The organism is Halobacillus sp. H74 (assembly GCF_052246715.1).
GTDB lineage: Bacteria > Bacillota > Bacilli > Bacillales > Halobacillaceae > Halobacillus > Halobacillus litoralis_A.
On sequence record NZ_JBQQCI010000006.1, the window covers coordinates 1 to 115,343 of the forward strand.

Genomic DNA, 115,343 nt, shown 5'->3' on the forward strand with positions numbered 1-115,343 from the left:
TCAGAGACGATGAGGTTGATAGGTCCGAGGTGGAAGCGTGGTGACACGTGGAGCTGACGGATACTAATGGATCGATGACTTATCTATAGATATTTCGTTCGTGAAAAGTCGATGGTACGTTCGATGACGATGTTTCCCTATCCAGTTTTGAGGGTTTTCAAAAAAACTTGAAATATCCCTTGATTTTTCCTCTGCAGGGCAATATAATATATCTTGTCCCTGAAAAACAGAGATACTTAGAGATCTGGTGGTGAAGGCGAAGAGGTCACACCTGTTCCCATGCCGAACACAGCAGTTAAGCTCTTCAGCGCCGATGGTAGTCGGGTCGATCCCCGTGAGAGTAGGACGCTGCCAGGTTTCTAGAATTATTCCAACGTAGCTCAGTGGTAGAGCAATCGGCTGTTAACCGATCGGTCGTAGGTTCGAATCCTACCGTTGGAGCCATAATGGAGAGCTGTCCGAGTTGGCCGAAGGAGCACGATTGGAATTCGTGTAAACCGTTACCACGGTTTCGAGGGTTCGAATCCCTCGCTCTCCGCCATTAAGTTCATTATTAACGATTGGCCCGTTGGTCAAGTGGTTAAGACACCGCCCTTTCACGGCGGTAACACGGGTTCGAATCCCGTACGGGTCACCACTATATGGAGGATTAGCTCAGCTGGGAGAGCACTTGCCTTACAAGCAAGGGGTCGCAGGTTCGAGCCCTGCATCCTCCACCATTAAGTTCTTCATAATATAATAAATGCTGGGCAAAAGCATTTACATTATCGCGGGGTAGAGCAAAACCGTAAACGTCTTGAATAGACTTCAACGTAGGTTTTGTGAGGAGCGTAAACTTCACCGAATTCCCTTGCAACGTGACGAACAGTCAAAATTCAATCTTATGGGAACTATAAAAATGATTTCCCACATTATCGCGGGGTAGAGCAGTCTGGTAGCTCGTCGGGCTCATAACCCGGAGGTCACAGGTTCAAATCCTGTCCCCGCAACCAAAATGGTCCGGTAGTTCAGTTGGTTAGAATGCCTGCCTGTCACGCAGGAGGTCGCGGGTTCGAGTCCCGTCCGGACCGCCATTTCTCAATACATATTTAGATCATATCCATTACATAGTTTGGCTCGGTAGCTCAGTCGGTAGAGCAACGGACTGAAAATCCGTGTGTCGGCGGTTCGATTCCGTCCCGAGCCACCATTTACAAGCCGGCCTAGCTCAACTGGTAGAGCAACTGATTTGTAATCAGTAGGTTGGGGGTTCAAGTCCTCTGGCCGGCACCATTAGAAATTTCATCAGCGTGGAGGGATAGCGAAGTTGGCCAAACGCGGCGGACTGTAAATCCGCTCCCATCGGGTTCGTAGGTTCGAGTCCTACTCCCTCCACCATTTATTTTCTCAATCAAATAGGGGTATAGTTTAATGGTAAAACTACGGTCTCCAAAACCGTCAATGTGGGTTCGATTCCTACTACCCCTGCTTTCTTATTATGGCGGTTGTGGCGAAGTGGTTAACGCACCGGATTGTGGTTCCGGCATTCGTGGGTTCGATTCCCATCAGCCGCCCCATTCAATACATTAATTAAAGACCTATATTGGGCCATAGCCAAGCGGTAAGGCAACGGTTTTTGGTACCGTCATGCGCTGGTTCGAATCCAGCTGGCCCAGCCACTATTTACGCGGGAGTAGTTCAGTGGTAGAACACCACCTTGCCAAGGTGGGGGTCGCGGGTTCGAATCCCGTCTCCCGCTCTAAACATTCACATTTTCTTTAAAACGTGAATATGATACAATCGTAATTGAACTTGATTTGGCGGCATAGCCAAGCGGTAAGGCAGAGGACTGCAACTCCTTTATCACCGGTTCGATTCCGGTTGCCGCCTCCAAAGACATATGCCGGTGTGGCGGAATTGGCAGACGCGCACGACTCAAAATCGTGTTCCTCACGGAGTGCCGGTTCGACCCCGGCCACCGGTACTAAAAGAAAACCTAAGAACGTTGATATAGCGCTGATTCCTTCGAAAGAGGGGACGGCGCTATTTCTGTTTTTAGCGAGAATATGGACGATTTACCATCGAAAGAATCGTACGCACTATTTTAACGAACCGTTTTCGGGTAATGCGCACTACCTTTAACGCATCTAACGGTAAAACATTATCGTTGGAGGTATGAAAATGGCACGTCGAAGTAATAAATTACAAGCGAAAGATTTAACACCTAAAAAGCAAGCGCCTATATTTGGAGCAGAGGATTTTGACTCTGCGCTACATCTTTTTCTACGAGATTGTAAAATTCGGAATCTAAGCGATCACACCTTAAAGTATTATCGTAATGAACTTATAGGTTTTCGAAATCTCCTAGAAGCACAAAAGATCAGTACCAACCCAGATAAGGTGACACTCTCTATAATAAAGGAGAATGTTATTCTTTATATGATGGAAGTACTAAAGAGAAAGGACGTAACTATAAATTCAAAGCTAAGAGCTATACGTTCATTTTATAACTTCCTACATCGAGAATCGTATATTATTAATAACCCAGTTGAGACACTCTCGCTAATTAAGCAAAAGAAAACGATTATTGATACGTTTAGTAGAGATCAAATTCGCTTGCTACTCGCCCAACCTGATCAAACAACATTCACAGGAATGCGAGATTATACGATACTTCTTTTTCTTCTTGAAACTGGTGTAAGAGCACGAGAGCTTGTCTCTGTAAAAACTGACGATATTAATTGGCAGGACAACGTTATAAAGATAGATGGTAAGGGATATAAGGAAAGACATGTACCTATTCAAAGTTTAATGAAAAAGCAACTTCGAAAGTATGTAACTATACGAGGTCATTTAGAAAATGATTCTCTCTTTGTTACGATAGACAATACCCCACTTACGAAAAGGCAGCTTCAAAATAGAATTGCCATGTTCGGAAGGAAAGCGAAAATCGAAGGGGTGCGTTGTAGTCCGCATACATTCCGGCATACTTTCGCAAAGATGTCTGTCCAAAATGGGGCCGATGTTTTTCATTTACAAGCAGTGTTAGGACACACAAGCCTAGATATGGTCCGTAATTATGTAAATCTATTTAGTCGGGATGTTTTTGAAAGCCATCGAAAGTTCTCTCCGGTAGAGAAATTGTTGTGAACCAAAGTAGTCGGGTATCTTAAAGGTGCTCGACTTTTTTATGGAAAGGAATCTTATTCATGTGTGGAAACAACTTATTTTTCGCAAAGTATAGGGGGAGGGGAGTTTAAATATTGATATGAGAGTAATTGTTGTTGCTTATATACAAATATATCTGGTTCACATCTGTTTACCTTTTGTGGATTTCGGATTCATGCTTTAACAGAATCGGTATAAGGTTTTATATCTTCATCCGCATGTAGGAGATAGTGGAGAGAGTGTTTTAAACTCAGGGGGTTATTAAAGAATAAAAAAAGCCCCCTCGCTGAGTAGTATTTGCGAAGGGAAAACGTGAGATGTACGAGCACGTTAGGATACTGAAATTATATCATATGTAATCGATTGAATTAAGTATTTAGTAGGTTACTTTGCAGCTTCCTCTATTCAATGTTAAAGGTTTATCGTATGCTATCATATGTTTATTATAGTAAGGGTCTAATTTTCCTATAAAAAACATCTCTAACTCATTAGGTCGTTCTGTAATTCTAATTTCCACTTTTTCCACTTCGTCTATATACGAAGTATTGTTCATGTGTTGGTACATCCTTTTACGAATACATTTTGTGCTCCCAACATATAAAGGTACATCATATTTTCCGTAGAAGATATAACAAGCTTTTATTCCAAATTTAAATTCCCGTACTTTAAATGGTAGTTCTTTACCTGTGTTTAACCCCGAAGTATCTATATCCATTAGATTTTGCCACTTTTTTGGGTTTTTTCGATAGCCTCTCGGGTTGCTAAACCACTCAAATGCCATTTATAAGCCTCCTTTAAAAGCTCTTATTTTTATCGGCAAACATTGTAATTTATTGTACCTCAATTAAACGATAGTTCAAAATGTACCCGTTAGAGTACACTGATACGGTAACGTTTTATCATAAAACGGAAAAGGCGATAATAGCAAGGGTTTGAGGCTCTTTCTTATGTTACCGTTTGACTGTTACCGTAAATGTTTGTATATTTAAGCCATCGAAACAGTAACGGAGGCGGCAAATTATGAGAACAATCGCATACATACGAGTATCATCCGAGAGTCAAAACGTAGCTCGACAAAAGAAAGCGCTCAAGGCGGAAGGTTGCGAAGTCTTTTACGAAGAGAAGGTATCTGGAAAGAATACCGATCGACCGCAGCTTTTGAAGATGATCGAGGACCTCAATGAAGGGGATGTCGTAATAGTACACGAAATATCAAGACTTTCCCGATCTGTAAAGGACTTACTCGATATCGTCGAAAGCATCAAAGAAAAGGGTGCGAGTCTTAAATCGTTATGTGAAGCATGGCTTGATACTACCGAAGATAACCCGATGAATGAATTCCTATTGAATATTTTCGGTAGTCTTGCTCAACTTGAGAGAGGTCTTACACTTAAACGTCAACGTGAAGGCATAGAGATTGCGAAGCAGGAAGGCAAGTATCAAGGCCGCAAAACCGAAGTTTCTCTTAACGGTAAAAAGGCTGATAAGGCTGCGCAAGCAATAGAATGGCATAAGGAAGGGAAGTCGGTACGTTACATTTGTAAGACGCTATCCATCGGTACAGGTACGTTATATAGACTACTTGAGCGAGAGGGCTTACGGTAATAAGCGAATACTTACGACATGATAGGCGATAGGGTTGCGCCCCTTGTCGTCTTTTTTTATGATGACATATCGGGTTGGCATAATCTTACAGGTTCATTCCGCATACCGCAGCATATCCCTCGTTATATCCAACTACTTCAACGAATAATAGGCTCATGGAGGGTCGCATGTAGGCTCGTAGGTAGGCCGACAATATTGCGACATCAACGGCCGATGTCTCGGAGCTCTTTTCTCGGGAAGTAAACGAGAAAACTTTCGAGTATTTTTTTATGCGATCTTCTTTCTTTGCTTCATTGATTTTCAGATGAAAGTAATCGTTAAATCGAAAGGACTTTGTCAAAGTGATTCTACGCTAATTATAAGCGTTAAAAAGGCCGAGAGTGGAAGGGTAAACCTTCTCTAATTAATAACTCTAAGCCTAATCGTCTTCACATGAGATATGACTCCAATCCCCCCAAAGCCCCTATATGACCAATGCTACAACTCGCCCCCACAGATTGCGTACAATATTTCAGACTCGAGCCTTAACTATACTACTTTAGAAACTAAATTACCCCCTCTTTAATTTGTAAAGACCTCCTATTAAGAAAATAAAGTACACCTCTTTAAGAAATAAAGGTTACTAAGATTTATCTATTAAGATTTACATATTAAGATTTACATACTAATTACACAACGTATTCTTCGAATACTCGTGTTACGCATCAGGATATAAATGCTTATAAATAGTGAAGGTCAAAGCTAAAGAGAAAGAAAAAGTTCGCAAATAACTGCACTAAGCAATACAAAAATGAAGGTCTCGGCCGTCTTTAGTTATAGAGGAGGTAATAGGTATAACTCGAGATACCCCTTACTTCCCCTTCATTACTCCAAAAGGAAAAAGGCGAGGACACTATACGAATGATCTTCCTCCTTGAAAGAGAGTTCGTTCTCGTCTTTTTCTAATAATCGAATAAAAGGTATTTACCATTTTTATAATGTGGTGCGGTGCGCTTACTAGATTGGGGCGAGGTTCTGGTCGTCCTCGTCCGACATACTGTTGGAGCTACGAATATTTGTGGCTCCTTTTCTTTTTGCGAAGTATGTGCGGTAAACGACCAAATAAGAAAAGGGAGGCGTTAAACCCTGAATAGATACATGATCAAACTCATTCGATCTCATTACGGAGAAACGCAGAGGATGTTCGCTAAACGCTTAGGAATATCGACTTCGTATCTTGAAAAGCTTGAAATCGGAAGTAGAATCGTCAGTGAAAATGTAGAGGCGAGAATCCTGGCAAGATGCGATCTAACAAGCCAAAGAATTCAAGACCTAAAAGCTTATTCAAAAGTAATCGAAGCCTAGAGAGGAGTATAAGAACAGTATGTCAATTAAAGCAAAAAACGACCCTTCCAATGTAGTAAACAAACAGGCTCTAAGAGATGGAGCTACGTTTACTCCGCAATTACGTGGACTAAACAAGTACCTATTCATCGATGGATTCTCGAAGACTACACTTAGCGTGTATAACGAGATTGTCTACCTATACAATGTGAAAAAGGGAGTAGCATTTCCAAGCTACAATTACTTCGGTAAAGAGTTAAACATAACTTCGGCAACAGTATCAACTGCCATTAAAAAACTAGTCGAGGTAAATCTAGTAGAAAAGATCGGGGAGAAAGGGCAGCGGAATCTGTATCTTCCTTATTATCCGTTAGACGAAGATGAGTTCAAAAGAGTATTTCCTATTGCGTCAAATAAACGTGAAACGACTGTAGCGAAATCGAAGAGAAAAAGTAACTCGGATAAGGAGCGATTAGAAGAGTACCAAAGGAAGATCGGGAATGCTAATAAGGAGGAATTACGATGCTAGATCGGACTATACATGCAAATGTAAAACAACTCGTCAAACGTAGATGTGCAAGCTACTCGAATGGTAGATGTCTACTTTATGACACATCATGCGACTATGAGAGCCGATTCGGCCATGCCGTCTCATGCGATTATTTCGAGAAGAGCGTCTTACCGAATGATGAAGTTCTCGAAGCAAGATACAAGAAAGCTCATGGCATAAACTATCAAGACGATCTGGAAGAGGCGAAGAACATTCGTAAGTGTACGGATTGTTCCGAGGCATTCATGCGTAAGAGCAATCGGCAAACTCGATGTACCGAATGCCAACGAAATGCCAACCGAAAAGCGAAAGCTGAGAGAATGCGAAAGTATCGAGATAAAGCGAGTAATATGTAGACAGTATAGGGAACCGCAAATCGCTCTATGTCAAGGCTTAGGTGCTTTATAAATGAAGGTGGAGACCTATAACACTCTGAAAGCCGAAAAAGGCATTCAAAAGTGTCTACAAATAAAAACAAAGGGAGAGGCGATCAATTATGAAAGACAAACTACAACGAGCTCAAGCGCTTATGCAAGGGAACACTATGTTATTTAAGGAAGTAATCGATGAATACAGAGAAAAGAAATCCGAAATCAATCGAAATAACGAGCTATCCGCAGCAGGAAAAGAAAAGGAGCTTCAATGTCTTTCGAAGGAATACGAGAAGAAATCGATGGAGCTTGCGAAGAAGCTTAAACAAGAGCGGAATGAGCTCGCATCAGAGGCGAAAAAGGAAGCGGAGAAGGTCCTTACCTCGAAACTTCCGAGTGTAAATGAACAGAAGCGTAAGTTATTCTCGCAGCAAGTGGACGATCTGGAAGCCCGAGTATTATTTGCGACATCTTCTGATAACGCAAAATCTGCTCTAAAGGAGCTCGCAGCAATAGCCGATGAGCCTGCTCTTGCTCATGAAGTGAAACCGAAAGTCATGCAGCTATCGCAGAGTATTTTCGGAACGATCACGGACTCCACCGAATCAATAACGACACGCAAAGAGCTCGGCCAAGTGTACGAGGAGCTTTCATCAAGAGCCATGCCGAAAGGAAGCCAGGAGGCTCACGAAACTATCGAAATATCTAACGCGTTAATAAGCTCCGGTCTGGTAGGGACGGCCGTAAGAAATGCTTTGCGTGAAGTAAGCGTAATGACATCGAGTATGATTGATCAGCCCGAGGAGTATTTCGGGAGGTCGTAAGATGAGAACCCCCTAGGAGGTTTTTGTAATCCAACTCCTTATTAACAAAAAAAGGGACACTACTTTGTAGCGTCCCAATTACCTTTTATAGAATCTCAGAAAATTTGTTGTTAATTAACTTGATAAATTCTTCAGAGTTAATCAATGCTTCCTCTGTTTCTTTTCTATCTACATTCTCTTTTTCATGGACTATTTTGTTTCGTTTACTAGATAGTCCTTTTATTTTTTCAATAAGGTCTTTTTCTGCTTCATTAAAACTGTTAATAATCAAAAATATTTCTACATCTAGCAAATAACTGATGGTCAAATTCTTCTTGTGATTTTTTAGTTTGGTATTAGATAATTCAAGGGCTTTTTTCTTGTAATCCCAAACTTTCTGCATTATAAAACTCTCAACTGCAAAGAATACATCTAGGAATGCATACTTGTAGTTATTTCTTACATACAATTCTTCTGCTGCTTTGCCTATCATTGCACTAGTATCGTCAACGAAATCATTTTCTTCGATCCTATGGTTTATTATGCGGGAAATCTCTTCTGTACTCTCTTCATTTAAAAAGACATCTGATACTTTTGGAGTTGCTTTAATTCCGATTGGCAAAGGTCTCATTTCATGATAACCATCAAGTACTTCAGAAAAAGTTTTATCTTTTTCATCATCAGTGTATGCTCTAACTGCTTTAGATAGTATCATATCTCTATCATTGAGGTCGTTTACTTTTCTAATATCTGATTGCTTCACTACATCCTTGTAAAGTAACAAAAATTCATCAAGTACATTCTCCAATAAATCGTAATTAGGTGAAGTCTTATCTTCCTCAATGTTATTAGATTCCTGTATAAGAATAATTTCAGTGTAAAATTCGTTTGAGAATACTCTTGAATTGCTGACTTCATCGGTCCCAGTAAAGTCTAAGACCTTAAAAGAATTTTCTCCAATTTGTTGTACGAAGTGATGACTATCAATAGGAGCAACTTCTGAAGACATTTTAGAAGATAAATTATTTGCATAATTAGGGTCTTCATGAATTTCCAATTCATTATTGAAATCCAATATTTGAAGAGCATTTACATGTCTGCTTACTAATACACCATATGAACCTTCTTCAGTCTTCATTTCAAAGACCTGACCTTTGTTGAGGTTAATTATTGCAGGATACATAATTATGTTGTAAACAAGTCCTTTTCCCATAGATACCCTCCTAGATAAGTAATTAAGGAACCCTTAAGATGGATTAAAATGTAAAACATTCAACTCTATCGTACCATATTAAAAAGTTTATTGTGAATATTCGTAATATCACTTAGACTATCGGTTGACAATTATAAGTGTAATGTATACGATGATTATTACCGTTTAGATGCGTATAATATAGAAGTACACGACTAAACCACCCGATTGATTCCTCGAAAGAGCTCGGGTCGTACGAACCGTTACGGATAATACGCACTACACTACGTTAAAATGTGGCGTTATAACAACAGTTATAGGTTTTGAATACGAAATAGGCTCGTGAAGCCGACTCAAAATCGTGTTCCTCACGGAGTGCCGGTTCGACCCCGGCCACCGGTACTAAAAGAACGCATATTGGCGGTATCTAGCGATGACTAGGTACCGCCTTTTTTGCGTTTAATATGGCGTAAAATGGTCGTGTTACCTATTCGTAAAAGATCGCTTTCCTTTAATGACGAAGGAGGGCGGTCTTTTTTCTATGTCTAGACGGAGGAATAATCTAATCGGACGCGAACTTGACGTAATCGAGAAGACGGTGAAGCAACGGCCTATGACGTTTGATGATGCGCTGGGTCTCTTTATTAAGGATGCTGAACGGAAGGCATTGCGAGAATTTACGATTATTTATTATCGCCGAGAGTGTAACGATTTCCGCCGATACCTTTTACGCGAGGACAAGCTTAACAATATCGACCAGGTCGTGCGCGATGATATAGATACGTACATCGACGATATGAAAGGTAACCGCAAGTTGAAGGACGGAACAATCAATACGAAACTACGAGCGATCCGTACGCTTTTCAACTTCTTATACAACGGTAAGTATATCGCTAACAATCCGATGGAGAGGTATCCATTATTACGTGAGAGGAAAGGGAACGTCGAAACATTCTCGATGAAACAACTCCGGCAATTACTCAATGCTCCGGACAGGCGTACTTTTATCGGCCAAAGAGACTTAACGTATATGTTGCTTTGCGTCGAGACAGGTATACGTCTGAATGAAGCTGCGGGATTGCTTGTTGAGGATGTAAAGTTGGCGGAAGGCTCGATATTCATACGGCAGACGAAGAACCATTTCCACCGTTATGTACCTATCCAATCGAAGATGAAAGAGCAATTACGAAGGTATCTAACATTGAGGGGTACGTGTGAAACCGATCAGTTATTTATAACTCTAGATGAGACTGCTTTAAAAAGGGCAGCCATGCAGAAGATAGTTGCTCATTATGGTAAGAAGGCTGGAATTAAAGGGGTAAGGTGCTCGCCTCATACTTTGAGACATACGTTTGCGAAGTTATCAGTTATGAATGGAGCAGGTATATTCGAATTGCAGAAGATCCTTGGTCATTCTTCTATGGAGATGGTGAGGGTTTATGTAAATCTCTTTAGTAATGAGGTATCGGAAAAGCATAAATCATTTTCACCGCTAAAGAACTTGGACATTTAGACAAATAAAAAAGGGCGCAACCGCCGAACAGATGGACTTGCCACCTGCTGACGATATGCACCGTTAGCCTAAGCCAAGCATATCGAAAAATTAACAGTTTGTCAAATTCGGCAAGTCTGTCCATTTAACGGAACATACGTTCGGTTACTGTGCCCTCTTAACGGAGGAGAAACGATATGCTACAAGCAACTGAAGCGACCTATGAGCGTTTATCTACGTTTGAATCGGTCGAAGAATTTAAACGAAGCTGTCCGCAAGCATAAGAGCACGTACGACCTATCCGCAACTGAAACGGCTATCCTCGACGTACTAGCACGCCATAGCTGCGTACATAAAGGCGTCAGCTTCTTATCGAAGTCACAGACGAGTAATTCCGTGGTTATCTTGGCGTTTGAACCGCCTGTCACGCCGGACATGTCACACCAAAAAGCGCAAAAACCTTTTAAAACAACTAATACATATAAAGAGACGGGGGATCAATCGGAGAAACATCCGGCAAGCTTACGAGAGGTACCGGGAGTTAGCTCCTTTAATCAAAGCGCAGTTTTCGAAGCCTCCGGTTGTCGTATGGTACACGGTGAGTTACGAGAGGAAACGCAGGTTAAAGCAGCTTTGCGAGGAATACGGAGTAAAGGCGAAGGTATATACGAAAGAGTGAAACGGGGGAACGAAAAAAGCGGGCTTCGCGGCCCGCCGTATTATTCTTATTGAAGTTCGATAGTTTCTGAAACAGTTCCAAAAATACCCTCTTGTGCTAATAAACTAAGGCTGTCAGAATCTGCAACTTCAGGGGCCACGTCGAACGCGATGTTACCTGAGATTTCTGAACCTGGGTTAAGTTGTTCTAGGAAGAAAGAGTTTTGAATCGATCCATCTTCGCCTTGGTTAGCTGAAGTGCTAGCCATAGAGTCTGTTTCAAACGTCTTTTCGTCTTGTTTTAGCTTAAAGTACGATCCATCGACGGTAACAGCTTCATTTCCGTTGTTTTTGACGGTGACATTAAGAACAACGTATTTCCCGTTAGCCGTTGTAGGCGCAACACTTGGACCCACTTCTTTAGCCGTAGACTTTTCGTTAATAGTATACGTCATGGCTCCGACTTCTACGGTGTCGCCCATACTGTACGTAGTTTCTTCCTCCGTACTTTCTGCATCGGCGCCTTCTGAACTTTCGGAGTCACCTTCGGCTTCTACGCTTGCGGGTTCGGCGTCGTTGCTATCCGCAGTATTATCGCCCTCGTCAATGAAAGATACGATTGCTACACCGAGTACCATAATGGCTAGAAACGCAAACAGTGCTAATTTGAGTAATTTTTTCATACTTCAACCTCCTTATGTATTGGAATATATTTCATATAATATAGGTTGAAGGGTATCATTACTATGCTTTTGACAAAAGAACCCTTATTTCGAGACGAAAAGCGTCTTAGAGCGAATTAATTACAAAGAGGCGGTGGACAGTCCATTTCGTTTCGTCTGAGGGCGATATTTTTGCTTGCATAACCCGTCCATCTGACGTATGATTATCGGTAAGGAAAGCTGGTCGTGCGCTATCATGTCCGGCTAATGTGCGTCAAAATGTGCGGTGTTACCTTCGGAGGGATTAACGCGGTTATGTAACGACTCAAAATCGTGTTCCTCACGGAGTGCCGGTTCGACCCCGGCCACCGGTACTAAAAATGTAACAGAGAGAAGACTTCAACAGTAATGTTGGAGTCTTTTTTTTATTTGTTTTTACACGACAAAAATAACCCAAAATCGTGTGCATAGGAGGTATGTTGTGAAGAGACGAAAGGAATTATCAGAAGAAGATTTGGATCTGATCAGGAATAAGGTTACTGAAGATGAGGCACTAGAAAAACTCTTTAAAGACTGTTGTCTACGTAATTTAAGACCGGCAGCAATCGAATACTACATGAATGAATTTTACGCTACTAAAAAGATGTTGAAAAAAGATCTCGTTGATATTAAACAGGAAGATATTGAAGAGTTCATAGTAAGAAGTAAAACGCAAATAAGTATTACAACAATCAACACTCGTTTACGTGCATTAAGAGCATTCTATAATTACTTAAAAAAGAACAAATTAATCTCTACTAATCCTATGAAGAACATAAAGCTGCTTCGAGACAGGCAAAAATAATTGAATAATGGAAAAATAAGGAAATTAAGAAAATACCTAATACGTTCTACTAGACCGTTAGATTTTAACAGGTAGGTATATCGAACGCAATCCTATGTATAAGTACCTGTTATTGAAGGACTACAAGGCAGGGATGGAGAAGTTTAACTTGTCACAGGTAACGGTATTGGCGTATAAGGGGGTGGACATGTGGATGCTATCATTCTTTTGACGAAGGACGGAAAGACCATGCCACAGACTGCCTGACAGAAGATAGTCGCACATAAGGGTGGGTCAAGTTAAGAATTAAAGACGTGAGGAGTAGTGCGCATACTCTACACGTAGTAAGTCGGAGGTGATCCACGCTCTATATAATTTTACTGAAGCTGAAGTTGTGGTTGTGAAACGTTAGTTGGAGTAGTTTGATAAGTTCGGAAAGAAACCTTATGTACAGAAGATTCGAAGGAAAAGTGCTCCAGGACGTAAAAACTTCGTAAATAACAAGTAAAGAAAAAAAGCAGCTAAGAAAGCTGCTTTAAGATGATCTATCTTTTTAAGTTAGGATTTTCATTTTTTGCATCTTTCACTTTAGGTTTTCGATATCCACCAGCAATATCTGCTTGTTTAAATTCTTTTGCATAATTAACTTCCTGAGCGTCTGATGGTTCTTCCCCACTTCCTCCTATAGGTTGGTACTGTGAATTTTTGGACATAGTGCTCATCCTTTCTATTGGAATCGGGTTATATTCACAATTTACCCTTTGTACCAAAGTGATAAACATGAGCTTTTGGGAAGATCCTGGATTTTTAAAAAGAGCTCACGATTCACATGGTGAGGGGGGATTGTACGATCTTAGCCGGACTTCTTCTATCCCTTTGCGGTGAAGAACATCACTTAACTAAACGGATGGTCTTCAGTCGGGGGGAGGCAACGACTTCAAATTTTTATTTGGTTATGCTCGCAGACTATTACGAAGAAATACGGAGGCAACAAAGGAGTTTGCATTCAAAACCCTAAAAATTTCCTTTATACTATTTATAAAGGCTACAGGACAGAAGAAGGGTGTGATGAGGGGTTGAATAAATACAAGTGGTTTATTGGGGTTTTTGGCAGTTTGGCTATTGTCCTTGGTGGTATCTTTCTCTTTCTGCTTGTAACGGATATTAAGGATCAACAGCAAGAAGCAGAGAACAGGGAAAAGGCGCAAAAAGAATTTGAAGAGCAGGTAGATTCAATTGAGGTGGAAGCAGTTGACGCAGACAACCTTCCTACTGAGTCATTCTTTCAGGATATGATACATAAAATGTCGCACCAAAAAGTTGAATCAAATGAAAAGTGGGCGGGTCATTTGCGTATTACACCTGATCGAATCGCAGAAATGCAGGCGGTCTTACTGAAAATAGAAGGAACATCGAAGGAATACGAGAATTATGATTTTTATGAAAAAACTTTGACCTCATGGGGACGTGGTGATTTCGAGAATGCCGTTGAAGTACACAATACCATTTGGCAATGGAAAGGGGGTAACGTTGGGAGAGCTACTGGGCTTTTGAATGCAGAGGAAGAACAAGAATATATTAAGAGGTATTTTGATTAATCTAGGTCGGCGTTAGGCCGCCCTTTTTTTATTTGACCAAATAAAAAGCTCATGTGATTCAGTCCTTTCTGTGTTTGAATTTATTGAAAAGGAAGAATTAGACCTTGTTTGGTCATAATCGTATGAATAGAATAGGGTGGTTGTTGGATAGAATGATAGTGGGTGATTATTATGAATATAACAATGTTCATTGAGTATTCAGCTTTTATGTCGTTGCTTATTCTGTCCATTGTATTAACGTTACGAGTAAGGAAGGACGATGATGAATCGGTTGGTGAAGACCATGAACAATTCAATTCAACACTTGAAAAGAAACTTTATGATGGATTACTTTCTTATGGTCTGCGCCCCAGTCTTCATTATCAAATTGGTAAGTACAGTATTGATATAGCTTTTCCTTCAGTTAAGATCGCTGTTGAAGCCATCGAACAGGATTTCCTCAACTCTTCTGACGAGATGGATGATGAATGGGAAAAGGAAGTGTATCTGAAGAATCATGGATGGACGGTTTTGCGTTTCAGTGGAGCACGTATAGATGAAGACTTATCAAGGGTCGTTGAAAAGATCAGCCGAGAGCTGACGAATAAGTCGAATTCAAGCTGATACTAGTTAGGGTATAAAAGAGGTCAGGCAAGCGCCTGATCTCTTTTACTGTCCAGAATAACTGTCTGTGACATCTTGTGAGATGGTTATTAACTATACCAGATTATAAAGAAACCTTTATATGCTTTGAATTTTCTACATCGAATAAACCTTTGTCAGTTATTTTCAAGGAAGGTATGACTGGCAATGTCATGAAGGACAAGGTTAAAAAAGGATTGAATTGTCCTCTGAATCCTTGTTTGTAGAGTGTTTCATGGATATGTTTCAAGCCTGCATCCACTTGTTCCGTTTTTCGGTCTGACATCAAGCCGGCGATGGGAAGCGGGAGAGAGGAAAGCAGGGTGCTGTTTTCAGTATTCGCTAATCCTCCTCCCATCTCTTCTAAGTGGTCGATTGCTTTCAGAATATCATCGTCATTCGTCCCTACTGCTACAATGTTATGCGAGTCATGAGCAATCGTTGTGGCGATGGCTCCTTTTTGAAGTCCGGTCCCTTTGATAATTCCAAGACCGATATTTCCAGTCTTATGGTGTCTTTCTATAACAGCGATTTTTAATTGGTCATTTCCTACGGAGGGAAGAAAATGACCCTTACACACATTTACTTCTTCTGTGATATGGGTAGTTCTAAGTTGGTTTGGATGCATCTGGATAATGTTTGCTTTACTAGTGGCATTCATCGGGATGGCAAGCGATGCTTTAGTCAACTTCGTGAGGTGGACTGTGCCTTTTATGCTTTCTGGCAATTGGCTGGTTTCAATATCTTCTTCTAAAAATTTCCCATGACGAGCGACTAATCGTCCTTTTTTAAAAACATGGGTGATATCAAGGTCTTTCATATCATCAAAAAGAAGAAAGTCCGCTTCATAGCCGGGAGCAATTGCCCCTTTTTGCTGGAGCCCATAACATTCTGCTGGATTTAGCGTTGCCATTTGAATTGCCATCAACGGGTCAAAACCCTGCTTGACTGCTAAGCGTACATGATGGTCGATACTGCCTTCCTTTATAAGGTCATCAATGTGTTTGTCATCTGTACAGAACAGGCAGCGTCTTAAGTTGTGAGCGTTGACGACAGGGAGTATTGCGTTTAGATCTTTGGCCACAGATCCTTCTCGAATCATTAAATACATCCCGCGTCTTAATCGATGCAATGCTTCCTCTGATGTATTGCATTCATGGTCTGTTTTAACTCCTGCACTCGTATAAACATTAACAGCATTCTCATCTAACCCAGCCAAGTGGCCATCGATTTGTCCACCTTGGGCTCGTGTTTCAACTATTTTTTCAAGAAGAGAGGGACTCGCATTTTTTAGGGAAGGATAATCCATCACTTCGGCCAATCCTAAGACTTGTTCATGAGATAAGAATGGCCGAAGATCTTCAGCGGTAAGTTTCGCTCCTGAATTTTCAAATGGGGTAGCAGGAACGCAGGAAGGTAACATGAAAAGGACATCTAATGGAAGTTTCTTTGAGTTCTCGATCATGAACTCTATGCCGGCTTTACCCAGCACATTTCCTATTTCATGGGGATCAGTAATGACAGTTGTAACCCCATGCGGAAGAACAACTTTGGCAAACTCAGACGGGGGCACCATAGATGATTCAATATGAACGTGCCCATCGATAAAGGAAGGAGCTAAAAACTTGCCCTCAGCATTAAATGTTTCTTTCCCTTCATATTTTCCTAACCCCACGATTCGTCCCCCAGCGATGGCGACATCTGTATGAAGGATTTCCAGGTTGAATACATCAATGACCTTTGCGTTTTTTATGACTAGGTCTGCGGGTAATTCTTTATTAGCTATTTGAATGTTTTTAGTCATGGTTTCTTGATTGACTTTCATGATGTTCCCCCTCCTTTTGATATAAAAAAACCCTAGTTCAGACACTAGGGTTCGACAAAAGAAGGATAGCGACTGCTCATGACACTGCCGCCTATCCCTCTCGTAGTCAAACCATTTACGGTAGTTTGGTAGAAACGTTTGGACCCTATTTCCAAAAATATACGAGTAATTCATTATTCCTATAATTTATAGAGATTTTATCTTTCCTTTACAGGTTTGTCAATGCAACAGAGGTTTTAGAAGGTAAATGCTGATCTTCAACTTCTATTACCGAATATGTTCGTTTGTTTTGTTAAAATCTCATCATGAAATTGAAACTGAAATAATTGTCATTCGTATGGAAGGAGGAGGAGTTTATATGCTTTGGAGGTGTCTGTTATCTTTTTTATTTTTACTCTTCTATTTGGATTATGCATTTTATTTTTCCCCTTACAAGGAATCAAACATTTCAAAACAGAGAAAACAAGTCACAAAGTCATTCGTTTTATTTTCATTGGGCTGGCTCTCGTACTCCTCACAGCGGGTGTGATTGACTTGATCGGTTTTATTAATAACCCGTCGGCTTATTATAATTGAACTTTACTTATTATCAACCACTAACTTTAACTGATCCCACAGGAAAGGATTCTCAAATGATCTATTCTAGTTTAGTATTAGAGGGAGAGTAAAAATTCGTACATAGGATAAAAGGAAGGATTATATGGCTGTCATGGAAGAAAACATTACACGCATTCACATTGATGATAAAGAATACATTCTGATCGGAACGGCTCATGTTTCAAAACAGAGTGCTGAACAGGTTAAAGAGGTAATTGAAAAAGAACAACCGGATTCGGTCTGTGTAGAACTTGATGAACAAAGGTACCAGTCAATTAAGGATGGCGACCGTTGGAAAAATACAGACATTTTTGAAGTGATAAAAAATAAAAAAGCCACGCTCTTACTCGTTAATTTAGCAATTTCATCTTTCCAGAGAAAAATGGCCCAACAATTCGGAATCCAAGCTGGGCAGGAAATGATCCAGGGAATGGACTCAGCAGAGGAGACAGGGGCTGAGCTGGTATTAGCAGACAGAAATATTCAAATTACCTTTTCACGGATTTGGGGAAACATTGGTTTCATTGGGAAAGGGAAGCTTCTTCTATCAATTTTCTATGGGATTTTCAGTAATGACAAAATTTCTGAAGAGGAATTAGAAAAAATGAAGTCCCAGGATATGCTGGACGGTATGCTTCAAGACCTGACGGATAATTTTCCTGCTTTGAAAAAACCGCTTATAGATGAAAGAGATCAATATCTTGCCCAGAAAATCAGAAAAGCGCCAGGTGAAAAAGTGGTGGCAGTACTTGGCGCTGCTCATGTACCAGGTATAAAAGAGGAAATTCATAAAGAGCATGATTTGAAGCAGTTGACTCAACGGCCACCTAAGTCCAAGCTTCCCAAAATTATTGGTTGGTCAATCCCGTTTCTTATCATATCGATCATCCTTTATACGTTTTGGGCTAATCCAGCTGCCGGAACACAACAAACGATCAGCTGGGTTTTATGGAATGGATCATTTTCTGCCATTGGTGCTGCTGCTGCACTGGCGCATCCTTTAGCGGTGGTGACTGCATTTGTTCTTGCCCCAATCACATCATTGAACCCCTTAATAGCAGCAGGTTGGTTTGCGGGAATTGTACAAGCCTATTTCCGCCGGCCGAATGTGGCTGACTTTGAAACACTTTCGGATGATGTGACAAGTGTTAAAGGTTTTTGGAATAATAAAGTAACTCGTATTCTATTGGTGGTCGTACTTGCTAACATAGGAAGTTCACTGGGTACTTTCATTGGTGGAGCTGATGTCATCCGCCTATTCATTGAAAATTTATAGAATGCTTGGCTGCCCACCATCCACTTATAGAAACCATCCAAGAGAGGAGCATTTGCTTCTCTTTTTTTTGCACTTTTATCCAACAATTACGTTTACGGTATTTCCTCGGAATGTTACAATTGTGTTACAAAGAGAATTGTCGAAAAAATCAAATACATAGGGTTAATGGGAAATTTTTTATAGGAAGGGAATGGATATGAGTAAGTTCGTCAAAGGAACATCGATCCTGGGAGTGCTGGCGATCAGTTTTGGTGTGTGGCAACTATCAGAAATAGATGAAAAAGGAACCACTGAAGTAAACGCAATTCAGAATATCGAAAGTCAGGATAATTATGAAACAGTGACGATCGAGCAGGAAGAAACGGCTGGAGTGATAGAACAGAAAGAAGAAATAGTGGATCCACGAACTCTCAGGTCGATACAGGAGAGTGCAAAAGAAAATGCCCAAGTGAAAGATTTGTTCTCTGGTTTAGGTCAAGGGGTCACGGAGGATTTACAATCGATTGAAATGGATACAAAAGAGGAATGGAAAGCTTTAAAAAAAGACAGCCAGGAAAAACAAGATATGATCAAACAACTCCTGGATCTTACAAATGATGAAGAAATCCGGGAACTAGCTAAAACTGCCAGCGGAAAGCTTGCTCTTTCAATTGAAAACAAAAGTATTGAGGTCTATATTGAAACGGTGAATTTATTTAAGTATATCCACGATCGTTTGTAAGGTCATTAATAGTAGGGTCGATTATGATTTTAATGATGCTTTTTGAGAATAATCTCTATTTATACAAGAGTGTGTCGAAACCGTCGAACTTTAGGAGCCCCGCTCCTTATTATTTGTGGTAAAATTTGTTTATTTTTTAGTGGTCTGGTTTGTTTCCTATCGGTATAGGGGAAGAAAAGAGTGAAGATACTTTAAGGAGGTTTTCATTCCATGTCCATCTCTCTCAAAGAAAGGTTAAGTACAGGTGATTTGAACAAACTAAGATCGGCGGCAGTCCTTGAGTTTACGGAAGATTTGTTTGAATCCGACAACTATTGTTCTTTGGAAGTTCTAAGTTCTGGGCAGCAGCAATTGTTCATTGTAAATCGGAATGACCGTACTTTGACCGTTCTCAGCCTCTCACCTGATATGACTTTGAAGAAGGAAACACTTTTCACGGAAAAAATCATTTCGTTGAAGGAGTATTTTGAAGAGTATAGCCTGAAGGAGAACACTCCGCCTCGTAAAATCGAAGTTGTATTTATAGGTGGGCGAACGTTAATGATTGAACCCGGACTCTCAATGGAAGAAGATGAAACCTACAGAAAATCAGATATTACTAGTCAGATTGAAGAAGAGTTTGAGAATTTGATCGCTGCTTTGAAAAACACGGTGGTCTTATAAATGGAAAAAGAGCCGCTTAGGTGGCTCTTTTTTTATCGTCTAATACTTATAATCTCAGCTATGAATATTACTTGCTTCATAAGGCAAAGCCTGCCCCCGCAACGTCTTAAGTCAATCCTCTCTGAGACAAAGAACGTCATTGGCGTTCTTGGCTTCTGCTTGTCGGGTTAAAATGCGGTTATACTTTTGTTCTTGTGTGCACCTCTAAGCTTTCATAGAAGTGAATTCATGTTACATTGGATTAAGAAACATGTGCAGGGGAGGGTGGGGTTTATGTATCCATACATACTTTTGATTTTCGTCGTACTATTTTATGCAGGGAATATTTTAATTGGAAAAGCATTGAATGACTTGCTTCCATTCACCATTGCATTTTTACGTTTGTTTGTTGCATTGATTTTCCTGCTCCCTATCGGTATCCGCAGCGCACGCGAACATAGGGCGACTTTTTGGAACCACCGGCGGCCACTTTTAATCATGACATTAACAGGAGTGGCTTTTTTCAATACGTTTATATACGGAGCATTACAATATACGTCTGCAACTAATGTATCCGTTCTTGAGACCGTCATTCCTGTTTTAACTGTAATTTTAAGTGCGTTTTTATTGAAGGAACGCTTATTGCCACTTCAATGGATCGGAGTGATCATCTCCTTTACCGGTGCCCTTTGGGTGGTTATAGATGGGCGTTTCGGGAACTTAGTTTCGCTGAATTGGAATACAGGGGATATCATTATGATCGGAGCCATTTTATCCTGGGCAGTGTATTCGATCGTTGTGAAACAATCCATCCATCTGTTTCCGCCATTAGGTGCTCTGTTTATGATGACAAGCATTGCTACTCTCGTTTTATTTCCATTCGTCGTTATAGAATGGTGGATGTATGGCGTCCCGTTTTTATGGAAAGTGGACTATATTCTCAGCTTCTTGTATTTAGGAATTTTCCCATCTTTGATTGCTCTCATTTTTTACAATAATGCCGTGGAACAGCTAGGTGCTTCGAAAGCTTCTGTATTTCTAAATTTCCTGCCTGTATTCACCATGGGAGGAGCTTACTTCTGGTTAGGAGAAAAGATCACTCTGATGCAAGTGACGGGAGCGCTATTGGTTATATCCGGAGTCGTGTTGACGACACAAATTGGTAAGAAAAGAAAGAATCATAGAGGCGTGAAAAATAAGGTGAACGAAGCATAAAGTTTTAGATTCAGTGCACAATAAAATATATAATCAAATATCGAAACACCGCTGAACTTTCTTAGCTTTCAACCCACTATCTTCTTTGTGAAGCACTGCCAGGAGACCTCGAAAAATCCTTCTGTGGGGGTGTACGGTATGAGTACAACAGTTCTGTTCGACCTTTTCAAACTCTTCATTGATTCTATTCATTTGCTCGCATTTGTCGTTTTTTCATTGATTTTCGTATTTCAATCCAGAAGGAATTAAAAAGGGGATTGCTATTTCAGTGGTTCCCTTTGGTTAGATGGTGTTAAATAAAGGTCGTTACCATTGAGTTACAGGAAGGATTGGTAGATCCCAGTGGATAATAAGTAAATTGTAATAAGACTCAAGATAACAAGGGTAAGTATAAACTTCTTCTTTGTAAAAGACACTATTAGACCATTGTTCGGGTCGAAAATATAACTCCATACAATAAGTGAAATGATACCGATCATACAAATTCCGAGAAAAAGATTAATCATTAGCTTCTCCCTCCTTCTTATAACATACGTCTACGCTAATTAAAAGTTTCAGCGCTGATCCAAGAGTGAGAGAATATTCGACAAAAAATATCAAAATTTTCATTGCGTCGATAGATTTCGATTGTTATAATGGCAATTGTAATCATGATTATGAACATACATACACGCGGGTGTAGTTTAGTGGTAAAACCTCAGCCACGAGCAAAGCTTCTGCCGAGTAAACTGCGAGTTGCTCCGACGGATATCACTTCCTTGAATAATCGAGTAGAGGAAGGAGCATGACATGATTTTAAGGAAACATGATTAATGAGATTTTATACATGCGGGTGTAGTTTAGTGGTAAAACCTCAGCCTTCCAAGCTGATGATGAGGGTTCGATTCCCTTCACCCGCTCCATTCACTATTGTGATGCATTTATTTTATACTTATGTGAACCAACGCAGTGTTTCGTTAATTGAGTAACGAAGCATTGCGTTTTTTATTGATGAAAATTGGATACACCCTATAGTAGATCGTTTTAACATAGGAGGCCAAAATATGAAGCAGTTACAACAACAATTGAAACAAATTGATGGAAAAAGCTATAAAAGCTATAAACAAATTCAAGGGAAATACTCTTTTCAAACCTATGACTTGTTTATTGATTATGTTCAAGGGGATCCGTTTGCCGCACCTTCGAAGATAAGAGTCCGTATCGACGATCGCCATCGGCCAATAGACAATGACTGGAAAGAAGAACCACGAAGGAAGTATTATGCGGAAGATCGATTGACACGAGCCATTGCTAAAACCATTGCAAAAACACAGACAAGCGTCAAAGGTTCAGGAAAAAGCGGGATGGTCGCCATCGATCGACCTGGGCAGGAGATCCTTGAGCGTACAGCCGTTTCCTTTAATGAAAATGACGTGACGGTTTGTTTGACAGTAGGTTTGCCTGCAAATGGGCGACGTATCAATGGAAAGCAGGCAGAGAAGCTCTTTTTCTCGATTATTCCTGAAATCATGAAGCAGTCTGTTTTCACCATAAAAGATGAAGAGTTGGAAGATGCATGTAAACTAGCAGACCAGCACCAGGCAATACATGATGAAATGAAGAAAAATGGTTGGATTTCCTTTGTTGCAGATGGTTCAGTTTTGCCGCGTGAGAGTGGCATCAGTCAACGGCCGATGAAAGAGGCTGTGGCTTTCAAGAGTCCTGAGGAAAACCGTGTATCATTCTCTATCCCACATCGGGAGGAGCCTATTTCCGGCATGGCTCTGAACAAAGGAATTGTATTGATCGTAGGTGGGGGTTATCATGGTAAAAGTACCCTCTTGAATGCGATGGAGCGTGGGGTGTATCCTCATATCAAAGGGGATGGCAGAGAATATGTCCTCACAGATCCAGAGGCCGTCAAAGTAAGAGCAGAAGATGGCCGGCGTGTGACAACGGTGGATATATCGCCATTCATTAAAAACCTGCCGCACGGGACGGATACGACTACTTTTACAACAGAGAATGCAAGCGGAAGTACTTCGCAAGCAGCAAATGTCATTGAAGCCTTAGAAGCAGGTGCTGATAGTTTGCTGATTGATGAAGATACAAGTGCGACCAATTTCATGATTCGTGATGAGCGGATGCAAGAACTGGTTGTTCAAGAAAAAGAACCGATTACGCCATTCATTGATAAAATCAAACAGATGCGTGATGATCTTAACGTTTCTACCATCCTGGTCATGGGCGGCTCCGGGGATTATTTCAATGTAGCTGACGATGTAATCATGATGGATCAATATATTCCCTATAATGTAACTGAAAAAGCTAAGCAAATCGCGGCACAATATCCGAATGGAAGGACCGCTTCTTCGGAAGAAACATTCGGGGCCCTCCCAGCTCGTTCCTTTTTACCTTCTAGTTTGCAGACACGTAAAGGCAAAAAGGAAAAAGTTCAAGCCAAAGGTCAGAAAAAAATTCTGATGGGTGCTGTAGATATCGATTTAGATGGCGTAGAACAATTGGTAGATACTTCTCAAACTCGTATGATTGCAGATATTGTCATGCATTTAGATAAAAAAGGTGTGCTAAAGCAAGAACGTTCTTTACACGACTTATTAGATGAAATCGACCAGCAATTCAATGAACAGGGTCTTGCTTCATTCGCACCGTTTAAAGATCAGCATCCAGGAGAGCTTGCCAGACCAAGAAGGTTTGAAATTGCAGCAACACTCAACCGGATCCGTACAGCAAAAGTTAAAGACTTAAGATAGAAGGGAGGTTGTCAGGGTGGATTTTCATCAGTTTAAAGAAGAGGTTATTGCCTACAGTAAAGAAATCGGCATCGATAAGATTGGTTTTGCCTCTGCAGATGTGTTTGGTGAGCTTAAAGCGAGATTGAAGCGACAGCAAGAGTTAGAGTATCAGTCTGGCTTTGAAAAAGGAAGTGTAGAAGAACGGACAGAACCGGGTCGCCTGCTTCCTGGTGCTCAATCCATCATATCGATTGCCCTGGCTTATCCTTCAAAGATGCACGATGCTCCTCGAAGTAAAAAGGGAGATCGGCGAGGTATTTTCTGCCGTGCTTCCTGGGGGCAGGATTACCATAACGTTCTGCGCGATCGTTTACAGAAACTCGGAGCTTTTCTGCAAGAGAAGTTTCCGGAAGTTGAATTGAAATCGATGGTGGATACGGGGGAATTGTCTGATCGTGCTGTCGCAGAGAGAGCGGGTATCGGCTTCAGTGGAAAAAATTGTGCCGTGATCACTCCTGAGTTTGGTTCATATGTATATTTAGGAGAATTGGTTACCAACATTCCTTTTGCCCCGGATGAGCCTGTGAATGACAGCTGTGGAGAATGCAACATTTGTGTAGATGCGTGTCCGACTGGTGCGCTTGTCCAGGGCGGTCAACTGAACGCACAACGTTGTATCGCTTTCTTAACGCAGACGAAAGACTTTTTGCCGGATGAGTTCCGCACTAAAATCGGAAATCGATTATACGGTTGTGACACATGCCAAACCGTCTGTCCAAAAAATCGTAAAAAAGATTTTCATAACCACGAGGAATTCGAACCAGACCCAGAAGTATCTAAACCGAAATTGACGCCACTATTATCCATTTCCAACCGTCAATTCAAGGATAAATTCGGGTTCATTTCCGGTTCTTGGCGTGGAAAAAAACCGATTCAAAGAAACGCGATTTTAGCCCTGGCCCACTATCGTGATGAAACAGCAATTGATGAACTTGTCCGTTTGATGAATGAAGATCCAAGGCCGGTTATCAGAGGGACTTCTGCCTGGGCGCTTGGGAAAATCGGCAAACCGGAATGTTTCGCTGCAATCGAGGAAGCGATGGAGCGAGAAGAGGATGAACAGGTGTTGTTTGAAATGGAAAAAGGCGTCCAATTTCAAAAACAATGACCAAATGTACCTTTTCAATCAGGAAAGGCTCTTGTATAATAGAAAAAACTGTTAAAAAGAAGGGGTTGGCTATGAACCATCATTCTTTCTTATACTATGACTCATTCGAAACTCCATTGGGTGTAATGACTGTATTAGCCAATGATGAAGGAGTATGCCGCATCGATTATGGCCATTATGAAGAGCGGCTCTCTTCCTATCAATCTTGGAAAAGGAAACATTTCCTTAAAGGGGAGTTGGTTTACGACCCCGAGCATACGTATGTGAAGCAAACCATGCTTGAAATTATGGAATATTTTGAGGGAAACCGATCGGAGTTTCATGTCCCGCTTAATTGCTATGGAACAGATTTTCAAAGGCAAGTCTGGCGAGCCCTTCTTCACTATGCGCCATACGGGGAAACTCGTTCTTATAAAGATATCGCTGCTTCTATGCATTCACCAAAGGCGATTCGTGCTGTAGGTGGAGCGATCAACCAAAATCCATTTTCCATTGTCGTCCCATGTCATCGAGTCATCGGGAGTAATGGGAAACTGGTGGGCTATGCTGGTGGTTTGGATAAAAAACAAAAACTCTTAGAATTTGAAAATGAACATCATACAGTAACACAGCAATTATAAAGCGGCTATTCCAATTGGAGTAGCCGTTTTTCTTGTTCTCTGGAAATCATTAACTATATAATTGTGAATCAATTTATGGTTATCCTCTACCATTTCGAGGTCATAAACAAGCACTTTGCTGTGGAAAAAAGCCGCGACTTCAAAGGATTGCTTAAGCTTGTCGAGGCTGATCAAGACGCTTGCGCTTTTGTTTTCATTCATTTCTTCCTTTTCTCTTCATATGATTAAAGAGGAGGGAAGAAGGATGAGCCATACATATCAATTGCAGAATTACTGGGAAAAGGTGATGGATCAGCTGATTGATCAAGAACAAGAGGTGTGGTTGAAAAACAAAGTGAATGGTATTCAAAACAGAGGCCAGCACTTACAACGGATCACTTTCCATTTGAAACCATACCATAGGTTCGCATATGAAAATCACACCATCCTGCAATATTTTTTGACACTCTCTATATTAGTAAAGGACGGACGGTCCAATTTCTTAGAAGAGGGGCTGTACGTTGGAGAAGTTCATTTTATAGGGCAAGAGATCTCCGATAATAAAGTCAGGACGGAACAAGGGGGGAGGGCAGATAAACAACTTTCCTTTGATTTTATCGACAAAGAGGAAAGAGAACACGTGCGTTTCACTTATAACAGAAGAGAAGCGGTTAGGTATGCTGATCGCTGGTGGGATAGCTATAATCCATCTTACCGGCATTTTGATGTGGACTGTACCAATTATGTATCTCAATGTTTACGAGCAGGAGGAGCGCCGACTTGGGGGGCTCCTAACCGAGGCAGAGGCTGGTGGTATGGAAACGGGACATGGAGCTACAGCTGGAGTGTCGCTCATGCTCTCAGGTGGTATTTTGGAGGGGCAAGGCAGGGGCTGACTGCTACGGAAGTATCTTCAGCAGATCAGCTTTCACCAGGCGATGTAATTTGCTATGATTTTGAAGGGAACGGGCGTTTTGATCACAATACATTCGTTGTGAAAAAAGATGGCAATGGAATGCCTCTGGTGAATGCCCACACATCGAACAGCCGCCACCGGTATTGGGATTATGAAGACTCGACAGCCTATACGTCTGACATTCAATACAAATTTTATAGAATCGATGGTTGAAGGATGATATAATAACTTAGTTGACTAAGATTAGACTGAGGTGAAACATATGCCGAATCACATTGTACTCTTTCAACCCGAAATTCCCGCGAATACCGGAAATATCGCTCGTACATGTTTAGCTACGAACTCAGAACTTCATCTCATTCGTCCGCTTGGATTCTCCACAGATGATAAGATGCTTCGACGAGCAGGGTTGGATTATTGGCATCAAGTAAATGTCCATTATTATGATTCCATCCACCAACTATATGAGACGTACCCAGACGGTGAATTTTATTATATTGAAAACTTCGGTACGAAGTCTTACGCGGATTTTGACTTTGGTGACTCAGACAAAGATTTGATGTTCGTCTTCGGGCGAGAAAGTGACGGAATTCCCACGGAGTTGTTAGAAGGTCTTGAAGATCGATGCTTACGTGTGCCGATGACAGATCATGTGCGTTCTTTGAACTTGGCCAACACGGTTTCGATTATCTTGTTCGATGCTCTGAAGCAGCAAGGGTTCCCGAATTTGATCAAATGATGGTTCATTTTGAAGCGGCTCTTTTATGGAGTCGTTTTCTGTTATTCAGGAAAATCAGGAATCGAAGTCTGTAGATTTTTTAACTGCGTCCATATGAAAATTTTGTGCCCCTCTAGAGGTCCTTGTTTCACACGATAAGAAGAATTCAGGCTAACATACTTGATTATACAAAAAAACGCACCTGATAAGGGTGCGTTTTTCATGAATTTATTTTCTGGGTTTACCGGCTTTAGTATCGTATCCTGCTGCGAAAATAGCTGTCAGAAATGCGACACAGACAAGAATGATCAATGTTAGATTCATGTATGGTCCTCCTTTTAATAGCCAGACAAGCATTACTAACGAATATTATACCTCATTTCAATAAAGATGTGAATTGTTTGTCCAGCTAAATTTATCCTGTGTTGGATGACAGATGCCTATACGTTGTACCGGGCGATTACATAGAGTGAAGGGTAGGTGAATAACCAAGGATGGATTGGAGGAGTATGAATGAATCAATACCCATATTATTACCCGTATGACGTTGAGGAAGATTTTCGTAATGAAGATGAACGATTCTTCTTTTTCGGACCGTTCGCGGGCGGGCTGCTCGGTGGCTTCTTAGGTGGTGCTCTTGCTCCTGGCCTTTATGGCGGGTTTGGTGGAGGCTACGGTGGCGGAGGCTATGGATATCCACCTCCCTATTATAATCGACCTCCTTATTATGGCGGGTATTACGGACGTCCCCCGTATGGCGGGTTCTGGTAAAAAATATCGCCCCTCAATGAGGGGCGATATTTATGATTAAAAGTTGGTCTTATCTAATTCTTTCCCTTGAGATTCATAACCTTGCATATATTTAATGCGGCGCTGAGCGGATGTGTTATTGACCTGCTCATCAGCGTGATAAGAAGAACGCACCATCGGACCTGCTTCACAGTGCCTGAACCCTTTCTCAAGCGCTATTTGCTTTAACTCTTCAAACTCATCAGGATGATAATACCGTTCAACATTCAAATGCTTTTTCGTTGGCTGCAAATACTGACCAATAGTCATGATGTCGACATTGTGAGCGAGAAGGTCGTCCATAGCTTCCACAATTTCTTCTTTGGTTTCTCCAAGCCCAACCATAATGCTGGATTTTGTAGGTGTATCAGGACGGATTTCTTTGACTCGGCGTAGCAGTTCAAGAGATCGATCATACATAGCACGCGCGCGAACCTTTTTTGTTAAGCGACGAACAGTTTCGATGTTGTGGTTGAAAATATCAGGTTCTCCACCCATAAGTGTGTGCAGGCTGTCGTAATCGCCTTTCATGTCTGAAGGTAAAATTTCCACCGTGCAGCCAGGGACTCGACGGCGGATTGCTTTAACAGTCTCACCGAAAACTGCAGCGCCCCCATCTTCCAGGTCATCGCGGGCTACTGCTGTAACAACAACGTGCTTCAATCCCATAATTTCAACAGATTCTGCGACACGCTCTGGTTCGCCCCAATCCAGCTCGTTTGGAAGACCAGTTTTGACCGCGCAGAAACGACAGCCACGTGTACACGTATCTCCGAGAATCATGAAGGTAGCGGTTTTCCTCTCGCTCCAGCATTCATGGATATTCGGGCAGCGTGCCTCTTCACACACCGTATTCAATTTCTTTTCGCGCATCAGTTTCTTTAATCCGGTATAAGATTTGTTCGTGTTGATTTTGATTTTCAGCCATTCTGGTTTTCTTATGTAGTCTTGATTTTTGCCCAACGCTCTCCACTCCTTTATTTAACGGGAATAATTCCAATCATCTGTTTCATAGCGTTCTTCTGCAATCTGTTTAACTTCCTGCCATTGTTCCTCTGAGAGTTCAAAAGGTTCTAAATGTATATTCAAACCCTTCTCAAAACCATCTTTAAAAGCTGCTTTCGTTTCATCAAAACCAACTGTTTCTTCACGTATTTGATTGATGGCAACAGCTTTGTCTCCAAAGGCTTTTCTTGCTCTTTCTTTAATACGTTCATTCTTATAAATGAACATGTCGAAAAGTTTCATGTCATCTACGTCAATAGGAATAGAACCATGTTGCAAAATGACACCTTTCTTACGTGTTTGAGCACTTCCTGCTGCTTTCTTTCCATCGACAATCAGCTCATACCATGATGGTTCTTCAAAGCAGACGGCAGAACCAGCGACGTCCAACTTACCATCAGGTATAGCAAAATCAGCCTGAATGCCTAAATTTGTAAATCCTTCCAGCAGCCCTTTTGAGAGGACTAGATAAGCTTCTTTAACAGAAGCTGGCATGTCCTTATGATCTTCTGAAACAATAACACTATATGTGAGTTCGTTGTCATGTAGGACAGCCCTGCCCCCTGTTTGACGACGAACCAGTTTGTAACCATGCTTCTGAACACCTTCGAGGTCGATTTTGCCTTTGACTTTTTGAAAATAGCCAACGGACAGGCCGGCTGGCTTCCATCCATAAAAGCGGATGATAGGCGGGATCTTCCCTTGGCGGTGCCAATTCATCAATGCTTCATCCAATGCCATATTGATAGCAGGAGTACAGTGACCAGAGTCGACAAAGTACCATGTATCCATTTGCAATCCTTCTTTCTGTCGTGTAGCACTTTATCCAGTTAAAATATTCACAACAATTCTAACAATGCTGCAGAGTGGTGTCAAAATTTGCAAAGGGAGAAAAAAGACTGTAATCATAGTTCTGAATAGGCCATCATACTTATGGGAGGACGGTTAACTTTACATACATTACCTAAAGGATGTTCTATAATGGGAGAAGGAGGGATGAATCGTGAGTCAAACGTTAATATCAAGCATGCTTTTTTTAATCAGTGCAGCCATATGGGCCCTATTAGCTATTTTTTACGACGATTTCCGTTGGTTGAATATATTCTTATTTATTACCTTTTTAGTGATGGGGTTGTCTAAACGGCATCGTCATAACCAAGAGAAAGATTATGAAGAGGACTGACTTTATGAAGCAGTCCTTTTTTTGTGTCAATTTATTGCCTGCAGTCACATAGGCTTAAGTGTATGGGGCGTCTTCCTTGTGTCTTTTAAGCAAATGGCACATAGTCCGCATCAAAGAAATTCAATATTTCTAATTCAGAGTTTGTCTTTGTCTGTTATTTGGTCGAGCTGCATTACCGAACCGTTTGAGAACATAAGACAAAATTTATTTATGGGGGAGGATCTCCAGGGTGTTACCGCATTTCGTATCATGATCCAGTTGCAGCGGCTAGTCCCTCGAGGTCATAAGTCAACCGTCTCTGTGGAGAAAAACGCTCCACAGTGCCGTTTGTCTTATGCTTGCTGGGTCTACCAAGCCGCTTCCACATTTCTTTATCGCACATGTTTTTCTGTAGCCAGGCATAGGATATATTAAAATTCGTCTCTTACGACGGGGGAGGTCGCGAAGTGGACATTTTAAAAAAAATACAAGACCACCGGGAACATGAAGAGGAACTTAAGTGGGAAGGTACATTCTCAGAGTATCTGGATTTATTAAAGGAGCGCCCTCATTTAGCTCAATCCGCCCATTCCCGCGTTTACAATATGATTAAAAATGCGGGAGTTGTAGAGGAGCACGACCATAAACGCTACAAGTTTTTTGATGAAGATATCTACGGTCTTGATGAGGCGATGGAAAAGCTTGTGGAGGAATACTTTCACCCTGCAGCCAGAAGGCTTGATGTCAGGAAAAGAATACTATTATTGATGGGCCCAGTAAGTGGTGGTAAATCGACGCTCGTCAATTTACTGAAGCGGGGAATGGAGAAATACACTCACACAGACGAAGGTGCGGTTTTCGCAATTAAAGGGTGCCCGATGCATGAAGATCCTCTGCACTTAGTCCCAAGTCACTTACGAAAAGAATTTCAGGAAGAGTATGGCATCCGAATCGAAGGCAGTTTGTCACCTTTGAATACGATGAGAGTTGAAACGGAATATGGAGGAAGAATCGAGGATGTATTAGTCGAACGAGTCTTTTTCTCAGAAGATAAGCGTACAGGCATTGGTACCTTCAGTCCTTCTGATCCGAAATCACAGGATATCGCAGATTTGACGGGGTCGATCGACTTTTCGACGATCGCCCAGTATGGTTCAGAATCAGATCCACGTGCTTATCGATTTGATGGAGAATTGAACAAAGCTAACCGCGGAATCATGGAATTCCAGGAAATGCTGAAATGTGATGAGAAATTCTTATGGCATTTGCTAAGTCTGACTCAAGAAGGAAACTTTAAAGCGGGACGTTTCGCTTTGATATCAGCAGATGAGTTAATTGTGGCACATACCAACGAAGCTGAGTATCGTTCTTTTATTGCCAATAAGAAGAACGAAGCCCTACATTCGCGGATGATTGTTATGCCGGTACCTTATAATTTAAGAGTCAGCCAGGAAGAGCGCATTTATGAAAAGATGATTCGTGAAAGTGATATAAGGGATGTTCATATTGCTCCACACACTTTACGCGTAGCAGCCATGTTCACCATTTTGACCCGTTTGAAAGACTCGAAGAAAGCTTCTATTGATGTACTGAAGAAAATGCGTCTGTATGATGGCGAAATTTTGGAAGGTTTCAGCGATGTGGATGTTGAGGAACTGAAGAAAGAACATTCTGATGAAGGAATGAGCGGAATTGACCCACGGTACGTCATCAACCGTATTTCATCTACGATTATTAAAAAAGAATTGACGTCGATCAATGCACTGGATGTATTACGATCTCTGAAAGACGGGCTAGGAAGCCACGCCTCAATATCAAATGATGATAAAGAAAGGTACTTAGATTTTATCTCCTTAGCGAGAAAAGAATATGATGAAATTGCTAAGAAGGAAGTACAGAAAGCTTTTGTTTATTCGTATGAAGAATCTGCTGTGACTTTGATGGAAAATTATTTGGATAATGTGGAAGCCTATTGCAATAAGGCTAAATTGAGAGACCCACTTACTGGGGAAGAGTTGAACCCGGATGAACGCCTGATGCGTTCAATCGAAGAACAAATCGGAGTGTCTGAGAATGCGAAGAAAGCCTTCCGTGAAGAGATTTTAATCCGTATTTCTGCATATGCACGTAAAGGTAAGAAATTCGATTACCAATCCCATGAACGGTTGCGCGAAGCAATTCAGAAGAAGCTTTTCGCTGACTTGAAAGATGTTGTTAAGATTACGACATCGTCGAAGACCCCTGATGAACAACAGTTGAAGAAAATGAATGATGTTGTGGCCACACTTGTTGATGAGCATGGATATAATTCCAGTTCTGCAAATGAGTTGCTGAAATATGTAGGAAGTCTATTGAATCGATAAAAATTCCCACAAAGGAACCGTTCTCTTATCTTCTATAAGAGAGCGGTTCCTTGTGTTGTTATAATGAAAAATTTCAGATTGCATGTAACAGCCCGTTTCGACTTGTATATAAGCCCAAAACAAAATCATTCTCGTCCTAAGAAAGTAATTCAGGAAACGAACGTTTTGTTTTTCTAGGAACGGGGAACTAGATTAATTAGATAGTATCTCTTTAAACAAGTTTGGAGATACTAGTTACAAAGCGGGGTTCTGGAATTGTTGATACGGATTGATTCAACTATGTAATTTTTCACAACGTTTCAACCACTTGTCTATAGTGCTTGTTGATATTCGCAATGACTTCAACCGTTATTTGGATAATATTCAAGTTCAGAACCACAAACAAAATGGACGCATCATTGAAAAAAATGTATTCCCGTCTTATTAAAATTTGATTATGAAGCTTTACGAAGCCTCTCGAACTTAAGTACAGGCCAACTTGATTATATGGGCTGGTTAGTTTAATGCCTCCCGGTGTCCCCGGCGCAAGCGGGAATGTCCGACTATTCATAATCTGTTGGTGCTTCATGGAATATAGTTGTATTTATCACTTACACCATAACGGTGCTTCTCGGGTGTTTCTGTCCTCTGCAGATAAAATGACACGTAAGATGGTCGAGCTACTAGAGCTTCTGTTTCCCAATAAATGAGCCAGCAATTAAATGCCGGCTCTGCAAGGTTCTATCTGTTATGCTGAGCGAATAAGTCAAAGCCGTGATGCAATTAAATGGCGATTGTCAGTAGGCTCCGAACAGACTAGAATGCGGAATGGGTCAGCTTTTTATTGAAGACCTATGACATGGCCGATCGTGTTTTGGAAGATGAAGAGTGACAACTTTATACCACTTTAATGGTAAAAAGTGAAAAAGACGTACCCGATGGTGCGTCTTTCTTGTTATAATGAAATTGATGTAATTTGAAAAAATAAACGAAATTTGTTGAATACGTGAGCAATTCAATTCTATAATAGTACATGGACTTGGAAACGTTTTCGAATAAACAATAGGCCAACAACTACTTGGGGGTATTATACGTGTCTAAACAAGGCTCCACTCAAAACTTTTGGGAAATTTTCCATGGCCCCAACATGGGGTACATTGAAGAGCAATTTGAACAATATGAAAACGATCCTAGTGCTGTCGATCCTTCACTTAAGGAAATTTTCGATGAGCACGGGGCTCCAGATTGGATGGAAGGCGGAACAGCTCTGGAAGCTAATGGAGTTGCTGCACCTTCTAAAGGAGACGTCGTTAAGATCACCTCAGCACTGAAACTTGTTGAGGCTATTCGTCGTCACGGCCATTTACAGGCAAATATTTATGCTGTAGGCAGTGATGAAAGACCTAAGACGAACCTGCTTGACTTAGAAACTTATGGACTACAAGAAAAGGATTTAGAAGAGATGCCAGCTGAATGGGTGTGGCCTGAATCACCATTGAAACTGGACAATGCTCTTCAAGTAGTCAACACATTGAAAGAAAAATACGCAGGTACCATCTCTTTTGAATTCGGTCATGTGAACAATGAAGATGAAAGAGAATGGTTGCAGGAGAAAGTGGATACTGATTCCTATAAGGTCTCGCTTGAAAACGATGAAAAGAAACAGCTGCTCTACCGTCTTGCAGAAGTTGAAGGTTTTGAAAACTTCTTAGCTAAGACCTTTGTAGCGCAAAAGCGTTTTTCTATTGAAGGATTGGATGTCATGGTACCTATGCTTGACCATATTATCCAGTCAGCCTCAGGGGACAGAATCAAAAATATCATGATGGGCATGGCTCACCGTGGACGCTTGAATGTACTTGCACATATCCTTGGAAAGCCATATGACCGCATATTTTCTGAATTCCACCACTCACCAGACAAAGAATTGGTTCCGTCTGAAGGTTCCACGGGGATCAACTATGGCTGGACAGGGGATGTGAAGTATCATTTCGGAGCAAGACGTGAAATTGAGAACGGAGAACAGTCAGCCACCCGGGTTACGATGAGTCACAACCCTTCCCACCTAGAATATGTAAATCCTGTGGTTGAAGGTTTCACACGAGCAGCACAGGATGATCGTACTGAAGCGGGCTACGCGAAGATGGACGATGATGAAGCGTTCGGTCTGCTTATTCATGGGGACGCAGCCTTTATCGGTGAAGGCGTAGTAGCTGAAACCTTGAATATGAGTGACCTTCCTGGCTACCGTACGGGGGGTACTGTTCACATTATCGCTAATAACCTTGTCGGGTTTACGACCAACCGAAAAGATGGACGATCGACTCGTTATGCCAGTGACTTAGCGAAAGGGTTTGAAATTCCTATTGTGCATGTCAATGCTGATGATCCAATTGCATGTCTATCGGCAATGGCATTCGCTTATGAGTATCGTCAAAAATTCCATAAAGACTTCCTGATTGACCTCGTCGGGTATCGTCGATTCGGCCATAATGAAATGGATGAGCCTAGGTCGACTCAACCGAGATTATACAAAGAAATTGATGAACACGGTACTGCGGCTGCTGTTTTTGAGAAGCAGTTACAGGAAGATTCCGTCGTTAGTGACGGTACATTGGAAGAAATGAAAGAAGAGATTGAGAGCAAACTTAAAGATATCTATAACAATATGGATGAGCACGAAACAGAAGCACCGGATGTAAAAGATCGACCAAGCGGTGTTGAACAGGACTTAGATGAATTAGAAACAGCAGTTGATTTAGAGCGTCTTCGCAATTTGAATGAAGGGATGTTAAAACGCCCCGAAGGGTTTAACGGTTTTAAGAAACTTGAAAAAATCCTCAAGCGCCGTGGGAAAATGCTTGATGACGGGGAAAAAGTCGACTGGGCGACTGCCGAAGCCCTGGCTTTTGCATCGATCTTAGAAGATGGTAAACCAATCCGCATTACTGGACAGGATACGGAACGAGGAACGTTTGCTCACCGTCACATGGTTCTGCATGATGTGGAAACAGGTGAAACGTATTGTCCACTTCACGGATTAGAGCAGGCCAAAGCTTCTTTCGATATCCATAACAGCCCACTTTCTGAAGCGGGGGTCATAGGATTTGAATATGGTTACAGTGTCCAGGCACCTGAATCTCTTGTGATTTGGGAAGCGCAGTTTGGTGACTTTGCGAATGCCGGTCAAGTCATCTTTGATCAGTTCATCTCAGCTGGACGGGCGAAATGGGACGAGAAGTCCAACATGGTCTTCTTATTGCCGCATGGATACGAAGGGCAGGGGCCGGAACACTCTAGTGCCCGACTGGAACGATTCTTGCAGTTGGCAGCTGAAAATAACTGGACGGTTGCAAATGTCACATCATCTGCACAATATTTCCATTTATTGAGAAGACAAGCTGCCATTAGTAATCAGGAAGAAGCGCGCCCACTCGTCTTAATGACACCTAAGAGTCTATTGCGTAATCAACGTATAGCTGTGGAAGGACAGGAGTTCAGTGAAGGTCATTTCCAATCCATTATGAAGCAGCCGGGATTGTCTGAAGATAAGGACAAAGAGAAGGTAACCAGTTTACTTTTAGGAAGTGGAAAAATCATGGTGGAAATCGAGGATAAAGTTGAAAACTCCGATCAAGCATTTGAAACCATTGATGCTGTGCGGGTTGAACAAATTTATCCGTTCCCTGAAAAGCATTTAAAAGAGATTCTTGAATCTTATCCGAATTTAGAAGAGTTGGTATGGGTCCAAGAAGAACCACAGAACATGGGAAGCTGGTACTTCGTCGAAGGAATTCTTCACAAATTATTGAAAGAGGGACAAATCCACCGCTATGTAGGACGCCCTCATCGTGCATCACCTTCAGTCGGAGAACCGAACATTCATAAAACAGAGCAGAATCGAATCATTCATGAAGCGCTACAGATGTCTAAAGGAGGAAAATCAAATGAAGGAAATTAAAGTTCCTGAATTAGCTGAATCCATAACAGAAGGTACAATTGCAGAGTGGCTTGTTAAAAAAGGGGATCAAGTGGAAAAAGGCGACCCTATCCTCGAGCTTGAAACGGACAAAGTAAACGTAGAAGTGAATGCTGATGCAAGTGGTGTCATCGCCGAGCTCTTGAAAGATGAAGGCGATGATGTGGAAGTAGGAGACGTGATCGCCAAAGTTGACGAGAACGGCGAAGCAAGCGGCTCCGAAGATTCTTCAGGTGATGAAGGATCTGAAGAAGAAGAAAAAGAGGAAGAACAAGCTTCCAAATCTGAACAAAAAGAAGAAAAGAAAGAAAAGAAAGAAGAAGAAAAACCAGCATCTTCCTCAGATGATGATAAAAAAGGATCTTCTAATAAAGAAGTTATTGCTACACCGGCTGCTCGTAAGCGCGCGAGAGAACTGGGCATTGACCTGAGCGAAATTTCCGCTAGAGATCCACTTGGTCGCATCCGTCCTGAAGATGTCGATGAAGCTGCTAAGGGTGGAAGTGAAAAAGAAGAGCAAAAAGCTTCTTCCTCCAATGAAAAACCGAAAAAAGAGAAGAAGAAAGAACAAGATTCCCAAAAGACGGAATTTGATAAACCGGTGGAGCGCATAAAAATGTCCCGTCGTCGTCAAACAATTGCTAAACGTTTGGTGGAAGTGCAGCAAGAATCTGCGATGTTGACGACTTTTAATGAAGTAGATATGACCAATGTCATGCAGCTGCGCAGTGAGCGTAAAGAGTCCTTCCTTAAGAAACATGATATTAAACTTGGATTCATGTCATTTTTCACTAAGGCAGTTGTCGGAGCTTTGAAAGAGTTCCCTCTGCTCAATGCAGAAATCCAAGGCAATGAAATAGTCCAGAAGAAATTCTATGATATCGGTATGGCGGTTTCAACCGATGAAGGCCTCGTAGTACCTGTTGTGCGTGATGCAGACCGTTTGGATTTCGCAGGCATTGAAAAAGGAATCGCAGACGTAGCTGCGAAAGCTCGTAACAAAGAATTGCAATTAGGTGACTTACAGGGCGGCTCCTTCACCATTACAAACGGTGGTATTTTCGGTTCAATGCTTTCTACACCGATATTAAATTCTCCACAAGTCGGGATACTCGGATTGCATAATATTGAAAAACGCGCCAAAGTCATGCCTGATGACACGATTCAAGCGCGTCCGATGATGTACATTGCTCTTTCTTATGACCACAGAATCGTAGATGGGAAAGAAGCAGTACAATTCTTGCGCCGTATTAAAGAAATGATTGAAGATCCGTACGATCTATTGCTTGAAGGCTGATCAACTAACAAACCCCTCAACAGTTTCTCTACTGTTGAGGGGTTTGTTTATTAATTACACTAATCCCATTAAAGCTCCCGATAGGGTAAGACTCAGTTTCGAGGCTTTATATGAGGTTATGGTTGGCTGGGAAACGGCTCGCTTTCCTGCGGGGATGACGGCAAGCCTCCTCGACTAAAGCTCTGTGGGGTCTTGCCAGCCAATCCATTCCCGCGGGAGTCTCGCTGTTTCCCAGCCAATCATACGATTAGGAAGACTCTCGAAACTACATCTCAAGGGGAGCATTCATGGAGGAAACCCTGTAATTAACTTAAGATGTTTGAGTCTCACTCAAATATGCCAGCATTTTTCTGAACGAATTTCGAGAAAAACATATAGCAAGGGTGCGGGGAATGCTTGCGCAGCACCCCTTCTGGAAAAGACGAATGATAGCGATTTTCTTTTATAAATTAATGAAAATCACTCTTTTTAGATAGGCCACTGTTGATTCCACGATGAGCGGTCGGTGGTGACGCCTGCGGGAACAGCGCGAGCCTCAGCTAACTTGGTCAAGTGATCTTCTTGACCAAGTTAGCTGAGGCCGTGCCCGCGGCAAGCATCCACCGAGAAGCGATTCGTGAGAAGCAACAACAAACTTGAACAACTCCTCTAGATGGAAAAGGGTTTTTCAGTAGCTCCGAGAGAGTCCGAGGAGGCTCAACGCGCTCCCGCGAAAAGCGAAGCATTCCCCGCCGCCCCTATCCTCTCACAAAATGTCTCGAAATTGAGTCTTCAACAATCTGCCAGTTTGCTGAATAAGTGAAATGGAGGTGTGAAAAGGGAACGGAAGCTATTACTTTTTCCTAGAAAAATAGAATAATCAATAGGCGAAAAACACAAATAATCCATACATATTTCAATAAGTTTCATCCCTTTACGTGGACCTGCATACGATAGAGTAATACTCGATTAGGAGGGGGAAAAACATGGATGAAGAGAAGAGTTTCGTAATCGCCGAAGACGACTGGTCCCTCCATCGGAAAGGCTATGACGATCAGCGGCGACATCAAGAAAAAGTGAAAGATGCAATGAGTAAACAGTTACCTGACCTCATTACAGAAGAGAATATTGTGATGTCGAATGGAAAGCGTGTCGTTAAAATTCCTATACGTTCACTTGATGAATATAAGATTCGTTATAACCACGAGAAGAACAAGCATGCAGGACAAGGAGAAGGGGATAGTGAAATCGGAGATGTTGTTGCTCAAGCACCGCAATCAAAGGGTAAGCCTGGAGATGGAGACGGGGCTGGCGATCAGGCTGGTGAAGATTATTATGAAGCAGAGATTTCTTTAGCGGAGTTAGAAGCAGCCTTATTCAAAGAGCTCACTTTACCGAACCTTGATGAAAAAGAAAAGGATAACATCATTCACACAGATATTGAGTTCAGTGATATCCGCAAAACAGGATTAACAGGCAATATCGATAAAAAGAGGACCATGCTTGAAGCTTATAAAAGAAATGCCCTTGGGGGTGAAGCTTCCTTTGCACCAATATTCCCTGAAGATATCCGTTACAAGACATGGAACGAAAAGACGAAGCCAGAATCCAAAGCTGTCGTTATCGCAATGATGGATACAAGTGGCAGTATGGGGCAGTGGGAAAAATATATGGCAAGAAGTTTCTTCTTTTGGATGAACCGTTTCTTAAATAAAAATTATGAAACAGTAGAGATAGAATTCATTGCCCACCATACGCAGGCGAAAGTCGTCAATGAAGATGATTTCTTTTCTAAAGGAGAAAGTGGCGGGACGATTTGCTCATCTGCTTACCGTAAAGCTCTAGAATTGATTGAGACCAAATATTCTCCAGAACGCTATAACATTTATCCATTTCACTTCTCAGATGGAGATAACTTAACCTCAGATAATAAACGCTGTATGGGGCTGATTGAGCAGCTTATTGAAGTCTCACAGATGTTCGGATATGGAGAGGTGAATCAGTACAACCGTTCTTCCAGTTTGATGCAAGCATATAAGTCAATCGATCATCCAAAGTTCAGACATTATATTTTAAGGAGAAAAGCCGATGTCTTCCACGCGATGAAACAATTCTTCAGCGAGCAGGAAGAAGAGATTTTCAGCTGATCAATACTTCAGGCCAAGTGACATTATGTTACTTGGCTTTTTCGTTGGGGTAGAATGTTGAAGAACCGATTGCCTGAGGAGGTATGTCAGTCCCCCCTCGGGAAAGCGAGTCGTTTCCCGGAGAGTCCAACTTCAACCCAAAGTGCTTAAAGGAGAGTCTTCTGGAGATGAGAGATTTAAGGGGATAGCATGAAGCTTTTTAAGTACACGTGACCTCTTCTTCCTTGTTATAATGAAGGGAAAAGTTCGGGATAAGGGGGTTATTTTTTGATTCAGGAAATCTTACAGTCTAATCAATTCATCATGTTGATGGCTTTATTGTTGATTATCAGTATAATCGTTACAAAATTCTCCTCGCGTCTTGGAGTCCCCTCACTAGTTCTATTTATCGCGGTCGGTATGATTGTGGGTAGCGATGGTCTCGGATTTATTTATTTTGATAATCCTGAAATCGCTCAATTAGTCGGGGTGATCGCTTTGATTGTCATTCTATTTGAAGGTGGGATGCTGACCAAATGGAAAGATATTCGCCCTGTGGTGGTTCCTGCCATTACCTTGGCAACGGCAGGAGTTGTTTTAACCACTATGATTGTAGCTATTGCTGCCAAGTTTATTCTACATATTGGATGGGTTGAAGCGATGCTGGTCGGAGCTATCGTCGGTTCGACCGATGCGGCTGCTGTCTTCGCTGTGTTAAAAGGAAAGAATGTTCGAGGCAAGCTTGAAGCGACTTTGGAAGCTGAGTCAGGGACGAACGATCCTATGGCAGTATTTTTGACGATCACTTTCATTCAGCTTCTGACCATTAATGAGATGAATGTCTTTTCATTAATCGGTTCGTTTTTTTGGCAAATGGGAGCGGGGGTGGCTGTAGGAGCAGCCATCGGCTATTTGGCAAGTCAATCATTGAATCGCATCAATTTGGATTCTAGTGGTCTTTATCCACTGTTTGCCCTGGGATTTGCTTTCTTGTCTTACAGCTCAAGTTCCCTTCTTCAAGCTAGTGGTCTGCTGGCTGTCTATGTAACGGCGGTATTTATCGGAAATGCTGAACTTGCTTACCGTTATTCAATCCTCAGATTCCACGAGGGTTTCGGTTGGATGGCGCAGATTCTGATGTTCATCATCCTGGGGTTGTTCGTTTCACCTGTCGAAGTATTCACATGGCCAGTGATGTTGGATGGATTGCTGATTGCCTTAGTCCTTATTTTCATAGCACGCCCTATAGCTACTTACCTGAGTTTGGTCGGTTTTTCATTCAATATTAAGGAAAAGATGTTTTTGTCCTGGGCTGGCCTGCGTGGGGCGGTTCCTATCGTATTGGCGATTTTCCCGATGCTGGCAGGTTTAGAAAACAGTCCGCTCATATTCAATGTCGTATTCTTTACTGTCTTGACCTCAGCTCTTGTACAAGGGGCATCGATTACTTGGATGGCAGAGCGTTTCAAGCTCGTTTCTGATAAGGTGGGTAATCCAATTCATTCTCTTGAACTGATATCGATTGGAAAAGCAAATGTGGAGATGATTGAGTTTGATGTTATTGAACAGAATGTAGTGGTGGGCCAGAAGCTGGAAAATATGGAGCTTCCTGACCGTGCTTTGATCAATGCCATCATTAGAGATGGGGACGTCATCACCCCTTATGGTCAAACCGAAATAAAAGCGGGAGATACTTTGTATATTCTAGTCGCCAGGAAAAATAAGAAAGAAGTCAGGAAGTTACTAGAAGCTGTGAGGGAAGAAAAAAATGAACACGAAAAAAGCCGAGCTTAAGGCAGCTCGGCTTTTTTCGTAGCAGCTATGATATTTTGGGCGTTTCCTTATGATATGAAGAATACACTCTTAATTATAGGTAATGAAAGCTGTTTTGTAAACCTTTTCTCAAAAAAACATGAAAAATTTACTAGATGTTGATAAGAATCGCAGGAAGAATTGTTATGTCGACAATCTTCCTATACAATAAGAATCACACTAAGGAGGAATGTACGGTGACTAAGCGTATTGGTTTCATTGGCTGCGGCCAGATGGGGCAAGCGATGATTCAAGGCATGATCGACGCTGGCGTTGTCAAAGCGGAGGATATCGCTGCAACGGCCTTATCTGATGAAACGATTGATTTTGTAACAGATGAATATGGTATACAAATTGCCAATGATAACAAACGGTTGGCCAGGGAAAGCGATTTATTGTTCTTGGCAGTTAAACCTTATGTTTACCAAGGGATCATCCAGGAAATTCGCGACGAGGTTCCTGAAGAGACTGTTGTCGTGACAATAGCGGCTGGTATCACTCTGGATGCAATGAAAGAAGCATTCGGCAGGAATGTGAAGGTCATTCGATCGATGCCGAATACACCTTCGCTGGTTGGGGCCGGTATGAGCGTCCTTTGTCCGAATGACTTTGTCACTGAAGAAGAATTGGCGGATGTAATGGAAGTCTTTGAAAGCTTCGGGCAAGCTGAAATCGTAGAAGAAAAATTGATGGACGCTGTTCCAGCCGTCAGTGGCTCCTCGCCGGCATTTGTATACATGTTCATCGAAGCGATGGCTGATGCTGCAGTCCAGCAAGGTTTCCCGAGGGATAAAGCTTATAAAATGGTTGCACAGGCCGTGGAAGGTTCTGCGAAAATGGTCCGGGAAACAGGCAGACATCCGGGAGAATTGAAAGATGCTGTATGTACACCTGGAGGAGTGACCATAGCAGGTGTGAACAAGCTGGAAGAAGTGGGCTTGCGGAGTGCGATCATTCAAGGAATGAACGCGTGTACAGCCAAGTCCAAGGAGTTATCAGGGAAAAAGTGATGCCGGGCAGTGTTTGTCCGGTTTTCGTTTGCTCAGAGAAGCCCCAGTTTAATGAAACATTTGGAACTTTGAAACGTATTCACTAATAGGAGGTGGGGAGAATGGAGCGAGAACCTGCTCAAAGAATATCCCAAAAAGCACTGACTCTCTGGCGGATCTATGGGGCCATCCAGGTAGGAATTGTCATACTTTTGAGTATCGGGCTTTTTGTTGCTGTTCTTTTATGGGATTGGCCGTGGTGGACACTATTGATTGCTTTAGGTGTCTTATTCATTGAATTAATTGTATCTGTCTGGTTAATCCCCAGTTTAAGGTGGAAACGTTGGCGTTACGAGGTGAGCGAACACGATATTGACTTACAGCATGGCATCATCATCGTCACTCGGACACTTGTCCCTATGGTTCGTGTGCAGCACGTAGATACGGAACAAGGACCATTATTAAGGAAATTTCATTTATCGACGATCAGCATTTCCACGGCGGCAACCGTACATAAAATCCCTGCGTTGGATGAACAAGAGGCAGAAAGGCTTCGGCAGTCCATATCTTCATTAGCGAGGGTGGCTGAAGACGATGTTTGAACCTAGAAAGCTTCATCCGATTTCTGCTGTTATCAATTTTGTTAAAACGCTGAAAGATGCAGCTTTACCATTAGTGATCGTCTTTGTTTTGAACGGGAATATGTTCAGGGGAGATATTGAATGGATTCCTTTGCTCATCTGGATTGCCATTCTTTTGCTTGTGCTGAGTTCAGGGATTATACGTTGGCTGCGGTTCACCTATCGTATGGAAGAAGGTGAGCTTCGGATCGAGTATGGTTTGATTTTCCGTAAGAAAAGATACATCCCGATTGACCGGATCCAGAGTTTAGATTTTTCCGAGGGGATATTCCACCGTCCGTTGAATTTGGTGAAGGTGTCTGTAGAGACAGCAGGTTCTACTGGGAGCCAAAGTGCAGAAGCAGAACTTACAGCTATTAAGCGTGAAGAAGCTTCTGAATTGGAATCATTGATATTTCAAGAAAAAAATAAACGGCAAACGGATATTGAGCCAGAAGATGAAAGCGTGGATCTCAAACAGGGTGGAAGAGAGAAAGTATATGGGATGAATATGAGAGAGATCATTCTCATGGCTCTAACTTCAGGAGGCGCTGGAGTTGTGATTTCGGGTGTCGGTGTATTCTTTTCACAGATCATGGATGTGTTGCCTTTGGGGACGATTTATGACGAAATCCTTGATTGGATACAAATTGGTGCGTTAATCGTAGCCTTTACTGTGCTGGTCGTTTTACTGATTGCGTATGGAATTTCAATCTTATTGAGTATTCTGCGTTATGCCAACTTCTCTGTATTTTTAGAAGCTGATGACTTAATCATTACACGAGGATGGTTAGAAAAGAAACAGATGACGATTCCATTGAACCGTATTCAGGGGATCAGAATAGAAGAAAACCTGATTCGGCAGCCGTTGGGTTATGCAACAGTCACTTTGATCAGTGCTGGTGGTTCAATGCAGAAGGATACTGATCATCAACTGAGATTGCTTCCTATGATAAGAAAAAAAGAAATTGAGAAGGTGTTGCAGCCGATTTTATCGGATTACCATATTGTTCGGTCCTTCAATAAACCCCCTGGCCGTTCTAAGTATCGCTATATGATCCGTCACTCCTGGTTCGCTTTCCTGGCAGCCATTCCTATCAGCATTTTCTTTTTCCCTTATGGTTTACTTTCTATATTGGGCGGAATCTTATTTGCCGGTCTTGGCTGGATCGCTTATCATGATGCAGGATGGAGAATAAAGGACAATCAGCTGACATTGCGTACTCGGAATATCATTAAACAAACGTATGTGATGAAGAAGCATAGAATCCAAGCTGCTTCTGTTGCACAAACGCTTTTTCAACGAAATGCTGACTTGGGGAGTGTGCGCGTAACGCTGAAGTCAGGTGTAGGAGGATCTGTTGCTCACTGTTACTATTTAGAAAAGGTGGATACTGACCAAGTGTTGAGCTGGTATAAACCGCCTAAACAAATAGAAAGCCGGTAGGAAGGTAAATCTTTCTGCCGGTTTTTTATTTTTTGAAATAATAGGATACTATCCTGCACGGTTTATTCGGGATAGAGTTAGCAGCAGCAAAGTATAGGTGTGGTGAACAATTTGATAGCTATCTTTGATGGAAATGAATATTTTTACTGGTAAACAACACAATCGAATTAGAGCAATCATCAATATAGGGTTTAAATCCGAACAATTAATAATTTAATGTTGATTTATGTTCGTAAATAGATTATTATAATTAACGTTGTTATTTTTGGTGAAAGTCAGGTGCCCATTTATGAAGAAATTCTTTCAATTAGATCAAAACCATACAAACGTAAAAACAGAAGTTCTCGCGGGAATTACGACATTTTTGACGATGGTGTACATCGTAGTCGTCAATCCTGCTATCCTGTCAAATGCCGGTGTTCCTTTCGACCAAGTGTTCATGGCAACCATCATTGCTGCTGTCGTCGGAACATTGATCATGGCCTTTGCAGCGAATTACCCGATTGCCATTGCGCCTGGCATGGGGTTGAACGCATATTTTGTAACAGAAGTAGTGCAGCAGGACGTTAGTTACTCTGTCATTCTAGGGGCCGTATTTGTTGCTGGGGTTTTATTCGTTATTTTGAGCATGACCAGTTTGAGAAAAACACTGATCATGGCGATTCCTGCATCTTTGAAGTATGGAATAACCTCAGGAATCGGTCTCTTCATTGCATTCCTTGGATTAAGAATGTCAGGAATAATTGTGGAGAGTGATTCGACGCTTGTCACATTAGGGGATTTGACTGCTCCTGGGACACTGCTAACCATCTTTGGACTATTTGTGACACTTGCTTTAATTGCGAGAAATGTCACAGGCGGGTTGTTCATCGGGATGTTCGTCACAGGGGTCCTTGGATATTTCACAGGTCAATTACAGATCGATCAGCTTGTCGCCGCACCTCCCGCGCCAGTATTCTGGGACATGGATATCGCTGCTGTATTCAGTAATGGGTTATATACAGTTATTTTCGCGTTTTTACTTGTCACCATTTTTGATACGACTGGGACGATGATCGGTGTAGCTGAACAAGCAGGATTTATCCGTAAAGATGGTAGTTTGCCGAGAGCTCGAGCAGCATTGATGGCAGATGCTTCTGCGACTACGGTAGGTGCAATGTTCGGTACCAGCCCCTCTTCTGCCTATATCGAGTCCTCATCAGGAGTAGCTGCTGGCGGACGTACCGGTTTGACGACATTTGTTGTAGCTGGATTGTTCATTGTTTCAATATTTTTTGCGCCAATTGTCGGGGCCGTTTCTGGTTTACCAGCAATAACTGCGCCTGTACTCATTATTGTAGGGTGTTTTATGATGGAGGGTTTGGCGAAGGTGAATTGGGGGTCATTTGATGATGCTTTTCCAGCTTTCATTATCATATTATCCATGCCGCTTACGTCTAGTATTGCAACCGGAATCGCTTTTGGATTTATCACCTACCCCGTATTGAAATTGGTAGTAGGTAAAGGGAAGGACGTCCATTGGATATTGTACATGTTCGCATTCATTTTCATTTTACAGATGATCTTTTTCCCAGGGCATTAAGTGGGATTAACGTAAACCCGTATTTGACATAGATGTCAGGTACGGGTTTTTGTTTGTTGTTTATTTGTGATTTTCTATATAAATGGCGTTTTCATGCCGTGATATCCCATAAATTGTCAAAAATTGTTTTTAAAAAATCAATGCACATATTTGGAAGGTATAAAGTATATTTGGCTGAAACCGTGGCAAGTTATGGATAGGTGATGCAGATGGGATTCTTTAAACGGCTCTTTCGTGGAGATCATACAAAAATTCAAGATCGACAAATTACAGATCAGTCGCAAGAGCCGCAACAAGCGAGCTCTTCCAAGCTGTCCATAAACGTTGAATATATATTACAGGCATTAAATCAAACCAATGATTTGAAAGTACGTGTCCTGAAAAAAGGCAATGCTGCTCTATTATATCTTGAATCGCTTGCGGATCAGGAAAAGGTACAAGCAAAGATATTTGCTCCATTGGAATTAGGACATGTCGATAATATATCTGATATTCCTAATTCCAAACAAACACTCAACTTGGAAGAAGCTATCGTATCCCTTTTGAGTGGGCATGCCCTATATATGGAGGATGGAAGTTCAAAAGTTTCTATGTTCGATGTCACATTGGTGTTTAACCGTAGCACCGAGGAGCCTGCAAATGAAAAGGTAGTGAGGGGCTCTCATGATGGCTTTGTAGAGAACTTGATGATTAATATCAATTTAGTCAGAAAGAGAATAGAGCATAGAAGTTTGACTATCAAGTATTACAAGTTGGGAAAAAAAACGAATACAAGTGTCGCTTTGATGTATATGGATGGCATCACTGATCCAACCATCGTCGAAGAGGTAGATAAGCGAATGAAATCAATTAGTGCTGACATGATTCATAGCCCAGGATATGTTGAAGAATTCATTGAGGATCAATCGTCCTCACCATTTCCGCAGATGCTGAACACGGAACGGCCTGATCGTGTCGTAGCTAACTTGATGGAAGGAAGAGTGGCGATCATGGCGGAAGGAAGTCCCACCACGTTAATTGCTCCTTCTACTTTTTTTATGTTCTATCAGGCACCAGATGATTACAATATGCGCTGGTTCACTGGTACATTCGTCCGCCTCATCAGGTTATTCAGTTTTATCATAGCCATCGGACTTCCAGCTTTTTATATTGCTGTCGTCAGCTTTCATTTTGAAGTGATTCCAGATGAATTGATTATACCTGTCAAAGCCTCTATCAATGAAATTGCTTATCCGCCAATCATTGAAGCCTTAGTGATGGTCATCATTATTGAACTGATCAGGGAAGCGGGTATACGGCTGCCGCAACCGATCGGTCAGACCATCGGTATTGTTGGAGGTCTCGTCATTGGAGATGCGGTCGTGCGTGCAGGTCTGGTTTCCAACCTGATGGTAATCGTCGTCGCATTAACAGCCATCGCGTCTTTTGTAGTTCCATCAAATGAACTGAGTACGACATTAAGGCTTTTGACATTCCCTTTGATATTCTTAGCAGGCTCTTTAGGGTTTGTCGGGATCATGTTCGGGATGATGTTCATATTGATTCATTTGACAAGGCTCGAGTCTTTTGGTGTACCTTATTTCGCTCCTGTCGCCCCGCTCAGTTTCGTGGATTTGAAAGATACTTTTGTAAGGTTACCGCTATATATGATGAGAAAAAGGCCGAAAGATGCCCATGCGATCAGCCCCGTTGCTATGGGGCCATCAAGGGAGTGGAAAGAGAGTGAACAATCAAAGCAAACCGGATCAAAAGAAATTAAATCAGAATCAACAACAAAATCAAACTCCAATACAAACTCAAGCTCCCAATCAGACTAGCCAGAAGCCTGAACAAAAGTTATCACGGAGGCAGTTTTTTTTCATTATCATTCAGACTCAAATCGGGGTGGGTGTACTTTCTATTCCTTATGACTTGCATAAGGTAGCGAAACAGGATGGATGGATTTCTCTACTGATTGCCGGCATACTTTTACAGATTGTATTATTCGTCCTTTGGGCGATCGCTAGAAACCATCCAAAACTGACACTGTTTCAAATTAATGAAGTAATCTTTTCAAAATGGTTAGGTAAATTCATTTCATCTGTTTATATTCTTTATTTTATAGGTATAGGAACTTTAATTCTCTTGTTATATGGAAGAATGATCAGTTTGTGGGTGTTACCAAATACGCCATTATGGGTGCTTGCATTCTTAATGATTACAGCTTGTATCTACCTCGTCGATGGTGGCTTGCTCATAATGGGAAGACTTTATACAATGTTGTCCTTTATGTTAGTTATACTTATTGTCCTTGTCATGTACACCATGAAAGAGATGAATATTATTTATCTTTTTCCCATCCTTGAAACAGGATGGGGGGGAGTATTATCGGGTGTCGATAAAGCAATTTTATCCTTCTTCGGTTTTATAGTGTCACTTGTCATTTTTCCAAAAGTCGAAGGTAAACCTAAGGATAAATTAAAAACGATATTTTTTGCTCATTGGTTTGTTGTTGCGTTCTATTTGTATATCGTGTTCGCAAGTTTTACATTTTTCAGTACGAAAGAGCTTACACTAGTTCCGGAACCTGTTCTTTATATGCTGAAATCATTTGAATTGCCGATCATAGCCCGAATTGATTTATTTTTCATATCGATTTGGATTATCAGTGTGGCGACTTCGTACGCAACTTATGTTTATATGGCAAGTGTCGGATTTAAGGAGGTTTTTCAATGCCAGCATACAAGACGTTTCATTACAATTTTCGGTTTGGCCACTTTCATCATTGCGGTTTATGTTGGGTTTGATATGAAAAAATTAGAGATTTTCAGTCAAACAATGATTTATTCAGGATATGTGTTTTCGATTATTGTTCCTTTAATGATGCTCCCTCTCAGTTTTCTTTTCAAAAAGATGAAGAAAGGACAGAACTGACATGAAGCGATGGCTTGTAGCTGTAGTATGTCTCATGATGTTAACAGGGTGTTGGGATGAACGACAGTTTAAAAACATCAAACTGGTATTATCGATGGGCTATGATGTGGGCGAGGATGGAGGGATCATCCAAACAGTATCGATTCCTAGTGTAAGAAGGAGCGTGGAGGGGCCCGGGGAAGAGAAGATACAGGTTATTTCAACGCCTGCCCACACACCAAGGGATGCACGTGATAAATTAGATCAAATGATTTCTGAAACATATGATCCTTCTAAGGTGAAAGTGATTGTCCTCGGGGAAGAATTAGCAAAAAATGACATATATCCATTATTAGACGAATTGTATCGTAACCCTAACAGCAATTTGAATGCTTACTTAGCCATAGCCGAAGAGGGTACAGCAAAGGATGTTATTGCTACAAGAAACTTAAGTGAAAACCGTATCAGTCAATATGTTGCTGGTTTATTGGAAGCAGCTGTATATTCGACGCATTCAACAGGGGAAAACCTTCAGCTCTTATGTGCGGAGTTGGTGGAACCTGGTATAGACTTTTCTGTGCCAATGATAAAGATAGATGAAGAAAAGCAAATGATCACTTTTTCAGGGATGGGGCTGTTTAATGATAAAAAATTCACTGGAGAAAAAATTGCTCCGGAGCAATCCACTTTATATATGCTGCTACAGGGAAAGATGGGAAAAGTTGCTCGAATGACTGCTAAAGTCTCTGACAAACATGAAGAGGAGATACTTAATTATGTTACTGTAAATGTCATGAATAACAATAAGGACCTTAAATTAGAGGTGAAAGGTAATGAGATCACGGCTCAACTTAAATTGAAGATGAAGGTACGAATTGTAGAATATCCATCTGATCACTTGTACGTCAAAGGGAAAATCGAGGGTATCAGAAAGAATTTGTCTGAAGTTTTGACCGCTGAATCTGAAAAAATTATCGGTCAGATACAAGAAGCGAACAGTGATGTTTTGGGAATTGGCAGAAGAATAAAAGGATTTCATCCAAAAGTTTGGAAAGAGTTGGACTGGAATGAGGAGTACCCGGAAATCACCATCAAACCGAAAGTTGAAGTGGAAATTCTGCAACATGGAATCACCAATTAAATGAGTAATATCAACCAGTGTAAAAAAATTTAAAAAAATTTAGGCAAGTTGAAACCTTTTACCTCGTTGTCTCGTCTGTATAGTAGAAACTTAGACAATGATTCGTGGGAAGAGTAACGTGTGGAAAACAGTTTGGATTAGAATGTATATGATTACATTCTTAGCGCTTGTTATGTGCGGATGTAATACAACCCAGGCCGTGCCAAACGGATATTATAATTACGATCAGGATAAGGTAATCACTGCAGTTGAGCAGCTTGAATTCAATCCAGACTTGCCTGATTTCATCCCGATTCATATGGTCAGTGTTGTATCAGATGTGTACAAGGAAAACGAAGCGGAAATCATGGATTTAAGTTTCTACACGACTGAAAACAATCTCTTGACCATCAAGTTCACTGAAGCAGATGATTACTCCACCTCATGGGTGGATCAAGAGAAACTTCCCATTACAGACCAGATTGATGGAATATATGAAGACAATCGTTTTTCCAAGAAGATATCGTGGCAAAAAGGTCGCATCACATATGTGAGGACCTATCGTGCAAATGTTTCAACTGAACTAAATAATGAACAGCGTGTAACACGACAACAATTGGTTGAAGTGGCCCGCTCGTTTCATTCATAAATGATTATACCTCCCCTATGGTATAGCACTCGGCGACTGACCATCGCCGAGTGCCTTTTAATTTCCCCAGACTTTTCCTATCTCTACATATTTTCCAAGTAATAAGCCAAACTACCTCTGACAAAGAAAAAGAGGAGTGAGTTTTGTGAAAACATGGATGTGGTTAGGGGTGATGTTATTTGCCGCTGTTTTATTTGTTCAATCCCCTCAAATGACACATGCCCAGACAGATGCGTATACGGTGAAGAGCGGAGATACCCTTTGGAAGATTTCCAAAAAATATAAAATAGGTCTTGCAGAAATTATCAATGCGAATCCTCAATTCAATAATCCTGATTTGATTTACCCTGGAGACCGTGTAACGATTCCGTTGAAGCCGAGTATTAAGTCAGTAGAAAGACAGGTCATCGACTTGACGAACCAGGAACGAGCGAATAATGGCTTGTCGGCATTGGAAGCGAATTGGCAGCTTTCACGAGTAGCACGGTATAAATCAAGAGATATGGCGAATAAAGGATATTTCTCTCATAACTCACCGACATATGGATCACCTTTCGATATGATGAGGGATTTCAATGTCAATTATCGAAAAGCAGCAGAGAATATTGCTGCAGGGCAACGCACACCAGAAGAAGTAGTGAACGGATGGATGAACAGCCCTGGACATAGAAAGAATATTCTTGACCCTGACTTACGGCAAATCGGAGTCGGTTATGCTGAGGGCGGGAGCTATGGTTACTACTGGACTCAAATGTTCATAAGCCAATAAGATAAAACTGCCGCTTTTGAAAGCGGCAGTTTTTTTGTCCTCTGATTGAGGTGATTATCCCCACCGGGAAACAATCTCTTATGTCCCGGAGGTGGTTTCTCTAGCAGAAATTGTATCAATAGGTACAGGGGTTATAGTTGCTCCTATCTTTTTGCCAGTAACAGAGCATCGGAGCATTATTACTCATAATAGAGCTCCTTTTCTGAAGAAATTTTATCACCTGCGAAAACCGTTGGTGAAATATTCCCGGCAATCATTATAGTCTCTTACTTTATATTTGAAAAATTTACAGAAGACTTCCTTCTGGTTTTAAGGGGAATAAATGCCGGTGACTAAAGGCATATTAAATGATGAAGGAATAGAGTGACATGGTCTGCAAAATATTACATACAAATAAACCTTGCATGACGTCTGACAACCTGATAAAATCCATAGTGGTATTAGTTAATGTAAGCATTTTCATAATGGGGTTTATTACCAAACAAATAGGGGAGGATTTTTTCATGGATATTCTTTTAGGGATTATTGCTGTCGCGGTCATTCTTGGAATCGCTTTTTTGATGTCCAATGATCGTAAAAATATTAATTATAAAGGTGTAGTCGTCATGTTGGTGGTTCAATTGCTTATCACCGCCTTCATGTTCAATACAGAAATAGGGAAAAAGATCATAGATGCCATCTCCTGGGGCTTTAATAAGCTTATTGAGTATGGAACAGTAGGGGTGGATTTCGTCCTGGGCGGAGTACAAGTCGGAGATGGTGGAGTTTTCTTCTTCAACGTCCTATTGATCATCATCTTCTTTGCCACCATCCTATCTGTTTTGACGTACTTGAAGATTTTGCCTTTCATTATCAAGTATCTCGGCTGGGGACTTTCTAAAATTACGGGTCTTCCAAAGGTTGAATCTTTTAATGCTGTAAACAGTATTTTCTTCGGACAATCAGAAGCATTGATTGCGATTAAATCACAATTTCATAATCTGAATGATAACCGTTTATATATCGTCAGTGCTTCTGCAATGGGCTCTGTTTCTGCATCCATCGTAGGGGCATATCTGGGAATGCTCCCAAGTCAATATATCCTGGTTGCGCTTCCGTTAAACATGTTCAGTGCTTTGATTGTAGCTTCTATGATTTCTCCAGTAAAAGTTTCTAAAGAAGAAGACGTTGTCGACATCCAAGATGTTTCCAATTCCAAAAGTTTCTTCGAAGCTATGGGGAATGGAGCTTTAGATGGTGGTAAAATTGCATTGATCGTAGCTTCTATGCTTATCGCTTTCATCGCTTCACTAGAGCTCGTAAATGCAGTCTTTGGTGCGATATTCAATGGTTTCACCCTACAACAACTGCTTGGTTATATCATCGCTCCAATCGGATTATTGATGGGTATTCCTGCTGGTGAAGTCATTGATGCCGGTGCTATCATGGGTACGAAAATCGTAACGAACGAATTCGTTGCTATGCTTGAATTCAGCAATATGCTGGATAGTGTATCAGAAAAGACAACAGGGATCGTAACTGTATTCTTGACAAGTTTCGCTAACTTCTCCTCCATTGGTATCATTGCGGGTACTGTTCAGGGAATCGACAGTGAAAAAGGCGGTAAAGTGTCTGGTTTCGGTATGAAACTTCTCATTGGTGCTACACTTGGTTCTATGCTGTCTGCAACAATTGCAGGACTATTTCTATAAGGTGAATCAAAGCCTGAATGGAGAATTTTCTCCGTTCAGGCTTTTTTTGTCTGCAAGTGTCGTGGCCAAAAGCGAACTTCATCTTTCACAATGCCGAAGTCAAAAGATGTTTTAAAGGCTTTAGTGTACTTCAGCTGTACTGTTCTTCCATCAGCAAAGTTTACAAAAGAATGGAAAAGGAAATAAAAAGCTATAGATCCCAATAAAAGGAGAGATAATTGTGCAAACGCATAAGCTCTACATTAATGGAGAATGGGTGAGTACAGCGGAACAACAAGAGGTTTTAAATAAGTACACACAAGAACCCTATGCTAAAGTAGCTAAAGCTTCTGAAAAAGAAGTGGATATCGCCATTGAATCAGCAGCTGAGGCCTATAAGGAGAGACAAATGCCTCCTTACCAGCGATTTGAAGTCTTAAAGCGTGTCAGTGAATTGTTGCAAGAAAAGAAAGAGGATCTTGCTGAAAATATTACTTTGGAAGCTGGGAAACCGCTCAAACAAGCGTTGACCGAGATCGATAGAGCAACGCAGACTTTTGAATTGGCAGCAGAAGAAGCGAAGAGGATTCATGGTGAAGGTGTCCCTGTTGAAGCAGCACCAGGGTCCGAAAATCGCATGGCCTTCACCATAAAAGTTCCCGTCGGTGTTGTGGGTGCCATCAGCCCCTTCAACTTCCCGGTCAATCTTGTCGCACATAAAATAGCTCCCGCGATTGCTGCTGGAAATGCTGTTGTATTGAAACCGGCAAGCAAAACACCTATTTCCGCACTGAAATTAGCGGAACTCTTCGAAGAAGCAGGATTGCCGAAGGGATTTCTGAATGTAGTGGTTGGTTCGGGTTCCACAGTAGGTAATCAAATGATGGAAGATGCTAGAATTAATCTCTACACGTTTACAGGAAGTGCTGAAGTCGGCTTGAAATTGAAACAGAATACAGGTCTGAATAAGCTCATCCTGGAGCTTGGCAACAACTCGCCTGTCATTATTGACAAAGAAGCAGATTTAGATACAGCAGCTGAAAACGTGGCCGCCAAAAGTTATGCTTTTGCCGGTCAAGTATGTATTTCTGTTCAGAGGATTTATGTCCATGAAGAGGTCCAGGAAGAATTTCAACAAAAATTTATAAATGCCATACAATCATTGAATGTAGGAGATCCGAATGAATCAGATACAGATGTAGGACCAATGATCAGTGAGGATGAAGCGAAGCGTGCTGAAGAATGGGTGGAAGAAGCAAAAAACAAAGGTGCTCATATTCTCTATGGAGGGGAACGTGACGGGGCTTTACTTCAACCGACTATACTGACAGAAGTTAACCATGAGATGAAGGTGGTCTGTGAGGAAGTTTTCGCTCCTGTTGTAAGTATTCTTCCATTTTCTGATCTAAAGTCATGTATTAAGGAGGTCAACAGCTCTCCGTATGGTCTGCAAGGTGGAATTTTCACTCAGAATATCGATACCGCTTTTTATGCGGCTGAAAATGTTGAAGTTGGAGGTCTCATGATCAATGACTCCTCTCAATATCGTGTGGACCTTATGCCTTACGGTGGAGTGAAAAACAGCGGCTGGGGGAAAGAAGGCCCGAAATATGCCATTGATGAAATGACAGAAGAACGGCTGATTGTGATGAATTTGAATCAGTAAAATAAAACCGCCTATGGCATTTTGGAAGCTCCTGTCATTCGGTGCCTGAATCTAACACCTTCAAAGATGTAAATATCAATTTTATATCTTTGGAGGTGTTGTTCTTATTGAAATCGTATGCCGGGCATAATCGCAGTCCAAACTATACTCAGACATATTTAACAAATTCATCGCGTTTCACTCCCATTAAAATTGAATCATGGTATGCTCCGTTATAGAATAGATCTTCCCTTATACGACCTTCTTCTATAAATCCCAACTTTTTATACGATTGCATTCCTCTTTTGTTGTAGGCGAAGACATCCAGACCTATTCTATTCAAATTCATGATCTCAAAGCCGAATTCCAACAGTAAAGACATGGCTTCTGTCCCGTATCCATCCCCCCAGAAGTCCTTATCGAAAATGGAAATCCTCACAATCGCTTTACGATTTTGCTGATCTATCTCCAGCATAGCAATGTCCCCAATAAGCTGGTCAGTTTCCTGTAAGCAAATGACCAGGTCGATTCTGCTGGCATCCTTTGAGATCCTGTCAAACCAATCCTGAACAGCAGACCGGGTGAACACAGCCTGAGTACCTGTGAGCCGCCGTCCTTCTTTATCCCAGAGAGCATTTCTATAAAAGAAATCCAAATCCTCACTTTCAATCGGTCTTAAATAGACTCTGTTACCTGCTAAAAATTTGATAGGTTGATGTACTTGTTCACTCATTAATATCCCTCCTGTAATGTACTTATTTTCTTATCATAAATATACAATTTTCCATGAGTTCGATAAATAGTAAGAATCACTTAGAATCAATATCACCAGACCAAAAGCTTGTCGGGGGAGGCACTGGAGCTAAATGAATCAAAAGCGCAAGCACCTCGGGAGGCTAATTGTTGGTACGGAACAAGCAGTTGTTATATTATTTCCTGGATTATAAAAAACACTGATTATCCAACTAAAAGATAATCAGTGTCATTTTGTCTATTCCTTAGTATAAACAATCTTCTTTATCGTCTCTGGTGAGAGAAAATACTTCTCCGCTAATTCACTGATGGAGTACCCATCATAAAAGCTTTGTTTAATCTTGGAGTTCCGCTCATTGATTTTCTTTCTTGCTCCAGAGGAGGTCCCCCATTTTTTATGCATTGCTCTGGGTTTAGGAATATAAAGAGTTTCACCTTGTATATATTTCTGCAGTTCTGTTATAAGTTCTTCAGGTATAATATTGTTTGCGTTCACATATTTCATCTCAGCCAGCTCCTTATTTATTTTAGTTATCTACTAAATAAGGTGCAAAGCCTGTACGATTAGAAATATGAGGCTGTTCAGGCAAGCTGATCAAATCCCCCTCATGCAAAGTGCCGCCTTCTAATCATAGGCTTTGCATGAGATGCTCCCGTTTTCCTCAACGTGATAACTTTCTGCATTTTTTCACATCCTTTATCCGAAGTTTATTATTCACATACACTCAGTATAAGTGAATTTTAGATTATGTTCATAATATAGTGGTTTGCGAACATCGTCCTGTGATTTTTACCTTACAGTGATCAGTTTCCCCTGTTATCTTAAGTAACATTAACGAAAAGATTTCAGATGTCCTTTCTGTAAGTGGATCATCCTGATGAGCAATGTGACAGCACCGGCAGTTAAACCGATCGTCAAGCTCAGCCAGTAACCATATGGCCCTAAACTTGTATAAGTGGCTAACAGGTATCCGCTTGGTAATCCAATGCCCCAATAAGATATGAAAGCCATCAAAAGCGTAATGTTGACGTCTTTATATCCTCTGAGGATCCCCTGAAGCGGTGCTCCGAATCCATCTGACAATTGGAAAAAGATTGCAAAGAAAATGAAGTTTTTCGTCAGTTCGATCACGGTTTCATTGGAGCTGTACATTCTGGCTACAGTATCGTCAAAAATGAATAGAACAAGGCCGCCAAGAATACTCATCATGACCGCAAGTGTAATACCCAAATAAGAATAAGTCTGCGCTTCTTTGTACCGGCCTGCGCCAACTTCAAAACCTACAGCAATGGTCAGCGCGAAGGCAATACTTAACGGAACCATATATAGAAAAGAAGCGAAGTTGATTGCAGCCTGGTGGGCAGCGATTGTATTTGTGTCATAAGCGGTCATAAAGAAGGTGACAGCAGCGAATATGCTTGTTTCAAAAAAGATGGCAAAGCCGATAGGGACACCGATTCTCAACTGGTTCCACCATTCCTTGAAGGAAGGTTTCATCCAGTTTTTGAAGATTTTATATCTCTTGAGCGGAGTGAGTTTATGTATGATGAGTATAATGATGAAGAAAGATACCCAATAGGTAAGCGCGGAAGCGATTCCTGCTCCAACGCCGCCGAGTTCCGGCGCGCCCCATTTACCAAAAATAAATATATAATTGAACAGAATATTCGTAGGGAGAGTCAGTAATATGACAAACATCGATATTTTTGTCATTCCTAGAGCATCCACAAAAGAGCGCAAAATATTGAACACGAATAATGGAACAATCCCAATTCCAAGGGTTATCAGGTAATATTTGGCCACATGATTCACTTCTGACTCTATATCCATAAGTGAGAGAATCGGATCTAACATAAAGAATCCGATTCCTCCGATAAGTGTCGCTAGAACAATGGCTAAGTAGACACCTTGCTTCACAGAATAAGTGATCTCCCTGTCTTTTTTAGCTCCTTTCAGTTGAGCGACGATCGGAGAGATGGCCATCAGTATTCCATTCAAGCCAGTAAAGACAGGCACCCAAATGCTGGAGCCGATCGCTACACCTGCAAGCTGATCTGCCCCTGATTTCCCTGACATGATGGTGTCGAAGAAATTCATTGCATACATGCCGATTTGGGTGATTAATATAGGGAGCAGGATAACAGTGAACAATTTGATTTTTTCACGTAATGTTTTAGTTTCATACATAGAGATCTTCCTTTTCTGTTACAATTCTTCTAGAGGAATATGAGGATTATAGCACATTAGCATATAGATACCTATTTAGAGACACCCCAGAAAGGACGTTGAGCGTGATATGAGTCAAAAGCGAATTTTATTTACAGGTGGAGGCACAGCCGGACACGTGATTGTGAACCTTGCGCTTATCCCTGAATTCCAAAAGCAAGGTTACGAAGTAGATTATATCGGTTCATATGAAGGAATAGAGAAGCAGTTGATTGAACCTTTGGAAGGTGTCACGTATTACGGCATTTCTACAGGTAAATTGAGAAGGTACATGTCCAAAGAGAATTTGAAAGACCCTTTTAAAGTTTTGAAAGGGTTGGCTCAATCGTTGAGAATCATCAGCAAGAGAAAGCCGCGCGTCATTTTCTCTAAGGGGGGGTTCGTATCTGTACCCGTAGTGATGGCTGCAAAATTGAAGAGAGTCCCTACAATCATTCATGAGTCGGATTATACTCCAGGACTCGCCAATAAATTATCGTTCCCCTTTGCTAAAAAGATCCTGGCGACTTTTCCCGAAACGATGAACCACCTGCCAGAGGGAAAAGGGGAATTCATAGGGGCTGTCGTCCGTGAAGAGTTGTTTGAAGGGTCGCGTTCAAAAGGACTGGCTCTTTGCTCGTTTCATAAGCAAAAGCCTGTCATCATGGTTATGGGGGGCAGTACAGGTTCGAAGCGAATCAATGATGCCGTCCGTGATAATCTTGATGAGTTATTAGAACAAGTCCAAGTCATCCATATATGCGGTCATCAAAACAAAGATGATTCCATTCACAGACAAGGTTATGCACAATTCGAATATGTGAATGAAGAATTGAAAGATCTCTTTGCTGCGACTGATTACATTGTTTCCCGCGCTGGTTCGAATGCTATATTTGAATTTTTAGCATTGAAAAAGCCGATGCTGCTTATTCCTTTATCGAGAAAAGCAAGCCGGGGAGATCAAATATTGAACGCGGATTCTTTTGTTAAACAAGGGTACGCGATCAAACTTGAAGAGGAGGAACTGACGGATGAACGGTTGTTGAAAGATTTACGTCAGTTGATGAGTGAGGATGCTGAAATACTTGAAAATATGGAAAGTTACCAAAGTGAGCGAACTAAAGAAAAGGTGATCGATATCATCCAAGAGCATGAACGTAATGAATAAGCAGCAGGCAGACCTCCATGTTAAAGCATGAGGCTACTGAAGAACTGCAAACTTCTGAGTTATGCAACAAAGAAAAAGCCCGTAGATTCCACGATGAGTGTCCGGTGGTGATGCCTGCGGGAACAGCACGAGCCGAAGATCCACTTGGTCAAGTGATTTTCTTGACCAAGTCAGCTGAGGCCGTGCCCGCGACAAGCATCCACCGACAAGCGATTCGTGAGAAGCAACAACAAACTTTAATAGCTTCTCTAAATTGAAAAGTTTTTACAGTGGCCTCTTGAGAAGACATGAGGTCTTTTTTTTTATGGCTTGGGGAATAATAACTCTATACTTGGACATATTTGATTTTATTAATCTGCTAAGATGGACCGATGGAATTAATGAAACATATTTCCCCTTTTAATTTTGCAATAGATAGGGAATAGATGAATGAACATAAACTCTTATGAAAAAGGGAGTGTAGATAAGATTCATTTAATCAGCAGAGGAGAGGTTGAATGATGAGGACATCTTTTGAAGCAAACATCAGGCATCCTAGAGACATGAAAAATATCAGGAAAGAGTATCATCCCTATCTGGCTAAATATTATGGGAATGATCAATTGTTAGTGGATGCTTCTATTTCAGAAGCTGTTTGGAATGCTTGGGAACACGGCCATAATCAAAGAAATGATTATCCAATCCAACTGAAAATTTCTTTTTTGAACTCAAGACTATTAGTGAGGGTAAAAGACCAGGGAAGTGGATTCGAATGGAAGCCTTATCAAGTTACTAGTGATATCAAACAATGGTTTCCCACTGTTGAAGATTTAGAAAGAAGGGGCCGGGGAATTACATTAATGCTTAGAGTTATGGATGTTATACGTTATAATGATATAGGCAATGAATGTTTGCTAATGAAAAAATATCTTTTTCAGGAGTAGATTTTGTGAACACTAATGTCTGTCGTTATTGTTATAAGGAAATACAGGATAGGGATGAACTCATAACTGCTTCAAATTGGTTCAGAGTAAGACCTTATCACTATCGCTGTTTCGATTTATTAGAACAGGATACCATGACTATTGCAGGAACCTGGACACCCGTAAATGGCCGGGCTGGGCTGATTACTGTTATCTTGATGGTCATTTTTGCTGCGGCTTTGTCCATGACAGACTTCCTCGGGTCCATAGGTGATTTGATAGCAATTCTAGCTTTGTATCCCATATTTCTCCGTATTTTTTCTTTTGTTGTTTTTGAGAGCAGACTTCCCAAATATGCAGAAAATAAACGAAGATAATGGTTTGAAACTAAGACATCCTTCTCAGTCGGGGAGGGTGTCTTTGTTTTATTAGCATTTAAAAAACTTGTTTGCGCTTCCATTTCGGGTGTGGTATGTTATTATTTCGTTGCTTTGGAAAAAACTGCATGAAGGGTCAGCGCTCACGCGTCATTCCAATATGATGAAGGAGGAGAATGACAGATGTCTGAAGGCCACCCGGATTTGAAGCAAGAATTGGAAAGACTTTCTTTTACGAAAGCTTATATGGAGCGGTTGATTGACTCACAGGAAATCGGTCAGGAAGCTCAGAAGAAGAGACAGGAAGATACGCTTGAAAACCTCAGCTTCAAAGATAGTAGTCTTCGCTATCAAGAAATGTTGTCACATGCTAATTTCATGAAAATGTCGAAGGAGCAATTGGAAAGCCTCCAACAACTACGCAAGAAACCTTATTTTGCCCGCATTGATTTTCATCGTAAAGAAAAACCAGATCGAGAAACCTTCTATATTGGAAAAATGTCTTTGTTTGACCGCGAGACTCAGCTGCCTATCATTTTGGATTGGCGCTCCCCTTTAGCGAATGTGTATTATGAGGGACGAATCGGAGAGGTAAGTTATGAAGCTTTGGGTGAACGTTATGAAGGCCATGTATCATTAAAGAGACAGTATCAAATTGAAGAAGGAAACTTAGAGAATTTCCGCGATATCGACCTGACCACTAAAGATGAACTGCTACAAGATTCCTTGGCTCAAAATGCCGAAAGCCGTTTGACGGAAATCGTCTCTACCATTCAGGAAGAACAAAACAGGATTATTCGTGCGGATCTGCGAAAACCGATTATCGTCCAGGGAGCGGCAGGAAGTGGCAAGACGACGATTGCTTTGCATAGAATCTCTTATTTTTTGTACACGATGAAAGAAATCTTCAAACCTGAAGACATGTTGATACTCGCTCCGAACCGTTTATTTATCCAGTACATATCAGAAGTGTTACCAGAACTCGGCGTTCAGCGAGCCAAACAATCCACTTTTATTGAGTTTGTGCAAAAAGCTACTGGTATTGATTGGCCTGTGCTCACCCAACATGAAGTATTAATGCAGACAATTGAAGGAAATCGAGATCCTCAAACCCTTGAATTCGCAGCAATAAAAGGTTCGAAGTTCTTTAAAGATTTATTGAATGCCTATATCCGACTATTGAAAAAGTCCTACCAAGTGAAAGAAGATTTTATGCTTGCCGGCTTCCGTATTAAAAGTGCTAAAAGCATCAATCGTCTTTTCTATGATGAATACAGCTACTTTCCATATGAAGTCCGTGTGAAGAAAATCAAATCTGTCTTACAAAGCGAATTAAGAAGAAAGAAGAAACAGATTTTAGATAAAATGGCTGAAAAATATGATGAAGAGTTGGACCGTGCCCTTTACGGTATGCGAAATGCAGAGAAACGGAAAATAAGGGTCAGTTTTTTGATCACTAGAAAAGAAGAGCGGCTGGCGGAAATTAAGAAATTATCGAGAACCGCCGTTTCCAGGTTTATGAAGCAATACCCAAAACTGAAGCTGCTCGAAGTCTATCAAGACCTCTTTAACGAAGAGATATTTCTTTCTCTTCATTCTGATGACTCGAAAGTGCTGCGAGAGATGAGGGCAGAATCAAGGGCGTTGTTTAAGAGAAAACACCTTCAATCTGAGGATTTAGCTGGTTTGCTATATTTGAAGACGTTTCTGACGGGGCTCCACGAGGATGATCAAGCCAAGAAGGTCGTCATTGATGAAGCACAGGATTACAGCTTCTTAGAAATCTTCACTCTTCGCAAAGCATTTCAGACAGATCTTTTTACGATTGTCGGTGATTTAGCGCAAGGTATTTATAATTATCGAGGGTTGAAACAGTGGGAAACACTTCAAGAGGATGTTTTTAGTAGTGCCAATTATTTAACAATGCAAAAAACGTACCGGACGACTATCGAAATTATGAACCTTGCAAATGCACTTCTCACTCTTATGCCTGAAAACCTGCCAAAGGCTGAACCAGTCGTGCGGCACGGGGAACCGCCTGCTTTTTTTAGAAAAGAGCAGGGGTGGGAAGCGAAATTCCGTACTCTCTTGCAAGAACTTCTTGAAAGTGGGATGAAAAGCTTTGCCATTGTTACAAAATCGAAAAAAGAAGCAGATGAAGTAATAGCTCATCTCGATTCTCTTCAGTTAGGTTTCGAAGGACTGGACGAAGAGCAGAAGGAAATGGCAAACAGGGTCATCTTACCTGCATATCTTGCTAAAGGATTAGAATTTGATGTCGTATTTTTGTATAGTCATTTTCACCCTTATACTGAGGACAGTTTGGATCTGAAAATGCTTTATGTTGCGATGACTAGACCGCTGCACCGCCTGTATATGATAGGGGAGAAGGAAGAAGATTTTCTACTGCATCGTGTTTCAAATGGTCGTTTCCGTAAAGTTTGATTTTTTCTGTCGGGTCATCATCCGGGTGAATTCATGTATGACAGCGGACAACGGCAAGCCCCCGTCTTGGTCAAGACGGGGGCTTGTTTTACTCGGTAATGCCATATCGTAACAACTTGAAATCCACCTTGAATTCTATATCAAGCTCTGGAATTTGTTCACGCCAGTTTTCATTGGTAACACGATTGGAGCGGTTTTCTGTATTGTATTTCGCACCGAATCCTACAGGGTCCACCTGAGCTTCTTTAAAAATGGTCATAATGCTGTCTAGTTTTTTTTCGATTGCTATTTCAAGTTCTTTCTCAAGAGCATTGATAGCTTTTTTATCTTTTAACTCGATTTCTTTAGTAATTTCAAGCAGACGAGATTCCATTTTTAAATGGACACTTTGCTTCGTGGGCTGACCTTTCGTTGGTTTGATCGTGCGTTCGGTGCTTAATTCATGGAGTGAGACATGTAAGTCGCCTTCTGATACTTGTTCGTTCGTTGACTTTCTATAAAAATCCTGCATCGAATCGGAGTCCAGTTCAATTTGGAATTGCCCATGATTAAATTCCTGTTTCATCAACATAAGGTAAAAGGTTTGCTCATGTGAAATGTCATCTACGAAGCGGTCATCCTGGAATAGCCCCAATCCCTGTATGACAGCCTTGTCTTCCTCTAATGTCAATAAGGGTAAGACAGGGTCTTTACCGGTGTCATAAAAATCATGCATGAATCCCGTAAGTACTGCATTAGGAATAGACTCATCTTTAATGCTCTTTTCAATTAACTGTTGAATGTAATTCCCTGTATTCGGGTGCGATTCTGAGTTGTTGGATTTTAGCATTTTGCTCGTAGGAACATTACTAACTGCCAAATATCCCATATCTGATATTTTTGCATCCCTTTGTAATGTATCCATGTATTTCATCATTCCCTTATTTGCTAATCGATCTTGAAAAATTTCCAACCTTACCTGCCCGGATACGAGCTGTTGGCTGGTGAGCCGGTTAGTAGCAAAGCGGATTCCCTTAGAGGTCTCAGCCTCACCAGTAACAACTTGAGAGTTATTCGCTGCTGTGGGATCGAACTGGAACATCACTAAAGTACCGCGCAGCCGGTCATCTTCAATTAAATCGTAGCCGACCGCTGTGATGATACCAAGTCTTTCTATATAATTTTTTGGAATACATCCGGCAAGAAAGGTCATTACCATCAGGAGTATAGCTGCTTTTTTCATGAAATCCCTCTTTTCAGCCACTTTTTCTTAACCATGACGATGATGTAAATGAACCATGGATAGACGAAGACGAGCCAAAAGCCTACTTCTGAAGTAATCGACGTCAGTTGGTTGACACCTACTCGTTTTTCTATGGTTACAGAAGCGATGAACAACAAAAAAGCCAAAGCATAGAGAGTCGGTTTTTTTGGAGTGTTGAATAGACGTTTCATGGAATGTACAATCATCCATCCGAATAAGACGAGGTTCGGGATAATGACCATCATCCAAAGAGCGACCGCAATGAAATCGAAGCGTTCAACGATAGAGAAACTAATAATCTTGAACAATGAAAGTGTAGCCCATACGGTTGCTTTCAGCTGATCAGGACTGAAATAACCGATGGAAACAACCGTCACGAGTAACATGAGAAAGGTCGTGAATAACACTCCTGCGTGGGCAGGAAGAGATATCTTTTTTTTATCCTCTATGAAGGGATAGACAAATAGCAGAATTTCCAATCCTAAGACAGAATAGGCGACTTGTTTGGCTCCCATAAATAAATCCATTGGAGAGGAATGATGCATGACAGGTAAAAAATGTTCCCAATCCATGTACGTCATCGGTTTATAAATGGTCAAAGCAAGCCAGATCGTCAAGAAAAAGAAGACGAAAGCAGTCCCTACTACCACTCTGAATCCGCCGATGATGCTGTAGACCATCAGTGAGAGCAAGAATAAACTCATCAGCCATATCGGCATTTCCGGAAAAATGAATACTTGAACAACTTCGATATAGTTTTTCATGACTGTTAACACGAGCAGGAAAATATAGAGAACATACATGAGACCTAATATCTTTCCTAACCATTTTCCGAATAGGTCCCCTTGTATGCCAAGGATGTCTGAATTGTCATAAGCTCGAAGTATACTGAGCATTAAGAAAACCGTTATATGAAGATAAACGCCGGCGATAAGTACAGAAATCCAGGCATCTGAACCGGCTTCCAGAACGAGAATCCTAGGTAACCCCATCAATCCTGCTCCGATCTGAGAAGTATGAATGATGAAAAACAGGTAAAAGGCTTGGACAGATTTACCAGGGTCCAATGAAATATTAGTTTTCATGATGGATCCACATCTTTTCGCTCGCTTGCTTTAGCTTTACTATAGCGTTCTGTATCTTTGGGCATCACATTTAACGGGCGATAGTTATTTTTTTTGAAAGGGAGCCGAAATATCGAATCATTGAAATCTTTCCATTGAAAAGGATAAATCGGTGCCAAGTATGGCCTTCCCAACGATTTTTGTTTAAGTAAATGGATGATAAGGAATGACAATGCGAAAACAATGCCGATCAACCCCCAGGCACCTGCCAGGATGATCATTGGAAAGCGGATGATACGGACAGCTGTTCCCATCAAGTAACTCGGAGCAGTAAAAGAAGCCAGGGCGCTTAAAGCGATGATAATAATTAAAATATTACTTGTGAATCCTGCCTTTACTGCAGCTTGCCCTAATACGATCCCCCCTACAATACCCATCGTTTGACCGACTTTCGTAGGTAAACGAGCGCCTGCCTCCCTTAATAATTCAATCAAAACTTCTAATAACAAAGCTTCAAGGACTGGCGGGAACGGTACAGTCGAACGAGACTGTCCTAAAGAAACGAGTAAGGTGCTTGGTATGATTTCATAATGGAAGGTTAAAGCTGCTACGTACATCGGAGTGAGGACGATCGATAGGGCCATAGCTAAGAAACGTAACAGGCGTATGAAAGACCCCATGTTCCAGCGCATATAAAGATCTTCGGTTGATTCGAAGAAACTGAACAAAGTCATAGGGCCGATCAACATTGTTGGACTTTTATCGACCATCACCCCGACTCTTCCTTTAGATACAGAATTGCAGAAACGGTCCGGCAATTCTGTGAAAATGAGCTGGGGGAATACACTGCTTGTAGAATCTTCAATCAATTGTCCTAGCACACTTGTATCTTCTACTTCGGCAACTTTGAGATCTTTGATCCGCTGTCTCATTGTTTCAACATTTTCATCATTGGCAAGTGACTTCAAATAAACGATGCGCACCTCTGATTGTATACGTTCTCCGACAATCAATTTTTCCACGACAAGGTCATCGGTATCCAGGCGCCACCGGACAACGTTCAAATTTGTTATCAATGATTCGGTAAAGGAAACCTGCGGTCCGAAAACGAGCGACTCTGTCTCAGCCCTGTTAAGACTTCGATGGTCTTGTTGTGGAAGAGCGAAAAGGACGGCTTCCTTTTCTCCTTCGATATATACAGCTACACTACCGTGGATCAGTTTTGTAGTAATCTGCTCCAGAGACGATTGTTTTTCCGTAGAAGATAGCGGTATTTTGTTGATCAAACCCTCGTTCGTCCAACGTTTCTGAGAGTTCGTTATATTTTCCAATAAATCTCTTTCCAACCGTTCTCTTTTAACTTGATAGGAGATGAAGTGGACAATAATTGCTTGCCCTTTAATATGAAAAACTTTCTGGATAAGGTCAGGGCTATCGTTGAATTGTGTTTTCATTACATCCATATAGGCATCTGTTTTCATGGGAAGCTGCTCAGGCATGGAATCCCCTCCTTTCATCAAGTTGGAATTAGTATGTGGAAAAAAGGGGACATTATGAAAAATGAAGGTTAGCGGATTACTGAAGGAATGAGGTGATAAGAGATGAATTTACAACTTATTGAAGTGTATATACCTGATCAGCATTTTGAATCTATCAATGACAAGCTTCAAAAGTATGACCACCGTTCATATTGGGTTTCAAGTGAGTCGGAAGAAAGAATGCTTGTGCGCATTTTAGTGAAAAAAAGAGAAGTGGAAGAGATTTTGAACTATTTGGAAGAGGTATCTAACGTTGTGGAAGGTTTTGAGACATTGCTCATCCCTGTCCACACTTATTTAGCGAAAAACACAATTCATGATGAAGCGAAAGAGGAAGAAAAGAAAAAAGAAGAGGCAGAGAAAGAAAGAGCACATTTATTAAGGTCAAGTCGCCATGAATTAATGAATGCTGTAGAGAAAAACAGCCATATTACAATGAATTATTCCCTTCTTATTTTATTATCTGCTATTGTAGCTACGGTCGGATTTCTGAAAGACAGTGAAGCGGTCGTCATTGGTGCAATGGTTATTGCACCAATGATAGGTCCAGTCATTGCAATTGCATTCTCGGCTATTCTTGGTGACTACAAGTTGCTTGGTAAGTCTGTGATCACTTCCATATATGGGGTTGCGATCATTCTTATAATTTCAATCGCCTTTGGTTATTTCACCGATATAGGGATGCAGAATGATCAATATTTGGATAGAACGAAAGTGACAATCGTAGATATCTTCCTTGGGGTGGCTGCAGGTGCTGCAGGAGCTCTTGCATTTCTCAACCGCCTCTCCGGGAACTTAGTCGGTGTCATGGTAGCTGTCGCTTTACTTCCACCCTCGGTAGCCCTGGGAATGTCAATTGGTCACGGTGCCTTTGCTTCTGCTTATGGTGCTTTTTTGTTAGTGACGGTTAATATTATGTCTATACTGTTAGCTGCGGTCACGATATTTTCCATTAGTGGGATCCGGCCTGTCCGTTGGGAAGAAGTACAGCGGGCGAATGTTTCAAGACCGCTAGCAATTGTATTTGTAATCGTGATCGTACTGCTTCTCGCCGCTTTCATCTTAATCGGCCATGGTGTCATCTAGAATATAAGTTTCGTTATCATAAGGGAGGGGCTCAAATTACCATTGCAGAGACCATTCAGTATGAGATTTTTATGATCTTGAATGGTGGTTTCGTTCCTCGAATCATAGTATTGGGGTCTTGGAAATGGGGAGACTCTTGCGGGAAAGGATAGACTGGCGAGACCCCGGAGAGCTTTAGCTCGAGGAGGCTTGCCGTCTTCCCCGCAGAAAGCGAGCCATTTCCAAGACCCCCTTTTTCCACGCAAAAGCAACGAAACTGATTTTTTTGGAAAAAAGCAAAAAACAGTTGATTAAAAATTTTGAAAACTATATAATGTATAATCATTGATACAAGGAGGTCACGACAATGAAAAAACAAAGTGTTCAACAAAAAGACAACTTTATATTGATCGTGACTTGTTATCCGTTGCACGGCTGATAATGGATTTAAAAAGCATATGTGCCAACAAGGTCACGTGAATACGGGCCTTTTTTGTGTGTAGAAGCATACGTCGAGGACGTATGCTTTTTTCGTTTTGAATTTTAAAAACGCCTCATGCTTCAGCGAACCTTTTTCTGCTATGTAAAAATTTCAGTGGTTTAAGATGAAGTGCTGACAGGGTGCTTAAGCTTTTGAACGGTATGTCTGGTGACAGGTGGAGGAAGCTCCATTCACAATATAAAAATCCAAGGAGGAAGGTCGAATGATTAAAATTGTGAAACAGCAAGAATGGAAAGAAAATTGGAAAGATAGCGGATAGTGAGCGGGAATGTAGAGAGGATGGATATGAATGTTCAGTGTTTTATTCAAATTGAGTTGGTTTTTCAAAAAGTATTGGAAACGGTATACATTTGCCATTATTGCTTTAATTATAGTCAGTGCCATTGATCTTATACCCCCGAAGCTGGTTGGAATGGCGATTGATGAAATACAGTTCAATACATTGACGAAAGAGCGTTTGATGGAGATCTTACTGCTGTACGGGGGATTGATTTTTGCGAGTTATTCAATTTCTTATTTATGGGATTACACGTTGTTCAGCGGTGCGATGATTATGGAAAGGACGATGCGCTCGCGTCTTATGAATCATTTTTTGCAAATGACTCCGACTTTCTTTGGCAAGAACCGAACAGGGGATTTAATGGCGAGAGCGACTAATGATCTGAAAGCGTTGACGATGACAGCCGGCTTCGGGATTTTGACGCTTGTCGATTCAACGGTTTTCATGTTTTTGATCATTGCGGTTATGGGATTCACGATCAGCTGGAAATTGACTCTTGCAGCATTGATTCCTTTACCGATCATGGCTTTGGTCATGAATCGCTACGGGAAAGTCATCCATGAGCGATTTACTGAAGCACAGACAGCTTTTGGTGACTTAAATAACAGAGTGCTTGAATCTGTACGTGGTGTAAGAGTGATTCGTGCATTTGTACAGGAGCGTAATGATCAACGTTATTTTAACGAATTGACCGAGGATGTTTATGATAAGAACATCCAAGTGGCAAAAGTGGACGCATTATTTGAGCCCACCATAAAGATCTTAGTGGGGTTATCTTACACGATAGGGCTTGGTTACGGTGCCAACCTCGTATTTCAAAACAGTATAACTTTAGGAGAAATGGTGTCCTTTAATGTGTACTTAGGTATGCTTATTTGGCCTATGTTTGCTGTCGGTGAACTGATCAATGTGCTACAGCGTGGAAATGCTTCTTTGGACCGGGTGAATGATACATTGAATTATCGACCGGATGTTTTAGACCCATCCCAACCGGAAAAGGTCGATTCACCTGAGGTCATCACATTCAATGGAGTTACATTTAGTTATCCTGGGGCTGAATCCGCAGGTTTGAAGAGCTTCAATTTAAAAGTAGAAAGGGGACAGACCATAGGAATCGTCGGAAAAACAGGGGCCGGAAAAACGACCTTCTTCCGGCAATTGCTCCGTGAATATCCCGGGCTCCAAGGGGATGTGGAAATCAATGGTATTCCGATAGGTGATCTGTCTCTTGATTACACACGTTCATGGATTGGATATGTTCCACAAGACCAGGTGCTGTTTTCCAAGACTGTCCGTGAAAATATTCAATTCGGAAAGCCGGAGGCAACGGATCAAGAAATCTTTAGAGTTTTAGAACTGGCCCATTTTTCTGAGGATATCAAGGACCTTCGGGAGGGGCTCGATACGAAGGTCGGAGAAAGTGGGGTCACCTTATCCGGTGGCCAGAAACAAAGGGTCTCTATTGCTAGGGCATTTATTATGGACCCTGAAATTCTATTGTTGGATGACGCAATGTCTGCCGTCGATGGCAAGACAGAAGCTGAAATCATCCGACATTTAAGACGAGAGCGTCAAGGGAAAACGACGTTCATTGCAGCCCATAGATTGTCGGCGGTTACCCATGCAGATCATATTCTCGTTTTAGAAGATGGCCAGGTTACAGAAGAAGGTACACACGAAGAGCTGATACGTCAAGGTGGCTGGTACCAAAACCAATATGAACGTCAGCAATTGGAAGATGGGGAGGTGGGAAGATGAAAACATCGACAGAACGGAAACTGTTTCAATATGCGTGGAAATTCAGAAGAAACATCCTGATAGGTCTCATTTGTTTAGTAGTTGCTGTAGCACTGGAATTGACCGGCCCATTCATTGCCAAACGTTTAATTGATCAGCATATTATCGGCATTGAAAACCAGTGGCATCAAGTGGAAGTGGCAGATGATCATACGGTCGAATACAGCAATAAGCTATATAAAAGATCGGATCGTCTAAGCAGCTCAGACCGGGTTTTGGACACTGTAACAATTTTGCAAGTGGAGAGATCTTATTATTTTGTGAACGGTGAAGTGCCTACATCTGGAAATCGTCAGTGGCAAGAAGGAACATTGAGCATTAAGACGGATGAGCAGACATATAATGCTCAAGCAGAAAGACTGGATATCCAGCAACTTTATCGTTTTTTTCAACCGGAAATTCCGGCGATCTATTGGCTCCTTGCTCTTTATGTACTGCTCTTGCTGATCGCTGCGGTATTTCAATTCACCCACACATTTTTATTGCAGAAGTCATCTAATCGGATCATCCGAAAAATGAGAGATGATTTATTCGCTCATATCCAAAGGCTGCCCATCCAATATTTCGTCAATCAACCAGCAGGTAAAATCGTGGCTAGAGTGACAAATGATACAGAAGCGATTCGTGAGTTGTATGTTAGAGTACTGGCTACTTTTGTTACAAGTTTCTTTTACATGGCAGGAATTTATATCGCCCTTTTACTATTGGATGTGAAGCTCGCACTCATGAGCCTTTTGCTGATCCCGATTATCTATGGGTGGATGAGGATGTATAAATATTTTGGAGGAAAGTACAATACAATTGTCCGTTCAACAGTCAGTGACATGAACGGAAATATTAATGAGGCGATTCAGGGAATGTCCATCATACAGGCCTTCCGCCAGCAGAAACAAACGTCTGAAGATTTCGAAAAGCTTAATGGACGCCATTTTGATTATCAAAGGAAACTGGTCAAATTAAGTGCTTTGACTTCCTTTAATTTAGTGAATGTCCTACGTAACATCGCCTTTGTCGGCTTTATTTGGTACTTTGGCTCAAGCTCTATCGGAGTGGAAGGCGTCGTTACTGTCGGGGTGTTATACGCGTTTGTGGATTATTTGAATCGACTCTTCCAGCCAGTAACAGATCTAGTCAATCAGCTTCCACAGCTTGAGGAAGCCCGCGTAGCTGCCAAGCGTGTATTTGAACTGTTAGATGAAAAGGCTGAAGTGCTGGATCATTCGCAAGTTGCCCGGTACAAAGGAAATATCGTATTTGAAAACGTCACGTTTGCGTATGAAAAAGACAACAATGTCTTAAAAAACATCTCGTTCAATGTAAAAGCGGGAGAAACCGCTGCCTTTGTCGGGCATACGGGTTCAGGTAAAAGCTCGATTATGAACCTGTTATTTCGTTTCTATGATCAACAAAAGGGTGATATTTTAATTAATGGACATCCGACAAAACAATGGTCTAGACAGCAAGTGCGCAGTCATATGGGAATAGTTCTACAAGATCCGTTCATTTTCAGGGGTACGATTTTATCGAATGTCACCATGAATGATGAGCGCATTTCCCGGGAAATGGCGATAAAAGCGTTGAAAGCTGTCGGAGCGAATCGTTTTATAGAGAAACTCCCCGGAAAATATGAGGAACCTGTTAAAGAAAAAGGGGATTCTTTATCTATGGGAGAACGTCAATTGATATCCTTTGCTCGCGCACTCGCATTCGACCCTGCTGTGCTTATCTTAGATGAAGCCACGGCAAATATAGACACAGAAACAGAACAGTTGATTCAGCAGGCTTTAGATGTTTTGAAAAAAGGACGCACAACACTCATCATCGCCCACCGATTATCAACGATTCAACAAGCTGATCAAATTTTCGTATTGAGTCATGGTACAATAGTGGAACAAGGAACACATCAACAGCTTATTGCCTCCTCGGGGGAGTATTATCGCATGTACCAACTGCAAAAAGGTTCGGTCAGCGTAAACGCAATATAGTTCCTAAACTGCTGAAGCATGGAGGCAGGTGCCATGAACGAACGAGAAAATGACAAGCCAGACATTATAGATGAAGATTTATATGAAGAAATTGATGACGAAGAATTATATGAACTCATTCAAGAAGAGAAAAGAAAAGCGTTTGCACGTGAAAAGGAAGAACTTGAGCAGCAAAAAGTAAAACGTCCCTTTCCGAAATGGATCTTTTGGCTGATCGCGATTATGATGGTGACGAATATTGTTGCGGTCCTGCCGAATACTTTTTCAATTCCGGCAGTCGATTTTCTGATGACTTCCGCTAAATTATCGACTGATGAACAGGTGAGTAACTATAAACAGGCAGTGGTGGTTGTTGAAGCAGGGCAAAGCAAAGGAACGGGATTCGCAATTTCAAAAGATGGCACGATTATAACGAACCATCATGTAATTGAAGGTGAAAAAAGAATTGCTGTAGCATTTCCAGAGGAAGGCCTTTTTCAAGCTGACGTGGTGGAGACTTATCCTGAAGTGGATTTAGCTGTTCTAAATGTTGAGGGAAAAAGCTTTCCGCATTTAGAACTAGCTGAAGAAACTGCATTCGAGCCAGACGATCATGTTTACTTTATCGGTAACCCGTTACGTTTCACAGGAATCGCTAATCAGGGAAATGTCCTGGGATACACCGAATTATCAGATTGGGATGTGCCTGTTTTAATGCTGGATGCACCGATATACAGAGGGAACTCCGGAAGCCCCGTAATTGATGCTCAAGGAGAAGTTATTGGTGTGGTCTTTGCTACCATGCATGATGACGAAGAGGGACGAGTCGGTTTGGCTGTTCCTATCGACTATTACTATGAGAAAACACAAAAACAAAGGGCCGCCGATTAGGAGGTCCCTTGTTTTTTATTCTGGTATTTTTCCTTCTTCTATTGTGTTACCAACTACAGGGATGGGATTGAACATCAATAACTCCGAAAAGTGAATCAAGTTGTAAGTCATTCTTACGACATCACTTTCGATACATGCAGCTGATTTAGGCTTCTGATCATCCAGTTTATCGTTGCAAATTGCACTCGCATGAGGAGGGAAGGTGAATCCAAGCATGGATAAACTGTAGTGAATCGATTGTGCAGCGGTTCGTGCTCCGCCAAATCCTCCATCAGCTACGATCGCTCCTCCGACTTTATTGTAAAACAGCCCCTGGCCTTTTCGGTTTCTTAATTTATGATAGCCTTGTAATCGCTCAATCACGAGTGATGCTATACTGCTCTTGTCGCCCATTGCAATCGGAGTGCCAAGCAGGACGATATCAGCTTCAAGAATTTTTTCGAAAATGAAAGGCCAATCTTCCTCTTGATCAAATTCTGTCGTAATCCCGAATTTGATGTGGAAGTCCCTCAGGTGAATCCTTTCAACATCTATTTTTTCTTTTTGAAAAATACGAGCTGATTCATTAAGGAGTTGTTCTGTGTCTGTGTCATTTTTTCCTTTTTCTAAACTGCAATTCAATAAAACAGCTTTCATTATGTCGTTCCTCCTTCCTGGTGTTTTTTTCTTAATATCGGAATATGATTGCTGAAAAAGTCGCTCTCTTAGGATTTAACCTAGATTTGCATAAGATAAACACTTATATTGCGATTTGCTTTACATAGGACCATAGCATCTATAATTGGATGTTGTTCTTTATTGTGGATGATTATGGATGAATGAAAGGACTTAGTACTTATTTTTTGAAATGTTTATTTAATAAAATGTAACCCCGGTGTGGTAGACCATCGCCGATATATTCAGTAAAATGGTCATGCTTACGTACAATACCTTTTTACCCGACTCTTAAACGAAACATACTTCAGAAGCATTGGTTGATACAATTTTGTAACATAATTGAAATAAATTTAAAATGAACACCCAAAAAAGACACTACACTCACGAAATCATTTAATAGGCTGGAGGTGATAAAGGTTGATCAGAAGTCTTTTTCAAAAAAACGACACCTCCCTGGATGCACAAGTCGAATCCGCTAAGCAGGGAGATGACGAAGCAAGGAACGAAATGCTTAAACAGTATCAACCTTTTATCGCCAAAAGTGTTTCTGAAGTATGTAAGAGATATATAGATCCGACAAAAGATGATGAATTCAGTATCGGTTTACTAGCTTTCAATGAAGCGATTCAATCATATTCCTGTGATAAAGGCAGTTCTTTCCTTTCATTCGCGCGTCTAGTGATCAAGCGTAAAGTCATCGATCATATTCGCAATGAACAGAAAAGGATCAAAGTCACTTCATTAGATGAAGATTTTTATGAAGAAGACCAAATGGAAAATCCTTTAGAAGTATCTGCCGCTAAAGACCGGCATCGCCTGGAAACAGAAGCGTGGCATCGCAAAGAAGAGATTATGGAATTTCAATCTCAGCTGGAAAGGTACAAGCTTTCTTTTGATGAGTTGATTGACTCTTCCCCAAAACATAGAGATGCCCGTGAATCAGCTGTCCAGGTAGCCCGACTTGTTTATGAAGATACCGGGCTAAGAAATCAAGTGCTTGATAAAGGACGCTTGCCGATAAAGGAATTGATTGATCGCGTCGATGTCAGTAAAAAGACACTGGAGCGAAACCGTAAATTCATTATTGCTCTTGTTCTCATCCTGAACGGGGATTATGTGTATCTCAAAGATTATCTGAAAGGGGTGGGTATGTGAGAAAGGGTATTGTAATGGAGCAGCAAAATGAATACATGGTCGTCATGACAAATGATGGTCGATTTCATCGAGCTGAAAATTTAGCGCATGCAGAAGTGGGCATGGAAGTTCATTTTAAAACATACAGTGAACATAAAGTCCTCCACCGTTGGACCCAAGTCTTGCGTAACAACCATACAAAAGTGGCTGTTATGGCCATAGTATTTTTGCTTGCTTTCTTTCCGGTTTACTCATGGTACGGAAGCAATCAAGCTTATGCATATATGAATATTGATATTAACCCAAGTGTTGAACTTGAATTGAATGATCAAATGCAGGTGCTGAATATCACAGCTCAGAATGCAGAAGCGAAGGAGATTGTTTCTGAATTGAAGGGGTGGAAGAAGAAAGACGCCTCCGAAGTTACCTTCGATGTGATTCACTTAAGTAAGGAAAAAGGCTATGTGAATAGCGAAAATCAAGTGTTGATCGGGTTCAGTTATCTGCATTCGGAGTATGATCAGGAATATTCGGAAGAAATCGAAAATTACTTACTTGAGCAATCGACAAATATGACTATAGCGACATTCTTAGTACCTGAGGAAATCCGCAAGCAAGCACGTGATCAAAAGGCCACAGTTAATGAAACGTTAGCTGAGCGGCTAAAGGAAGAGCAGTCTGAAACCGGAACAGGTTCGGTTCCTGTATCTGTCGAAGATGATGATAAGGAAATCATTCAATCATTTTATAACGAAGAATCATCTCAAGAAGATGTTCAAGAAGAGCCTGGTTCCACAATTACGCCGACAGTCCCAATGAAACGTGGTGAAAAATCTCCTTATTTAAAAACGCCAGCGAGAAATAAAGCTCCCGATCATGCCGAACTTCCGGATAAAGGGAAAAAGACAGCTCCAGGCCAAAAGAAAAAAGAAGAAGATGCTTCTGGAAAAGCGAGGAATCATGATAAGAGAAAAAGCCATCAAGAGAAAGCTGAAGGACATGGCAAGAAAAAAAACGTTCCAGAAAAACCCACCAAGCAGAAGTCCAAAGGAAGCCAAGGTGTAAAAGAAAAAGAGCAATCTGGGAAACATAAAAGAAAAGGCCAGCAAAAGAAAAGCCAGATAAATAAACAACATGACAAAAAGGATGAGGATCGCGGAGGTCCTTTGAAAGGTCATTCATCAAATAATGGGAAGAACAATCATAATCATAAACACGAGTAACACTCCTGAATCGGCTGGAGTGTTTTTTTATCGTCTAGCAAATTTAAGTATTTATGGCGATGCTTGCACATTAGATCATCCAGCTCCAGCGCCTAGCCTCTCGAGGTCTTAAGTCCATCCGTACTGTGAAGAAAGATCACTTCACAGTACGGAGGTTCTTAAGCTTGTCGAGGCTGAACAAGGCGCTTGCACATTTGTGCTTGTGTTATTAGTCAAAGTAAAGGTAATGTGTAGAAAAGGAGGAGAAATCCATGACGAAAATCTATCTAGGAGTAAAAGAGGGAAAGTTAGCAGCATGTCCAAGTTCTCCGAATTGTGTATCCACTCAAACAAAAAAACATGATAAACAAATGGCTCCTTTGCCTTTTACTCAGGATCTGGCCACTTCTAAAGATTTGATCAAACAATTGTTGAACCGTATGGAGCGTACAACGATCGAATCAGAATCTGATGATTATATCCATAGCATTATTCAAACGAAATGGCTGCGTTTTAAAGATGACGTTGAATTTTATTTCGATAGTGAAGAAAAAGTCATTCATTTTCGTTCTGCTTCACGAGTCGGTTATTCTGATTTAGGAGTGAACAATAAACGTATGAAGGCATTTTCAGAGCAATATGAAGAAATGAGGAGGGGACAAACTTGAGTTTCGATTACCAAATTGTCGTTATTGGTGGAGGTTCAGGTGGTCTGACCGTTGCTGCAGGAGCTGCCAGTTTTGGAGCTGAGGTCGCACTTGTAGAGCGGCAGCCTGAGCTTGGAGGCGACTGTCTGCATTACGGATGTATGCCTTCTAAGGCCCTTATCCAAGCGGCACAAGAAGTTCATCAAGTCTCCCTTTATAAGGATTTGACAACCTCAGATTATGATCGTTTGTTCATATCTTCAATGGAACGTGTTGCACAAGCGCTGAAGGATGTACAAGAACACGATTCTAAAGATCGTTTTCTTAACTTGGGAATTGACCTGTATGAGGCGGAAGCTTCCTTTGAAGATGAGCATACATTAAAAGTTGGGGAGAAAACGATTACTGCGAAGCGCATTGTCATAGCGACAGGATCTTCCCCTTTTATACCACCGGTTGATGGAATAGATACAGTGGAATATTTAACGAATGAAACCATTTTCTCACTCAAGAACCGTCCAAAATCAATGGTCGTCATTGGAGGAGGAATCATCGGTTTAGAACTCTCCCAAGCAATGAGCAGGCTCGGGATAGAAGTGACGGTCATCGAAGGCAGTGAGCAGGTGCTGACCAATGAAGATGAAGAGATTGCGGAAATTGCTCAACGCAATGTCTCACAGGAACTTCATATACTCACTGGAGCTAAAGCTGATTTTGTTGAGCCTTCTGGTAATGGCATAAAGGTTCACTATACAAAAGATGGCTCAGAAAACGTATTGCATGCGGAACAATTGTTAGTAGCGACAGGAAGGAAACCGAACATTGACCGGTTGGAACTTAATCGGGCTCATATAAAAACAGAAGCTGGAGCCGTTGAAGTCGACCGCTTGTTGCGCACAAGTCAAAAGCATATCTATGCAGTAGGGGATTGTAATGGATCTATGCCATTTACTCATGTTGCAGGCATGGAAGGGAAAATCGCTGTTTCTAACGCTGTCCTCGGTTTAGCACGAAAAGTTTCCTATGAAAGGATTCCATGGGTCGTTTATACAACTCCTGAGATTTACCATTTAGGATTCACAGAAAAAGAAGCCCGGGAACAGCATGGTGATGACCTGTTGACATTTAAAACAAAGCTCTCGAATAATGACCGCTTTGTCGCAGAAAGGAATACAGAAGGTTTAGTGAAAGTCTTAACAACTAACCGGGGGAAAATCGTCGGTGCTCATGCGATCGGGGCCGGTTCTGGTGAATGGATGCAGGAAGTTGGGACGGTACAATCATTGAATAAGAAATTTCAATCGATATCGAGCGTTATCCATCCATATCCTGCCCGCAATAATGCGGTTTCCCAAACGGCAGATCTCTATTGGAGGGAGAAGTTGTTCGGGAGCCGCCTGAATGATGTGATCAAGTGGTATGTGCGAAAGTGGAGATAAGTGGAAAGCTGTCCTCAGAGGGGCAGCTTATTTCATCTTCCAGGAAAATGAAATAACGGTGTTGGTGTTTTATGATGTAGGAAATAGGCGATGCGCTGCTATAAATAAGAGGTTGGGACAAAAGAATTTTTCTTTATGAAGCAATAAATGCATACTCCGCTCCGGCAACATGCTTCGCTTTCCGCGGGCACGGCCTCAGCCTCCTCAAAAAGCAAAGACCGTTTTCTTCCGGGGTCTTCCGCTCGTGCTGTTCCCACAGAAGTCCACGTATGTTGCCTACGCTCCATTTGATCCATTCCACCCTATTGGTCGTCTTTTCCTGGGGGCAGTTAGTGTTTTGTCCCATCCCCATCTTCTTTATGAAGGTGTTCTTCTGGCTTTCCCATTAGTCCATAGAAGAACATCTGCGTAATTTCTTCGCTTTGGTCCGCTAGGGAATGTTCAAAGAAATCAGGAGTCGAACGCATCGCTTGATAGTACATCTCTATATAAAACATAATCGATCGGAAAGAGATATCGGGGTGGACGTAACCTTCTTTCTTTCCTTGGTCTATAAGTTCCATCAATAGGGGCACAGCATCATTCATTGTAAAGTTCTGGACCAGCTCCTGTAATTCTGGCTGGTCAGCAATTACGGTTTTTAAAAATCCAGGATTCAAGTGAAGAACACTTTCCTTTTTATCACGAATGACGAAGCTGATTTTATCTTTAAAGTTCATATCATTATCATGAACAACGTCTTTGAATTTATCAAAACGGTCGTAAATGAATTTATTTACAGTTTCGAATAAGAGCTGGTCTTTGCCACCAAAATAATTGTAGATCGTCACCTGAGATACTTGGGCTTTTTGTGCGATTTCCTGGATACTGACTTTTTGCACTCCGAATTCTGTAAATAAATTCAAGGCGGCAGTCAGGATGTTCAATTTCTTCCGCTCTTTACGTCTTTCAAATCCATTCATTGGCCACACCTCTTCATGAATAATCATACACGAGGTTATGAAACGATTCAATTCATGGATTTCATTACTGTAAAAGCAACCTTTTATAACTAGACAGAACCCAGAATGGTTCAGTACGATAATATTGTACGCAGGTGATTTCAATACGGAGAGGGACGATAAGATGTCAAAGCTCGATCTGACACAATATGAGAAGAAAATAATTGTGAGAACAATGCATGATAAAGATATCGAGCAAATTTTTGAATTACAGAAAGTATGTTTTCCTGACATGGACCCATGGGAAAGAAAGCATTTAGAAAGTCATTTGAAAATATTCCCAGAAGGTCAATTTGTTGTAGAATTCGAAAGCAAAATCATCGGTAGCTGTTCTAGTTTAATTGTGAATTTTGATGAATATGATGACAAACATACATGGGACGACATCACAGATGAAGGATACATTACTAACCATGACCCTGATGGATATAACCTTTACGGGATAGAAGTGATGGTCCATCCCGAATATCGTGGCATGAAAATCGGCCGGCGTTTGTATGAAGCGAGAAAAGAGTTGGCGAGAGAGTTGAACTTGAAGAGCATCATCATTGGTGGCCGGATTCCGAATTATCACAAGCATGAAAATGAAATGAGCCCCCGGGAGTATGTTGAAGAAGTGAGGAACCAGAATATTTATGATCCTGTTCTTACCTTTCAAATCATGAACGGGTTTACAGTTATGCGGATAAATCCGAATTATTTGCCGGACGATAACCTTTCAGCTAAATACGCGACTTTGATGGAATGGAACAACATCGATTACCGTGCCAGGACGAAACGGCATTTCAAAACAAGTCACCCTGTGCGTATCATGGTCATCCAATACATGATGAAAAATATCGATTCATTTGAAGAATTTACGAAGCAATGTGAATATTACGTTGACGTCGCTGCAGATTATGGTTCTGATTTTGCTGTATTTCCCGAAATTTTCACGACTCAGCTTATGTCTTTTTTGGAGGAAAAAGTACCTTCAAAAGCGGTTCGTCGATTAAGTGAGTACACAGAAGATTATATAGAAATGTTCACCCACTTGGCTGTGAAATACAATGTCAACATCATTGGCGGGTCACATTTTGTTGAAGAAGAAGATCAAATTTATAATATTTCATATCTTTTCCGTCGAGATGGCACAATAGAAAAGCAGTATAAGATCCATGTCACTCCGAATGAGCGGACCTGGTGGGGGATCCAGCCAGGCGATGCTGTCAAAGTATTTGACACGGATTGCGGTAGAATTGCGATCCAAATTTGCTATGACATCCAGTTTCCTGAGCTGGCGAGATATGCTGTCGACCAAGGAGCGAATATCATTTTTGTTCCATTTTGCACAGATGACCGCCAGGGATATTTGCGCGTTCGTTACTGTGCACAGGCAAGAGCAGTTGAAAACCAAGTGTATACAGTAATCGCGGGAACGGTAGGGAACATGACTCAAGTAGAAAATATGGATATTCAATATGCACAGTCAGGGATTTTCACTCCATCAGACTTTGAATTCGCTAGAGATGGAATTATCGGGGAATGTAACCCTAATGTGGAAACGGTTGTTGTTGGAGATGTTGATTTAGAAATTTTACGGAGGCAGCGTAAATCTGGTACGGTCCGACAGCTTCGTGATCGCCGCCGGGATTTATTTGAAACCCGATTTAACATAGAAACGGACCATAAACCGAAACGAACATAAAGGAGGGAATGTCCATGTTGGACAAACAGGTAGCAATCATTACCGGTGCATCTAGAGGAATAGGGAAAGAAATCGCTTTTCAAATGGCTGAAAAAGGAGTGCGTTTGTCGATAGCCGGCAGTTCTGAACAAATTCATAAAACGAAAGAAGAATTAGCTGACAAAGGTTACACCAATGTTTTATCTTTCACAGCTGATGTCAGTGATGAAAATGAAATCGATCATGTCGTCCAGGCTACGAAGAATGCGTATGGAAAGGTCGATATTCTTGTGAATAATGCGGGTATCGGCGGCTTCAAATCCCTTGAAGATGTAACCGTTGAGGAATGGAAGCGCACATATGAAGTGAATGTACAAGGGGTCTTTCTTGCAAGTAAAGCAGTGTTGCCTATCATGAAGAAGCAACAGTTCGGAACAATCATAACCGTAGCTTCTGACGTTTCCCGATATACGATTCCGGAAGGCGGTGCTTTATATACGTCAACAAAATATGCGGTCCAAGGTTTCATGGGCTCTCTTGCTCAAGAGGTTCGTAAGGATGGAATTCGCGCCGGGACCGTCAATCCAGGAATGGTCGACACTTACTTTGCTAACGGGACGCAAGGGGACCCGGATAAGGCGGATTGGTTGAAGGTCCAGGATATTGCAGAAGCGGTCGTTTATATGGCGCAAGCTCCAAAGCACATGCTAATAGATGAAATGCACATCCATCCATTGGTCCAGGAGTATCCAAGAATTTAACCGATGGTAAATGGAAAATAAATACACCTCAGGTCATCCAGAATCTGGATGACCTGAGGTTTTATTTTTTGTTGTTTTTTCTAACTCTGCCGAGTTTATAAATAAACGTTAGTGTGAATATCATTGGTTGTTTGAGCGTGATCGATATAGCTCAACAATGCTTCATGGGATTCAAGCATTTCACTTTGTTTGCTTGGGTAGTAACTGGCATGGAGAAATGTCTCGATTTTCTTTGATAAGAATTGGTCCCGAGTTCGGACCATTAATACGAGCAGGTCATCCCATTGGCCCCAAATCATAAAGTGAAGCGCTTTATCGTAATCGTATTGATTCATGGTGTACACATCCTTTTTGAAAGGAGTGTTTTTATTATCTCCGATAAGGGAAAGGCTCACACTGAGAGTTCGTCACAGTTCTGGGAATAGTGACACAATTTTACGTAATTCTTCCGCAAAGTACTGGAAATTTTGTTATGATAGTATGGAAAAGTTTTGCTTATGCATGATGGAGGGAGACTTGGTGATGACAGAGAAACAATTGCTTTATGTGAACATGGGGTGTGTCATCACATTCGGTTTGTTTTTGTTTTTAAGCTTTGTAACAGCTGAAGCGGATGCAACTCAAGGTGTGATGATATTGATCAGTGAAATCATTGGGGGCTTAACACTTTTATGTGCAATCATTTCCCTGTTTTACATAAAAACGGATCAAAGGTATATGCCTGTAGCGATTCTTACGTTTTTGATTCCTTGGATATTATTCGCCATTGGATATGAATTAGGGTTTGATGCGACCACGGATTATACGTGGATCTGGTTCATCGGTTTGTACTTATTATTAATCGCCGGCTTCATTTTAATGAAAACTTGTTATAGCAAAGTGTTGAATGCTTATAAGTTAGTGCCTGCATTTTTGATTTTCATTAACGGTATTTTATTTGTATATCTTATTTTTATTCACATATGGTGGAGCTTACCATTTGCAGACTGAAGAAACCTCAGATCATTCCGATGATCTGAGGTTTTTATTATGGCTTAAGATCTTCTACATGTTATCAAGCAGAGCTATCATCTTCAGTACCTCTATTTTCAATCGCATATTTGGAAGGTGGACACACATACTACAAATAATCATGGAAGGAGGTATACAAAAATGAAGATTAAGGCATTTGCTATCGGTTTGTTAGTTGCAAGTTCACTTGTAGCTTGTCAGGCAGAACAGGAAGCAGGGGACGACAAAGGTAATTACGATGGAGTCCAGAACACACGCTTCGAGCGTGAAGCGGATAACATGAGTCAAGAGGGTAACAATGTCGACAAAGCCGAAAATGACCGTGGGATGGTCCACAATACGAATTATCGTGTAGCCAAGGACGCTGCTAACCGCATCACAAAAGATGTTGATGGGGTAGATAACGCGTATGTTTTGAAAACACGGGACAACGCTTATGTCGCAGCAGAGTTAGACAATCCTAAAGGCGATAAGAACAAAGTCTCTGACGACATGAAAAAGCAAATCGAAAAGGCCGTCAAAGCTTCTGATGAAAACATAAACAATGTTTATATTTCAACGAACCCAGACTTTGTTGACTTGACGAACAACTATGTCAATGATGTTGAAAATGGTGAACCTGTAAGAGGTTTTTTCCGTGAATTCGGAGAAATGGTCGACAGAGTTTTTCCTGACCAACGATCATAATGAGAGAACCAGGGGGCTTTTTATTAGCTTCCTGGTTTTTCTGCTTTGATGATTAAAAAATTTGGTTTAGTGGATACCTTTTCGTAACCGTTCGGGTGGATGTGCTTGAATTCTTTTGTCGGGAGTGGCTCAATCAACTTTTTCATAAGGAAATATTCATTTACATAATGGGTGATTTGATTTAAAGGTCTCCGGTAAAACCACATATCAACCAGTTCTCCATTTACTTTCCACTGGTCGTGAAGAAGTTGAGTTTCGTAATAATCAGCAATCGAAAAGTTCTCATAATCCATAAATGGGTGGTGAGTAGAAAAAAGAAAAGTCCCTCCAGGCTTCAAAATTCGATGGAACTCATGGAAAATCGGTTGCCAATCTTTTATGTAGTGCAAAGTCAGGGAGCTGATGATGACGTTGAACCGGTTGTTCTCGAAAGGAAGCGGACGGGTCAAGTCATGGGCGAAGGCATGGACATTTTGACCTTGCGTGCGCCTCTTCGCAGCTTCTATCATTGAATCGCTTAGATCAATCGCTGTCACTTCAGCTCCCTGCTTTGCCATAAAGGCAGCATACCATCCTGATGCACAACCGGCATCAAGGACCTGTCTACCTGATAATTGCGGCAGATGATTCACCATCTCAGGCCTCTCCAGGTAAGCGTTGTAGGGTTTTGTATCCACATCGAATTCATAGTGGCTGCTCAGTTTTTCGTAGGATTGATAAATGTTCTTTTTCATATGGTCCCCCTCATCATTTATTACCAGTATAAAGGAAAAGGTTGCAACTCAAAAATTAAGATGTATAATCTGTATTAGAGGATTTGACTAAAACGTTCAAATAGTCAGGTGGTGGAATATGAGTAAGACACGAAAAGAAGAAATACAAGAAGCAGCCCAGCAATCTTTTTCTGTGTTTGGTTATAAAGCGACAACGATGGACCATGTTGCTAAAGCAGCAAATGTAGGAAAAGGGACGATTTATAACTTTTTTAAAAACAAAGAAGAGCTTTTTCAAGACATTATTTCGGAATTACTCCAAGAAATGAAATCAAAAGCGGAATCTGTCATGAGTGACGATAAAACACTCAAAGAAAATGTTCATTTAGCTTTGTTTGAACTTTTGGAATATCGAAGGAGTCATCAACTTACTGTTAAGTTGGTCTATGAGGCTCGAGAGATGCGAACTACCGCTGTTCAGGAAGCCTTGCAAAATATTGAAAGCCTCATTTTAGATTATTTAAAGGAAAAGATTATTCTAGCCATGGATCGAGGGGATATTCGTGAATGTGATCCGGAGATTACTGCATTCATGATGCTGAAACTTTATATGGCTTTGATTATTGACTGGGAAGATGGACATAAACCACTCTCAAAAGAAAAAATCCTTGGATTATTTGATGATTATGTATTTAAAGGATTGTCACCATCTTGATGGTCCTTTTTTTTAGTCGGAAGTGACCAAATGAACAAAGTAGTCATATATTATTAGGAGGTAGAAAAATGAATGGTTGGAAATCTTGGCTTTCAGAGTGGAAGCATATCGGGAAAAACAGGAAAATACTGATTCCGTTTTTAGCAGTTATGTTCATTCCATTGATCTATAGCGGAATGTTCCTATGGGCGTTTTGGAACCCATACGGCAGCATGGATGAACTGCCGGTAGCCGTTGTGAATATGGATGAGGGTGCAGAGTTCAATGGAGAGTCATTGGACATTGGAGAAGAATTCATTCATCAGTTAGAAGATAGTGGAGACTTTGAATATCATAACGTTTCAAAGGAAAAAGGTTATGCTGGACTTGAAAATAAGGATTATTACATGCTGGTTGAAATACCCACACATTTTTCTTCTGATGCGACGACTATAATGGGGGACCAGCCAAATCAACCTCAATTGAAGTATGTACCGAACGAGGGTTTCAATTTCTTATCTGCTCAAATCGGAGAATCAGCTGCCGAGCAAATGAAAGCTAAACTCTCCAGCGAAATGACAGAGAATTATGCAGATGCGATGTTCAATCAATTCAATAAATTGAAGGATGGTCTTGCCGATGCCAGTGAAAAGGCAGGAGAGCTGAACAAGGGAGCTGAGGATCTTCAGTCCGCATCAAGTAAAATAAAAGATAAGCTCGCAACATTTACAGAAAAACAGCTGCAGCTAGCAGATGGAACTCAATCGTTGAGAAACGGTGCCGCTAGCTTAGCGACTGGATCATCAGATCTACGAGAAGGGCTGTCGGGTTTACAAGATGGTTTTTCTTCTTTGAAACAAGGGACCGTAAATGCGAGGGAAGGAGCTGAAGATCTCCAAGGAGGCATCGAAAGGTCTGAACAAGGGGCTGTTCAACTCAATGAAGGGCTCGGACAATTGATCGAGCGTACTTCTCCTCTTGAGCGTGGCGCAGGTGAATTGCATCAAGCCGCCAGCCAGTTATCGGGTGGAGCAAGTGATGTATCCTCGTCAGCTGCACAGATTGCTCAAAGTGCAGAAGGTTTGAAAACGCAGCTATCTCCACTGCTTAAGGACATGCCTGAAGAGGAAAAACAGGCGCTGTTGGCTAAAGTGGAGGCAATGCAGCTAGGTTCCGAAAAATTACAAAATGGTGCGCAGTCTTTAGCAGTAGGGGCAGGTCAACTGCAGAAAAAAACAGCTCCTCTATCTGACCAAATGAGCTCGGTCATTCATGCCCAAAAACAATTGAAGCAAGGAGCATCCGAGCTTGTGAGTGGCCAGCAGGATTTATATGCGGGCGCTGCTCGGTTATCAGATGGTGAAGGGAAATTACTTGGAAACATGAACACTTTTTCTCAACGATTGGGAGAGGCAGTGACAGGGTCTGAGCAAGTAGCCGCAGGTGCATCTGAAGTGAATCAAGGAGCAAGTCGCATTTTTGATGGGTCGAACCAATTAGCAGATGGTTCACGGAAACTCCAACAAGGAGCTGCGGATTTATCGGGTGGAAGCACTTCTTTGGCTTCAGGTACGGAGGAATTTCAAACGAATCTTGGTGAAGCCTCTACAAAAGCTGGTAAGGTTCCTTCAGGTGAAGCGACCAGCGGTATGATGGCTGAACCTGTTGATGTTGAGAAAAACGCTGTCAATCATGTTCCTAATTATGGAACTGGCTTCACACCCTACTTTTTATCCTTAGGATTATTTGTTGGTGCATTGCTGATTACCATTGTCTATCCTGTCCGTGAATCATTTGGGCGTCCGGTAAATGCTTTCAGTTGGTTTGTATCGAAGTTCGGTGTACTGTTTGTAGCTGGAACCGTTCAAGCGATCATTGCTGCAAGTGTGATCCTTTTCGGGTTGCAACTGGAAGTACCCAATGTCGGATATTTTTATTTATTCAGCGTAATCACAAGCTTGACATTCATGGCTCTTGTGCAAGTGCTTGTCACATGGTTCGGGGATCCGGGCCGGTTCATCGCCATTCTGATTCTGATTCTGCAGTTGACGACAAGTGCAGGAACATTCCCGTTGGAACTCATACCCAAACCATTGCAAATGTTCAATCCTTTGCTGCCAATGACTTATTCCGTTTCTGGATTCAAAGCGATCATATCAGCGGGTAATACACCGGCCATGTGGCAGAACACCTTGATTCTCGGAGGATTCACAGCCGCTTGTCTGATTATCACTGCCTGTTATTTTATATGGTCATTCAGGAAGGATCATCATTCATCAATACGAGAAGAAGCTGTCTGATGGTAAAGCGGAGGTACTTAAGTATCTCCGTTTTTTTGTTATAATAGATGAAAAAGGAGGATTCTCCATTGATTCATTCAGTAAAACCGCAAGAAGCTTATCAATATGCAAGACTCATTCAGAAATTAGAAACAGAATCAGATTTCCTCCTATACGGAGCCAACGAGAGAAGTTGGGCAAACGAACAAGTAGAGCAAATGATTTACAACCTACATAAGAAGAAGAACTCCACCATTCTTGTAGCCGAAAACGATGGAGACTTTGTCGGTCATGTCACTGTGTTCGGAGGCGGAGCTGACCGTAATGCACATGTTGGTCAAATCATCACAGGGGTTCTGGAAAAATTTCATGGGGAGGGAATTGCGAAACAGCTATTTCTTGACCTTGATGATTGGGGAGTTGCGAACGGTCTCATCCGTTTAGAATTAAGTGTCATGGTTCATAACGAACGGGCTGTGAAATTTTATGAAAGAATGGGATTTGAAATCGAAGGGACCAAGCGTAAGTCACTGGTTGTCCACGACGAGCCGGTGGACGAATATGTGATGGCGAAAATTCTAACATAGCTTTTATATAAGATGACGGGAATCTTCATGTTCTTTCTTCCCCCCTCATATAGTAAGATAAGCGAAATCGAAGGAGGGGGCATCTTTGAAACCAGATGACCAAAAGAAGCTCGAATATGCGATCAGGGAAATCACTGAAATCGCTAAAGGATTCGGGCTTGATTTCTATCCAATGCGTTATGAAGTCTGTCCTGATGATATTATTTATACATTCGGAGCGTACGGTATGCCGACACGCTTCTCTCATTGGAGCTTCGGCAAACAGTATTACAAAATGAAGTTGCAATATGACCTTGGTCTAAGTAAAATTTATGAACTTGTCATCAATTCTAACCCTTGTTATGCGTTTTTGTTAAACTCCAACAGCCTGATCCAGAATAAACTGATCGTGGCCCATGTCCTTGCTCACTGCGATTTCTTCAAAAATAATGCCCGTTTTCAAAACACCAAAAGGGACATGGTTGAAAGTATGGCAGCCACGGCTGAGCGAGTAGCAACCTACGACAAAATATACGGAAAACAGCAAGTGGAGTCATTTTTGGATGCTGTACTAGCCATACAAGAGCATATCGACCCTTCACTTGTGCGCCCTAAGTTATCCTGGTCGATGGAAGAGGAAGAAAGCGAAGAGAAGCCGCAGCAAACGGTTTATGACGACCTTTGGAAAATAGATGAGTCCTCTTCTGAAGACCGTTCTTTTTTCAAGAAGAAAAAGAAATTTCCGCCTCGACCTGAGAAGGACTTGCTTTTGTTCATCGAACAGTATAGCCGCGAATTGGAAGACTGGCAACGAGATATCTTGACGATGATGCGCGAAGAAATGTTATATTTCTGGCCACAGCTCGAGACGAAGATCATGAATGAAGGATGGGCTTCCTACTGGCATGCAAGGATATTGAGGGAATTGGATTTAACGAGTGATGAGTCCATTGAATTCGCGAAATTAAATGCAAGTGTAGTCCAACCTTCTAAAACACAGTTGAATCCATATTATTTGGGGCTGAAAATCTTTGAAGATATTGAAGAGCGCTATGATAACCCTACAGAAGAAATGAAGAAGCACGGAATAGAGCCGGGAACCGGACGTGAGAAAATGTTTGAAGTCCGAGAAATCGAATCCGATCAAAGCTTTATCCGAAACTACTTGACAAGGGAATTGGTGCGACGGGAAGACTTATATCTATTTCAAAAACAGGGCCAAAAATATAAAATCACAGACAAAGATCATGAAGCCGTTCGCGATCAATTGGTCACAATGCGCGTGAATGGAGGCTTTCCATACATCACAGTACAAGATGGGGATTATGTTAAAGGCGGAGAGCTGTATTTGAAACATCATTATGAGGATGTAGAGCTTGATGTAAGCTACCTCGAAAAAACTTTACCATACGTCTACCAGCTTTGGGGAAGGGCAGTCCATATGGAAACGCTAGTCGAAGGCCGGGAGGTTGTGTTCAGTTATGGTGGTAAGAAAGTACAGAAGAAATATTTGTGATTTAAAGGCTGCCCTTTCTCTGAAGGGGCGGTCTTTTTGTTCCATGAAAGAAACAGGCTTAACGATAACCATAGCAAGGTAGAGTATCCTCACCCTCAAACGGAGATAGTGTTTAGCACTCCTTATATAAATATCACTTCCAATAACTCAAATCAGAATGGAATCTGCTATAATTAAGGTAAGATTTACCTTTACATAAAGAGGTGAAACAAATGAAAAAGATTCGCCTGGCCATATTCAGTTTAATTGCTTTGATTATCATTGTTTGCTTTTTCTATCTTGATAACCGAGAATTGAATCGATTGACCAATGATCAAATCTATCCGATGGTCGAAGAGCCGAATCAGCACCCGCAGCCATTGACGGAAGGGAAACTTGAAATTGGTGATGAAGGTGTGCACCTCACGAAGCTCTACAGCCGTAATACATCCAAAGGGCTATATTTTGGTATGTGGTATGGTAAAGGGAACAACCTCATGAACAATGAAGAAAAGAAATGGAAGCGGAAAAAGGGTCAAATCGAGTTTCTTGTAAAAGCGGTGGATTCCAATGGGACGACTTATGATGGACGGACAGTCGGTCTGGTCACAGGTACCTTTTCTGTTTTTCAATATGTTCAATTCGATGGTTTCCACTATGATCAGGATTTAGAAGAACTGACACTCTTCTTTTATCCAATGATTGCTGAAGGGGATGAAGCTGCTCCGAATGCACAGGCGTGGTTGGAAACGACTATTCCTGTTGAATAAGGTGAGCAGCAATGTTTCTTTCTTCCATGCATATGATACAATGTTGAATAGTCAAAATATATGAGAAGGGAGCGGTGAAAATGGAGCAAGCAAAATCTGTCTGTAGTAAAGGACTGCTTATTTTTCCGTTCCTATTGGAGAGCATAGACAATGTCTATGCTCTTTTTTTAGAATGAAGGAGGGACTGGAGTGAGATATTCACGCGTTTTATTGAAAATCAGTGGAGGCGCTTTAAAAGGAGATAGTCAGGACAACTTCGATCATGCAAGTTTAGAACATATTGCTAATGAGATTTTGACATTGATTGAAGAGGGAGTTGAAGTCGCTCTTGTTATTGGAGGTGGGAATATCTTTCGCGGACGCACGGCTGAAAAGTGGGGCATCGATCGTGTCGAAGCGGATAACATAGGAACAATTGGCACCGTTATCAACAGCCTGATGCTTCGTGGGGTTCTGAAGAGTAAATCGGAAAAAGAAGTACGTGTGATGAGTTCAGTTCCTGTATCCAGTGTTGCAGAACCATATATCCGCTTGAAGGCCATGCACCACCTCGATAAAGGTTATATCATCATTCTTGCAGGGGGGAACGGGCAACCGTTCGTAACGACAGACTACCCAGCTGTTCAGCGGGCGATCGAACTGGAGTGTGATGCTATCCTTGTTGCCAAGCAAGGTGTCAACGGTGTATATACTGCTGACCCTACGATTCATGAGAATGCGAAGATGTATGGTACATTGAATTACGATGATATATTGTTACAAAACATACAAGTGATGGATCAATCTGCGTTACTTCTTGCCCGTGACCATCAATTGCCTGTACACATATTCAACTTTGATCAGGCTGGTATTATGAAAAATGTCTGCCAGGGCATGGATGCGGGCACTCTGATCTCACATCGTCCCTCTAAATTTCAAGAAGAAGTCTAGGTCTATAGGCTTGTATTGAAACATTTTTCAATGAGATACCATAGAAGTGCAATTTTCTGATAAACTATTCGTTAAACTATAGGATTGAGTTTAGGAGGCTGTGTTATGACGATTTACAATCACATATTGACAGAAAATGATTTTATAGAGCAGGATGACCTTCGATATCCTTTCGAGGAAAGAGGGTTGCAGTTCGGAGATGGCATCTATGAAGTCATCAGAGTATATGATGGCAAGTATTATTTGATAGATGAACACGTGGGGCGTCTTTATCGTTCCGCCGCAGCTGTGAAAATCAATGTGCCATATAAAAAAGAAGATATGTATAAACGTTTGGATGAATTGTTAGAAAAAAACGGGGTAGAAGGCGATGCTAAAGTATATCTGCAGATCACACGTGGTTCTGCTCCGAGAGATCACGCTTTTCCTGCAGATACGGATGCGAATTTGTATGCCTATGTCAAAGATCTGCCGCGCCCGACAGAATTAATGCGCGAAGGGGTAACGGCCATCACACAGGACGATGTCCGATGGGATTGGTGCTATATTAAGAGCTTGAACCTTTTACCGAACGTCCTCGCAAAACAGGCTGCGAAAGAGCAAGGAAGCTTTGAAGCGATTCTCCATAAAAATGGAGAAGTGACGGAGTGCAGTTCTTCCAATGTGTATTATGTAAGGGATGGCAGTGTGTACACACATCCGGCTAAAAAAAATATTCTTCATGGATGTGTACGCATGCGAATCGAAGCCTTCTGTAATCAAGAAAATATTGAATTCAACGAAGCGCCTTTTCTTGTGGAGGATATCCAATATGCAGATGAGCTGTTTTTGTCCAGCAGCACAGCGGAAGTCATGCCGATCCTGAAAGTCGATGGTCAGACAGTTGGTGATGGCACTCCTGGACCTGTCACACGAACACTGCAAAAATGTTATGAAGAAGAAGCGGGAATCCCAGAAAACAAGTCGATCTTTTCAAGTCAATCGGCGACTGACTAAAAGATACAAAGCTGAGGAAATCAGTCATTATCCAAAGAAGTACTTCAATTAACATATCAATTGAGGTGCTTCTTTTATTGTCTTGTTGAATATCTGTGAAATAATGGCCTTATTACGAGACCACGGAAAAACCCTTTTTCATATAGAGGAGCTGTCAAAGTTTGTTGTTGCTTCTCACGAATCGCTTGTCAGTGGGGGCTTGCCGCGGGCACGGCCTCAGCTAACTTGGTCAAGAAGATCACTTCACCAAGTGGATCTTCGGCTCGTGCTGTTCCCGCAGGCATCACCAACGAACGCTCATGGTGGAATCAACAGAGGTCCATCAAAAAAGTGTGGTTTTCTTTGATTTTTAAAAGAAAATCGCTAGAATCAGTCTTTTCCAGAAGAAGTGTTGCGGCACTGCTCAAAATCCGTACTCAACACGATTTACACAGTAAATGAAGGCATGAAAGAGAAGTTCCCAGCGAAGCTCATGGACCAGTAAGAGCCCGAATGTTTCATCAAATAAAGAAGCCGAGTTGAACAACGTCCAACTCGGCTTCTTTATTTGATGAAAAACTTAAAAAGTTGCAGTTCTACAGTGGCCATCTTATTATCGTACCTGCTTTAAAGTGCAGGAGTCGTTCAAGACTCGATTCCGAGATATTGTGTGAAGAAAGCAAGTTGCTTCTCAGCCTGCTTAATCTCTTATACTGTAATAAGTTTATCGCTCATATTGTCCTATGTCATTATGCTATAATGCAATTAAAATCGCTGAAAGGAGAGAATACATTGGCGAATATCAAAATAGAAATGTCAAAAGAACAATATGAAACACTGGTCGAATCGGTCTTTTTAGGTTCGTGGATGGTGAATTCAACAAAGATGGAATTGGATGAAGCATTTGAGGATGTCCGTGAACTTGTGTTATCGAAATATAAAGAAGGGAATCTTGAGGACCGTATTACGCATCATGAACAATTAGGAGTACACGATCTGGATGTCGATTACGAATCCAAGTTGTTGGCTACGTATGTGGAGGAGTATGATGAGTTCAGTTTCTGGGACAAGTTGGTAGAAAAATTGGTCGAGAAAAAAATGACAGAACTTTATGGTCCTTTGGAAGGAAATATGACGGAGGAACAGATGGAAAAACGGTTGGAGTTGGAAGAAAAGATCGGAAGAAAGTTAGAAGAAACAGGTGTGACGAAACTCTCGTTTGATAAATAGAGCAAACAAAAGGCGTGACTTTTAAATCACGCTTTTTGTTTAAGTTTCTTTCTTGGTTCTGTCCATAACATGGCGATGGGACGTGCCCACCGGAATGTCGTTTGAATAAGTGGTCCTAAGAGAATGGCGACGATCAATGTACCAAAACCTACGGGTGCACCTAGTAAGAAACCGATGAGGGCCATGGCAGATTCAGATAAAATTCTAATGAAGCTTTTTGACTGCTTTGTTTTTTCATTCATAATCATCATGAAATGGTCGAGTGGGATCCTTGGGAATGGTGTACGTAAATAAACCGAGATACCGATTGCGGTGGCGAGTAAACCGAGCGTGAATATTCCCCACTGGCTCCACCAAACATCATACTCAGCATTTGCCAATAGACCATAAAGGAAAATATCGACGGTGCGTCCACGAATGATGATGGGAATCAGAGATTCGAATTTCGGTCGTTTACTTTCTAATTTTGCATTTACAAGTAAAAGAACGATGAAGGCTGCGATCATGACACTTCCTACCGTTACAGGCAAGTGCATGGACAGCCCGACGGCAATACTGTCACCAGGGCCGACACCTAAACCGGATCTGATGATAAGAGCAAGGCCGAGGCTGGAGATCACGAGGCCGCCTATATAAATGATGAACAGAACTAAATATTTCATGATAGAGACTCCTTTAGACGGTACATATATGCTTCGTTTATCATATCGTTTGCCATATCGGATGTAAAGTTAGGGCTTGCTGAGTGTTTTTATTATTATCATAAGGGAAATATATATCAATAGATGAAGGAGGAATAAGAGATGCAATATGCAATAGTGACAGGTGCTTCCCGTGGTTTAGGAGAAGCAATCGCGAAACAATTGATTCTCAAAAATGTAAATGTCATTTCTGTTTCGAGATCGGAAAATGAGGAGTTGAAATCCTTGGCTGAGGAACATGGAGTCCATTACTCACATGTCAGCTGCGATTTAAGTAAAACAGAGGAAATTGAAAAAGGGTTGAATCATATCACGGAAGAAGTTTTTCATGACAAAACTCATTATGTCTATCTCGTCAACAATGCCGGAGTGATTGAACCGATCGATACCGTCGGTCAGTTGCAAACTGAAGCTGTTGAGAAACATATGCAAGTAAATGTGACGGCCCCGATTCTAATGGTTAACAGATGTATTCGCGAAGCAAATGCACGTGATATCTCCATGGGTATCATAAATATCACTTCAGGAGCGGCCGAAAAGGCAGTTCATGGATGGAGTACATACAGTAGCTCCAAAGCCGCAATAAATCGTTTTACAGAAACGCTAGCCCTTGAACAAAAAGATAAGAAGCATTTGATTTTAGCCTATAGCCCGGGGGTGATAGACACGGATATGCAGAACGAAATCCGTTCTTCTTCGAAGGATGCTTTTGCTGATGTAGATAAATTCAAGCAATTAAAGGAGGAGGGTTCATTGCGCTCCCCCGATGAGGTCGCAGGAGTGCTGATGGATCTTTTATTGGAGCCGCGAAAAGTGGAGAACGGCAAAGTGTACAAGTTATATGATTTAGTTAATGGATAAAAGAAAAGAGGAAGAGGCTGGGACAAAAGAATTTTTCCGCCAGAAAACCCGAACCTTAGTTCGGGTTTTCTTTATGAAGCAATAAATGCAAGCGCCGCTCCGGCAACATACTTGAGGCCACTGAAAAAACCTTTTCAATCTAGAGGAACTGTTAAAGTTTGTTGTTGCTTCTCACGAATCGCTTGTCGGTGGATGCTTGCCGAGGGCACGGCCTCAGGTGTCTTGGTCAAGAAGATCCCTTGACCAAGCGGATCTTCGGCTCGTGCTGTTCCCGCAGGAGTCAACGTATGTTGCCTACGCTCCATTTGATCCATTCCATCCTATTGTTCGTCTTTTCCTGTGGCAGTTAGAGTTTTGTCCCAGCCCCTTCCTCTTTTTGAGTTAAACGCTTAGTGCTCAAGTATTTCAATTGTAGCCTCTCCATTTTCCGCTGCTACTTTAGCCATTCCGCCAATAGGAAAGGTGAAACGGGGAGTCGTATGCCCGAAATTCGCATCTGAAATGACAGGAATGTGATCCAACTCTTTTTTTGAGTGGATGATCCCCTTCAAAACATCCGGATGGAATTCAGATGCATTCTGGAACCGGCCGATAATGATCGCTTTCACTTTATCAAAGCCTGGTTGATGGATTAGTGATTGTAAGTCACGATCGAAAGTAGGGGGATTAGATAGTTCATCATCTTCAAGAAAGAGGATGGTGTTCTCTAAAGCAGGCATGTATTCCGTACCTTGAAGAAGGTTTAATGTGCACAAGTTCCCTCCAATAATCGTCCCCTGTGCTTCTCCTTCATTAATGATACGAGGGCCTTCATTTGAATGGAAAGTACGATTTTCCTGATCAAGATACCAACGATCGTCACTCCAACATTCAGCCGGTTGAATAGTGATGGGAGTAGACCTTGTGACCATTTTCGCGAAGTAATCGAATGTGTAGTCTACCCCCTTTTCCATCCCGAAGGAAGAAAAATGCGGGCCGCTAAAAGTAATAAGCCCTGTCTTACTATAGATACTGTTGGAGAGCGCAGTAATATCCGAGAAACCACAAAAGATCTTAGGGCTGTCTTGAATGAGACGGTAATCGATATGTTTCAACAATTGGTTGCTGTCGAAACCGCCGATTGTGGTCAAAATGGCTTTGACTTTAGAATCGCGAAAAGCTTCGTGGAGATCGGCAATACGGTGTGTGATCGGGTTGGATAAGCTTGAAGCATCTTCATCTGCATATTTACTGAATGTAACTTTGAATCCAAGCCTTTCTAATCTCTCCATGGCTAGTTGTTTCTGATCAGCTGCGATGATGGCAAGGCTTTTAGATGGCGAGATGACCCGGATTTCATCTCCTTTTTTCAGTTTGGCTGGGTACATGACAGGATTTTCCTTTCTATTATAGATTTATTTATCGTCGATTTCTTTCCACCATACAAAATGCCGATAGTTGAAGTTCTGCTCTGTTATTCTAAGGGATAAATAAATTCACCTCTATCCAGATAACAATGAAATAGCTGAAACAGTTTCCCATAAGATACGTATGTATGAATAAAGGGGGATTCTTATGTGGTCAACGTTATTAGGTATTTTCTTTGTTATTGTGTTCTTTACTATCCTGATCAGGTTTATTGGACAGTCTTCCAGCAGCCGTACGATTGGTTCCAAACAGGAGCATCAAAATGCCTGGCAGTCCGACTTTCACAGTCATGGAAATGATCACGGGGACGGTGGTGGAAGCGATGGAGGAGGGGAATGACCTCCTCCATCAGTCACTTTCTTAAAATGAATCCTTGGAAGTGGGTAGGACCGTTTCCATCATGGCTCATCGGTATTTTATGAAACGCCTCGATAGTAAAATATTGTTCCAGGACTGTTTCTAAATCCTCATCCTGGTAGAAGGAAAAGAAACGCTTAGGCTCATGGAAATCATTTTCCCAAATCCCTTCCTGATTGATGCCCCCATATACCCCCATATAGAATAGGCCGTCTGTTTTCAACACATGCTGGACACCCTTAAGAACGTCCCTCAGGTTATTTTTAGGGACGTGAAGCAGACAGTTAAGCGACCAAACAGCATCGAATGAATCTTTTTCAAAAGTAAGCTCATCAAAACTCATAACACTTGCGTTCAATCCTTTTTCCCTGCACTTCTCAACCATCTGCTCGGATAAGTCAGTAGCATGGACATTCAGATTTGCAGTCTTAAAATAATCACTGTCTTTCCCTGCACCTGCCCCAATTTCCAAGAGAGAGTTTTTTTCTTCATTAATCAAACGTTGCAAAAAAGAAGAACGTTCATATATTTTCCACGTTTGGGTCTCTGCATTGTTTCGATGATTGGATTGAGAATCATAAGCGATGGATAACTGTTTTTTTAGTTTTTCAGAAATCATGAATTGCCTCCGTCCAGTATGCAGGTGAACATGTATTTACCATCTTTGATTTGTTTAACATCCACTAGAAAGAGTTCTTCTTCAAGTTCAGTCGTTTGGAAAAGAGGAACCTCATTACCGACAGACGTTGGATCTAGAGCAATTTGGTACTCATCGGGGAGCTCTGAGTCAATGAAATGGTGAAGCAGCTGTGCACCACCTGTGGCCCATATACTTATTTTGATTTTTTTTCAGTAAGTTGGTCAGAGGGGAGATTTGTTCTGGTTGAATGTAGGTTGCAAAATCGTCAACCACTTCCCGTTCATTGCTAACTACATATACATCTTTAGTTTTGAATGGGAATTCGTCGGCCAGTTCGAATATCTGTTCATAAGTTTTTCTTCCTAAGAAGACGGTATCAATTGAACTGAAGAAAGATTGAAACCCATAACCTTCTTCTGAATCACTCCAAAGCCAATCGAATTCACCATTTTCTCTTTCTATGTACCCATCTGGAGCCCGCTCAATATATAAAACCACTTTGCTCATCTCCCTACCTCCCTGAAAAAACATATTGAATTTTTGCACAAATCTATCATATAATAAACGTAATGAAAAAAGAAGGGACTGAAGTATAAAGCAATGAAGTACTAATCCTGTTTTTTTACGAGTATGAGAATATTTGAGTTCACTCGTTCCAGATACAGGATTAGTCTGTCCTTTTTTTAAAAAAGCTGTATTAGATATTGTTCAGAGGAGCGCCATGCAATCTAACTGCGTTTTACTTCACTACTTTGCAGAACAATTCCTTCCTCCTCATATGAAAAATTGAACACTGCTATTCTCAGCCCATTAAAAAAGGAACTTCCATTGCTTATTCAGCACCTTTTGACAATATGTCTTGGTGTCATTACAGCAATAACAGACGTATGCCTCTCTGGGACGGAACAGGGAGGTTTTTTTATGTTGAAAATGAAAGCTATGAATATAAGATACGAAATTGGCGAACGGGAAATCTTGAACATCAAAGAGCTTCGCATACATGAAGGGGAGCGTATTGGTTTGGTCGGGAAAAATGGAGAAGGGAAGACCCTGCTTATAAAATATTTGATGGGGGAATTGGACGTCATACCACAGATAGAGTGGCACACGACTTACGGATGGATGAAGCAGCTGAATGAAGACCTTGAAATATCATCTTCACTCAGTGGCGGGGAGAAAACCTTAGCGAAGCTTGAATCATTGTTTGAAAGTGGTCCCCCATTGCTTTTTCTAGATGAACCGACGAACAATTTAGATTGGCACCATGTAGAGAAGCTGGAGGGTGAACTTCTTCAGCATAAGGGAGCCTATGTCATTGTGTCGCACGATCGAATGCTATTAAATCGCACCTGTGAGAAAATTTGGGAATTGGCTGACGGAAAAATAAGAGTCTTTAATGGCGATTATTTTTTTTATGAAGAGCAAAAAAGGTTAGAAATTCAGAAGCAATATGAAAAGCATGAACAGTATCTTAAAGAGAAAAAAAGAATAGAAGAAAGAGTTCGTCAAAAGCGGGATCAGTCAAAAGGAATGAGGAAACCCCCGAAAAGGATGGGTAATTCGGAATGGCAATTGGGGAAAAATAAAGCTGCGGCACAGCAAAAGAAAGTAGAACGAGTAAGTAAGACGCTTGAGCGAAGATTGGAGCGTATAGAAAAAGTCGAAAAGCCGATGGAGTGGGATGAGGTCAAGATGGAATTTGAGCAAATACAACCGGTGACTCAGAAAATGATCGGCAGACTTGAAGTGATGAATGTAGTGGCAGGGCAAAAACTCTTATTTCGTACGAAACCCCTCGTGTGGAAAACAGGTTCAAAAACAGCTTTGATCGGGAAGAGTGGGGCAGGGAAGTCCACCCTGATTCAATGCCTCTTGAATAGTAAGGAATGGTTTCCGGACGGCGTCGAAATCGGTTATCTGCATCAAGCTTTAGAAGAAATGCCATTAGAAGAAATGGTATATGACTATGTAAGTGAAGGCAGCCCTCTTTCAGAAACGAACATCCGGATCATCTTAGCAAGATTGAAATTCTTTACGGAAGACATGAACAAACTACTGTATCAGTTAAGTGGGGGGGAGCGTGTAAAGCTGGGTCTTGCTCGTTTAATGACAAGCGGTTCACCAATTCTTATCATGGATGAACCGACGAATCATTTAGATCTTGAAGCTATTAAAGCATTGGAGCAATTGATCGTGGATTATCCAGGGACGATTCTTTTCGTTTCCCATGATCGGGAGTTTATTAACAGGACAGCAGATCATTTATGGATGATTGAGAATGGAGAAATGAAAGGTTTTGATGGAACCTGGGCTGAATGGCAGGAATATTTGCAGTCACCTCCTGAAGCTGATGAAGAAGTTTATGATCAGATGGCCCTGGAAACGAAATTGTCTGAGTTAGTCAGTCGATTGAGTGTGCCTGGACCGAAAGATAAGCTGGAAGATTTGGAAACAGCTTATCAAGATACTTTAGCTAAATTGAAGATGGCGAAGAGGAAATGAAAAGAGATTGCGGCAAAAGAACTTTTCCGCTAGAGAACCCGAACGAATTCGTTCGGGTTCTCTTTATGAAGCAAAAAATACCACGCCGCTCCATTTAATCCATTCTACCCTATTGTTCGTCATTTCCAGTGGCAGTCAGTATTTTGTCGCAGCCCCTTTTCTGCCTTTAGAACTATAAAGCTCCTGCTTGGCTTCCTTATCAGTGATTTAATATGCTTGTCGAAAATCTCAGGCAGTCTCTGCATTTTTTGCCTCTTTGTTATTTTTCAAGAACATATACAAAGAAGCGCCGAAGATGGTGATATATCCCAGTATGCTGAGGATGTCAGGAATTTGTCCGAATAAGAAAATACTAATCAGTGCGGAATAAACGACTGTGGAATAGAAGAAAATCGAAATCTCCCGTGCGGGCGCGTATTTGTATGCAATGGTCAGTCCAAATTGACCTAAAGTCGCAAAAGCACCTGCGGATAGCAGGTACACCCACTGCTTTCCTGTCATCGGCTCATAAAACGCTATAGTAAAAGGCAACAAGGTTACTGTCGTGAAAAAGGAAAAATAAAAGACGATGGTGTAGAATTTTTCTTTATCTCCTAACACACGTAATAAAGTATAGGCTCCTGCTGCGAATACAGCGGAAAAGATTCCGGCTAAGTAAGGGATGAGTTCAAGAGAAAAGGCGGGCTTGATGATAAACAACGTGCCTAAGAAAGCGATGATTATGGCTAGTACTTGATACATACGTGCTTTCTCTTTCAAAAAGATAGCTGAAAATATAATCAATAAAAATGGGCTCAACTTGTTGAGCATGTCCGCGTCAGAGAGGACAAGGTTATCAATGGCATAAAAAAACAGGACCATACCGATAGTGCCAAGTGCTGAACGGGAAAGTAACAGCTTTTGGTGCTCTTTTTTACCGAACAAACGCTCTTTATTGTATAGAACGAAACCGAATGCGATGATCGCAGACACCAGGTTACGGAATAGAGTCTTTTGAACTGTCGGTACATCTCCTGATAGCTTGACGAGCGCAGCCATCATCGAGAAGCCGAAAGCGGATATGAGTAGTAAGATAATTCCTTTATTACGATCGCTCATGATAGTCCTCCCTCTTGTGTTTAGGTTGTGCAAAAAAAACACCTTTACCATCCTAATATAAAAATGAAGGGAAGGAAAGTTATATCGCTTTCTTTTATCTGGCACAGGCACTCAACTACTATATAAGTTATAATCAGGTTAGAAGTTTAGGAAGAAAGGACGATTCTTTTGATTTGCTCTCAGTCTGTTTTTGTGAAAACACGTGTGATTGAAAACAACCAACAACATTATATAGAGCATCAGGAGACCCTGGATCTGTATGAGGATGAAATCGTCACTCCGACAGAGAAATTCGTATTGAAAGATGTTCATGATGTTTCTTATAAAGGCTTGACAGGTACCTATGGATTTCTATATTTGCACACCATCAAGGGGGTACGCACCTATATGGTGAAGGAGCACCCTGCCGAGTGGATGGAATCATTCCGGGCTCTTTTTTAAGGTGAACGCATGAGAATACATCATAGGACGTGATACGTTTAATGGACGTTGTAGAAGAGAATGATCGTATATATTTGAGAGAAGTTCTGCCAGAAGATTGGGCAGCATTCCAACCTTATTCTTCTAATGAGGAAACAGTGAAATACCAGCCCTGGGGGCCGAATACTCCAGATGACTGCAAATTTTTTGTTCGGCAGGCTATGCTCGACAGAATGCAAAGGCACCGCGGCCGCTTTGTATTTGTTATTGTTGAAAAGAGTTCTGGGGCAGTTGTAGGAAATGTTGAAATGAACATAAGAGACTGGGACGGAGTGGGGGAGGTCGGCTTCATTATCCATCAGGACCGTTGGGGGGAAGGTTTTGCCACCGAGGCGACTCTGCTGATGCTTAACTATTGCTTTGTAACTTGTGAGCTCCACCGCGTTGTTGCTACGTCTTCTCCGCAGAACCTGCCTTCCATCCGGGTTTTGGAAAAAATAGGAATGATCAAAGAAGGGATGCTGAGGAAGGATTTATTGATTAAGGGCGAGTGGAGAGATTCCTTAGTATATAGCATGTTGAGAGAAGAATGGAATGAAGAAAATAAACAAAACGCAAAGCCCTGAATTCAAAGGCTTTGCGTTTTGTTTAATGATTAGATAAAGTATCATGAATCGCTAAACGTTTTACGAGTTGAGAGCTATCTTTATTCAAACCGACGATTTCGACATCCACATCATGTTCCCGGTATTTTAAGACAAGCTTATCGAGAGCAGCTACGGCAGAGTCATCCCATACATGGGCTTCCGAAAATACGATCACTACTTTTTTTGCATCGACATTATAATCGAAATGTTTCAGTAAATTTTCTATAGAAGCAAAGAATACTTGACCGCGGACTTTATAAACCAATGTCATCGTGCTTTCTTCATAAACTTTCTCTACATGAATCTTAGAAATCTTAGCTACGAAGAAAATAGCGCTCAAGATGACTCCAGCTAAAACGCCTTTAGACAAATCGTGTGTCTTTACGACTGTTCCGACGGTAACCACCATCACGACTGAGTCTGTGAGAGGCACTTTGTGGAATCTTGTTAAGGAACTCCAATCAAATGTACCGATGGAAACCATAACCATGACCCCTACAAGAACTGCCATGGGAATCTGCACCAGTAAATCGTTGAAAACGATTATGAGGAGCATCATGAAAATTCCAGCGACCAAAGTGGATAAGCGTCCGCGACCGCCAGAAGAAACATTGATGACAGATTGCCCGATCATTGCGCAGCCAGCCATTCCGCCAAAGAGCCCTGACACTACGTTAGCCATCCCTTGTCCCCTTGCTTCTTTGTTTTTATCACTGACTGTATCTGTCATATCATCAACGATTTGAGCAGTCAGCAACGATTCAAGTAACCCGACAAAGGCGAGAGCTAGAGAAATCGGAAAAATGATTTGCAACGTTTCAAAGGTCAATGGGATGTCAGGAAGTAAGAAAATGGGCAATGTACTTGATAGCTCGCCCATATCTCCGACGGTTTTCAGTCCTGCTCCCGTCGAGACGGCTACAATTGTCATGACGACGATTGCGACGAGCGGTGACGGTACAGCCTTAGTGAATTTTGGTAAAATGTATATGATAGCAAGTGAACCTATGACCATCGCATACATGGCCCAACCGGCCCCTTCGAAGTGAGGGAGCTGGGAAGTGAAAATAAGAATACCAAGGGCATTGACGAAGCCGATCATGACAGACCTTGGAATGAACTTCATGAATTGACCGATTTTAAGTGCCCCTAATACGAATTGTAAAATACCAGTCAAAATCGTAGCAGCAAGCAAGTATTCCAGCCCATGTTCACTCACTAAGGTGATCATCAATAGTGCCATTGCACCGGTCGCGGCAGAAATCATGCCAGGACGACCACCCATAAAAGCGATGACGACAGCGATGCAGAAGGAAGCGTACAAACCTACCATGGGGTCGACTCCAGCGATGATAGAGAAAGCTATCGCTTCAGGGATGAGCGCCATTGCCACGACCAACCCTGAGAGCGTATCGTTTTTTACGTTTCCAAACCATTGTTGTTTAAGTGTTTCAGTGTTCAAATTCGCACCTCTCTCAAAATATTACTTATGCTATCCGTGATAGCATATAAATCCGGCAAAACCGAGGAAAATTATATCACCATCTGGGAAAAATACATAATCGGATGTAAGCGCATAAATTCAGCTGATACTCTCTCATTCGCTAATATTCATTGTTTTAGAGGGTGCTACCACATAAATGACAAAATTTTGGACTATCAGCAGTTCTCTGCACTGGAATTGTAAAACATGGTAAAATAAACGGAAAATATGATCGCAGTGGCAGAAGGGGGCTTCCTTTTGTATAAAAAGATTTTGTTAGCAGCAGATGGCTCAGAACATTCCATACGAGCTGCAAAGCGTGCAGCTGAACTCTCTTCACTTCAAAGGGCAGGGGAAGTCACAGTAATCTATGTGGTTTATGGAGATCAATCTAAATCCGATGTATTGACCAGAGGGAATAAAGAGACAATCGATCAACGCCGTCACCAGCGGCTTCGTCCCATCGAAAACATTCTTAGTGAGGAAAATGTCTTCTTCAACATAGAAATACGGCATGGAGCCCCTGGTCCGTCTATAGTCAAGTATGCCAACGAAGGAGAATTCGATCTCGTCATCATCGGAAGCAGAGGTTTGAATACACTCCAAGAAATGGTATTGGGTAGTGTGAGTCATAAAGTAGCCAAACGGGCAAAATGTCCTGTCATGATTGTGAAGTAATTTATTTGAAAAAGGGAGGCTTCTTCAAATGAGCGAACAAGGATGTATCAAATGTGGAAGTAAAGATGCGGATCAAAAGGATGTTTCAATGACTGGTGCAGGGTTGTCAAAAATGTTCGATGTCCAGAACAACCAATTTACTGTAGTGTTTTGTAAGAACTGTGGGTATTCGGAGTTCTATAACAAGAATGCCTCCAAAGCGGGTAATATTTTCGACTTTTTCTTCGGAGGATAATGATTGTATGTCAACTCTCTAATGAACAGGCAGTACCCAAAAACACGATCTGAGCAGCTACTCAGATCGTGTTTTTCTTTTTCAAGTCTCCCACTATTAAGAATTTATTTGCTGTTACAGGTGTTCCGATTATTCCAGATGATTGATCTGTTATCGCTAGCTGATCTGATGATATTTGGATTTAACCACAAACTTCAACCCTACATGACTGATCGCTGTCAGCAAGGTAAGTATAGACAAAAGGACTGCTGAGACCGACCAGATCCCCTTGAGCCCACCTATGTTCCAAAGGACAAGAATAATCACTCCGAAAACCACCGCTTCAATCGCCAACGGAGCTATTCCGATGAACCTCCCTTTAAAAACTTCCCTTTCGTCTGTCCAATTAAGCTTCGGACTGGTGAAATCGACGACCAAGCCTGCAATACTGGCAATCCAGCTCAATACTAAGGAAAGCACAAACCATATTCCCCAGATTGTGAAGGGGACATTGAGTATAAATAAGGCGGCAGCACTGATCAGCAGCATGGACAACAAATTCATGAAAAAGGATGTCCAGAGCTTACTCAAAATCACCGTACTTGGTGGGATAGGTAAATGAAGATGTGTGTTCCAGCTTTTCCCATCTCTTGAAATGGACGAAAAAGAGGCTGGATTAATTCCGAAAGCAATAACAGAAAAACCGAACATGCCCAGAATCGCTTTTTTACCATCTATATCATTCAGTTGAGTTCCCATCTCTGTGAGCGGTCCATTTGGATCAAGAAGGATGATGATGATCAGGAAGACGGGTAGAAAGAGACTCTGAACCACGATTTGTGTGAAGAAAGTCGGCGTTCGGAAAATGATTTTCATTTCTTTTCTCCACAAACTATATAAAACCGGTTGCTGCTTTAATTTTTTCTGGATATTCTCTTCTTTGAAAGTACTTCTTTTCCCACCGGAGAGTCCAAGCACCCCTTTAAAGTAAAATTTCTGGCCGATTGTTAAAAACAGCACGATAGCGCCTGCGGAAAGAACGATCATAAGGATAAAGTATGAAATACCGCTGAGTGTTCCTGGCTGAGTAAGGGCAATGCTGCTGAAATAGGCGCTCGGGAAAAATTTCGTAACAAGTTCCAGGAGTGCATTTTGTTCAGTGACCATATTGGCAATGTCGCTGTTTGAACCACCTGAATCCAGTCGAATGAGGACATTGATACCTATTGCGAATACGAATCCGAGCAGACCTACGAGCACTTTTGTCCGGTCTTTGTTCTTCGATATATTGGCAAAGCGCATGATGAACATGAGCACGATGGAGGTGAGTACAAACGGAATGATGGGAGTCAGTAACCATAGGATGAGAGCGAATAAGTAATAGAGCAGCCCGGAGCCACTATGTAGGCCGTAAAATATCAGGGACGGCAATAATAGGACGCTGTTCAATCCATATAAGGATAAAAAGGGAACCGCTGACTTCCCGGATAATATTTGATAAGGCTGAAAAGGAAGTGCGATAAAGGATTCCACGTCTTCAGCAAAATAAAAAGAGCTGAGTACAGTTCCTATACTGATAAAACAAAAGGCAAAGGTCATCATGACGAAGAGGAGACCCAGAATTACGCTTTCATTTCCTGTCGGGGCGAGCGCCGCATACATATTACCGATCAGACCTTGGATGAAGAACAATATAAGCAGGCCGAAAGGGATCATCATTAGACCTACCAGAACGTAACCGAATTTCTCCATGGAACTCTTGCCAGCCATCGACAATTGCATTTTGACCATGATTTTCATTAGTTTCCATGCTTTACCCATTTTGAGTCAACTCCAAGAAAAGGCGCTCAAGGTTGTCGTCTTCTTTGAATTGCTGCCTCATTTCAGCCATATTGCCTTGGAATTGCACGTGGCCATTATTGATAATAGCTACTTCGTCACATAACTGTTCGACGACTTCTAAGACATGTGTTGAGAAAAATACGATTTTACCTCTGGCTGCATGTTCACGCATCATTTCCTTTAATGTATAGGAAGATTTAGGGTCAAGTCCTGTCAAAGGCTCGTCGAGTATCCATACATCTGGATCATGCAGGAGTACACCGCTGACGACGATTTTTTGACGCATCCCGTGCGAATAGGTTTGGATGTGATCATCCAGTGCTTCATAAATACCGAAGCTTTTGGTCAAGTATTCGATTTTTTCCTTTCTGACCTGCTTCGGTACATGAAAAACGTCAGCAATGAAATTCAAATATTCGATCCCTTTTAACCTTAGAAAGATGTCAGACCGATCTGGTACGTAACCGAATAAGTGCTTTGCCTTCATCGGAGCTTCTGCCACATCGACACCGTTTATCCTAATTGAACCTTCATCTATAGGTAAGATTCCTGTCATCATTTTAATCGTTGTTGATTTACCAGCACCGTTCGGCCCAAGAAAACCGAAGATCTTACCATCAGGAATATTCAAATAAAGATCTTTGACAGCCTGTTTACCAGGGAAGCTTTTTGAGATGTGATTGATTTCAATCATAATTTCCACCCTTTCCCACAAAATACCTTCGCTTACTCATACGTTTGAGGGTGTCAGACGTTTCATTGTTTGAGAAAAAGTTCCATGTGTTCTTCATCTAAGTACCGATCTGGCAGCTTGATCGCTTTGCGTTCGACACCATAGGATTCGAACCCCAGTTTCTCATAGAGTTTTTTCGCAGGTTGATTGTCCGTTACTACACTTAAATGGAGAACTTCTAAGTGAATGGCTTGAGAAAAAAGAATGACCTCCTGGATCAACAGCTCTGCCCCGCCTTTTCTTCTGTTTTCCGGTGTTATGTACATCGCTACGATCGATGCTTTGTGAGCGAATTTTGGATGAGCTTCTTTAATTAAAGTAACCACCCCGACAAGAGTTTCTTCCGAGAAAAGACCAAAGGTGCGGGATGTTTTGCTATCCAAACGATCGGCTGTCGTTTTTATTGGGTCAGGTCTTTGTTTTTCTTGTTCATAAGTTGTGATAAAGGCATCTGGGTTGGTTAATAATGCTTCTAGACGGAGTTCGTAATACCGTGCAGCATCTGAACCATTCAATTCACGTGTTTGCATAGGGGGTTACCTCCTTCATTTCTCCCTAGATTAGCGAAAATATATGGTAAAGTAAAGGAAGAACTTAACATAAGGTAGAGGTGATGGGTGTGACGGAAAAAGAAAAAATGTTAACTGGAGAATTATACGAACCATGGGATGATGAGTTGATAATTGAAAGATCTCGTGCAAGGCAGTTGACTAATTCACTGAACCAGACAAAGGATTCTGAGAATCACTACCGAAATCAATTGATTGAAGATTTATTTGGAACTATTGAAGGAGAAATGGGTCTCGAGCCCCCTTTTTATTGTGATTATGGATACAATATCCACGTAGGGGAGCGGTTCTTTGCTAATTTCAACTGTGTATTTTTAGATGTTTGTCCAATCACAATCGGAAAACGTGTATTGATTGGTCCGAATGTCCAATTATATACAGCCACTCACCCTATCGATAGGAAAACGCGCGCAAGTGGATTGGAAGCTGGAAAACCGATTACGATTGGAAATGACGTCTGGATAGGAGGAAGTGCAGTCGTTAACCCAGGAGTAACAATCGGAGATAACGTCATTATTGGTGCGGGAGCTGTAGTGACGAAAGACGTGCCCGCCAATGTGTTTGTCGGTGGAAATCCTGCCAAACCGATTAAAGACATAGAATGAGCATCCGGGGTGGTCGTTTCTTCATTTTTTCGTTATCATACTAATGGATACTTGCATATGTAAAAAGTAGAGAGGATTGAACATATGATTAAACGTAAGAGTCAAAGAGAAATTGAAAAGATGCACGAAGCAGGGAAGTTGTTAGCAAGTGTACACAAACAACTTCGTACATTTATAAAACCAGGTGTTACGACTATGGAAATCGAAAATTTCGTTGAAAAATATCTGGCAGAGCGTGGGGCGACAGGGGAACAAAAAGGGTACCAGGGATACGAATTCACTACATGCGCCTCGATTAATGATGAGATTTGTCATGGCTTCCCTCGAAAAGAGCAGCTTGAAGAGAGGGACATTGTTACAATTGACATGGTTGTAAACTTGAATGGATTCCTGGCAGACTCTGCATGGACGCATGCGGTCGGTGAAGTCAGTGAGGAAGCCCAAAAACTGATGGATGTTACCAAAACATCGTTGTATAAAGGAATAGAGCAGGCAGTACCGGGTAATCGAATCGGTGATATCGGCCATGCCATCCAAGCTTATGCAGAAGGGGAGGGGTATTCGGTTGTCCGTGATTTCACCGGACACGGCATCGGTGAATCCATTCATGAAGATCCCTATATTCCTCACTTTGGCGCAGCTGGAAAAGGCGCCCGATTGAAAGAGGGGATGGTCATTACCATTGAGCCGATGATCAATATCGGCGGATGGGCCAGTCAAATGGATGAAAATAACTGGACGGCTCGCACAGTTGATGGCACATTGTCCGCTCAATATGAGCACACAGTAGCCGTTACAAAAGAGGGACCGGTCATTTTGACAGAACAGGATGTAGAGTAGAGAGAAGAACAGACCGGGGATTCCCCGGTCTGTTTTTTACTTTGGAAATTGTGCTTCACGTGATACAAAAAACTTTATTGCATAAAAAAACTCCCCTGCGACAGGGGAGTTTTTTATACGTCCTTATTTTTGAACGTTAGCTGCTTGTGGTCCACGCTGACCTTCTTCAATTTCGAAAGAAACAACTTGTCCTTCTTCAAGGGATTTGAATCCTTCTTCTTGAATAGCAGAGAAGTGTACGAAGACGTCGTCTTGACCTTCTACTTCAATAAATCCGAAACCTTTTTCTGCGTTAAACCATTTTACTGTACCTTCGACCATGTACAATTACCTCCTGCGTGGAAAAATTCCACATTGTATTACTATTCTTGCTCTTTCAAGTTCCATCAAGACGACATCTTTTGAAACATCTTCTCTTGCATGAATCTTATCGAACAATGAATAATTAACTTCAGTATAACAGATGGTCCAAATGAAATAAAGGCCTTTTGTTAAAAAAACGGTTCAACTTAAAAGATCATTCTTGGGCCTGTGTCAGGTAAGCTTGGTTCAGGAGTGAAAAGAGGGATTTTTCTACAAGAGAATCGACATCGTCTTTATGAATTTTGGCTAATTCATAAAGCGTGCTGCTTTGTTCTAAAAGATGACCGACGACTAACCATCCTGTATAATTGGCTTCTTTTTCATAACCGGATGCTCCTGTCCCTTTGGTGAAAGAATAGAGCGCTTCATAATCGGTGCGGTGTAAATGTGGGAGTATGTTGATCATGACCCGGTTCGGCTCACGGCTGCACTTCTCTTTATTCCAGGTAGAGGAACGTTCTGCCACTTCATCACTTTGGAGGAGCACTTGTGTTGTGTGTAAAGAAAGTCCTTCTTGAAAAATCAGTTGTCCGAGAGTCCGTGTATGACTGGGTGCAAGCCCTGATTGACTGCAATGCACAACACGTGTCAATTCCTGACATAGTCTTGTTCTGCTTGATGCGAGTTCGACAGGGAAGCAAAGGGTATATCGATGATCGTCTTTAACGATAAATGGATCTGTTTCGAATGTGCCGACAAAAAACAGGACTGTAAGGTGTACCGGTTCAGTGCACTGGAGCGTCTGCTTAATTGATTCCACTTGTTCACTCAATGCGACAGAATCAACTTCAAAGAATTGGATCTTTTCATAGACGTGAGTGTACTGATCCCATGCGTACTCCAGCATTTCTTTGGCTAATTGATCCTGATGGTAACCAGGTGGTGTATATGGAAAGGCGTAATGCTCCACCCATAGCTGATAACGCTGGTGTGGCGGAACTTGGGCAGCTTGATCATAAAACTTCAAGAACTTGTCTAACATCTGTGTGCTTTTTACAACATCCATGATGATCCCCTCCGAGTGGTTTAGGATTGACTCAAAAATTCCAACCGTTTCTTCCATACTTCCTGAGCATCTTTTCCAATCCAAATCAAATGACTGTCTGCATCCACTTCGAAAATTTCACAATCGGGAACTGAGGATTTCAATAACAAAGCATTGGTGTAGGGAACACTTCTATCTTTTTGTGAATACATCCCCAATACAGGGACATCTAAACGGTTCATATCAGGAACCGTGTGTTCTAAGTCATTCGTGAAGCCTTTTCCTGATTGAGAGGTAGATAACATATCATAAATGAAGCGGCGGTCATTAGGTGAGAGCCGTTCTAGATAGGCGTCCACATCTTCTGTCGTCATTTCTGAAAGAAGTTGTTTCATAATAAGATCGGGGAAAAACTTGAGCAACGTTCTTAAACTGCCCCAAACAATTCTTTCGGCAGGACCGAAGAGGATTTTCGCCTTTTGTTTGGTTTTTTTGTTCCAGGGGCTGGTTAATGCCGCTTCCATCAAGAGCTTATTTACACGTTCAGGATGACTGGAGGCTAAGGCGATTCCTGTTGGGCCAGCAGCTGATATTGCGATAACGCTCACACTTTCAATATTTAAATGATCAAGTATTTCTACAATGGTCTCAGCGAATTCCTCAGGTGTTCTTCCAGTGGATGGTTCCGTATAATCGTAACCAGGCCTGGAAACCGTCAATAAAGAAAAGCCTTCATAAACGAGACTGCTGTGGGACAGGTCGGTATTCCGGGTGGAGTGACCGCCTTTCAACAACAATAGTGCCGGTCCAACACCTTTATATGTAAATTCAACTATCCCTCTCGTCGTATCAAGGAGTGTAGTGGTCATGGGATCATCCCTTTCTTCCTTTTTCCATAACTTAAATATAAGCTATAATGAAAGAAAATGAAACATCAGAGGATTCTGAAAAAAGAGGTGAGAATGTGAGAATTGTGTCGATTTGCCCTAGTAATACCGAAATTATCGCCTATCTTGACCGCGTACATCTGTTGGTTGGTGTCGACAATTATTCTGATTACCCTGCCCAAGTGGAGAGATTGCCTAAACTTGGACCTGACTTATCTATTGATATAGAAAAAGTAGCAGAACTGCAACCAGATTTAGTTCTTGCTTCCTTGTCTGTTCCAGGTATGGAGAAAAATATTGAAGGTCTGGATGAATATGGTCTACCTTATATTATATTGAATCCAAACAGTATTTATGAGATTTCAGAAGATATTCGCCGGGTGGGAAAAGCCATTGGTATCGAAGCGGAAGCAAATACGAAAGCGCATACATTTATTTTGGAGATAGAGAAATTCAAAACAAGAGCTGAGCAGAGTGGAGATAAGCCTTCTCTTTACTGGGAATGGTGGCCGAAACCTGTATTTACACCAGGAGGGATGAACTGGTTGACAGAAATCAGTGAGCTTGCAGGTGCCTACAACATTTTTCGAGATGAAAATACAGCAAGTGTCCAGACTGATTGGGAAGATGTGAAGCGGCGAGATCCGGATCATATATGCATGGTGTGGGTCGGAGTGAAAGAAGAAAAGATGAATCCTGATCTAATAAGAAAGAGACCGGGGTGGGATGAACTAACCGCAGTTAAGCAGGACCGTATTCATGTTTTGGAAGAATCCCTTTTCTGTCGTCCGAGTCCGAGGCTTCTCGTGGGATTGAGGAAAATCGAAGAGATTATCAGCAAGGAAAAAGGCAACCCCTTCTAAGGGTTACCTTATTAGTGTTCCTTGTTTTTATGTTTGGGTACCGCTAATTCCTTGAAGTTTGTTGCAAGGTCACTTAATTGATTGGCTAATAATTCATCTTCCATTGGTAATCCATGGCCGGTCACCGCAACTGCTGGATTCAGCTTTGCTAATTTCTGGACAGATTTTTCTGCTTCATTCCAGTTGTGTGTGAAATAAGCCGGTGGGCCGTGAACATGTTGATGTTGGATGAAAACAGCCAAGCTTGATTCCTGTTTGACTGTAATGAAAGCGTCTCCTGTAATCAATGTACGGTCTTTGTCCCGGAATAAGGAGATATGCCCAGGGGTATGACCTGGAGTATGAATCACCCGCCATTCTTTTAAGAAGGGGAGATTGCCATCATTAGGAATGGGGTGAATATACTTGCTTAAGTCTACAGGGTCTGTCGGGAAAAAAGGGGACATAATAGCAAAGAGCCCTCCTCCTACTGTTGCATCTCCTACAGGGTAGTCCCGTTTACCTGTGACATAGTCCATTTCCATAGGATGTATATAGATAGGAACCCGCCAATGATCTGCTAATTTCTTCGCTGAACCGACATGATCAAAGTGGCCATGTGTCAGAATGATGGCTTGAGGAGGCTTGCCTCCATAGCGTTTTTCCGCTGCTTCCATAATTCTCTTGCTATAATGACCAATCCCGCAATCTACGAGCACCCAATCATCTGCGCCTTCTTTGCCAAGAAAAATCACATTGGCGATCAAGGTCCGGTAAAAAGCAACATCGTCAAGAACTTGTTCTGCTTCAGCATGGGCCATATGCCAATTTTCATTTGTTTCTTCATGGTGTTCGAATTGATCCATCCATTCCACCTCTTTATTCGATGAGCCGTTTCTTGGTAGTTTGGTTTGTTTCAACCGGATTATTCAATAGATGAGAACTTATAATGAGCAGAACCCTGAATTTCAATGATAGTGAACCGGATTCGCAGCCTTTAGAAAAAATTACATTTTTGGTGTTGGAATTTAATTTATGATGGAACCATTCAAAAAGCGCCCCCGTCTTCGGAGGCGCTTTGATTTTTAATTGGCTTTTTCAAGCGATTGTATATTCTCAGATCCTTTTGGGGTTAATGTTTTTCCAGTGAACCCGAAGAGAATTGTCAAAAGCGGACTGAGTAAACAGAAGAAAGCGAACGGCAAATAATCCAATACGGGTACACCGAGCACATCTGCCAAAAATACTCCACAGACGCTCCATGGTACAAGGGGATTAATGACAGTGCCTGCATCTTCAAGTGTCCTTGATAGGTTTTTTCTGGCTAATCCAGCTTTTTCATACACGTCTTGATAGGCTTCACCAGTGAGCAGAATTGAAAGGTATTGCTCACCAATGGCGATATTGATGCCAATGGCGGTGAATGCCGTTGATAATGTCGCTGATCTAGCCGTTCTCAACGATTTTTGCAACCGTGACAGGATAGACGGAATGACTCCCGTGACAAAGAACAACCCACCAAGAGCCAGGGCTAAAATGACCAGGGAAACAGTGAAAAGCATCCCATTCATTCCTCCGCGTGTGAGTAGTTCATTGACGACTTCATTACCTGTATCGGCTTGGAAACCATCGAACCATGTACCCCAGAGGGCCCCCCATTCCAAGACACCGCGGAAACCTGCAATCAAAGTAGCAATGATACTGCTTGTTGCTAAGGATAGAAAAGCCGGTCGTTTAGTGATGGTCATTGCAATTAATGCAGCTAAAGGAATCCACGAACTCCAGTGCATCAAGCCTGCGTCAGCTAAACCTGTCTGGAAGCTATTCAGCTGCTCGACATTTGCACTTCCCTCAGGAGATAAAAAGATAAAGAGGACGAAAGCGATGATAAAGGAAGGAATCGTCGTCCATGTCATATTCTTGATATGATCAAAAAGGTCTACTTTCACTACAGTAGAAGCTAAATTGGTCGTATCGGATAATGGAGACATTTTATCACCGAAGAATGCACCGGAAACGATAGCACCTGCAGTCATAGCTAAGGAAACATCCATGGATTGAGCAACACCGATAAAAGCGACACCGACAGTAGCGGCAGTGGTGAAAGAGCTGCCGAGAGCGATCCCGATGATTGCCGTTACAGCAAAAATGATTGCTAAGAACCAGGGCCCTCCAGCTAGCAGGAATCCTGTGTTTATCAATACAGGAATCGTACCGCTGGCCATCCAGCTGGAAATCAAAATTCCGATGATGAAAAATAATAGCACGGCACCCATGCCTGTCTGTGCACCCTGTGTCATCCCGTATTGAAGATCTTTAAAAGACATCTTTTTCATGAAACCATACAGAAGCATCACAAGGATTCCGATTAAAATAGGAACATGGGGAACGGTTTGGATCGAGATGATAAAATAGCTGATGATTCCAATGGTGGTGAGCAATAGTAGACTTGCTTCTAAGATAGTCGGCAATTTCTTTGGTTGTAAATGCAGCATAATGGTTCCTCCTTTTTTTCTCCATAACAAAAAGCTCCGCCCTGAAACAGGGACGAAGCTCAGACTCCGCGGTACCACCCTTGTTGGTAAATATATTACCCACTTGTTTGGTGTATCACTTTTCAAAGAATACTGTAATTCGATAAACGAACAGCCCAAGTTTCCACCATTCACCTGGTCTCTGATTGCTGCTTTTCGACTATCTACTGCGATATTCGTGATACAATCTATTCTTTTTCGCTTAAACGCTTTTAAGTAATGAAGTGTTGTGAATTCATCATAAAAGAATCATCACCGCTTGTCAATACTTTTCAGGCTTGATGGAGGGAGTTTTTTAAAACCATTAAATTCCTGGGTGGGTAACAAAAAAAGGAGAGGTGCTCTTAGGTCATTTCATCTTATTCATAAAATTAAACGAGCCACCTTCAAAAGAAGATGCTGGTCGTGTATAATGGTGGAAATTTGAAAAACAGGGGGACTGGGGCATGGAATCTCAAGCGATTGAACGCTCTGCCTCATCAAGTCGTTTACATATGATTCAAAGAGGAATAGTTGCAGGATTACCCATTATGCTCGGGTACTTACCGATTGCATTAACCTACGGGGTACTGGCCAGTCAAACTGGGATGACCAATCTTGAACTTACGCTGATGAGTGTACTTGTATTTGCGGGAGCAGCCCAGTTTCTAGCTGTTGGGATGGTTGCGACAGGGACAGGAATCATTGAGGTCATTATCGCAACCTTCGTTCTCAACTTCAGACACTTTGTAATGAGTCTTTCTTTTGTCAATCGCTTAAAGACCATCGCTCTTCGTGCAAAATTACCATTAACTCTAGGTTTGACGGACGAAACATTCACGATGTCCGCACTTTATCGGAAAGAAGCGAAAGAAACACATGGCGGGCTGTTCTATACTTCATTGATTTTAACTGCTTATATATCTTGGGTGGGAGGCTCTTATCTAGGTGGAGTCCTCGGTGACGTTATGCCT

General features: G+C 41.6%; 109 protein-coding genes, 16 tRNA genes, 2 rRNA genes and 1 riboswitch (1 of these 128 running past the window's edge). Of the genes, 92 read left to right on the plus strand and 35 right to left on the minus strand.

Annotation, left to right across the window (positions count from 1 at the left end; genetic code table 11):
* The 18 genes from ACTWPX_RS13955 to ACTWPX_RS14040 form a co-directional block, all read left to right on the plus strand.
* Positions 1-87, plus strand: a 23S ribosomal RNA gene (locus ACTWPX_RS13955); the annotation flags it as partial.
* A gap of 156 nt (positions 88-243) precedes the next feature.
* Positions 244-357: ribosomal RNA gene (gene rrf / locus ACTWPX_RS13960) — 5S ribosomal RNA — on the plus strand.
* A 12-nt stretch (positions 358-369) separates the two neighbouring features.
* Positions 370-444 (plus strand) — tRNA-Asn (locus ACTWPX_RS13965).
* Between the two features lie 4 nt (positions 445-448).
* Positions 449-541: transfer RNA gene (locus ACTWPX_RS13970), tRNA-Ser, on the plus strand.
* A 21-nt stretch (positions 542-562) separates the two neighbouring features.
* Positions 563-637 (plus strand) — tRNA-Glu (locus tag ACTWPX_RS13975).
* A gap of 6 nt (positions 638-643) precedes the next feature.
* Positions 644-719, plus strand: a tRNA-Val gene (locus ACTWPX_RS13980).
* 196 nt (positions 720-915) lie between these two features.
* Positions 916-992, plus strand: a tRNA-Met gene (locus ACTWPX_RS13985).
* Positions 993-996: 4 nt separating this feature from the next.
* Positions 997-1,073: transfer RNA gene (locus tag ACTWPX_RS13990), tRNA-Asp, on the plus strand.
* Positions 1,074-1,113: 40 nt separating this feature from the next.
* Positions 1,114-1,189: transfer RNA gene (locus tag ACTWPX_RS13995), tRNA-Phe, on the plus strand.
* Positions 1,190-1,196: 7 nt separating this feature from the next.
* Positions 1,197-1,272 (plus strand) — tRNA-Thr (locus tag ACTWPX_RS14000).
* A gap of 19 nt (positions 1,273-1,291) precedes the next feature.
* Positions 1,292-1,377 (plus strand) — tRNA-Tyr (locus ACTWPX_RS14005).
* A 19-nt stretch (positions 1,378-1,396) separates the two neighbouring features.
* Positions 1,397-1,467: transfer RNA gene (locus tag ACTWPX_RS14010), tRNA-Trp, on the plus strand.
* 13 nt (positions 1,468-1,480) lie between these two features.
* Positions 1,481-1,556, plus strand: a tRNA-His gene (locus ACTWPX_RS14015).
* Positions 1,557-1,583: 27 nt separating this feature from the next.
* Positions 1,584-1,658: transfer RNA gene (locus ACTWPX_RS14020), tRNA-Gln, on the plus strand.
* Positions 1,659-1,666: 8 nt separating this feature from the next.
* A tRNA-Gly gene (locus ACTWPX_RS14025) sits at positions 1,667-1,738 on the plus strand.
* 60 nt (positions 1,739-1,798) lie between these two features.
* Positions 1,799-1,872: transfer RNA gene (locus tag ACTWPX_RS14030), tRNA-Cys, on the plus strand.
* Positions 1,873-1,881: 9 nt separating this feature from the next.
* Positions 1,882-1,963, plus strand: a tRNA-Leu gene (locus ACTWPX_RS14035).
* A 197-nt stretch (positions 1,964-2,160) separates the two neighbouring features.
* Positions 2,161-3,129, plus strand: a complete 969-nt coding sequence (locus ACTWPX_RS14040; protein ID WP_443120285.1) for a tyrosine-type recombinase/integrase — start codon at positions 2,161-2,163, stop codon at positions 3,127-3,129.
* A gap of 394 nt (positions 3,130-3,523) precedes the next feature.
* Here ACTWPX_RS14040 and ACTWPX_RS14045 read toward each other — a convergent pair whose 3' ends face one another.
* On the minus strand, positions 3,524-3,928 hold the full coding sequence (locus tag ACTWPX_RS14045) for a hypothetical protein (protein ID WP_443120286.1): 405 nt from the start codon (positions 3,926-3,928) through the stop codon (positions 3,524-3,526).
* 239 nt (positions 3,929-4,167) lie between these two features.
* Here ACTWPX_RS14045 and ACTWPX_RS14050 point away from each other — a divergent pair, with 239 nt between their 5' ends.
* The 5 genes from ACTWPX_RS14050 (at position 4,168) to ACTWPX_RS14070 (ending at position 7,820) form a co-directional block, all read left to right on the plus strand.
* Complete coding sequence (locus ACTWPX_RS14050) at positions 4,168-4,752, plus strand: recombinase family protein (protein ID WP_443120287.1); 585 nt, start codon at positions 4,168-4,170, stop codon at positions 4,750-4,752.
* Between the two features lie 1,137 nt (positions 4,753-5,889).
* Positions 5,890-6,096 (plus strand): helix-turn-helix domain-containing protein, encoded by a 207-nt coding sequence (locus ACTWPX_RS14055; protein WP_443120288.1) that lies wholly within the window; start codon positions 5,890-5,892, stop codon positions 6,094-6,096.
* Positions 6,097-6,115: 19 nt separating this feature from the next.
* Positions 6,116-6,604 (plus strand): hypothetical protein, encoded by a 489-nt coding sequence (locus ACTWPX_RS14060; RefSeq protein WP_443120289.1) that lies wholly within the window; start codon positions 6,116-6,118, stop codon positions 6,602-6,604.
* On the plus strand, positions 6,598-6,981 hold the full coding sequence (locus ACTWPX_RS14065) for a cysteine-rich VLP protein (protein WP_443120290.1): 384 nt from the start codon (positions 6,598-6,600) through the stop codon (positions 6,979-6,981). Before ACTWPX_RS14060 ends, ACTWPX_RS14065 begins: the two co-directional genes overlap by 7 nt.
* Before the next feature lie 140 nt (positions 6,982-7,121).
* A complete protein-coding gene (locus ACTWPX_RS14070) occupies positions 7,122-7,820 on the plus strand; it encodes a hypothetical protein (protein ID WP_443120291.1) in 699 nt (232 codons plus the stop codon).
* 85 nt (positions 7,821-7,905) lie between these two features.
* On the opposite strand, the gene ACTWPX_RS14075 is transcribed toward ACTWPX_RS14070, so the two are convergent.
* A complete protein-coding gene (locus ACTWPX_RS14075) occupies positions 7,906-9,012 on the minus strand; it encodes a hypothetical protein (RefSeq protein WP_443120292.1) in 1,107 nt (368 codons plus the stop codon).
* Positions 9,013-9,532: 520 nt separating this feature from the next.
* Here ACTWPX_RS14075 and ACTWPX_RS14080 point away from each other — a divergent pair.
* Positions 9,533-10,504, plus strand: a complete 972-nt coding sequence (locus ACTWPX_RS14080; RefSeq protein WP_443120293.1) for a tyrosine-type recombinase/integrase — start codon at positions 9,533-9,535, stop codon at positions 10,502-10,504.
* A 704-nt stretch (positions 10,505-11,208) separates the two neighbouring features.
* On the opposite strand, the gene ACTWPX_RS14085 is transcribed toward ACTWPX_RS14080, so the two are convergent.
* Positions 11,209-11,823 carry a DUF4352 domain-containing protein gene (locus ACTWPX_RS14085; protein ID WP_443120294.1) on the minus strand — a complete coding sequence of 205 codons (615 nt, stop codon included), beginning with the start codon at positions 11,821-11,823 and terminating at the stop codon, positions 11,209-11,211.
* Positions 11,824-12,283: 460 nt separating this feature from the next.
* Here ACTWPX_RS14085 and ACTWPX_RS14090 point away from each other — a divergent pair, with 460 nt between their 5' ends.
* Positions 12,284-12,646 (plus strand): phage integrase N-terminal SAM-like domain-containing protein, encoded by a 363-nt coding sequence (locus ACTWPX_RS14090; RefSeq protein WP_443120295.1) that lies wholly within the window; start codon positions 12,284-12,286, stop codon positions 12,644-12,646.
* A 524-nt stretch (positions 12,647-13,170) separates the two neighbouring features.
* On the opposite strand, the gene ACTWPX_RS14095 is transcribed toward ACTWPX_RS14090, so the two are convergent.
* The gene (locus ACTWPX_RS14095; protein WP_128523888.1) at positions 13,171-13,338 is read right to left on the minus strand and encodes a YfhE family protein; all 168 of its coding nucleotides are present in this window, start codon (positions 13,336-13,338) and stop codon (positions 13,171-13,173) included.
* A gap of 363 nt (positions 13,339-13,701) precedes the next feature.
* Here ACTWPX_RS14095 and ACTWPX_RS14100 point away from each other — a divergent pair, with 363 nt between their 5' ends.
* Both ACTWPX_RS14100 and ACTWPX_RS14105 read left to right on the plus strand, forming a co-directional pair.
* Positions 13,702-14,223 (plus strand): DUF6241 domain-containing protein, encoded by a 522-nt coding sequence (locus ACTWPX_RS14100; RefSeq protein ID WP_128523886.1) that lies wholly within the window; start codon positions 13,702-13,704, stop codon positions 14,221-14,223.
* A 171-nt stretch (positions 14,224-14,394) separates the two neighbouring features.
* Complete coding sequence (locus ACTWPX_RS14105) at positions 14,395-14,826, plus strand: DUF559 domain-containing protein (RefSeq protein WP_443120296.1); 432 nt, start codon at positions 14,395-14,397, stop codon at positions 14,824-14,826.
* A gap of 103 nt (positions 14,827-14,929) precedes the next feature.
* Here ACTWPX_RS14105 and ade read toward each other — a convergent pair whose 3' ends face one another.
* On the minus strand, positions 14,930-16,669 hold the full coding sequence (gene ade / locus ACTWPX_RS14110) for an adenine deaminase (protein WP_443120297.1): 1,740 nt from the start codon (positions 16,667-16,669) through the stop codon (positions 14,930-14,932).
* Positions 16,670-16,752: 83 nt separating this feature from the next.
* A riboswitch (purine riboswitch) is annotated at positions 16,753-16,854 on the minus strand.
* A 515-nt stretch (positions 16,855-17,369) separates the two neighbouring features.
* Between ade and ACTWPX_RS14115 the strand changes: the two genes are divergently transcribed.
* The 4 genes from ACTWPX_RS14115 (at position 17,370) to ACTWPX_RS14130 (ending at position 21,120) form a co-directional block, all read left to right on the plus strand.
* Positions 17,370-18,542, plus strand: coding sequence for a TraB/GumN family protein (locus ACTWPX_RS14115; protein ID WP_443120298.1), 1,173 nt, complete (start codon positions 17,370-17,372; stop codon positions 18,540-18,542).
* A 196-nt stretch (positions 18,543-18,738) separates the two neighbouring features.
* The gene (locus ACTWPX_RS14120; protein ID WP_443120299.1) at positions 18,739-19,263 is read left to right on the plus strand and encodes a hypothetical protein; all 525 of its coding nucleotides are present in this window, start codon (positions 18,739-18,741) and stop codon (positions 19,261-19,263) included.
* 210 nt (positions 19,264-19,473) lie between these two features.
* The gene (locus tag ACTWPX_RS14125) at positions 19,474-19,926 is read left to right on the plus strand and encodes a hypothetical protein (RefSeq protein WP_443120300.1); all 453 of its coding nucleotides are present in this window, start codon (positions 19,474-19,476) and stop codon (positions 19,924-19,926) included.
* 273 nt (positions 19,927-20,199) lie between these two features.
* Positions 20,200-21,120, plus strand: a complete 921-nt coding sequence (locus tag ACTWPX_RS14130) for a DMT family transporter (RefSeq protein WP_443120301.1) — start codon at positions 20,200-20,202, stop codon at positions 21,118-21,120.
* A 317-nt stretch (positions 21,121-21,437) separates the two neighbouring features.
* Here the strand turns inward: ACTWPX_RS14130 and ACTWPX_RS14135 are convergent, their stop codons facing one another.
* Positions 21,438-21,626 carry a hypothetical protein gene (locus tag ACTWPX_RS14135; protein ID WP_443120302.1) on the minus strand — a complete coding sequence of 63 codons (189 nt, stop codon included), beginning with the start codon at positions 21,624-21,626 and terminating at the stop codon, positions 21,438-21,440.
* 322 nt (positions 21,627-21,948) lie between these two features.
* Between ACTWPX_RS14135 and ACTWPX_RS14140 the strand changes: the two genes are divergently transcribed.
* From ACTWPX_RS14140 to ACTWPX_RS14155, 4 genes are all read left to right on the plus strand, one after another.
* A tRNA-Gly gene (locus ACTWPX_RS14140) sits at positions 21,949-22,022 on the plus strand.
* Between the two features lie 141 nt (positions 22,023-22,163).
* Positions 22,164-23,873, plus strand: coding sequence for an ABC-ATPase domain-containing protein (locus ACTWPX_RS14145; RefSeq protein WP_443120303.1), 1,710 nt, complete (start codon positions 22,164-22,166; stop codon positions 23,871-23,873).
* A gap of 16 nt (positions 23,874-23,889) precedes the next feature.
* The gene (gene queG, locus ACTWPX_RS14150; protein ID WP_443120304.1) at positions 23,890-25,023 is read left to right on the plus strand and encodes a tRNA epoxyqueuosine(34) reductase QueG; all 1,134 of its coding nucleotides are present in this window, start codon (positions 23,890-23,892) and stop codon (positions 25,021-25,023) included.
* 71 nt (positions 25,024-25,094) lie between these two features.
* On the plus strand, positions 25,095-25,643 hold the full coding sequence (locus ACTWPX_RS14155) for a methylated-DNA--[protein]-cysteine S-methyltransferase (RefSeq protein ID WP_443120305.1): 549 nt from the start codon (positions 25,095-25,097) through the stop codon (positions 25,641-25,643).
* Here ACTWPX_RS14155 and ACTWPX_RS14160 read toward each other — a convergent pair.
* Positions 25,638-25,844: a hypothetical protein gene (locus ACTWPX_RS14160; protein ID WP_443120306.1), complete on the minus strand. Its 207-nt coding sequence runs from the start codon at positions 25,842-25,844 to the stop codon at positions 25,638-25,640. The genes ACTWPX_RS14155 and ACTWPX_RS14160 overlap by 6 nt on opposite strands.
* A gap of 43 nt (positions 25,845-25,887) precedes the next feature.
* On the opposite strand from ACTWPX_RS14160, the gene ACTWPX_RS14165 reads away from it, so the two are divergent.
* From ACTWPX_RS14165 to ACTWPX_RS14175, 3 genes are all read left to right on the plus strand, one after another.
* Positions 25,888-26,751 (plus strand): amidase domain-containing protein, encoded by an 864-nt coding sequence (locus tag ACTWPX_RS14165; protein WP_443120307.1) that lies wholly within the window; start codon positions 25,888-25,890, stop codon positions 26,749-26,751.
* 49 nt (positions 26,752-26,800) lie between these two features.
* Positions 26,801-27,277, plus strand: coding sequence for a tRNA (uridine(34)/cytosine(34)/5-carboxymethylaminomethyluridine(34)-2'-O)-methyltransferase TrmL (trmL, locus tag ACTWPX_RS14170; RefSeq protein WP_443120308.1), 477 nt, complete (start codon positions 26,801-26,803; stop codon positions 27,275-27,277).
* 492 nt (positions 27,278-27,769) lie between these two features.
* Positions 27,770-28,027 (plus strand): hypothetical protein, encoded by a 258-nt coding sequence (locus tag ACTWPX_RS14175; RefSeq protein WP_443120309.1) that lies wholly within the window; start codon positions 27,770-27,772, stop codon positions 28,025-28,027.
* Positions 28,028-28,063: 36 nt separating this feature from the next.
* Here the strand turns inward: ACTWPX_RS14175 and lipA are convergent, their stop codons facing one another.
* Both lipA and ACTWPX_RS14185 read right to left on the minus strand, forming a co-directional pair.
* A complete protein-coding gene (lipA, locus tag ACTWPX_RS14180) occupies positions 28,064-29,008 on the minus strand; it encodes a lipoyl synthase (protein ID WP_443120310.1) in 945 nt (314 codons plus the stop codon).
* An 18-nt stretch (positions 29,009-29,026) separates the two neighbouring features.
* Complete coding sequence (locus tag ACTWPX_RS14185; RefSeq protein ID WP_443120311.1) at positions 29,027-29,848, minus strand: lipoate--protein ligase family protein; 822 nt, start codon at positions 29,846-29,848, stop codon at positions 29,027-29,029.
* 205 nt (positions 29,849-30,053) lie between these two features.
* Here ACTWPX_RS14185 and ACTWPX_RS14190 point away from each other — a divergent pair, with 205 nt between their 5' ends.
* The 18 genes from ACTWPX_RS14190 (at position 30,054) to ACTWPX_RS14275 (ending at position 55,151) form a co-directional block, all read left to right on the plus strand.
* On the plus strand, positions 30,054-30,233 hold the full coding sequence (locus ACTWPX_RS14190; RefSeq protein WP_281976083.1) for a hypothetical protein: 180 nt from the start codon (positions 30,054-30,056) through the stop codon (positions 30,231-30,233).
* 446 nt (positions 30,234-30,679) lie between these two features.
* On the plus strand, positions 30,680-32,575 hold the full coding sequence (locus tag ACTWPX_RS14195) for a PrkA family serine protein kinase (protein ID WP_443120312.1): 1,896 nt from the start codon (positions 30,680-30,682) through the stop codon (positions 32,573-32,575).
* Between the two features lie 503 nt (positions 32,576-33,078).
* Positions 33,079-33,264, plus strand: coding sequence for a hypothetical protein (locus tag ACTWPX_RS14200; RefSeq protein WP_443120313.1), 186 nt, complete (start codon positions 33,079-33,081; stop codon positions 33,262-33,264).
* 383 nt (positions 33,265-33,647) lie between these two features.
* Positions 33,648-36,515, plus strand: a complete 2,868-nt coding sequence (locus tag ACTWPX_RS14205; RefSeq protein WP_443120314.1) for a 2-oxoglutarate dehydrogenase E1 component — start codon at positions 33,648-33,650, stop codon at positions 36,513-36,515.
* Positions 36,502-37,830, plus strand: a complete 1,329-nt coding sequence (gene odhB / locus ACTWPX_RS14210) for a 2-oxoglutarate dehydrogenase complex dihydrolipoyllysine-residue succinyltransferase (protein WP_443120315.1) — start codon at positions 36,502-36,504, stop codon at positions 37,828-37,830. Before ACTWPX_RS14205 ends, odhB begins: the two co-directional genes overlap by 14 nt.
* 965 nt (positions 37,831-38,795) lie before the next feature.
* A complete protein-coding gene (yhbH, locus tag ACTWPX_RS14215) occupies positions 38,796-39,956 on the plus strand; it encodes a sporulation protein YhbH (RefSeq protein ID WP_128523851.1) in 1,161 nt (386 codons plus the stop codon).
* 267 nt (positions 39,957-40,223) lie between these two features.
* Complete coding sequence (locus ACTWPX_RS14220) at positions 40,224-41,729, plus strand: potassium/proton antiporter (protein ID WP_443120316.1); 1,506 nt, start codon at positions 40,224-40,226, stop codon at positions 41,727-41,729.
* 215 nt (positions 41,730-41,944) lie between these two features.
* Positions 41,945-42,757: a pyrroline-5-carboxylate reductase gene (gene proC / locus ACTWPX_RS14225; RefSeq protein WP_443120317.1), complete on the plus strand. Its 813-nt coding sequence runs from the start codon at positions 41,945-41,947 to the stop codon at positions 42,755-42,757.
* Positions 42,758-42,858: 101 nt separating this feature from the next.
* Complete coding sequence (locus ACTWPX_RS14230; protein ID WP_128523846.1) at positions 42,859-43,338, plus strand: PH domain-containing protein; 480 nt, start codon at positions 42,859-42,861, stop codon at positions 43,336-43,338.
* Positions 43,331-44,803: a PH domain-containing protein gene (locus ACTWPX_RS14235; protein WP_443120318.1), complete on the plus strand. Its 1,473-nt coding sequence runs from the start codon at positions 43,331-43,333 to the stop codon at positions 44,801-44,803. Before ACTWPX_RS14230 ends, ACTWPX_RS14235 begins: the two co-directional genes overlap by 8 nt.
* 289 nt (positions 44,804-45,092) lie before the next feature.
* On the plus strand, positions 45,093-46,385 hold the full coding sequence (locus ACTWPX_RS14240; protein ID WP_443120319.1) for an NCS2 family permease: 1,293 nt from the start codon (positions 45,093-45,095) through the stop codon (positions 46,383-46,385).
* A 209-nt stretch (positions 46,386-46,594) separates the two neighbouring features.
* Positions 46,595-48,202 (plus strand): spore germination protein, encoded by a 1,608-nt coding sequence (locus tag ACTWPX_RS14245; protein WP_443120320.1) that lies wholly within the window; start codon positions 46,595-46,597, stop codon positions 48,200-48,202.
* Positions 48,108-49,298 (plus strand): GerAB/ArcD/ProY family transporter, encoded by a 1,191-nt coding sequence (locus tag ACTWPX_RS14250; protein WP_443120321.1) that lies wholly within the window; start codon positions 48,108-48,110, stop codon positions 49,296-49,298. Before ACTWPX_RS14245 ends, ACTWPX_RS14250 begins: the two co-directional genes overlap by 95 nt.
* A 1-nt stretch (position 49,299) precedes the next feature.
* Entirely contained in the window at positions 49,300-50,418 is a 1,119-nt protein-coding gene (locus ACTWPX_RS14255; RefSeq protein WP_443120322.1) for a Ger(x)C family spore germination protein, read from the plus strand.
* A 118-nt stretch (positions 50,419-50,536) separates the two neighbouring features.
* Positions 50,537-51,046, plus strand: coding sequence for a hypothetical protein (locus ACTWPX_RS14260; RefSeq protein ID WP_443120323.1), 510 nt, complete (start codon positions 50,537-50,539; stop codon positions 51,044-51,046).
* 145 nt (positions 51,047-51,191) lie between these two features.
* A complete protein-coding gene (gene safA, locus ACTWPX_RS14265) occupies positions 51,192-51,815 on the plus strand; it encodes a SafA/ExsA family spore coat assembly protein (RefSeq protein ID WP_443120324.1) in 624 nt (207 codons plus the stop codon).
* 503 nt (positions 51,816-52,318) lie between these two features.
* Positions 52,319-53,506, plus strand: coding sequence for a NupC/NupG family nucleoside CNT transporter (locus tag ACTWPX_RS14270; RefSeq protein ID WP_128523834.1), 1,188 nt, complete (start codon positions 52,319-52,321; stop codon positions 53,504-53,506).
* A 214-nt stretch (positions 53,507-53,720) separates the two neighbouring features.
* Positions 53,721-55,151: an aldehyde dehydrogenase family protein gene (locus ACTWPX_RS14275; RefSeq protein ID WP_443120544.1), complete on the plus strand. Its 1,431-nt coding sequence runs from the start codon at positions 53,721-53,723 to the stop codon at positions 55,149-55,151.
* 148 nt (positions 55,152-55,299) lie between these two features.
* Here the strand turns inward: ACTWPX_RS14275 and ACTWPX_RS14280 are convergent, their stop codons facing one another.
* The 3 genes from ACTWPX_RS14280 to ACTWPX_RS14290 all read right to left on the minus strand — a co-directional run bounded on the left by ACTWPX_RS14280 (position 55,300) and on the right by ACTWPX_RS14290 (position 58,071).
* On the minus strand, positions 55,300-55,863 hold the full coding sequence (locus ACTWPX_RS14280) for a GNAT family N-acetyltransferase (RefSeq protein ID WP_443120325.1): 564 nt from the start codon (positions 55,861-55,863) through the stop codon (positions 55,300-55,302).
* 258 nt (positions 55,864-56,121) lie between these two features.
* Complete coding sequence (locus ACTWPX_RS14285) at positions 56,122-56,409, minus strand: CD3324 family protein (RefSeq protein ID WP_443120545.1); 288 nt, start codon at positions 56,407-56,409, stop codon at positions 56,122-56,124.
* Between the two features lie 306 nt (positions 56,410-56,715).
* The gene (locus ACTWPX_RS14290) at positions 56,716-58,071 is read right to left on the minus strand and encodes an MATE family efflux transporter (RefSeq protein ID WP_443120326.1); all 1,356 of its coding nucleotides are present in this window, start codon (positions 58,069-58,071) and stop codon (positions 56,716-56,718) included.
* Positions 58,072-58,180: 109 nt separating this feature from the next.
* Here ACTWPX_RS14290 and ACTWPX_RS14295 point away from each other — a divergent pair, with 109 nt between their 5' ends.
* The 5 genes from ACTWPX_RS14295 to helD all read left to right on the plus strand — a co-directional run bounded on the left by ACTWPX_RS14295 (position 58,181) and on the right by helD (position 62,981).
* Positions 58,181-59,257: an undecaprenyldiphospho-muramoylpentapeptide beta-N-acetylglucosaminyltransferase gene (locus ACTWPX_RS14295; RefSeq protein ID WP_443120327.1), complete on the plus strand. Its 1,077-nt coding sequence runs from the start codon at positions 58,181-58,183 to the stop codon at positions 59,255-59,257.
* A 17-nt stretch (positions 59,258-59,274) separates the two neighbouring features.
* Entirely contained in the window at positions 59,275-59,514 is a 240-nt protein-coding gene (locus ACTWPX_RS14300; protein ID WP_443120328.1) for a hypothetical protein, read from the plus strand.
* Positions 59,515-59,754: 240 nt separating this feature from the next.
* Positions 59,755-60,180 carry an ATP-binding protein gene (locus ACTWPX_RS14305; RefSeq protein ID WP_443120329.1) on the plus strand — a complete coding sequence of 142 codons (426 nt, stop codon included), beginning with the start codon at positions 59,755-59,757 and terminating at the stop codon, positions 60,178-60,180.
* A 5-nt stretch (positions 60,181-60,185) separates the two neighbouring features.
* A complete protein-coding gene (locus tag ACTWPX_RS14310) occupies positions 60,186-60,536 on the plus strand; it encodes a hypothetical protein (protein WP_443120330.1) in 351 nt (116 codons plus the stop codon).
* 183 nt (positions 60,537-60,719) lie between these two features.
* Positions 60,720-62,981 carry an RNA polymerase recycling motor HelD gene (gene helD, locus ACTWPX_RS14315; protein WP_443120331.1) on the plus strand — a complete coding sequence of 754 codons (2,262 nt, stop codon included), beginning with the start codon at positions 60,720-60,722 and terminating at the stop codon, positions 62,979-62,981.
* An 88-nt stretch (positions 62,982-63,069) separates the two neighbouring features.
* Here the strand turns inward: helD and ACTWPX_RS14320 are convergent, their stop codons facing one another.
* Genes ACTWPX_RS14320 through ACTWPX_RS14330 form a run of 3 tightly spaced genes read right to left on the minus strand, consistent with a single transcriptional unit; the run spans position 63,070 to position 66,787 of the window.
* Entirely contained in the window at positions 63,070-64,203 is a 1,134-nt protein-coding gene (locus ACTWPX_RS14320; protein WP_443120332.1) for a Ger(x)C family spore germination protein, read from the minus strand.
* The gene (locus ACTWPX_RS14325) at positions 64,200-65,309 is read right to left on the minus strand and encodes a GerAB/ArcD/ProY family transporter (protein ID WP_443120333.1); all 1,110 of its coding nucleotides are present in this window, start codon (positions 65,307-65,309) and stop codon (positions 64,200-64,202) included. The genes ACTWPX_RS14320 and ACTWPX_RS14325 overlap by 4 nt, the downstream gene beginning before the upstream one ends.
* Positions 65,306-66,787, minus strand: a complete 1,482-nt coding sequence (locus tag ACTWPX_RS14330; protein WP_443120334.1) for a spore germination protein — start codon at positions 66,785-66,787, stop codon at positions 65,306-65,308. The genes ACTWPX_RS14325 and ACTWPX_RS14330 overlap by 4 nt, the downstream gene beginning before the upstream one ends.
* A 102-nt stretch (positions 66,788-66,889) precedes the next feature.
* Here ACTWPX_RS14330 and ACTWPX_RS14335 point away from each other — a divergent pair, with 102 nt between their 5' ends.
* The 4 genes from ACTWPX_RS14335 (at position 66,890) to ACTWPX_RS14350 (ending at position 73,325) form a co-directional block, all read left to right on the plus strand.
* Entirely contained in the window at positions 66,890-67,912 is a 1,023-nt protein-coding gene (locus ACTWPX_RS14335; protein WP_443120335.1) for a TIGR00341 family protein, read from the plus strand.
* Between the two features lie 770 nt (positions 67,913-68,682).
* Positions 68,683-70,431: an ABC transporter ATP-binding protein gene (locus ACTWPX_RS14340; protein WP_443120336.1), complete on the plus strand. Its 1,749-nt coding sequence runs from the start codon at positions 68,683-68,685 to the stop codon at positions 70,429-70,431.
* Positions 70,428-72,455, plus strand: a complete 2,028-nt coding sequence (locus ACTWPX_RS14345; protein ID WP_443120337.1) for an ABC transporter ATP-binding protein — start codon at positions 70,428-70,430, stop codon at positions 72,453-72,455. The genes ACTWPX_RS14340 and ACTWPX_RS14345 overlap by 4 nt, the downstream gene beginning before the upstream one ends.
* A 33-nt stretch (positions 72,456-72,488) precedes the next feature.
* Positions 72,489-73,325, plus strand: coding sequence for a S1C family serine protease (locus ACTWPX_RS14350; RefSeq protein ID WP_443120338.1), 837 nt, complete (start codon positions 72,489-72,491; stop codon positions 73,323-73,325).
* Positions 73,326-73,340: 15 nt separating this feature from the next.
* Here ACTWPX_RS14350 and ACTWPX_RS14355 read toward each other — a convergent pair whose 3' ends face one another.
* The gene (locus ACTWPX_RS14355) at positions 73,341-73,961 is read right to left on the minus strand and encodes a flavodoxin family protein (protein WP_443120339.1); all 621 of its coding nucleotides are present in this window, start codon (positions 73,959-73,961) and stop codon (positions 73,341-73,343) included.
* A gap of 438 nt (positions 73,962-74,399) precedes the next feature.
* On the opposite strand from ACTWPX_RS14355, the gene sigI reads away from it, so the two are divergent.
* The 4 genes from sigI to ACTWPX_RS14375 all read left to right on the plus strand — a co-directional run bounded on the left by sigI (position 74,400) and on the right by ACTWPX_RS14375 (position 78,404).
* Positions 74,400-75,137, plus strand: coding sequence for an RNA polymerase sigma factor SigI (gene sigI / locus ACTWPX_RS14360; RefSeq protein WP_443120340.1), 738 nt, complete (start codon positions 74,400-74,402; stop codon positions 75,135-75,137).
* Positions 75,134-76,339 carry an anti-sigma-I factor RsgI family protein gene (locus ACTWPX_RS14365; RefSeq protein ID WP_443120341.1) on the plus strand — a complete coding sequence of 402 codons (1,206 nt, stop codon included), beginning with the start codon at positions 75,134-75,136 and terminating at the stop codon, positions 76,337-76,339. Before sigI ends, ACTWPX_RS14365 begins: the two co-directional genes overlap by 4 nt.
* Positions 76,340-76,590: 251 nt before the next feature.
* Positions 76,591-76,986, plus strand: coding sequence for a DUF1499 domain-containing protein (locus tag ACTWPX_RS14370; RefSeq protein ID WP_443120342.1), 396 nt, complete (start codon positions 76,591-76,593; stop codon positions 76,984-76,986).
* Positions 76,983-78,404, plus strand: coding sequence for a dihydrolipoyl dehydrogenase family protein (locus tag ACTWPX_RS14375; RefSeq protein WP_443120343.1), 1,422 nt, complete (start codon positions 76,983-76,985; stop codon positions 78,402-78,404). Before ACTWPX_RS14370 ends, ACTWPX_RS14375 begins: the two co-directional genes overlap by 4 nt.
* A gap of 329 nt (positions 78,405-78,733) precedes the next feature.
* Here the strand turns inward: ACTWPX_RS14375 and ACTWPX_RS14380 are convergent, their stop codons facing one another.
* A complete protein-coding gene (locus tag ACTWPX_RS14380; protein ID WP_443120344.1) occupies positions 78,734-79,366 on the minus strand; it encodes a TetR/AcrR family transcriptional regulator in 633 nt (210 codons plus the stop codon).
* 163 nt (positions 79,367-79,529) lie between these two features.
* Here ACTWPX_RS14380 and ACTWPX_RS14385 point away from each other — a divergent pair, with 163 nt between their 5' ends.
* Positions 79,530-81,092: a GNAT family N-acetyltransferase gene (locus tag ACTWPX_RS14385; RefSeq protein WP_443120345.1), complete on the plus strand. Its 1,563-nt coding sequence runs from the start codon at positions 79,530-79,532 to the stop codon at positions 81,090-81,092.
* Positions 81,093-81,106: 14 nt separating this feature from the next.
* Complete coding sequence (locus tag ACTWPX_RS14390) at positions 81,107-81,832, plus strand: SDR family oxidoreductase (protein WP_443120346.1); 726 nt, start codon at positions 81,107-81,109, stop codon at positions 81,830-81,832.
* A gap of 95 nt (positions 81,833-81,927) precedes the next feature.
* Here ACTWPX_RS14390 and ACTWPX_RS14395 read toward each other — a convergent pair whose 3' ends face one another.
* On the minus strand, positions 81,928-82,167 hold the full coding sequence (locus ACTWPX_RS14395) for a YhdB family protein (protein WP_128523788.1): 240 nt from the start codon (positions 82,165-82,167) through the stop codon (positions 81,928-81,930).
* A 187-nt stretch (positions 82,168-82,354) separates the two neighbouring features.
* Here ACTWPX_RS14395 and ACTWPX_RS14400 point away from each other — a divergent pair, with 187 nt between their 5' ends.
* Positions 82,355-82,822 carry a hypothetical protein gene (locus ACTWPX_RS14400; RefSeq protein WP_128523786.1) on the plus strand — a complete coding sequence of 156 codons (468 nt, stop codon included), beginning with the start codon at positions 82,355-82,357 and terminating at the stop codon, positions 82,820-82,822.
* A gap of 162 nt (positions 82,823-82,984) precedes the next feature.
* Positions 82,985-83,530, plus strand: a complete 546-nt coding sequence (locus ACTWPX_RS14405; protein WP_443120347.1) for a YhcN/YlaJ family sporulation lipoprotein — start codon at positions 82,985-82,987, stop codon at positions 83,528-83,530.
* A gap of 23 nt (positions 83,531-83,553) precedes the next feature.
* Here the strand turns inward: ACTWPX_RS14405 and ACTWPX_RS14410 are convergent, their stop codons facing one another.
* Entirely contained in the window at positions 83,554-84,264 is a 711-nt protein-coding gene (locus tag ACTWPX_RS14410; RefSeq protein ID WP_443120348.1) for a class I SAM-dependent methyltransferase, read from the minus strand.
* A gap of 118 nt (positions 84,265-84,382) precedes the next feature.
* Here ACTWPX_RS14410 and ACTWPX_RS14415 point away from each other — a divergent pair, with 118 nt between their 5' ends.
* The 8 genes from ACTWPX_RS14415 to ACTWPX_RS14450 all read left to right on the plus strand — a co-directional run bounded on the left by ACTWPX_RS14415 (position 84,383) and on the right by ACTWPX_RS14450 (position 93,182).
* On the plus strand, positions 84,383-84,958 hold the full coding sequence (locus ACTWPX_RS14415; protein WP_443120349.1) for a TetR/AcrR family transcriptional regulator: 576 nt from the start codon (positions 84,383-84,385) through the stop codon (positions 84,956-84,958).
* Positions 84,959-85,026: 68 nt separating this feature from the next.
* On the plus strand, positions 85,027-87,237 hold the full coding sequence (locus ACTWPX_RS14420; protein WP_443120350.1) for a YhgE/Pip family protein: 2,211 nt from the start codon (positions 85,027-85,029) through the stop codon (positions 87,235-87,237).
* A gap of 68 nt (positions 87,238-87,305) precedes the next feature.
* A complete protein-coding gene (locus tag ACTWPX_RS14425) occupies positions 87,306-87,803 on the plus strand; it encodes a GNAT family N-acetyltransferase (RefSeq protein WP_443120351.1) in 498 nt (165 codons plus the stop codon).
* Between the two features lie 85 nt (positions 87,804-87,888).
* A complete protein-coding gene (locus ACTWPX_RS14430) occupies positions 87,889-89,298 on the plus strand; it encodes a SpoVR family protein (protein WP_128523775.1) in 1,410 nt (469 codons plus the stop codon).
* 212 nt (positions 89,299-89,510) lie between these two features.
* A complete protein-coding gene (locus ACTWPX_RS14435; protein WP_443120352.1) occupies positions 89,511-90,047 on the plus strand; it encodes a hypothetical protein in 537 nt (178 codons plus the stop codon).
* Positions 90,048-90,236: 189 nt separating this feature from the next.
* Complete coding sequence (gene pyrH, locus ACTWPX_RS14440; protein WP_128523771.1) at positions 90,237-90,977, plus strand: UMP kinase; 741 nt, start codon at positions 90,237-90,239, stop codon at positions 90,975-90,977.
* Between the two features lie 105 nt (positions 90,978-91,082).
* Positions 91,083-91,973 carry a D-amino-acid transaminase gene (dat, locus tag ACTWPX_RS14445; protein WP_443120353.1) on the plus strand — a complete coding sequence of 297 codons (891 nt, stop codon included), beginning with the start codon at positions 91,083-91,085 and terminating at the stop codon, positions 91,971-91,973.
* A gap of 771 nt (positions 91,974-92,744) precedes the next feature.
* The gene (locus ACTWPX_RS14450) at positions 92,745-93,182 is read left to right on the plus strand and encodes a hypothetical protein (protein ID WP_443120354.1); all 438 of its coding nucleotides are present in this window, start codon (positions 92,745-92,747) and stop codon (positions 93,180-93,182) included.
* A 26-nt stretch (positions 93,183-93,208) separates the two neighbouring features.
* Here ACTWPX_RS14450 and ACTWPX_RS14455 read toward each other — a convergent pair whose 3' ends face one another.
* Positions 93,209-93,844, minus strand: a complete 636-nt coding sequence (locus tag ACTWPX_RS14455; RefSeq protein ID WP_128523765.1) for a YczE/YyaS/YitT family protein — start codon at positions 93,842-93,844, stop codon at positions 93,209-93,211.
* Between the two features lie 141 nt (positions 93,845-93,985).
* Here ACTWPX_RS14455 and ACTWPX_RS14460 point away from each other — a divergent pair, with 141 nt between their 5' ends.
* Positions 93,986-94,744: a (S)-benzoin forming benzil reductase gene (locus ACTWPX_RS14460; protein ID WP_443120355.1), complete on the plus strand. Its 759-nt coding sequence runs from the start codon at positions 93,986-93,988 to the stop codon at positions 94,742-94,744.
* 134 nt (positions 94,745-94,878) lie between these two features.
* Here the strand turns inward: ACTWPX_RS14460 and ACTWPX_RS14465 are convergent, their stop codons facing one another.
* Both ACTWPX_RS14465 and ACTWPX_RS14470 read right to left on the minus strand, forming a co-directional pair.
* Positions 94,879-95,049, minus strand: coding sequence for a hypothetical protein (locus ACTWPX_RS14465; RefSeq protein ID WP_443120356.1), 171 nt, complete (start codon positions 95,047-95,049; stop codon positions 94,879-94,881).
* An 84-nt stretch (positions 95,050-95,133) separates the two neighbouring features.
* Entirely contained in the window at positions 95,134-96,111 is a 978-nt protein-coding gene (locus ACTWPX_RS14470; protein WP_443120357.1) for a S66 family peptidase, read from the minus strand.
* 187 nt (positions 96,112-96,298) lie between these two features.
* On the opposite strand from ACTWPX_RS14470, the gene ACTWPX_RS14475 reads away from it, so the two are divergent.
* Complete coding sequence (locus ACTWPX_RS14475) at positions 96,299-96,490, plus strand: hypothetical protein (protein WP_443120358.1); 192 nt, start codon at positions 96,299-96,301, stop codon at positions 96,488-96,490.
* Between the two features lie 13 nt (positions 96,491-96,503).
* Here ACTWPX_RS14475 and ACTWPX_RS14480 read toward each other — a convergent pair whose 3' ends face one another.
* The 3 genes from ACTWPX_RS14480 to ACTWPX_RS14490 are packed head-to-tail and all read right to left on the minus strand — an operon-like array spanning position 96,504 to position 97,655.
* Positions 96,504-97,127, minus strand: coding sequence for a class I SAM-dependent methyltransferase (locus ACTWPX_RS14480; RefSeq protein ID WP_443120359.1), 624 nt, complete (start codon positions 97,125-97,127; stop codon positions 96,504-96,506).
* Positions 97,124-97,351: a dihydrofolate reductase family protein gene (locus ACTWPX_RS14485; protein WP_443120546.1), complete on the minus strand. Its 228-nt coding sequence runs from the start codon at positions 97,349-97,351 to the stop codon at positions 97,124-97,126. The genes ACTWPX_RS14480 and ACTWPX_RS14485 overlap by 4 nt, the downstream gene beginning before the upstream one ends.
* Positions 97,296-97,655 carry a dihydrofolate reductase family protein gene (locus tag ACTWPX_RS14490; RefSeq protein ID WP_443120360.1) on the minus strand — a complete coding sequence of 120 codons (360 nt, stop codon included), beginning with the start codon at positions 97,653-97,655 and terminating at the stop codon, positions 97,296-97,298. The genes ACTWPX_RS14485 and ACTWPX_RS14490 overlap by 56 nt, the downstream gene beginning before the upstream one ends.
* Before the next feature lie 414 nt (positions 97,656-98,069).
* Between ACTWPX_RS14490 and ACTWPX_RS14495 the strand changes: the two genes are divergently transcribed.
* The gene (locus tag ACTWPX_RS14495) at positions 98,070-99,650 is read left to right on the plus strand and encodes an ABC-F family ATP-binding cassette domain-containing protein (RefSeq protein WP_443120361.1); all 1,581 of its coding nucleotides are present in this window, start codon (positions 98,070-98,072) and stop codon (positions 99,648-99,650) included.
* Positions 99,651-99,878: 228 nt separating this feature from the next.
* Here the strand turns inward: ACTWPX_RS14495 and ACTWPX_RS14500 are convergent, their stop codons facing one another.
* Positions 99,879-100,748, minus strand: a complete 870-nt coding sequence (locus ACTWPX_RS14500; protein ID WP_443120362.1) for a DMT family transporter — start codon at positions 100,746-100,748, stop codon at positions 99,879-99,881.
* Positions 100,749-100,916: 168 nt separating this feature from the next.
* Here ACTWPX_RS14500 and ACTWPX_RS14505 point away from each other — a divergent pair, with 168 nt between their 5' ends.
* Complete coding sequence (locus ACTWPX_RS14505) at positions 100,917-101,189, plus strand: hypothetical protein (protein ID WP_128523753.1); 273 nt, start codon at positions 100,917-100,919, stop codon at positions 101,187-101,189.
* 41 nt (positions 101,190-101,230) lie between these two features.
* Positions 101,231-101,794: a GNAT family N-acetyltransferase gene (locus ACTWPX_RS14510; RefSeq protein WP_443120363.1), complete on the plus strand. Its 564-nt coding sequence runs from the start codon at positions 101,231-101,233 to the stop codon at positions 101,792-101,794.
* Between the two features lie 22 nt (positions 101,795-101,816).
* Here ACTWPX_RS14510 and ACTWPX_RS14515 read toward each other — a convergent pair whose 3' ends face one another.
* A complete protein-coding gene (locus ACTWPX_RS14515) occupies positions 101,817-103,277 on the minus strand; it encodes a SulP family inorganic anion transporter (protein WP_443120364.1) in 1,461 nt (486 codons plus the stop codon).
* 279 nt (positions 103,278-103,556) lie between these two features.
* On the opposite strand from ACTWPX_RS14515, the gene ACTWPX_RS14520 reads away from it, so the two are divergent.
* Positions 103,557-103,976, plus strand: a complete 420-nt coding sequence (locus ACTWPX_RS14520) for a universal stress protein (RefSeq protein ID WP_443120365.1) — start codon at positions 103,557-103,559, stop codon at positions 103,974-103,976.
* A gap of 28 nt (positions 103,977-104,004) precedes the next feature.
* Positions 104,005-104,211, plus strand: coding sequence for a zinc ribbon domain-containing protein (locus ACTWPX_RS14525; protein ID WP_443120366.1), 207 nt, complete (start codon positions 104,005-104,007; stop codon positions 104,209-104,211).
* 156 nt (positions 104,212-104,367) lie between these two features.
* On the opposite strand, the gene ACTWPX_RS14530 is transcribed toward ACTWPX_RS14525, so the two are convergent.
* The 3 genes from ACTWPX_RS14530 to ACTWPX_RS14540 form a co-directional block, all read right to left on the minus strand.
* A complete protein-coding gene (locus ACTWPX_RS14530; protein ID WP_443120367.1) occupies positions 104,368-106,011 on the minus strand; it encodes a putative ABC transporter permease subunit in 1,644 nt (547 codons plus the stop codon).
* Positions 106,004-106,726, minus strand: coding sequence for an ABC transporter ATP-binding protein (locus ACTWPX_RS14535; protein WP_443120368.1), 723 nt, complete (start codon positions 106,724-106,726; stop codon positions 106,004-106,006). Before ACTWPX_RS14535 ends, ACTWPX_RS14530 begins: the two co-directional genes overlap by 8 nt.
* 62 nt (positions 106,727-106,788) lie before the next feature.
* On the minus strand, positions 106,789-107,295 hold the full coding sequence (locus ACTWPX_RS14540; protein WP_443120369.1) for a GNAT family N-acetyltransferase: 507 nt from the start codon (positions 107,293-107,295) through the stop codon (positions 106,789-106,791).
* An 83-nt stretch (positions 107,296-107,378) separates the two neighbouring features.
* Here ACTWPX_RS14540 and ACTWPX_RS14545 point away from each other — a divergent pair, with 83 nt between their 5' ends.
* Together ACTWPX_RS14545 and map are read left to right on the plus strand one after the other, a co-directional pair.
* On the plus strand, positions 107,379-107,939 hold the full coding sequence (locus tag ACTWPX_RS14545) for a sugar O-acetyltransferase (protein ID WP_443120370.1): 561 nt from the start codon (positions 107,379-107,381) through the stop codon (positions 107,937-107,939).
* Between the two features lie 84 nt (positions 107,940-108,023).
* Positions 108,024-108,779: a type I methionyl aminopeptidase gene (gene map / locus ACTWPX_RS14550; RefSeq protein WP_443120371.1), complete on the plus strand. Its 756-nt coding sequence runs from the start codon at positions 108,024-108,026 to the stop codon at positions 108,777-108,779.
* A 123-nt stretch (positions 108,780-108,902) separates the two neighbouring features.
* On the opposite strand, the gene ACTWPX_RS14555 is transcribed toward map, so the two are convergent.
* The 3 genes from ACTWPX_RS14555 to ACTWPX_RS14565 form a co-directional block, all read right to left on the minus strand.
* A complete protein-coding gene (locus ACTWPX_RS14555; protein ID WP_089653196.1) occupies positions 108,903-109,100 on the minus strand; it encodes a cold-shock protein in 198 nt (65 codons plus the stop codon).
* A 196-nt stretch (positions 109,101-109,296) separates the two neighbouring features.
* The gene (locus ACTWPX_RS14560; protein ID WP_443120372.1) at positions 109,297-110,148 is read right to left on the minus strand and encodes a hypothetical protein; all 852 of its coding nucleotides are present in this window, start codon (positions 110,146-110,148) and stop codon (positions 109,297-109,299) included.
* Positions 110,149-110,168: 20 nt separating this feature from the next.
* Positions 110,169-110,996, minus strand: a complete 828-nt coding sequence (locus ACTWPX_RS14565) for an alpha/beta fold hydrolase (protein WP_443120373.1) — start codon at positions 110,994-110,996, stop codon at positions 110,169-110,171.
* Positions 110,997-111,091: 95 nt separating this feature from the next.
* On the opposite strand from ACTWPX_RS14565, the gene ACTWPX_RS14570 reads away from it, so the two are divergent.
* Positions 111,092-111,877: a cobalamin-binding protein gene (locus tag ACTWPX_RS14570; protein ID WP_443120374.1), complete on the plus strand. Its 786-nt coding sequence runs from the start codon at positions 111,092-111,094 to the stop codon at positions 111,875-111,877.
* Positions 111,878-111,888: 11 nt separating this feature from the next.
* On the opposite strand, the gene ACTWPX_RS14575 is transcribed toward ACTWPX_RS14570, so the two are convergent.
* Together ACTWPX_RS14575 and nhaC are read right to left on the minus strand one after the other, a co-directional pair.
* Complete coding sequence (locus ACTWPX_RS14575; protein ID WP_443120375.1) at positions 111,889-112,722, minus strand: MBL fold metallo-hydrolase; 834 nt, start codon at positions 112,720-112,722, stop codon at positions 111,889-111,891.
* Between the two features lie 219 nt (positions 112,723-112,941).
* Positions 112,942-114,351: a Na+/H+ antiporter NhaC gene (nhaC, locus tag ACTWPX_RS14580; RefSeq protein WP_443120376.1), complete on the minus strand. Its 1,410-nt coding sequence runs from the start codon at positions 114,349-114,351 to the stop codon at positions 112,942-112,944.
* Positions 114,352-114,836: 485 nt separating this feature from the next.
* Here nhaC and ACTWPX_RS14585 point away from each other — a divergent pair, with 485 nt between their 5' ends.
* On the plus strand, positions 114,837-115,343 hold the 5' portion of the coding sequence (locus ACTWPX_RS14585; RefSeq protein ID WP_443120377.1) for an AzlC family ABC transporter permease. Its footprint extends 234 nt past the window's final position; 507 of the gene's 741 nt are visible here — the first part of the coding sequence; the start codon lies at positions 114,837-114,839; its stop codon lies off the right edge, out of view.

Coding starts and splice junctions, on each gene's coding strand:
- ACTWPX_RS14560 (WP_443120372.1), bottom strand. CDS start 110,148: ATGGATGTTGTAAAAAGCACACAGATGTTAGACAAGTTCTTGAAGTTT.
- ACTWPX_RS14565 (WP_443120373.1), bottom strand. CDS start 110,996: ATGACCACTACACTCCTTGATACGACGAGAGGGATAGTTGAATTTACA.
- ACTWPX_RS14540 (WP_443120369.1), bottom strand. CDS start 107,295: ATGCAAACACGTGAATTGAATGGTTCAGATGCTGCACGGTATTACGAA.
- ACTWPX_RS14175 (WP_443120309.1), top strand. CDS start 27,770: ATGAATCAATACCCATATTATTACCCGTATGACGTTGAGGAAGATTTT.
- ACTWPX_RS14270 (WP_128523834.1), top strand. CDS start 52,319: ATGGATATTCTTTTAGGGATTATTGCTGTCGCGGTCATTCTTGGAATC.
- ACTWPX_RS14055 (WP_443120288.1), top strand. CDS start 5,890: ATGATCAAACTCATTCGATCTCATTACGGAGAAACGCAGAGGATGTTC.
- ACTWPX_RS14070 (WP_443120291.1), top strand. CDS start 7,122: ATGAAAGACAAACTACAACGAGCTCAAGCGCTTATGCAAGGGAACACT.
- ACTWPX_RS14120 (WP_443120299.1), top strand. CDS start 18,739: ATGAGTAAGTTCGTCAAAGGAACATCGATCCTGGGAGTGCTGGCGATC.
- ACTWPX_RS14075 (WP_443120292.1), bottom strand. CDS start 9,012: ATGGGAAAAGGACTTGTTTACAACATAATTATGTATCCTGCAATAATT.
- ACTWPX_RS14530 (WP_443120367.1), bottom strand. CDS start 106,011: ATGGGTAAAGCATGGAAACTAATGAAAATCATGGTCAAAATGCAATTG.
- ACTWPX_RS14080 (WP_443120293.1), top strand. CDS start 9,533: ATGTCTAGACGGAGGAATAATCTAATCGGACGCGAACTTGACGTAATC.
- ACTWPX_RS14395 (WP_128523788.1), bottom strand. CDS start 82,167: ATGAATCAATACGATTACGATAAAGCGCTTCACTTTATGATTTGGGGC.
- ACTWPX_RS14500 (WP_443120362.1), bottom strand. CDS start 100,748: ATGAGCGATCGTAATAAAGGAATTATCTTACTACTCATATCCGCTTTC.
- ACTWPX_RS14475 (WP_443120358.1), top strand. CDS start 96,299: ATGTGGTCAACGTTATTAGGTATTTTCTTTGTTATTGTGTTCTTTACT.
- ACTWPX_RS14470 (WP_443120357.1), bottom strand. CDS start 96,111: ATGTACCCAGCCAAACTGAAAAAAGGAGATGAAATCCGGGTCATCTCG.
- ACTWPX_RS14300 (WP_443120328.1), top strand. CDS start 59,275: ATGTTAAAGCATGAGGCTACTGAAGAACTGCAAACTTCTGAGTTATGC.
- ACTWPX_RS14405 (WP_443120347.1), top strand. CDS start 82,985: ATGAAGATTAAGGCATTTGCTATCGGTTTGTTAGTTGCAAGTTCACTT.
- ACTWPX_RS14135 (WP_443120302.1), bottom strand. CDS start 21,626: ATGATTAATCTTTTTCTCGGAATTTGTATGATCGGTATCATTTCACTT.
- ACTWPX_RS14050 (WP_443120287.1), top strand. CDS start 4,168: ATGAGAACAATCGCATACATACGAGTATCATCCGAGAGTCAAAACGTA.
- ACTWPX_RS14325 (WP_443120333.1), bottom strand. CDS start 65,309: ATGAAAACTAATATTTCATTGGACCCTGGTAAATCTGTCCAAGCCTTT.
- ACTWPX_RS14105 (WP_443120296.1), top strand. CDS start 14,395: ATGAATATAACAATGTTCATTGAGTATTCAGCTTTTATGTCGTTGCTT.
- ACTWPX_RS14235 (WP_443120318.1), top strand. CDS start 43,331: ATGTTTGAACCTAGAAAGCTTCATCCGATTTCTGCTGTTATCAATTTT.
- ACTWPX_RS14545 (WP_443120370.1), top strand. CDS start 107,379: ATGGGTGTGACGGAAAAAGAAAAAATGTTAACTGGAGAATTATACGAA.
- ACTWPX_RS14420 (WP_443120350.1), top strand. CDS start 85,027: ATGAATGGTTGGAAATCTTGGCTTTCAGAGTGGAAGCATATCGGGAAA.
- ACTWPX_RS14200 (WP_443120313.1), top strand. CDS start 33,079: ATGCCTCCCGGTGTCCCCGGCGCAAGCGGGAATGTCCGACTATTCATA.
- ACTWPX_RS14340 (WP_443120336.1), top strand. CDS start 68,683: ATGTTCAGTGTTTTATTCAAATTGAGTTGGTTTTTCAAAAAGTATTGG.
- ACTWPX_RS14555 (WP_089653196.1), bottom strand. CDS start 109,100: ATGGTCGAAGGTACAGTAAAATGGTTTAACGCAGAAAAAGGTTTCGGA.
- ACTWPX_RS14305 (WP_443120329.1), top strand. CDS start 59,755: ATGATGAGGACATCTTTTGAAGCAAACATCAGGCATCCTAGAGACATG.
- ACTWPX_RS14460 (WP_443120355.1), top strand. CDS start 93,986: ATGCAATATGCAATAGTGACAGGTGCTTCCCGTGGTTTAGGAGAAGCA.
- ACTWPX_RS14495 (WP_443120361.1), top strand. CDS start 98,070: ATGTTGAAAATGAAAGCTATGAATATAAGATACGAAATTGGCGAACGG.
- ACTWPX_RS14130 (WP_443120301.1), top strand. CDS start 20,200: ATGTATCCATACATACTTTTGATTTTCGTCGTACTATTTTATGCAGGG.
- ACTWPX_RS14165 (WP_443120307.1), top strand. CDS start 25,888: ATGAGCCATACATATCAATTGCAGAATTACTGGGAAAAGGTGATGGAT.
- ACTWPX_RS14155 (WP_443120305.1), top strand. CDS start 25,095: ATGAACCATCATTCTTTCTTATACTATGACTCATTCGAAACTCCATTG.
- ACTWPX_RS14115 (WP_443120298.1), top strand. CDS start 17,370: ATGGCTGTCATGGAAGAAAACATTACACGCATTCACATTGATGATAAA.
- ACTWPX_RS14510 (WP_443120363.1), top strand. CDS start 101,231: ATGGACGTTGTAGAAGAGAATGATCGTATATATTTGAGAGAAGTTCTG.
- ACTWPX_RS14295 (WP_443120327.1), top strand. CDS start 58,181: ATGAGTCAAAAGCGAATTTTATTTACAGGTGGAGGCACAGCCGGACAC.
- ACTWPX_RS14245 (WP_443120320.1), top strand. CDS start 46,595: ATGGGATTCTTTAAACGGCTCTTTCGTGGAGATCATACAAAAATTCAA.
- ACTWPX_RS14160 (WP_443120306.1), bottom strand. CDS start 25,844: ATGAATGAAAACAAAAGCGCAAGCGTCTTGATCAGCCTCGACAAGCTT.
- nhaC (WP_443120376.1), bottom strand. CDS start 114,351: ATGCTGCATTTACAACCAAAGAAATTGCCGACTATCTTAGAAGCAAGT.
- ACTWPX_RS14060 (WP_443120289.1), top strand. CDS start 6,116: ATGTCAATTAAAGCAAAAAACGACCCTTCCAATGTAGTAAACAAACAG.
- ACTWPX_RS14400 (WP_128523786.1), top strand. CDS start 82,355: ATGACAGAGAAACAATTGCTTTATGTGAACATGGGGTGTGTCATCACA.
- ACTWPX_RS14355 (WP_443120339.1), bottom strand. CDS start 73,961: ATGAAAGCTGTTTTATTGAATTGCAGTTTAGAAAAAGGAAAAAATGAC.
- yhbH (WP_128523851.1), top strand. CDS start 38,796: ATGGATGAAGAGAAGAGTTTCGTAATCGCCGAAGACGACTGGTCCCTC.
- ACTWPX_RS14320 (WP_443120332.1), bottom strand. CDS start 64,203: ATGAAAAAAGCAGCTATACTCCTGATGGTAATGACCTTTCTTGCCGGA.
- ACTWPX_RS14335 (WP_443120335.1), top strand. CDS start 66,890: ATGAATTTACAACTTATTGAAGTGTATATACCTGATCAGCATTTTGAA.
- ACTWPX_RS14095 (WP_128523888.1), bottom strand. CDS start 13,338: ATGTCCAAAAATTCACAGTACCAACCTATAGGAGGAAGTGGGGAAGAA.
- ACTWPX_RS14410 (WP_443120348.1), bottom strand. CDS start 84,264: ATGAAAAAGAACATTTATCAATCCTACGAAAAACTGAGCAGCCACTAT.
- trmL (WP_443120308.1), top strand. CDS start 26,801: ATGCCGAATCACATTGTACTCTTTCAACCCGAAATTCCCGCGAATACC.
- ACTWPX_RS14065 (WP_443120290.1), top strand. CDS start 6,598: ATGCTAGATCGGACTATACATGCAAATGTAAAACAACTCGTCAAACGT.
- ACTWPX_RS14390 (WP_443120346.1), top strand. CDS start 81,107: ATGTTGGACAAACAGGTAGCAATCATTACCGGTGCATCTAGAGGAATA.
- ACTWPX_RS14240 (WP_443120319.1), top strand. CDS start 45,093: ATGAAGAAATTCTTTCAATTAGATCAAAACCATACAAACGTAAAAACA.
- dat (WP_443120353.1), top strand. CDS start 91,083: ATGACGATTTACAATCACATATTGACAGAAAATGATTTTATAGAGCAG.
- ACTWPX_RS14525 (WP_443120366.1), top strand. CDS start 104,005: ATGAGCGAACAAGGATGTATCAAATGTGGAAGTAAAGATGCGGATCAA.
- ACTWPX_RS14370 (WP_443120342.1), top strand. CDS start 76,591: ATGACGAAAATCTATCTAGGAGTAAAAGAGGGAAAGTTAGCAGCATGT.
- ade (WP_443120297.1), bottom strand. CDS start 16,669: ATGAAAGTCAATCAAGAAACCATGACTAAAAACATTCAAATAGCTAAT.
- ACTWPX_RS14125 (WP_443120300.1), top strand. CDS start 19,474: ATGTCCATCTCTCTCAAAGAAAGGTTAAGTACAGGTGATTTGAACAAA.
- map (WP_443120371.1), top strand. CDS start 108,024: ATGATTAAACGTAAGAGTCAAAGAGAAATTGAAAAGATGCACGAAGCA.
- ACTWPX_RS14345 (WP_443120337.1), top strand. CDS start 70,428: ATGAAAACATCGACAGAACGGAAACTGTTTCAATATGCGTGGAAATTC.
- ACTWPX_RS14330 (WP_443120334.1), bottom strand. CDS start 66,787: ATGCCTGAGCAGCTTCCCATGAAAACAGATGCCTATATGGATGTAATG.
- ACTWPX_RS14385 (WP_443120345.1), top strand. CDS start 79,530: ATGTCAAAGCTCGATCTGACACAATATGAGAAGAAAATAATTGTGAGA.
- ACTWPX_RS14040 (WP_443120285.1), top strand. CDS start 2,161: ATGGCACGTCGAAGTAATAAATTACAAGCGAAAGATTTAACACCTAAA.
- ACTWPX_RS14145 (WP_443120303.1), top strand. CDS start 22,164: ATGAAGCAGTTACAACAACAATTGAAACAAATTGATGGAAAAAGCTAT.
- ACTWPX_RS14455 (WP_128523765.1), bottom strand. CDS start 93,844: ATGAAATATTTAGTTCTGTTCATCATTTATATAGGCGGCCTCGTGATC.
- ACTWPX_RS14575 (WP_443120375.1), bottom strand. CDS start 112,722: ATGGATCAATTCGAACACCATGAAGAAACAAATGAAAATTGGCATATG.
- ACTWPX_RS14045 (WP_443120286.1), bottom strand. CDS start 3,928: ATGGCATTTGAGTGGTTTAGCAACCCGAGAGGCTATCGAAAAAACCCA.
- ACTWPX_RS14480 (WP_443120359.1), bottom strand. CDS start 97,127: ATGATTTCTGAAAAACTAAAAAAACAGTTATCCATCGCTTATGATTCT.
- ACTWPX_RS14350 (WP_443120338.1), top strand. CDS start 72,489: ATGAACGAACGAGAAAATGACAAGCCAGACATTATAGATGAAGATTTA.
- ACTWPX_RS14465 (WP_443120356.1), bottom strand. CDS start 95,049: ATGGAGCGTAGGCAACATACGTTGACTCCTGCGGGAACAGCACGAGCC.
- ACTWPX_RS14290 (WP_443120326.1), bottom strand. CDS start 58,071: ATGTATGAAACTAAAACATTACGTGAAAAAATCAAATTGTTCACTGTT.
- odhB (WP_443120315.1), top strand. CDS start 36,502: ATGAAGGAAATTAAAGTTCCTGAATTAGCTGAATCCATAACAGAAGGT.
- ACTWPX_RS14255 (WP_443120322.1), top strand. CDS start 49,300: ATGAAGCGATGGCTTGTAGCTGTAGTATGTCTCATGATGTTAACAGGG.
- ACTWPX_RS14535 (WP_443120368.1), bottom strand. CDS start 106,726: ATGATTGAAATCAATCACATCTCAAAAAGCTTCCCTGGTAAACAGGCT.
- ACTWPX_RS14280 (WP_443120325.1), bottom strand. CDS start 55,863: ATGAGTGAACAAGTACATCAACCTATCAAATTTTTAGCAGGTAACAGA.
- ACTWPX_RS14085 (WP_443120294.1), bottom strand. CDS start 11,823: ATGAAAAAATTACTCAAATTAGCACTGTTTGCGTTTCTAGCCATTATG.
- ACTWPX_RS14435 (WP_443120352.1), top strand. CDS start 89,511: ATGAAAAAGATTCGCCTGGCCATATTCAGTTTAATTGCTTTGATTATC.
- helD (WP_443120331.1), top strand. CDS start 60,720: ATGTCTGAAGGCCACCCGGATTTGAAGCAAGAATTGGAAAGACTTTCT.
- ACTWPX_RS14230 (WP_128523846.1), top strand. CDS start 42,859: ATGGAGCGAGAACCTGCTCAAAGAATATCCCAAAAAGCACTGACTCTC.
- ACTWPX_RS14490 (WP_443120360.1), bottom strand. CDS start 97,655: ATGAGCAAAGTGGTTTTATATATTGAGCGGGCTCCAGATGGGTACATA.
- ACTWPX_RS14380 (WP_443120344.1), bottom strand. CDS start 79,366: ATGAATGGATTTGAAAGACGTAAAGAGCGGAAGAAATTGAACATCCTG.
- ACTWPX_RS14415 (WP_443120349.1), top strand. CDS start 84,383: ATGAGTAAGACACGAAAAGAAGAAATACAAGAAGCAGCCCAGCAATCT.